The 115,343-nt window shown below is 70.1% G+C and carries 89 protein-coding genes and 1 riboswitch (1 of these 90 running past the window's edge); of the genes, 57 read left to right on the top strand and 32 right to left on the bottom strand.

Annotation, left to right across the window (positions count from 1 at the left end; genetic code table 11):
- On the bottom strand, positions 1 to 627 hold the 5' end (the start) of the coding sequence (locus ACIOJD_RS17500; RefSeq protein WP_401914139.1) for a ThuA domain-containing protein. 1,641 nt of this gene lie to the left of the window's left edge; 627 of the gene's 2,268 nt are visible here — the first part of the coding sequence; the start codon lies at positions 625 to 627; its stop codon lies beyond the left edge, outside the window.
- Here ACIOJD_RS17500 and ACIOJD_RS17495 point away from each other — a divergent pair.
- Positions 602 to 826 (top strand): hypothetical protein, encoded by a 225-nt coding sequence (locus ACIOJD_RS17495; protein WP_401914137.1) that lies wholly within the window; start codon positions 602 to 604, stop codon positions 824 to 826. The genes ACIOJD_RS17500 and ACIOJD_RS17495 overlap by 26 nt on opposite strands.
- A gap of 271 nt (positions 827 to 1,097) precedes the next feature.
- A complete protein-coding gene (locus tag ACIOJD_RS17490) occupies positions 1,098 to 2,132 on the top strand; it encodes a multicopper oxidase domain-containing protein (protein ID WP_401915482.1) in 1,035 nt (344 codons plus the stop codon).
- A 116-nt stretch (positions 2,133 to 2,248) separates the two neighbouring features.
- Here ACIOJD_RS17490 and ACIOJD_RS17485 read toward each other — a convergent pair whose 3' ends face one another.
- Positions 2,249 to 2,593 (bottom strand): Rrf2 family transcriptional regulator, encoded by a 345-nt coding sequence (locus ACIOJD_RS17485; protein WP_401914135.1) that lies wholly within the window; start codon positions 2,591 to 2,593, stop codon positions 2,249 to 2,251.
- Between the two features lie 89 nt (positions 2,594 to 2,682).
- Here ACIOJD_RS17485 and ACIOJD_RS17480 point away from each other — a divergent pair, with 89 nt between their 5' ends.
- A complete protein-coding gene (locus tag ACIOJD_RS17480) occupies positions 2,683 to 2,838 on the top strand; it encodes a hypothetical protein (RefSeq protein WP_401914132.1) in 156 nt (51 codons plus the stop codon).
- Between the two features lie 141 nt (positions 2,839 to 2,979).
- Positions 2,980 to 3,753 (top strand): aminotransferase class IV family protein, encoded by a 774-nt coding sequence (locus tag ACIOJD_RS17475; RefSeq protein WP_401914130.1) that lies wholly within the window; start codon positions 2,980 to 2,982, stop codon positions 3,751 to 3,753.
- Between the two features lie 64 nt (positions 3,754 to 3,817).
- Here the strand turns inward: ACIOJD_RS17475 and ACIOJD_RS17470 are convergent, their stop codons facing one another.
- Positions 3,818 to 4,222, bottom strand: coding sequence for a nuclear transport factor 2 family protein (locus ACIOJD_RS17470; RefSeq protein WP_401914127.1), 405 nt, complete (start codon positions 4,220 to 4,222; stop codon positions 3,818 to 3,820).
- Between the two features lie 384 nt (positions 4,223 to 4,606).
- Between ACIOJD_RS17470 and ACIOJD_RS17465 the strand changes: the two genes are divergently transcribed.
- The 7 genes from ACIOJD_RS17465 (at position 4,607) to ACIOJD_RS17435 (ending at position 14,609) form a co-directional block, all read left to right on the top strand.
- Entirely contained in the window at positions 4,607 to 6,226 is a 1,620-nt protein-coding gene (locus ACIOJD_RS17465; RefSeq protein WP_401914125.1) for a phosphodiester glycosidase family protein, read from the top strand.
- 289 nt (positions 6,227 to 6,515) lie between these two features.
- On the top strand, positions 6,516 to 7,166 hold the full coding sequence (locus ACIOJD_RS17460; RefSeq protein WP_401914122.1) for a class I SAM-dependent methyltransferase: 651 nt from the start codon (positions 6,516 to 6,518) through the stop codon (positions 7,164 to 7,166).
- A 117-nt stretch (positions 7,167 to 7,283) separates the two neighbouring features.
- Positions 7,284 to 8,135 carry a phosphotransferase enzyme family protein gene (locus ACIOJD_RS17455; RefSeq protein ID WP_401914119.1) on the top strand — a complete coding sequence of 284 codons (852 nt, stop codon included), beginning with the start codon at positions 7,284 to 7,286 and terminating at the stop codon, positions 8,133 to 8,135.
- A gap of 344 nt (positions 8,136 to 8,479) precedes the next feature.
- Complete coding sequence (locus tag ACIOJD_RS17450; RefSeq protein ID WP_401914115.1) at positions 8,480 to 9,892, top strand: family 2B encapsulin nanocompartment shell protein; 1,413 nt, start codon at positions 8,480 to 8,482, stop codon at positions 9,890 to 9,892.
- Between the two features lie 158 nt (positions 9,893 to 10,050).
- The gene (locus tag ACIOJD_RS17445) at positions 10,051 to 11,322 is read left to right on the top strand and encodes a family 2 encapsulin nanocompartment cargo protein terpene cyclase (protein WP_401914112.1); all 1,272 of its coding nucleotides are present in this window, start codon (positions 10,051 to 10,053) and stop codon (positions 11,320 to 11,322) included.
- Between the two features lie 5 nt (positions 11,323 to 11,327).
- Positions 11,328 to 12,251, top strand: coding sequence for a geranyl diphosphate 2-C-methyltransferase (locus ACIOJD_RS17440; protein ID WP_401914110.1), 924 nt, complete (start codon positions 11,328 to 11,330; stop codon positions 12,249 to 12,251).
- Between the two features lie 456 nt (positions 12,252 to 12,707).
- A complete protein-coding gene (locus ACIOJD_RS17435) occupies positions 12,708 to 14,609 on the top strand; it encodes a S9 family peptidase (protein ID WP_401914107.1) in 1,902 nt (633 codons plus the stop codon).
- Between the two features lie 690 nt (positions 14,610 to 15,299).
- Here the strand turns inward: ACIOJD_RS17435 and ACIOJD_RS17430 are convergent.
- Positions 15,300 to 15,977, bottom strand: coding sequence for a response regulator (locus tag ACIOJD_RS17430; protein ID WP_401914104.1), 678 nt, complete (start codon positions 15,975 to 15,977; stop codon positions 15,300 to 15,302).
- Positions 15,978 to 17,159 carry a sensor histidine kinase gene (locus ACIOJD_RS17425; RefSeq protein WP_401914103.1) on the bottom strand — a complete coding sequence of 394 codons (1,182 nt, stop codon included), beginning with the start codon at positions 17,157 to 17,159 and terminating at the stop codon, positions 15,978 to 15,980.
- 306 nt (positions 17,160 to 17,465) lie between these two features.
- Between ACIOJD_RS17425 and ACIOJD_RS17420 the strand changes: the two genes are divergently transcribed.
- The gene (locus tag ACIOJD_RS17420) at positions 17,466 to 18,923 is read left to right on the top strand and encodes an alpha/beta hydrolase (RefSeq protein WP_401914102.1); all 1,458 of its coding nucleotides are present in this window, start codon (positions 17,466 to 17,468) and stop codon (positions 18,921 to 18,923) included.
- Between the two features lie 278 nt (positions 18,924 to 19,201).
- On the opposite strand, the gene ACIOJD_RS17415 is transcribed toward ACIOJD_RS17420, so the two are convergent.
- On the bottom strand, positions 19,202 to 21,259 hold the full coding sequence (locus ACIOJD_RS17415; RefSeq protein WP_401914100.1) for a phosphocholine-specific phospholipase C: 2,058 nt from the start codon (positions 21,257 to 21,259) through the stop codon (positions 19,202 to 19,204).
- A gap of 255 nt (positions 21,260 to 21,514) precedes the next feature.
- Entirely contained in the window at positions 21,515 to 23,782 is a 2,268-nt protein-coding gene (locus ACIOJD_RS17410) for a DEAD/DEAH box helicase (RefSeq protein ID WP_401914097.1), read from the bottom strand.
- A gap of 206 nt (positions 23,783 to 23,988) precedes the next feature.
- On the opposite strand from ACIOJD_RS17410, the gene ACIOJD_RS17405 reads away from it, so the two are divergent.
- Complete coding sequence (locus tag ACIOJD_RS17405) at positions 23,989 to 24,786, top strand: VOC family protein (protein WP_401914094.1); 798 nt, start codon at positions 23,989 to 23,991, stop codon at positions 24,784 to 24,786.
- 53 nt (positions 24,787 to 24,839) lie between these two features.
- Here ACIOJD_RS17405 and ACIOJD_RS17400 read toward each other — a convergent pair whose 3' ends face one another.
- Positions 24,840 to 25,331 carry an FBP domain-containing protein gene (locus tag ACIOJD_RS17400; protein WP_401914091.1) on the bottom strand — a complete coding sequence of 164 codons (492 nt, stop codon included), beginning with the start codon at positions 25,329 to 25,331 and terminating at the stop codon, positions 24,840 to 24,842.
- 71 nt (positions 25,332 to 25,402) lie between these two features.
- On the opposite strand from ACIOJD_RS17400, the gene ACIOJD_RS17395 reads away from it, so the two are divergent.
- The 3 genes from ACIOJD_RS17395 to ACIOJD_RS17385 all read left to right on the top strand — a co-directional run bounded on the left by ACIOJD_RS17395 (position 25,403) and on the right by ACIOJD_RS17385 (position 27,734).
- Positions 25,403 to 25,972, top strand: coding sequence for a TetR/AcrR family transcriptional regulator (locus ACIOJD_RS17395; RefSeq protein ID WP_401914088.1), 570 nt, complete (start codon positions 25,403 to 25,405; stop codon positions 25,970 to 25,972).
- Positions 25,973 to 26,160: 188 nt separating this feature from the next.
- Positions 26,161 to 27,345: a GDSL-type esterase/lipase family protein gene (locus ACIOJD_RS17390; RefSeq protein ID WP_401914086.1), complete on the top strand. Its 1,185-nt coding sequence runs from the start codon at positions 26,161 to 26,163 to the stop codon at positions 27,343 to 27,345.
- Positions 27,346 to 27,452: 107 nt separating this feature from the next.
- Positions 27,453 to 27,734, top strand: coding sequence for a WhiB family transcriptional regulator (locus ACIOJD_RS17385; RefSeq protein WP_401914083.1), 282 nt, complete (start codon positions 27,453 to 27,455; stop codon positions 27,732 to 27,734).
- A gap of 249 nt (positions 27,735 to 27,983) precedes the next feature.
- Here ACIOJD_RS17385 and ACIOJD_RS17380 read toward each other — a convergent pair whose 3' ends face one another.
- The 6 genes from ACIOJD_RS17380 to ACIOJD_RS17355 all read right to left on the bottom strand — a co-directional run bounded on the left by ACIOJD_RS17380 (position 27,984) and on the right by ACIOJD_RS17355 (position 35,322).
- On the bottom strand, positions 27,984 to 28,958 hold the full coding sequence (locus ACIOJD_RS17380; protein WP_401914081.1) for an acyl-ACP desaturase: 975 nt from the start codon (positions 28,956 to 28,958) through the stop codon (positions 27,984 to 27,986).
- A 117-nt stretch (positions 28,959 to 29,075) separates the two neighbouring features.
- Positions 29,076 to 29,852, bottom strand: coding sequence for a dimethylargininase (ddaH, locus tag ACIOJD_RS17375; protein WP_401914079.1), 777 nt, complete (start codon positions 29,850 to 29,852; stop codon positions 29,076 to 29,078).
- Between the two features lie 193 nt (positions 29,853 to 30,045).
- Entirely contained in the window at positions 30,046 to 32,304 is a 2,259-nt protein-coding gene (locus tag ACIOJD_RS17370; protein ID WP_401914077.1) for an ATP-binding cassette domain-containing protein, read from the bottom strand.
- A 134-nt stretch (positions 32,305 to 32,438) separates the two neighbouring features.
- Positions 32,439 to 34,082 carry an ABC-F family ATP-binding cassette domain-containing protein gene (locus ACIOJD_RS17365; RefSeq protein WP_401914076.1) on the bottom strand — a complete coding sequence of 548 codons (1,644 nt, stop codon included), beginning with the start codon at positions 34,080 to 34,082 and terminating at the stop codon, positions 32,439 to 32,441.
- Positions 34,083 to 34,386: 304 nt separating this feature from the next.
- Entirely contained in the window at positions 34,387 to 34,803 is a 417-nt protein-coding gene (locus ACIOJD_RS17360) for an SsgA family sporulation/cell division regulator (RefSeq protein ID WP_401914073.1), read from the bottom strand.
- A gap of 219 nt (positions 34,804 to 35,022) precedes the next feature.
- Positions 35,023 to 35,322 (bottom strand): YciI family protein, encoded by a 300-nt coding sequence (locus ACIOJD_RS17355; RefSeq protein ID WP_401914070.1) that lies wholly within the window; start codon positions 35,320 to 35,322, stop codon positions 35,023 to 35,025.
- Positions 35,323 to 35,608: 286 nt separating this feature from the next.
- Here ACIOJD_RS17355 and ACIOJD_RS17350 point away from each other — a divergent pair, with 286 nt between their 5' ends.
- Positions 35,609 to 36,289, top strand: coding sequence for an endonuclease V (locus ACIOJD_RS17350; protein WP_401914069.1), 681 nt, complete (start codon positions 35,609 to 35,611; stop codon positions 36,287 to 36,289).
- A gap of 139 nt (positions 36,290 to 36,428) precedes the next feature.
- The gene (locus ACIOJD_RS17345; RefSeq protein ID WP_401914068.1) at positions 36,429 to 36,986 is read left to right on the top strand and encodes a GNAT family N-acetyltransferase; all 558 of its coding nucleotides are present in this window, start codon (positions 36,429 to 36,431) and stop codon (positions 36,984 to 36,986) included.
- Positions 36,987 to 37,052: 66 nt separating this feature from the next.
- Here ACIOJD_RS17345 and ACIOJD_RS17340 read toward each other — a convergent pair whose 3' ends face one another.
- Entirely contained in the window at positions 37,053 to 37,457 is a 405-nt protein-coding gene (locus tag ACIOJD_RS17340; protein ID WP_401914065.1) for a peptidase inhibitor family I36 protein, read from the bottom strand.
- A 222-nt stretch (positions 37,458 to 37,679) separates the two neighbouring features.
- Between ACIOJD_RS17340 and mmpA the strand changes: the two genes are divergently transcribed.
- Positions 37,680 to 37,859: a morphogenic membrane protein MmpA gene (gene mmpA / locus ACIOJD_RS17335; RefSeq protein ID WP_401914063.1), complete on the top strand. Its 180-nt coding sequence runs from the start codon at positions 37,680 to 37,682 to the stop codon at positions 37,857 to 37,859.
- On the opposite strand, the gene ACIOJD_RS17330 is transcribed toward mmpA, so the two are convergent.
- Entirely contained in the window at positions 37,856 to 39,046 is a 1,191-nt protein-coding gene (locus tag ACIOJD_RS17330) for a saccharopine dehydrogenase family protein (RefSeq protein ID WP_401914062.1), read from the bottom strand. The two genes, mmpA and ACIOJD_RS17330, sit on opposite strands and share 4 nt — an antisense overlap.
- Positions 39,047 to 39,332: 286 nt before the next feature.
- On the opposite strand from ACIOJD_RS17330, the gene ACIOJD_RS17325 reads away from it, so the two are divergent.
- From ACIOJD_RS17325 to ACIOJD_RS17315, 3 genes are all read left to right on the top strand, one after another.
- On the top strand, positions 39,333 to 40,517 hold the full coding sequence (locus ACIOJD_RS17325) for a CaiB/BaiF CoA transferase family protein (protein WP_401914060.1): 1,185 nt from the start codon (positions 39,333 to 39,335) through the stop codon (positions 40,515 to 40,517).
- Between the two features lie 261 nt (positions 40,518 to 40,778).
- The gene (locus ACIOJD_RS17320; protein ID WP_401914058.1) at positions 40,779 to 41,993 is read left to right on the top strand and encodes an acetyl-CoA C-acetyltransferase; all 1,215 of its coding nucleotides are present in this window, start codon (positions 40,779 to 40,781) and stop codon (positions 41,991 to 41,993) included.
- 166 nt (positions 41,994 to 42,159) lie between these two features.
- Complete coding sequence (locus tag ACIOJD_RS17315; RefSeq protein WP_401914055.1) at positions 42,160 to 44,367, top strand: 3-hydroxyacyl-CoA dehydrogenase NAD-binding domain-containing protein; 2,208 nt, start codon at positions 42,160 to 42,162, stop codon at positions 44,365 to 44,367.
- A 79-nt stretch (positions 44,368 to 44,446) separates the two neighbouring features.
- On the opposite strand, the gene ACIOJD_RS17310 is transcribed toward ACIOJD_RS17315, so the two are convergent.
- A complete protein-coding gene (locus ACIOJD_RS17310; RefSeq protein WP_401914053.1) occupies positions 44,447 to 45,493 on the bottom strand; it encodes a LacI family DNA-binding transcriptional regulator in 1,047 nt (348 codons plus the stop codon).
- Positions 45,494 to 45,851: 358 nt separating this feature from the next.
- On the opposite strand from ACIOJD_RS17310, the gene ACIOJD_RS17305 reads away from it, so the two are divergent.
- Together ACIOJD_RS17305 and ACIOJD_RS17300 are read left to right on the top strand one after the other, a co-directional pair.
- Positions 45,852 to 47,906, top strand: a complete 2,055-nt coding sequence (locus ACIOJD_RS17305) for a Xaa-Pro dipeptidyl-peptidase (protein WP_401914050.1) — start codon at positions 45,852 to 45,854, stop codon at positions 47,904 to 47,906.
- On the top strand, positions 47,903 to 49,216 hold the full coding sequence (locus ACIOJD_RS17300; protein WP_401914047.1) for a M14 family metallocarboxypeptidase: 1,314 nt from the start codon (positions 47,903 to 47,905) through the stop codon (positions 49,214 to 49,216). The genes ACIOJD_RS17305 and ACIOJD_RS17300 overlap by 4 nt, the downstream gene beginning before the upstream one ends.
- A gap of 25 nt (positions 49,217 to 49,241) precedes the next feature.
- Here ACIOJD_RS17300 and ACIOJD_RS17295 read toward each other — a convergent pair whose 3' ends face one another.
- Positions 49,242 to 50,204 carry an NAD(P)/FAD-dependent oxidoreductase gene (locus ACIOJD_RS17295; RefSeq protein WP_401914045.1) on the bottom strand — a complete coding sequence of 321 codons (963 nt, stop codon included), beginning with the start codon at positions 50,202 to 50,204 and terminating at the stop codon, positions 49,242 to 49,244.
- 214 nt (positions 50,205 to 50,418) lie between these two features.
- On the opposite strand from ACIOJD_RS17295, the gene ACIOJD_RS17290 reads away from it, so the two are divergent.
- Complete coding sequence (locus ACIOJD_RS17290; protein WP_401914042.1) at positions 50,419 to 52,056, top strand: ABC-F family ATP-binding cassette domain-containing protein; 1,638 nt, start codon at positions 50,419 to 50,421, stop codon at positions 52,054 to 52,056.
- Between the two features lie 72 nt (positions 52,057 to 52,128).
- Here the strand turns inward: ACIOJD_RS17290 and ACIOJD_RS17285 are convergent, their stop codons facing one another.
- Both ACIOJD_RS17285 and ACIOJD_RS17280 read right to left on the bottom strand, forming a co-directional pair.
- The gene (locus tag ACIOJD_RS17285) at positions 52,129 to 54,564 is read right to left on the bottom strand and encodes a Tex family protein (protein ID WP_401914039.1); all 2,436 of its coding nucleotides are present in this window, start codon (positions 54,562 to 54,564) and stop codon (positions 52,129 to 52,131) included.
- Positions 54,565 to 54,718: 154 nt separating this feature from the next.
- Complete coding sequence (locus ACIOJD_RS17280; protein ID WP_401914038.1) at positions 54,719 to 55,582, bottom strand: hypothetical protein; 864 nt, start codon at positions 55,580 to 55,582, stop codon at positions 54,719 to 54,721.
- A gap of 305 nt (positions 55,583 to 55,887) precedes the next feature.
- On the opposite strand from ACIOJD_RS17280, the gene ACIOJD_RS17275 reads away from it, so the two are divergent.
- Complete coding sequence (locus tag ACIOJD_RS17275; RefSeq protein ID WP_401914037.1) at positions 55,888 to 56,946, top strand: GlxA family transcriptional regulator; 1,059 nt, start codon at positions 55,888 to 55,890, stop codon at positions 56,944 to 56,946.
- Between the two features lie 103 nt (positions 56,947 to 57,049).
- Positions 57,050 to 57,676, top strand: coding sequence for a DJ-1/PfpI family protein (locus tag ACIOJD_RS17270; RefSeq protein WP_401914034.1), 627 nt, complete (start codon positions 57,050 to 57,052; stop codon positions 57,674 to 57,676).
- 40 nt (positions 57,677 to 57,716) lie between these two features.
- On the opposite strand, the gene ACIOJD_RS17265 is transcribed toward ACIOJD_RS17270, so the two are convergent.
- Positions 57,717 to 58,487 carry an enoyl-CoA hydratase/isomerase family protein gene (locus tag ACIOJD_RS17265; protein WP_401914033.1) on the bottom strand — a complete coding sequence of 257 codons (771 nt, stop codon included), beginning with the start codon at positions 58,485 to 58,487 and terminating at the stop codon, positions 57,717 to 57,719.
- A gap of 410 nt (positions 58,488 to 58,897) precedes the next feature.
- Between ACIOJD_RS17265 and ACIOJD_RS17260 the strand changes: the two genes are divergently transcribed.
- The gene (locus ACIOJD_RS17260) at positions 58,898 to 59,449 is read left to right on the top strand and encodes an ATP-binding protein (RefSeq protein WP_401914030.1); all 552 of its coding nucleotides are present in this window, start codon (positions 58,898 to 58,900) and stop codon (positions 59,447 to 59,449) included.
- Here the strand turns inward: ACIOJD_RS17260 and idi are convergent.
- The 3 genes from idi to galE form a co-directional block, all read right to left on the bottom strand.
- Positions 59,424 to 60,032, bottom strand: coding sequence for an isopentenyl-diphosphate Delta-isomerase (idi, locus tag ACIOJD_RS17255; protein ID WP_401914027.1), 609 nt, complete (start codon positions 60,030 to 60,032; stop codon positions 59,424 to 59,426). The two genes, ACIOJD_RS17260 and idi, sit on opposite strands and share 26 nt — an antisense overlap.
- Before the next feature lie 184 nt (positions 60,033 to 60,216).
- Positions 60,217 to 61,152, bottom strand: coding sequence for a cation diffusion facilitator family transporter (locus ACIOJD_RS17250; protein WP_401914024.1), 936 nt, complete (start codon positions 61,150 to 61,152; stop codon positions 60,217 to 60,219).
- A gap of 189 nt (positions 61,153 to 61,341) precedes the next feature.
- Complete coding sequence (galE, locus tag ACIOJD_RS17245) at positions 61,342 to 62,325, bottom strand: UDP-glucose 4-epimerase GalE (protein ID WP_401914023.1); 984 nt, start codon at positions 62,323 to 62,325, stop codon at positions 61,342 to 61,344.
- Between the two features lie 280 nt (positions 62,326 to 62,605).
- On the opposite strand from galE, the gene ACIOJD_RS17240 reads away from it, so the two are divergent.
- From ACIOJD_RS17240 to ACIOJD_RS17155, 18 genes are all read left to right on the top strand, one after another.
- Complete coding sequence (locus tag ACIOJD_RS17240) at positions 62,606 to 64,513, top strand: DUF5941 domain-containing protein (RefSeq protein ID WP_401915479.1); 1,908 nt, start codon at positions 62,606 to 62,608, stop codon at positions 64,511 to 64,513.
- Positions 64,510 to 65,259, top strand: coding sequence for a sugar phosphate nucleotidyltransferase (locus ACIOJD_RS17235; protein WP_401914021.1), 750 nt, complete (start codon positions 64,510 to 64,512; stop codon positions 65,257 to 65,259). Before ACIOJD_RS17240 ends, ACIOJD_RS17235 begins: the two co-directional genes overlap by 4 nt.
- Complete coding sequence (locus ACIOJD_RS17230; RefSeq protein ID WP_401914019.1) at positions 65,247 to 66,308, top strand: iron-containing alcohol dehydrogenase family protein; 1,062 nt, start codon at positions 65,247 to 65,249, stop codon at positions 66,306 to 66,308. The genes ACIOJD_RS17235 and ACIOJD_RS17230 overlap by 13 nt, the downstream gene beginning before the upstream one ends.
- A complete protein-coding gene (locus ACIOJD_RS17225) occupies positions 66,286 to 67,071 on the top strand; it encodes a CDP-alcohol phosphatidyltransferase family protein (protein WP_401914016.1) in 786 nt (261 codons plus the stop codon). The genes ACIOJD_RS17230 and ACIOJD_RS17225 overlap by 23 nt, the downstream gene beginning before the upstream one ends.
- 5 nt (positions 67,072 to 67,076) lie before the next feature.
- Positions 67,077 to 67,949: a glycosyltransferase family 2 protein gene (locus ACIOJD_RS17220; RefSeq protein WP_401915476.1), complete on the top strand. Its 873-nt coding sequence runs from the start codon at positions 67,077 to 67,079 to the stop codon at positions 67,947 to 67,949.
- Positions 67,950 to 68,047: 98 nt separating this feature from the next.
- Positions 68,048 to 68,977: an ABC transporter permease gene (locus tag ACIOJD_RS17215; protein ID WP_401914013.1), complete on the top strand. Its 930-nt coding sequence runs from the start codon at positions 68,048 to 68,050 to the stop codon at positions 68,975 to 68,977.
- Positions 68,970 to 69,755, top strand: coding sequence for an ABC transporter ATP-binding protein (locus ACIOJD_RS17210; protein ID WP_401879031.1), 786 nt, complete (start codon positions 68,970 to 68,972; stop codon positions 69,753 to 69,755). Before ACIOJD_RS17215 ends, ACIOJD_RS17210 begins: the two co-directional genes overlap by 8 nt.
- Before the next feature lie 432 nt (positions 69,756 to 70,187).
- Positions 70,188 to 71,066 (top strand): squalene synthase HpnC, encoded by an 879-nt coding sequence (hpnC, locus tag ACIOJD_RS17205; protein ID WP_401914010.1) that lies wholly within the window; start codon positions 70,188 to 70,190, stop codon positions 71,064 to 71,066.
- Positions 71,063 to 72,013: a presqualene diphosphate synthase HpnD gene (gene hpnD, locus ACIOJD_RS17200; RefSeq protein ID WP_401914007.1), complete on the top strand. Its 951-nt coding sequence runs from the start codon at positions 71,063 to 71,065 to the stop codon at positions 72,011 to 72,013. Before hpnC ends, hpnD begins: the two co-directional genes overlap by 4 nt.
- 109 nt (positions 72,014 to 72,122) lie before the next feature.
- On the top strand, positions 72,123 to 73,511 hold the full coding sequence (gene hpnE, locus ACIOJD_RS17195) for a hydroxysqualene dehydroxylase HpnE (protein ID WP_401914004.1): 1,389 nt from the start codon (positions 72,123 to 72,125) through the stop codon (positions 73,509 to 73,511).
- Positions 73,512 to 73,564: 53 nt separating this feature from the next.
- The gene (locus ACIOJD_RS17190) at positions 73,565 to 74,623 is read left to right on the top strand and encodes a polyprenyl synthetase family protein (RefSeq protein ID WP_401915473.1); all 1,059 of its coding nucleotides are present in this window, start codon (positions 73,565 to 73,567) and stop codon (positions 74,621 to 74,623) included.
- A gap of 139 nt (positions 74,624 to 74,762) precedes the next feature.
- Positions 74,763 to 76,772, top strand: a complete 2,010-nt coding sequence (gene shc, locus ACIOJD_RS17185) for a squalene--hopene cyclase (protein ID WP_401914002.1) — start codon at positions 74,763 to 74,765, stop codon at positions 76,770 to 76,772.
- On the top strand, positions 76,772 to 77,428 hold the full coding sequence (locus ACIOJD_RS17180; RefSeq protein WP_401913999.1) for a 1-hydroxy-2-methyl-2-butenyl 4-diphosphate reductase: 657 nt from the start codon (positions 76,772 to 76,774) through the stop codon (positions 77,426 to 77,428). The genes shc and ACIOJD_RS17180 overlap by 1 nt, the downstream gene beginning before the upstream one ends.
- Positions 77,429 to 77,433: 5 nt before the next feature.
- Positions 77,434 to 78,453: an adenosyl-hopene transferase HpnH gene (hpnH, locus tag ACIOJD_RS17175; RefSeq protein WP_401913997.1), complete on the top strand. Its 1,020-nt coding sequence runs from the start codon at positions 77,434 to 77,436 to the stop codon at positions 78,451 to 78,453.
- A 90-nt stretch (positions 78,454 to 78,543) separates the two neighbouring features.
- The gene (gene dxs / locus ACIOJD_RS17170) at positions 78,544 to 80,424 is read left to right on the top strand and encodes a 1-deoxy-D-xylulose-5-phosphate synthase (protein ID WP_401913994.1); all 1,881 of its coding nucleotides are present in this window, start codon (positions 78,544 to 78,546) and stop codon (positions 80,422 to 80,424) included.
- Entirely contained in the window at positions 80,421 to 81,866 is a 1,446-nt protein-coding gene (locus ACIOJD_RS17165; protein ID WP_401913993.1) for an aspartate aminotransferase family protein, read from the top strand. Before dxs ends, ACIOJD_RS17165 begins: the two co-directional genes overlap by 4 nt.
- Positions 81,867 to 81,958: 92 nt before the next feature.
- Complete coding sequence (locus ACIOJD_RS17160) at positions 81,959 to 82,582, top strand: helix-turn-helix domain-containing protein (protein WP_401913990.1); 624 nt, start codon at positions 81,959 to 81,961, stop codon at positions 82,580 to 82,582.
- A gap of 108 nt (positions 82,583 to 82,690) precedes the next feature.
- Positions 82,691 to 82,813, top strand: a complete 123-nt coding sequence (locus ACIOJD_RS17155) for a DUF6126 family protein (RefSeq protein WP_401915470.1) — start codon at positions 82,691 to 82,693, stop codon at positions 82,811 to 82,813.
- Positions 82,814 to 82,858: 45 nt separating this feature from the next.
- Here ACIOJD_RS17155 and ACIOJD_RS17150 read toward each other — a convergent pair whose 3' ends face one another.
- Positions 82,859 to 83,671, bottom strand: a complete 813-nt coding sequence (locus tag ACIOJD_RS17150) for a tyrosine-protein phosphatase (protein WP_401913988.1) — start codon at positions 83,669 to 83,671, stop codon at positions 82,859 to 82,861.
- 468 nt (positions 83,672 to 84,139) lie between these two features.
- Positions 84,140 to 84,298: riboswitch (cyclic di-AMP (ydaO/yuaA leader) on the top strand.
- A gap of 4 nt (positions 84,299 to 84,302) precedes the next feature.
- Here ACIOJD_RS17150 and ACIOJD_RS17145 point away from each other — a divergent pair.
- Together ACIOJD_RS17145 and ACIOJD_RS17140 are read left to right on the top strand one after the other, a co-directional pair.
- Positions 84,303 to 85,238: a peptidoglycan DD-metalloendopeptidase family protein gene (locus ACIOJD_RS17145; RefSeq protein ID WP_401913986.1), complete on the top strand. Its 936-nt coding sequence runs from the start codon at positions 84,303 to 84,305 to the stop codon at positions 85,236 to 85,238.
- A gap of 203 nt (positions 85,239 to 85,441) precedes the next feature.
- Positions 85,442 to 86,278 carry an SGNH/GDSL hydrolase family protein gene (locus ACIOJD_RS17140; RefSeq protein ID WP_401913984.1) on the top strand — a complete coding sequence of 279 codons (837 nt, stop codon included), beginning with the start codon at positions 85,442 to 85,444 and terminating at the stop codon, positions 86,276 to 86,278.
- A gap of 35 nt (positions 86,279 to 86,313) precedes the next feature.
- On the opposite strand, the gene ACIOJD_RS17135 is transcribed toward ACIOJD_RS17140, so the two are convergent.
- From ACIOJD_RS17135 to ACIOJD_RS17115, 5 genes are all read right to left on the bottom strand, one after another.
- Positions 86,314 to 87,168: an STM4011 family radical SAM protein gene (locus ACIOJD_RS17135; RefSeq protein WP_401913982.1), complete on the bottom strand. Its 855-nt coding sequence runs from the start codon at positions 87,166 to 87,168 to the stop codon at positions 86,314 to 86,316.
- Between the two features lie 7 nt (positions 87,169 to 87,175).
- Positions 87,176 to 88,561 carry an STM4012 family radical SAM protein gene (locus tag ACIOJD_RS17130; protein ID WP_401913980.1) on the bottom strand — a complete coding sequence of 462 codons (1,386 nt, stop codon included), beginning with the start codon at positions 88,559 to 88,561 and terminating at the stop codon, positions 87,176 to 87,178.
- Positions 88,558 to 89,370: an STM4013/SEN3800 family hydrolase gene (locus ACIOJD_RS17125; protein ID WP_401915467.1), complete on the bottom strand. Its 813-nt coding sequence runs from the start codon at positions 89,368 to 89,370 to the stop codon at positions 88,558 to 88,560. Before ACIOJD_RS17125 ends, ACIOJD_RS17130 begins: the two co-directional genes overlap by 4 nt.
- 89 nt (positions 89,371 to 89,459) lie before the next feature.
- Positions 89,460 to 90,620 carry an STM4014 family protein gene (locus tag ACIOJD_RS17120; protein ID WP_401915465.1) on the bottom strand — a complete coding sequence of 387 codons (1,161 nt, stop codon included), beginning with the start codon at positions 90,618 to 90,620 and terminating at the stop codon, positions 89,460 to 89,462.
- A gap of 3 nt (positions 90,621 to 90,623) precedes the next feature.
- Positions 90,624 to 91,580, bottom strand: coding sequence for an STM4015 family protein (locus ACIOJD_RS17115; protein WP_401913977.1), 957 nt, complete (start codon positions 91,578 to 91,580; stop codon positions 90,624 to 90,626).
- Between the two features lie 181 nt (positions 91,581 to 91,761).
- Here ACIOJD_RS17115 and ACIOJD_RS17110 point away from each other — a divergent pair, with 181 nt between their 5' ends.
- Both ACIOJD_RS17110 and ACIOJD_RS17105 read left to right on the top strand, forming a co-directional pair.
- Positions 91,762 to 92,103: a hypothetical protein gene (locus ACIOJD_RS17110; protein WP_401913975.1), complete on the top strand. Its 342-nt coding sequence runs from the start codon at positions 91,762 to 91,764 to the stop codon at positions 92,101 to 92,103.
- Between the two features lie 139 nt (positions 92,104 to 92,242).
- Positions 92,243 to 93,247: a DUF6745 domain-containing protein gene (locus tag ACIOJD_RS17105; RefSeq protein ID WP_401913973.1), complete on the top strand. Its 1,005-nt coding sequence runs from the start codon at positions 92,243 to 92,245 to the stop codon at positions 93,245 to 93,247.
- 171 nt (positions 93,248 to 93,418) lie between these two features.
- Here ACIOJD_RS17105 and ACIOJD_RS17100 read toward each other — a convergent pair whose 3' ends face one another.
- Positions 93,419 to 94,330 carry a carbohydrate kinase family protein gene (locus tag ACIOJD_RS17100; protein ID WP_401913971.1) on the bottom strand — a complete coding sequence of 304 codons (912 nt, stop codon included), beginning with the start codon at positions 94,328 to 94,330 and terminating at the stop codon, positions 93,419 to 93,421.
- Positions 94,331 to 94,417: 87 nt separating this feature from the next.
- Positions 94,418 to 95,056 carry a TetR/AcrR family transcriptional regulator gene (locus ACIOJD_RS17095; RefSeq protein ID WP_401913969.1) on the bottom strand — a complete coding sequence of 213 codons (639 nt, stop codon included), beginning with the start codon at positions 95,054 to 95,056 and terminating at the stop codon, positions 94,418 to 94,420.
- Between the two features lie 282 nt (positions 95,057 to 95,338).
- Between ACIOJD_RS17095 and ACIOJD_RS17090 the strand changes: the two genes are divergently transcribed.
- From ACIOJD_RS17090 to ACIOJD_RS17060, 7 genes are all read left to right on the top strand, one after another.
- Positions 95,339 to 96,100, top strand: coding sequence for a DeoR/GlpR family DNA-binding transcription regulator (locus ACIOJD_RS17090; protein ID WP_401915462.1), 762 nt, complete (start codon positions 95,339 to 95,341; stop codon positions 96,098 to 96,100).
- Between the two features lie 92 nt (positions 96,101 to 96,192).
- Positions 96,193 to 99,027: an ATP-binding protein gene (locus ACIOJD_RS17085; protein ID WP_401913967.1), complete on the top strand. Its 2,835-nt coding sequence runs from the start codon at positions 96,193 to 96,195 to the stop codon at positions 99,025 to 99,027.
- A gap of 295 nt (positions 99,028 to 99,322) precedes the next feature.
- On the top strand, positions 99,323 to 101,905 hold the full coding sequence (locus tag ACIOJD_RS17080; RefSeq protein WP_401913966.1) for an AAA family ATPase: 2,583 nt from the start codon (positions 99,323 to 99,325) through the stop codon (positions 101,903 to 101,905).
- 4 nt (positions 101,906 to 101,909) lie between these two features.
- The gene (locus ACIOJD_RS17075) at positions 101,910 to 104,744 is read left to right on the top strand and encodes an AAA family ATPase (protein WP_401913965.1); all 2,835 of its coding nucleotides are present in this window, start codon (positions 101,910 to 101,912) and stop codon (positions 104,742 to 104,744) included.
- A gap of 405 nt (positions 104,745 to 105,149) precedes the next feature.
- Positions 105,150 to 105,857 carry a LuxR C-terminal-related transcriptional regulator gene (locus ACIOJD_RS17070; RefSeq protein ID WP_401913963.1) on the top strand — a complete coding sequence of 236 codons (708 nt, stop codon included), beginning with the start codon at positions 105,150 to 105,152 and terminating at the stop codon, positions 105,855 to 105,857.
- 194 nt (positions 105,858 to 106,051) lie between these two features.
- On the top strand, positions 106,052 to 108,976 hold the full coding sequence (locus tag ACIOJD_RS17065) for an AAA family ATPase (RefSeq protein ID WP_401913960.1): 2,925 nt from the start codon (positions 106,052 to 106,054) through the stop codon (positions 108,974 to 108,976).
- 293 nt (positions 108,977 to 109,269) lie between these two features.
- On the top strand, positions 109,270 to 115,343 hold a 6,074-nt coding region (locus ACIOJD_RS17060), incomplete at its 3' end, for a type I polyketide synthase (RefSeq protein ID WP_401913958.1).

The raw sequence follows: 115,343 nt of genomic DNA, 5'->3' as shown, positions 1-115,343 counted from the left end.
ACGGGTCGTCCACTGGAGTGCGCCGCGAAGGTGGTCGCGGAAGTCTGTTTCGGCGTACGACTCGGCCGTACCGCCCATGCCGGTGTAGAAGGACCGGCCGCCGTCGTAGTCACGGCACCAGGAGATGGGATGGTCGGCGCCGTTGGCTCCGGCGCCGGGCTTGTAGGCGGCCTCCCTGACCCGGGCGACGGTGTGCACCTTGCCGGTGGGGTTGGTGGCCCAGTTGATCCACTTGTCGGGGCGCTTCCACTCCAGCGGGAGGTTCTTCGTCGCCGGGTGGACCCGGTCGCCGACCTCGACGGTCGCGCGCTGCACGGTGGTGGGGCTGGTGGCCGCGGGACGGGCGCCGATCAGGCCGGTGAACCAGTCGGAGTACGGTTCCGTACGGGCCGCGTCATGGATGCCGAGGAAACCGCCACCGGCCTCCACATAGGCCTCCAGTCCCGCCTCCTGATCGGGGTCGAGCACATCGCCGCCGCCCGTGAGGAAGACGACCGCGTTGTACGTGCCGAGCTTGTCGGCGTCCGTGAAGACCGAACCGTCGTCCGTGGCCACGGTCTTGAAGCGGCCCGCGGACGGTCCCGTCAGGCCGATCGACTCGATGGCCTCGATCCCGGCGTCGACCACCGGCGACTCCTCGGTGGCCGAGGCATGGAAGACAAGAACCCTGACGTTCTCCCCGCCGGGCGGAGACGGAAGGGACAACGTTGTCGACGTCGGCTCCGGGTACGGCCTGGCCGTGGCGGCGTTACCGCCGAGCAAGGACGCCGCCATGGCTCCGGCGGCCAGGGCCGCGGCCATACCGCGTCTGGATCTCGACCGGTGACGTGGTGCGCGCTGCATGTGTTCACCCACCCCTCTTTGGTCACAGCAACAGCGCCTGAAGCTAGACCTCTTTCACCGGCTCGCCAATAGGTACGACCGCAATTCCACCAACTTTGTCCTGAGTGTGGATAAACGAAGGTCGCTGGTCTACCGTGTGGCCGTCCCCGGGGCGTCAGGAGCTGTCCGGCGAACCTCGGCGCCCCCGGGTTCGCCGGACAGCTCCTGACGGGCCCCGTCAATCTCCGTACGGCACAGGGGAGTTCGGTATGGCCATGGACAGACGGAGTTTCAGCCGGCGCCTGCTGGCGGGCGGCGCGGTGGTCGCGACAGGGGTGACATCGTTGTCCGTGGCTTCGGCCCCGGCGGCGACCTCCGCGGAGAGTCCGCCCAGGACCTCCCCGGCCGGCGGGACGGTACGCCATCTCAAGCTCTACGCGGAGAAGTTGGCGGGCGGTCAGCTGGGATACGGCTTCGAGAAGGGCAAGGCGACCGTGCCGGGCCCGCTGATCGAGGTGATCGAGGGCGACACCGTCCATATCGAGTTCGAGAACACCACGGACGCGGACGTCAGTCTCCATGTCCACGGCGTGGACTACGAGATCGCCAACGACGGCACCCGGATGAGCAAGAGTCACGTAGAACCCGGCGGCACCCGTACGTACACCTGGCGCACCCACGCCCCGGGCAGGCGCAAGGACGGCACCTGGCAGGCGGGCAGCGCCGGTTACTGGCACTACCACGACCATGTCGTCGGCACGGACCACGGCACCGGCGGCATCCGCAAGGGGCTCTACGGTCCGGTGGTGGTCCGCAGGCAGGGCGACATCCTGCCGGACAAGCAGTTCACGATCGTCTTCAACGACATGACGATCAACAACAAGCCGGCCGCCGAATCCCCCAACTTCGAGGCCACGGTGGGTGATCGGGTCGAGATCATCATGATCACGCACGGTGAGTTCTACCACACGTTCCATATGCACGGTCACCGCTGGGCGGACAACAGGACGGGCCTGCTCACCGGTCCGGACGACCCCAGCCGCGTGATCGACAACAAGATCACGGGCCCGGCGGACTCCTTCGGCTTCCAGATCATCGCGGGCGAACGCGTGGGCGCGGGCGCCTGGATGTACCACTGCCATGTCCAGAGCCACTCGGACATGGGGATGGCGGGACTGCTGCTGGTGAAGAAGACGGACGGCACGATCCCGGGGTACGAGCCACATGATCCGGACCACCCGATGAGCGGGGATGACGCGAAGGCCTCCAAGAAGGCGGACGGGTCGACGGCGGATCATTCGGGCCACTGAGGGCAGTCCCGTGAATGATCTCCGGGTTGCCGGGGACGGGGGGTTCGCTCCCGGCGACAGGCGCGGCCACCAGTGGTCATCGGTGTGCGCGAAAGCCTCAACGGCAGCCGGCCCGGCTAATGACGAGGTGCGGGGAGCGGCCGTTCCGGGGCGGGGGCACCGCCCGCCCGGTCGATGGCGCGCAGTTCGTCGAGGCTGTCGGCGAGGGTGCGGCCCGCCAGCGCGCCGAGGACGGCCGACTCGGTCTCGTCGGTGAGTCTGACGAAGTACTCGGCGGAGTGGTTGGTGACCAGGCACTCCCTGGGTCCCTCCGACCGGGGGGCCCACAGCGGCTTGTCGCCGATGGATGTGCGGTAGATCTCTCCCAGTGTGATCTGGTCCGCGGGCCGGCCGAGGCGGACGCCGCCGCTACGGCCCTTGCCCCGCTCGCCGGGGCGGAGCGGGGGCCTGTCGGACCCCACGGGTCTGCGACGGGGCGATCGACGAGAGACACTCGCGCGGATCGGCACTCAACCAGGAGCTCTCGCTGCTCGGGTACGACTCGGTGGACATGGGACCGCTCGCCGAGAGCCGGCGCTCACAACTGGGCACTCCGGTCTTCTGCGCGCCCTACGCGGTGACCAAGGACGACCGGTACAGGAACCAGCCCGCCGCTCCCGCCTCTGCCGCGGAGATCAGCGTGGCCCTCGCGTCGGCACGGCGCTGAGCCCTCAAGGACGCCCCCTCTTCCTGTACCGGAATTCCCACGTCACGGGAATTCCGGTACAGGAAGAGGGGGTACAGCTGCTTCTTGCGCGGCGGATGGGGCTGACGACGGGCCGCCCGGCCCGGCTGCCATGCTGGGTGCATGGCAGAACTCAACGGCCGGCCGGTCGATCCGGATCAGCTCACCGCTCTCGCCCTCACCAACTACGGTCACTTCACCACCCTTCGCGTGGACGACGGGCGGGTACGGGGGCTGGCCCTCCACCTCGAACGGCTCGGCCGTGACTGCCGGGCCCTGTTCGGGACGGATCTCGACCTCGACCGGGTCCGTGCTCTGCTGCGGCGTGCCGCGCCGGCGCGGGGAGCGGTCACGATACGTGTCACGGTCTTCGACCCGTCCCTGGACCTGGGCCACCCGGAGCGGGCCACCGCCCCCCAGGTCCTGATCACCCAACGGGCCGCGTCCGCCGGGCCGTTGCCGCCGATCCGGGTACGGTCCGTCCCGTACGACCGGGACACCCCCGAGGTCAAGAGCGTCGGACTCTTCGGGGCTCTGCGTCAGCGCCGCGAGGCCCGGCTCGCCGGGTTCGACGACGCGCTCTTCGTCGGCGCCGACTCCCTCGTCTCCGAGGGCGGCACCTGGAACATCGGTTTCTTCGACGGCGACCAGGTGGTCTGGCCACAGGCACCGTGCCTTCAGGGCGTGACGATGCGGCTCCTCCAAGAGGTACGCGAACACCGCGTCGCCCCGGTCACGCTCGCCGATGTCCCCTCCATGCACGCCGCGTTCGCCACGAACGCGGCCATCGGTGTACGCGCGATCACGGGTATCGACGACACCGGACTCGTGGGCCACCACCCGGCCATCGACCTCCTGCGGGAGGGATACGCGGGCCTGCCGGGCGACGCGCTGTAGCCGTATGTCCCCCCAGGGCCGGTTGCCATGGGCGGCCGGTCCCACTCAGAGGTGATCACCGGAATCAGGCTCCGGCGATGCTCCGGCCCGGCATCGGCTCCGCGAGCGCGGCCCGCCGGGCCGGGGCGCCGAAGGGGTCGCCGAAGTACTGCGTCTCGTGCACCACGTGCCGGTCGGCGAATTCCATGATGCTCACCGAGTACGAAGGCACCCCGTCGTAGGTGATGGTGCATTCGCTCACCCACAGATCCGCACGGCCGGTGATCCGCCGGACGGTGAAGTGCCGGTCGGCCGGGTGCCCGCCGCGTTGCGCCGAAATCGTCGCGCGGCCCTGGAACCGCTCGCCCGACTGCGGGTAGTCCAGGATCGCGTCCGTGGCGTAGATGGCGTGCTCGGCTTCGGTATCCCCGCGTTCCGAGGCCCGCCAATGCTCCTCGATCGCGGCCCTGATCAGGGAATCAGCATCCATGGCACCACCCTTCCGCAGCGGGGACAGCCTACGGTCCCCGGTGGATCGGCGCGCGGCGTCGGGTGCGGGCCCGGCCCCCGGGGCCGAGGGGGAGCGCCCCCCCCGCATGGTCTGGCGGTCTCGGCTCAGCTCTCGCGCCGAATGCCGGGGCACTGTCCGCTGATCCGGTACGCCACAGAACGCCGGCGCCTCGGCACGTACACCCGCCGATAATTCGCTCTTCGTGCGCACGTCGGCGAACGGTCCGGTTCGCGTCTTTTTGCTGGTGATCAGATCGAGGGTGTCCCCGCTGTCCGGCAGGTAGTCGATCCGGACCGGTCACATCCCGTCTTTCGGTGAGGAAACATGAACCACTCCAGTCCAGCTGGTAAGGGCAGAGCCGTCATGCCTGGGCGTCCCGCGCGCACGCGTGCCGTGATCATGGCCATGTCGCTGGCAGCCGTGACGTCCGTCGGCGCGCCGGTCGGCGCGCAGGCCGCAACGCCCGGCCCCGCCGACGCGCGAACCGTGACCGACTCCCACGTCGTCTCCCGCTGGACCACCCAGTCCGTCGCCAGGGGCGTCGAGGTGCGGACCGGGACGGTGACGAACTCGGCGGCGGAGCCGACCTGGACCGTCACCGTGGAGGCGCCGACCACCAGTCGGCTCACCGGTGCCGCCGCTTGGGCCAAGGTGGGACCGCGGAGCTGGGCCGACGCCACGGCCGCGCAGTTGCGGAGCAAGGGCTTCCGCCCGCGCGTGGACGCCATCGACTGGCCCTCCTACAGCGACACCCCGCGCGGCTTGATGGGCCTGCGGGTCCGTGTCGGTTCGTACGCCGCCCAGGGCGAGGCGGACACCGCTGCCCAGGCGCTCACCGCGGCGGGCTTCCACGCCACGGCCGAATGGACCGGGTACGACAGTGACCGGCCGGCCGACAAGGAGAACATCCGCGTCGCGATAATCGACCCGCGCACCTTCTCCGGCACGATCGCCGGTACGCACGACGGCAACGTCACGCGGCGCGAGACGACCTCGTCCGTCGCGGCGAAGCTGAACTCGCTGGTCGGCGTCAACGCCGGATTCTTCGTCACCGCGGACGCCGACGGCGTGCAGGGCACTCAGGCGGGACTCGGGGCGTACGACGGGAAGCTGGAGTCGATGTCCTCGGGCGCGCGGGCGGCACTCGTCCTCGGCGACGGCGGCAAGCGCATCCGGATGGCCGACCTCACCAGCAGCGCCACCGCCACCGCCGGGAAGGCCCGTTACGAGGTCCAGGGCATCAACCGCGTACCGGGCACCGTACGCAATTGCGGCCGCCCCGGTGCCCGGCCGAGCACACATCCCTGGCAGGACGTCACCTGCCGCAAGACCGACGACCTGGTCAAGTTCACCTCCGCCTTCAAGGCCCCGCTGCCCACCGGGGCCGGCGCCCAGGCCGTGCTGGACGCCTCCGGCCGGATCGTCTCCGCGGGCACCCGCGGTGGCACGGTGCCGGCCGGTGGCTCGGTCCTCCAGGGCGTCGGTTCGGCCGCCGGCTGGCTGACCGCCCACGCGAAGCCCGGACAGCGCGTCGGCGTCGCCGAGACCGTCCGGGACGAGGCCGGGCGCCCGGTCCGCCTCGGCAGCCACGACAGCATCGTCAGCGCCGCCCCGACCCTGGTGAAGGACGGCCGCATCAGCATCGACGCGGCGACCGAAGGAGTCGTGGACCCGAAGGACCTCTCCTTCGGCTACGCGTGGGCCAACAGCCGCCAGCCGCGAACCATGGCGGGCACCGACGCCAAGGGCCGGCTGATCCTGGTCACGGTCGACGGCCGCCAGGCCGGCGGCAGCGAAGGCTTCACCCTGCGGGAGGCCGCGTCGTTCATGCGGTCCCAGGGCGCGCTCCAAGCCATCAACCTCGACGGCGGCGGCTCGACCGCCATGGCCGTCAACGGCGAACTCGTCAACCGTCCCTCCGACACGACGGGCGAACGCCCCGTTGGCGACACCATCCAGGTACTGCCCCGCTCCACCCGCTGAACGAAGTCACTGAACGAAGTCACTGACCCGAGCTACTGACCCCAGCCACTGACCCGGGCCGGGTACCGGCGGCCGGGCGCGAATCGATCCGCTGTGCTCAGCTCGTGTACACGACGCGGCACGTGTACACGACGCGGCACGTGTCACGACGCGGCATGTGTCACGACGCGCTGAGCACAGCGGTACAACAGCCGACGCCGGCTTGAACACAGCTGCCGGCCCGGGGGAGGCGGCGGGAGGCTCGTCATTCTCCCGGCTCGCCTCATCGCCAGGAACTATTGTCGCGAGCATGGTCGAACTCGATGCCCTCGGTGCCACCCGCGAGGCCTACGACGCTGTTGCCTCCACCTACGCGGAGCTGTTCCGCGACACGCTCCGTGACAGCCCCCTGGACCGCGCGATCCTGGGTGTCTTCGCCGAATCCGTCCGTGCGAGTGGGGACGGTCAGGTCGCGGACCTGGGGTGCGGACCTGGCCATGTCACCGCCTATTTGGACGAGTTGGGGCTGGCGGCGTTTGGTGTTGACACCTCTCCCACGATGGTCGGGCTGGCTCGACAGGCCTATACGGGCCTGCGGTTCGACGTGGGTTCCATGGCCGCCTTGAACATCGCCGACGGCGTGCTGGGCGGCGTACTCTCGCGTTGGTCCATCATCCACACCCCGCCGGAGGAACTCCCCGTCATCCTGGGGGAGTTCCTCCGCGTGCTGGCACCCGGCGGCCACCTCCTGCTCGGCTTTTCGGCGAGCGAAGATTCCTCCCACCCGACACAGGTCTTCGATCACAAGGTCGCGCCGGCCTATCGGTGGTGGCCCGACCACCTCGCCGCGATGCTGCGCGAGTCCGGGTTGGCCGAGGTGGCCCGGATGGTTCGCGAGCCCCAGCCCACCGACCAACGGCAGTTCCAGGAGATTCACCTGCTCGCCCGCAAAGCCCAGTAGGCAGCCTTGCAGACCTTGCAGACGTGGCCGGGCGCTGCTGGTGTTGCTTGCCAAGGTGCGCGGGCTGTACGACTTGGAGAGTTACGGCAGCGCTCAAGGCAGAGAGGCCAGGTGACGATGCAGGCGTCAGAAGTATCCCGTGCGACGGCCGCCGCCCTGTCGATCGCCTCATCGCTCGACCTGACCGCCGACGACGCGATCATTCTCCATGACTCGAACAAGCTCACTCTGCGCCTGCTGCCTTGTGACGTCCTGGCCCGGGTGGCCCCCGTATCGAACCACGTCGCACAGTTCGAAGTCGATCTTGCTCAGCGGCTCGCCGAGGCCGGGTGCCCGGTGGCCGCTCTCGACCCTCGGGTGGAGCCACGTGTCTATGAGCGCGGCGGATTCGTGGTCACGCTCTGGACCTACTACGAACCCGTGACACCTCTGGCGGTCCCACCGGCCCACTACGCCAACGCTCTTGAGCGGCTGCATGCGGGCATGCGCGAACTCGATGTCCCGACGCCGCGATTCACCGATCGAGTCGATCAGGCGCAACGACTCGTTGCGGACCGCGACCGCACTCCGGCGCTCGCCGACGCGGACCGGGAACTGCTCGGCGACACGTTACGAAACCTGAGACGAGTGATCGGCGAGCGCGGCGGAGCCGAGCAACTGCTGCACGGCGAGCCGCACCCGGGCAACGTGCTCACCACGAAGAACGGGCTGCTGTTCATAGACCTTGAGACGTGTTGCCGTGGGCCCGTCGAGTTCGACCTCGCCCATGCGCCCGAGGAAGTCGGCGAGCACTATCCGGGTGTCGATCACGACGTGCTGCGCGCGTGCCGGATCCTCGTGCCGGCGATGATCACGACGTGGCGCTGGGACCGGGGCGACCAGCTCCCCGACGGGCTCCGGCTGGGCAGGGAGTGGCTCAGCCGGATCCGCGCGGCACTCGACAGCGGCGGCCCGGACACCCATGGCTGATCGCGGACCTTCGAGGTAGCAGCCGGAGTGCAGGCCCGAGGCGCGGCGTCACCGCCGGAGCGGGCTTCACGGTGCGGGCCCGTTGCCGCCGATCCCTGTGCGATCCGTTCCGTATGGCCGGAACGCCATGTGAGTCTCCATACCGTCGGCCGACCGGGTAAACCTCGTCCAGGCACGATCATCGTATCGAGTTAATGTCATCGGCTTTTCTGGACCGATTGGGCGCACGGGCCGTTACTGTTCCCAGAGATCTGGACGGATTCCAGGTTATTTGCCCCTCTTTTCCCGTTCCCGGTGCCGCGAGACCTCGTCGGTCACCGTCCTTACGAAGGAGAGCGCGCCCGATGACTGTTGATACCGGCCTGGAGGGACAGATGGAGCCGCCCCGGCAGTCCAGCCTGGGTACCGCGGCTGCACGTAACCTCGCCACCACGACCAAGTCCGCCCCGCAGATGCAGGAGATCAGCTCCCGCTGGCTGCTGCGGATGCTGCCCTGGGTGGAGACCAAGGGTGGCGCCTACCGGGTGAACCGCCGGCTGAGCTACACCGTCGGTGACGGGCGCGTGGAGTTCGTCCAGGACGGTGCCAACGTCCGGGTGATTCCGCGGGAGTTGGGCGAACTGGCCCTTCTACAGGGCTTTGATGACGTGGAGGTGCTGACCGCGATCGCCGGCCGGTGCGTGCAGCACGACTTCCGTGCCGGCGACAGGCTGGTCGAGCGCGGTACGCCTGCCGACCGGATCCACCTGATCGCCCACGGCCGTATCAGCCAGACGTCCGTCGGCAAGTACGGCGACGAAGCGGCCGTCGCCGTACTTGCCGACGGCGACCGGTTCGGCGACCACGCCCTGTTGGACACCGACGCCCGGTGGGACTACACCGCCACAGCCGAGACGGCCGGCACCCTGCTCACTCTGTCCCGCGCCGACTTCGCCGCCGTACTGTCCACAGCGCCGAGCCTCCGGGCCCACATCGAGCGATTCAGCTCGCTTCCTCTCAAGCGGCAGAATCGTCACGGCGAGGCGGAGATCGCCATGTCGTCCGGCCACACAGGCGAGGCCGAACTGCCCGGCGCGTTCGTCGACTACGAGCTGAAACCGCGTGAGTACGAACTCTCCCTCGCGCAGACCGTTCTGCGGGTCCACACGAGGGTCGCCGACCTCTACAACGGGCCGATGAACCAGACCGAGGAGCAGCTCAGGCTCACCATCGAGGCGCTGCGCGAGCGCCAGGAGTACGAGCTGGTCAACAACCGGGAGTTCGGTCTGCTCCACAACGCCGACTTCAAGCAGCGCATCCAGACCCACTCGGGACCTCCCACCCCGGACGATCTCGACGAGCTGCTCTGCCGCCGCCGCGGCTCCAAGTTCTTCCTCGCCCACCCCAGGACGATCGCGGCGATCGGGCGTGAGTTCAACCGCCGCGGCCTCTACCCGACCCATGTCGACCTCGGCGGGCAGCAGGTCCCGGCCTGGCGTGGGGTCCCGATCCTGCCCTGCGGCAAGATCCCCATCACCAAGGAGAAGACCAGCTCGATCCTCGTCATGCGCACCGGCGAGGACAACCAGGGCGTCATCGGTCTGCGTCAGACGGGTCTCCAGGAGGAGTACGAACCGGGCCTGTCGGTCCGCTTCATGGGCATCGACGAGAAGTCGATCATCTCCTACCTCGTCACCACCTACTACTCCGCCGCCGTCCTCGTGCCCGACGCGCTCGGCGTACTGGAGAACGTGCAGATCGCCAGTCGGCACGACTAGACCCTCTCCGGCCGGTCTTCGCCGGGCTCGCGTTGTGCCGGGCACCGCGCCCTGATCCGGCCTGATCCAAACGAAAGACCCTGGGGCACGTGGACCCTCCGGGCCGGCCGAGCGTGTCCAGAATCCGGACGACTCCCCCTCCCGTCAAGGAGCTGTGGATGCCCAACCCTGAGCCCTTCCCTGTGCAATCGGGCCTGCCCGCGGCCGCTTCCCGCTTCGGGGCGCACGTCCTCGCCGACGCCGCCGCCCGCGCCCGCGACATCACGGCCGTCACCGGCGGCCCGCCATCGGTGCCGTCCTCACCCGCCGCCCCGTCCCCCGTGGAGGTCCCTGCCGCCGAGGTCCGTACACCGACCGCTCAGCTGCGACGGATCCTGGGTGGCCCCAGTGGTCTGGGCACGGCGGGCCTGTCCCTCGCCCGGCCCGAAGAGCCGACGCAGACGTCCGCGGAAGGCCATCCGATCCCGGGCCTCTATCACCACCCTGTGCCGGAGCCCGACCCCGTGCGGGTGGAGGAGGTCAGCCGCAGGATCAAGGCGTGGGCGTCGGACGAGGTCGATCTGTACCCCGATGACTGGGAGGATCAGTTCGACGGCTTCTCCGTGGGGCGCTACATGGTCGCCTGCCATCCGGACGCCCCCACCGTCGACCATCTGATGCTCGCCACGCGCCTGATGGTCGCCGAGAACGCGGTGGACGACTGCTACTGCGAGGACCACGGGGGCTCGCCCGTCGGCCTGGGTGGACGCCTTCTGCTGGCGCACACCGCCCTCGACCCCCTGCACACGACGAAGGAGTACCAGCCGCAGTGGGCGCAGTCTCTTCAGTCGGACGCGCCTCGTCGTGCATACCGCTCCGCCATGGAGTACTTCCTCCACATGGCCGGACCCTCTCAGGTCGACCGGTACCGGCACGACATGGCCCGGCTGCACATGGGGTATCTCGCCGAGGCCGCATGGGCCCAGCAGGACCACGTCCCTGAAGTGTGGGAGTACCTGGCGATGCGCCAGTTCAACAACTTCCGCCCCTGTCCCACCATCACCGACACCGTCGGCGGCTACGAACTCCCGGCGGACCTGCACGCTCAGCCCGCCATGCAGCGGGTCATCGCGCTCGCCGGGAACGCCACCACGATCGTGAACGACCTGTACTCGTACACCAAGGAACTCGCCGGCCCCGGCCGGCACCTGAACCTGCCGGTGGTGATCGCCGAACGTGAGGACGTCTCCGACCGCGAGGCCTATCTCAAGGCGGTCGAGGTGCACAACGAGCTCATGCGTGACTTCGAGGCCGAAGCCGCGGCCCTGGCCGCCGCCTGCCCCGTCCCGAGCGTTCTGCGTTTCCTGCGGGGGGTGGCCGTATGGGTCGACGGCAACCACTACTGGCACCAGACCAACACCTACCGCTACAGCCTGCCCGATTTCTGGTAAGAAGAATGGATTCATCAGTGACCAACACCGAACTGACCACCACCGACTCGGCCTCATCCGACTCGGCGCCCACCGGCACCTCCGTGTTCATCCCGGCCCCCGTGACCGCCTATCAGAAGGACATCGCCCGTTACTGGGACGGCGAGGCGAGGCCCGTGAATCTGCGCCTCGGTGACGTCGACGGCCTTTACCACCACCACTACGGCATCGGAGACGTCGACCACGCGGCCCTTGGTGACGCCGAGAACAGCGCGTACGAGAAGAAACTGATCGCCGAACTCCACCGTCTGGAGTCGGCACAGGCCGAACTCCTCCTGAACCACCTCGGACCCATTGACCGCGACGACACCCTGGTGGACGCCGGCTGCGGCCGCGGCGGCTCGATGGTGATGGCGCACCAGCGCTTCGGCTGCAAGGTCGAGGGCGTCACGCTCTCGGCCAAGCAGGCCGATTTCGCCAACCGGCGTGCCCGTGAACTCGGCATCAAGGACCACGTTCGCGCCCGCGTCTGCAACATGCTCGAAACGCCCTTCGACACCGGACAGGCCGCGGGCTCGTGGAACAACGAGTCCAGCATGTACGTCGACCTGCACGACCTCTTCGCCGAGCACTCCCGTGTCCTTGCGCCGGGTGGCCGCTATGTGACCATCACCGGCTGCTGGAACCCGCGTTACGGCCAGCCGTCGAAGTGGGTCTCCCAGATCAACGCTCACTTCGAGTGCAACATCCACTCCCGCCGAGAGTATCTGCGCGCCATGGCCGACAACCGCCTCGTACCGCAGGCCGTCATCGACCTCACTCCCGAGACCCTGCCCTACTGGGAACTGCGGGCCACGTCCTCGCTGGTCACGGGTATTGAGGAGGCGTTCATCAACTCCTACAAGGACGGCTCTTTCCAGTACCTCCTGATCGCGGCCGACCGCGTCTGAGGGCTGTCCGGCACGGCTTGCCCCGTCGCGCCGCCTGGCATGGACGCCGACGAGGTGGAACGCTCACCCGGTTCGGGACCGGAAGGCCGGCCGTCGTCCCATTGCGTGACAACGGGAACATCGGAACTCCCCTTCGCCTGGGTTTCGCCGTGGGGCTCAGACTCCGCGACCGCGTCCACGTCGTTGCCGAAAAGCGCGACGGCGCGCGACCCGTGTGGTTCTACGGGCTCACCGATTGTTCTCCGGGCGCGGCTCCCTGTACTGGTAAGCGGCCTCAACCGCCCAAGGGCTGAAGGAAGTTGTCGCTTTCACCTGAAGCGTTCGTCCCGGTGGTGGCGGCGCGGCCTGTGTTCAGGATTTGCATCGCCTGTCACTTAGTGACACTGTCATTTAGTGACAGGCGAGTTCCTGTCCGGCAGTCCAGCCGAACCAGACGAAAGCAGAAGGGGGCTTCCCATGCCCGCCACTTCGCACGCGGTCCCGCGCCTCACCGTTGAGGACTTCTTCGGTTCTCCCGTCCGTGTCCGCGCGTCGATCTCTCCCGACGGCAGCAGGATCGCCTACCTGGCGCCGTGGCGGGAGCGCCTCAACGTATGGGTGGAGAGCGTCGATTCGGACGAGGAGGCGCGCTGCGTCACCGCCGACGACAACCGCAGCGTGCTCCGCTACCACTGGACCGACGATCCGCGCTGGCTGTTGTACGAGCAGGACGGAGACGGCGACGAGAACTACCACGTCTACCGGGTCGACCTGGACGCCCCGGATGCCGAGGCGGTCGACCTCACCCCCTTTCCCGGCGCCAGGGCCACGGGATTGGAGATGAGCGTCGCCCGGCCGGGCAAGGCGACCCTGCATCTGAACCACCGGAACCCCGTCGAGTTCGATCTCTACGAACTCGACATAGCCACGGGCGAGTTGACGATGCTGGCCCAGAACCCCGGGCAGGTCGGCGGTTTGCTGTACACGCCCGATGGCAAGCTGTACGCCCATGGCCTGACGGCCGATGGCGACATCGAGCTGTCGCAGTGGGACCCCGGGACGGGAAAACTGCGTCCGGTCATCACGTTCGACGGCTCCGACTACCCGCTGGACATCCAGCCGTTCCAGCTCACTCCGGACGGCACGGGCGCGTGGATCGGCTCCAGCCGTGACAGCGAACGGACCCGGGTGGTCCGGCTCGACCTGGCCACCGGTGAGGAGACCGAGGTCGACAGCCATCCGCTCTACGACCTGGACCCGCGTTCCGCGGTCTTCCCCACGCTGCCCTCGCCGCTCATCTGCGATCGGCGCACGGGGGAGTTGATCGGGGTGCGCTACCTCGGCGAGCGGCAGGTGATCCACCCGCTGGACCCGCACTTCGCCGAGGTCCTCGAAAACCTGGAGAAGCTGTCCGACGGCGACCTGTCGGCCTTGTCCTCCGACACGAGCGGGCGGCGGTGGGTCGTCAGCTTCAACCACGACCGTGACCCCGGTGTCACCTACCTCTACGACCACACCACCCGGCAGAGCCGCATGCTCTTCAGGCCCTATCCGGACCTGGACCCCGAAGTCCTCGCTCCCATGACACCGGTCACGATCCCGGCGCGCGACGGATGGGGGCTGCCCTCCTACCTGACACTGCCCGTGGGGGCGGAACCCGTACGGCTGCCGATGGTCCTGCTGGTCCACGGCGGTCCCTGGCACCGGGACAGCTGGGGGTTCGATCCCAGTGCCCAATTCCTCGCGAACCGCGGATACGCGGTGCTTCAGGTCAACTTCCGCGGCTCGACCGGTCATGGCAAGGCGTTCCTCAAGGCGGGCATCGGTGAGTTGAGCGGCGCGATGCACAACGACCTCATCGACGCGGTCCACTGGGCCGTCGGGGAGGGATACGCGGACCCGGACCGCGTCGCGATCTTCGGTGGCTCGTACGGCGGTTACGCCACCCTGGTCGGTGTCTCCTTCACCCCCGACGTCTTCGCCGCCGCCGTCGACTTCTGCGGCCCCTCCAACCTCGTCACCTATCTGCGGAACGTACCGGAATTCGTCAAGCCCTACATGGTCAACAACTGGTACCTCTACGCAGGGAACCCCGACGACCCGGAACAGGAAGCTGACCTGTGGGCCCGTTCGCCCCTCAGCCGTGTCGACGACATCCGCACGCCGCTGATGGTGATCCAGGGCGCCAACGATCCCCGCGTCGCCAAAAGCGAGTCCGACCAGATCGTCGACGCACTGCGCGCCCGCGGGGTCGAAGTCGAGTACATGGTCAAGGAGGACGAAGGCCATGGCTTCGTGAACCCGGAGAACAACATCGACATGTACCGCGCCGCCGAGCGTTTCCTCACCCGGCACCTGGGTGAATCGGGCAGCAGCTAAGGGCTGTCCCGCAATCCCCGGCGGGCGCACGACGACAGCTACGGCGCCTCGCCGCGTTGTCGGAACGTCCCCATACATCCAGTACGCGGACGCCCCTCCGCCTCGCGATGCACCGCATCCGACGCCGCACGCTGATCCACCAGGGATTACGGGACAGCCCTTGGATCGGCGTGATGACCTACGACCTCACCGGGTCGTGGGACAAGTCCCCGGTCGGCCCGCATTCCACGCTGCACAGAATTCGCGGGAAGAAGACGGCCGACACCGGACGCCCCTGAGGCTGAGGATGCGAACATCAAAGTGGAGGGGCCCCCGCCCCGAACTCGCTGAACCTCCTCCTCCGGGTGAGTACCCGTACGCCCACAACATCTATTTCGAGACCCCGGACACCGCCGTCACCAAACTGGAGTTCCGCAAGGACGTGGGCGCGCAGGGCGTCATCATCCGGGAACTCTCCAATGACGTCTGGGAAGAGGGCAACGGAATCATCGAGGCCCTTTGCCGCGCCTCCGGCAACCCCGTCACCGAGCCCTCGCCCATCACCGATCCGCCGGTCCCGGTGGCGAATTCCTACCTGTGGGACTCCAGGAGGCCGCAAAGCAGACCCCGGCGCTCATCGCGGGCCAGTACTTCGACGAGCCGACGGAAATCGAGGACAAGGGAGCCGGCGGGCCTCCGGTGCCCGTGCGGTCATTCCTGCGCGTCGCGGACCAGGAGTGCGATCTGTACCCGGTTCTCGACCGCCAGCTTGGCGAACAGGTTGCCTGTGTGTGCCTTGACGGTCGCGACGCTGATGTGCAGCCTCCGGGCGATCTCCGGGTTGCCCAGTCCGTCCGCGATGGCCTGAGCGGTTTCCCGTTCTCGTTCGGTCAGTGTGGACAGCTGTTTCCGCGCGGCTTCGCGGGACGAGTCGCGAGCGTGGGAGGACCGCGGACCGGTGGCTGCGGCGATCACCCGTGCCATGGCCGTTGAGGACAGTACGGAGTTGCCGTCCGCGACGGTCCGCACCGCGTCGAGGATCTGCGGCGGTTGGGTGTCCTTGAGGACGAACCCGAGTGCCCCGGCGCGCAGCGCTCCGAGCACCAGATCGTCGGAGTCGAATGTGGTCAGCATCAGTACGCGGGGCGGCACCGGTCGGGTGAGGAGTTCCCGGGTCGCGCTCAGACCGTCACGGCCGGGCATCCGCACATCCATCAGCACGACGTCCGGCCGCTGTTCGTCCACCACGGTGATCGCGGTGTCCCCGTCGGCCGCCTCCGCGACGACGGTCAGGTCCGGTTCGCCGTCGATGACGAGCCGCAGCGCCATGCGCACCAGTTGGTCGTCGTCGACGATGACGACACGCACCGGCTCCCGCTCGCTGTCCACTCAAGTCCTCTTCTCGTGGGCGGGGTTCGGCCAGAGCAGTCGCGCGGTGAGGAGGTATCCGTGGTCGGCCGTGGGGTGATGGTCGAGTTTTCCGCCGGCGAGGTCAACGCGTTCGGTGAGGCCCAGCAGGCCGAATCCCGATGCCGGTGGCTGGGCTCTCTTTGCGGTGGCCGGGGAATTGCGGACGCTGACGTCGAGTGTGTCGCCCGCTGTTCCTTCGAGGGTGATGTGGATGTGTGCGCCCGGGGCGTGTTTGGCGGCGTTGGTCAGTCCTTCCTGGACGACCCGGTAGCAGGTTCGTCCGACGGCGTCGGACGGCGTTCCCGTAACGGTGGTGGTGAGCGTGACGTCCAGTCCCGATGTGCGGGCGTCGGCCACCAGGTCGGGGATGCGATCGAGGGAGGGTTGTGGTGGTTCCGGGTGGCCCGGGTCGGCGCGGAGCACACCGAGGACATCCCGTAGTTCTTCCAGGGCTTGGTGGGAGCCCTCGGCGATGCCGCGTACCAGCACACGGTTCTCCTCGGCTCGGAGGTCGCTGCGGTGGTCCAGCACTCCGGCCTGCATGGCGACCAGGGAGATCCGGTGCGCGAGCACGTCGTGCATCTCGCGGGCGATCCGGTTGCGTTCCAGGGCCCGTGCCTGCGCCGCTCGTGCGGCCTGCTCCCGTTCCGCGCTCTCCGCCCGCTCCCACAAGGAACGCACTTCGACGCGCCGCGCGCCGATGGCCATGCCCGCGGCCACCGTGATACCCGCGATCAGCGCCGGCAACGCGAGCTGGAACCAGAACGAGCCGGGCGGGCTCTGGATCGGGTAGACCCCGACAGCGAACTGCGACGCGGTCACGTAGGCCAGCACGACGACCCCGATCTCCACCGGACGACGACGGGTGGAGATCGATCCCAGGGCCATGAGCGCGACGCCGGTGGCGAGAGCCGACGCGGTCGAGGCGATCGCGACCGTCACGGCGACGGCGAGCGGGAACCGCCGCCGCCACAGAAGCGCCGTCAGGCAGCCGAGAGCCACCAGCGGATCACCGATGTGGAACCAAGAACCCGTTTCGGCCGCCTGCCCCCGCAGCAGCACACCGATATAGAGCCAGAGCGGTATGCCCGCTGCCGTGGCCGCCGCCAGCCGCCAGGTCTGCTGCCACCACCCGAGCCGTGGCGCGACGTCCATGTTCACCCGGTCATTATCGCGAAACCGCACGGCCGTTGAGTCGGCCTGAGGGCTGATACACCCAGGACCAGAGTCGTAGTCACCGCCTCGCCCGTGGTCGAAGACGTGGAGAGCCGCCGGGCTGATGTGCCGGCCGCGCCGCACGGACAGACTCGTTCACGTGCCGGGACAACCGCACACGAGACGGCGGAACGTGACGCGCAAGGGTGGCTCTACGGCCCTTGAGGGCGGTCGCCATGCCGTCCACAGTCGGCGGCGGCTGTTCCCAACCGTGCTCCGGCGCCAACGTACGCCCCTTCAGGAGGACATCAGATGCGCAGAACCTTGTCCCTCGCCCTCGCCGCCACGGCGGTGGCGGCGACCACGATTCCGGGAGTGTCGGTGGCGGCGACGCCGGACACTGTGCGTTGGGGCGCGTGCCCGGAGAAGGTCGCCGCGCCCCGGCTCGAGTGCTCGACGCTCGAAGTCCCGTTGGACTACCGGGATCCCGGCGGCCGGCAGATCGAGATAGCGATCTCCCGGCTGGCGAGCAAGGAGCCCTCGCAGCGTCGCGGCGTGCTGCTGACCAATCCGGGCGGCCCGGGTGTCACGGGACTCGGCTACCCGGCCGCTCTCGCCGGTTCAGGGCTGCCGCGGAAGGTGCTGGATTCCTACGACGTGATCGGCTTCGACCCGCGTGGTGTCGCCCGCAGCGCGCCGGTGGCCTGCGATCTGACGCCGGAGCAGCAGGCACGCGGCAACTTCCCGACGTACGCGCACACCGCGGCGGATGTCGCGCGGGAGGCGGGGAGCGCGCGGACCATCGCCGAGCAGTGTGCCACCTCGCGGACGGCGTGGATGCTGCCGCACACCACCACCGCGAACACCGCGCGCGACATGGACCGGATCCGGGCGGCGCTGGGCGAGCCGGAGGTCTCGTACCTCGGTGCTTCCTACGGCACCTACCTCGGTGCGGTGTACACGACGATGTTCCCCGAGCGCAGCGACCGGGTCGTGCTCGACAGCAGCCTGGGCCCCGGCGGTTACGACTTCACGGCCATGCGGTTGTTCGCCCGTGGACTGGACGACCGGTTCCCGGACTTCGCGGCGTTCGCGGCCGCGCGTCCCGAGTACGGTCTGGGCACCACACCGCAGCAGGTGACCGCGAAGTTCTTCGATCTCGCGGAGCGGTTGGAGGCGAACCCGGTCCGGGGCGTCGACGGGACGTTGTTCCGCGGGATCACGTTCGGGGAGCTCTACGCCGATGCGGGCATGCCCCGACTGGCCGAGACCTGGCGCGCGCTCGACACGGACCGGCCGCTGCCGATCGACCCGCCGTCGGCGGACATGGACAACTTCTTCGCCGCGCGTTTTTCCGTGGTGTGCGGTGATACGCGCTGGCCGGGCACGGTCCGGGAGTATCAGCGGACGGTCGCGGTCGACCGCCTGAAGTACCCGATGCTGGGCGGTTCCACGGCCGGTATCGGACCGTGCGCGTTCTGGCCGGCCGAGCGGGTCGAGCCCCCGGTACGCATCGGTGACCGGGGCCCCTCGAACGTGCTCATGGTGCAGAACGAACGCGACCCGGGAACGCCGCTGGCCGGCGCCCAGGAGCTGCGGCGGGCGTTCGGACAGCGGGCCACGATGGTGACCGGCGACCAGGGCGGGCACGGTGTCTATCCGTTCGGACCCAACACCTGCGCGAAGGACGCGGTGACGACCTTCCTGACCGCCGGGCAGCGCCCGCCGCAGGACCTCGCCTGCGCGGCGGAGCCGAGCGAGCAGCAGTAGTAAGCAGGAAGTGGCGGGGAGCGGGGGCATGTTCAAGGAAAGGAGGGCCGGGAGACCCATCACGTCAGAAGGGTGCGCCAGCGGTCGGCCGACTCCGCCATGTCCCGGATGACCCGCTCGCCGTACATACCCGTGCTGGACCAGGAAGTTGGCGGAGACGGAGACGGAGGCCGGGCTGACCTTCAGCCTGCGGGTCAGCCCGGCCGCGGTGCGCCTGCCATCGTCGGAGTCGGCCGGTCGAGCCTCCGGGCGATCTCGGCGTAGGAGACGGACAGGACCTAGCCGGTGATGATCGCCGGGTCGCTCACCCCCGCTTCGCCGGTCTCGACATGCCCGGCGAAGCGGCGCAGGAATGTGCGGTCGGCTTCGGAGGCGACGGTCAGGTCGTACCAGCGCCGGCTCGCGCGCAAGTCCACCGTGTGGGTGGTGGTGGAACCGGGCCGTACCGTGAAAGTGCGGGGCCGGGAGCCGTACGCGCAGCTGAGGGTGAGGGTGACGGCGGACGTGCCCGCGTTCGTCAGGGTCAGTTCCAGGCTGCCGGTGGAGGCGTCGTGGCGGGCCGTCACCTCGGGACCGGCGGTCCTGCCGGGGCCCTTGAAGGTGCGCAGGAAACCGTTCGGGCCGAACACGGACAGGTCGTAGACGCCCCCGGACAAGGCGGTGTTCCAGGTGTCCGAGACCGTCTTGCCCGCCTCGGCCGTGTACATCCACGGACCGTCGGTGCGGTTGGCCGACGTGATGTGGAAAGCGGCACCGGCCTGTCGGCCGCCGCTGAGTGTGACGGTGAACCCGCCGGTCGAAGGGTCCCCCGCGCCGTCGGCGAACGGTGCGTAGCGCAGCGGGCGGGCCGGGCGGAGGCCGTGCTCCTGCTTGGGCAGCACCGGGTTCGCGGGCGGCTGGGGCCGGTAATCGGGGTGGCGCTCGCCGTCCGGCGGCCGGTAGCCGTCGGTGTCCGGGAGCGCGCCGGGCCGGGTGTCCTTGTGTGCGAAGTCGAAGGCGGAGGCGAGATCGCCGCAGACGGCCCGCCGCCAGGGCGAGATGTTCGGCTCGTGCACGCCGAAGCGGCGCTCCATGAAGCGGATGATCGAGGTGTGGTCGAACGTCTCCGAGCAGACGTATCCGCCCTTGCTCCAGGGAGATACGACGAGCATCGGGACACGCGGGCCGAGGCCGTACGGGCCCGCGACGCGGTCCTTGTCGCCCGCGTAGAGGTCGGGGCCGACGTCCACGGTGGACTTTCCCCGACCGTCCGACGTCGGCGGGAGGGGTGGTACGACGTGGTCGAAGAAGCCGTCGTTCTCGTCGTAGGTGATGAACAGAGCGGTCTTGCTCCACACCTCGGGGTTGGACGTCAGGGCGTCCAGCACCTGGGAGATGTACCAGGCGCCGTAATTCGCGGGCCAGTTGGAGTGCTCGGTGAAGGCTTCCGGGGCCGCGATCCAGGAGATCTCCGGCAGCCTGCCCGCCGTGACGTCGGCCCTGAGCCGGTCGAAGAAACCCTCGCCCTTCCTGGCGTCGGTACCGGTGCGGGCCTTGTCGTGGAGCGGGTCGCCGGGGGTGGCGTCGCGGTACTGGTCGAAGTAGAGGAGCGAGTTGTCGCCGTAGTTGCCCCGGTACGCGTCCTCGATCCAGCCCCAGGAGCCGGCGGCGTCCAGACCGTCGCCGATGTCCTGGTAGATCTTCCAGGAGATTCCGGCCTTCTCCAGCCGCTCGGGGTAGGTGGTCCAGCTGTAACCGAGTTCGTCGTTGCCGAGTACCGGGCCGCCGCCGGTGCCGTCGTTGCCGGTGTGACCCGTCCACATGTAGTAGCGATTCGGGTCCGTCGATCCGATGAACGAGCAGTGGTACGCGTCGCAGATGGTGAAGGCGTCGGCGAGCGCGTAGTGGAACGGGATGTCCTCGCGCGTCAGGTACGCCATCGTGGTGGCGGACTTCGCCGGCACCCACTTGTCGTACCTGCCCTGGTTGATTGCCGCTTGGCCGTCGCTCCAGCCGTGGGGCAGTCCCTGGAGGAACTGCATGCCGAGATCGTCGGCGGGCGGACGGAAGGGCAGGACGTCCTTCGTACCGTCCGACTGGTGCCACACGGACTTGCCGCTGGGCAGCGTCACCGGACGGGGGTCGCCGAAGCCGCGGACACCTCTCAGCGAGCCGAAGTAGTGGTCGAAGGACCGGTTTTCCTGCATCAGCACGACGATGTGCTCGACATCGTCGATCGTTCCTGAGCGGTGCCGGGCGGGTATCGCGGAGGCTTGGGCGATGCTCTTCGACAGAGCGGTGAACGCCGCTGTTCCTCCGGCGAGTTGGAGGAAGCGACGCCGGTCGAGTTGAGGCATGGCTGGGTGACCCCTTGTCCTGGGTGCGTGCGCGGGGGGTGGAAACGGGGTGGAATCAGGAGCGAAAGGAGTGTCGGACAGGAGGAGTGAACGGCAGGGGAGACTGGTGTGGCGCGGAAATGAAAGAACACCGTCAAGGGCGCGAACGGCCCGGGGGCGCACGTCGCTCACCCGGGGTGCCCACCTCGCCCGCACTCCCGCGTACGTCGCTCACCCGGGGTGCCCACCTCGCCCGCACCCCGGGGCGCGTCGCTTTCACCCGGGGGAGTTCGTCCCGGTGCCGGTCGCCAGACGCAGCTGTTCTTCCTCCACGATCCGGCGGGCGATGTCGCGGTCCGAGACATCGATCGCGTCCGGCGTCGCCTCGGCCAGGTCGCTGCGCCGGGCGTACGCGTCGAACAGGCGGTTCTTGTCGGCGAGGATGTCCAGCAGTCGCTGGTCCACGCTGTCGACCGTGAGCAGACGGTGCACATGGACCGGGCGGACCTGTCCCATGCGGTGGGCGCGTGCCACCGCCTGGTGTTCCAGGGTGGGTTTGACCTGCGGTTCACAGAGGATGACGACCGACGCGGCCTGCATGTTGAGCCCGATACCGCCCGCCTGGATCTGGCTCAGCAGGACGGCGTGGCCCGGCGCGGCGGTGAAGCGGTCGACGACATGCTGGCGGCGCGCGCCCGGTACGTCACCGGAGAGCGGCCCGAACACCCCCTCGCCCAGGGCCTGCCGGACCGTGGCCAGCACCTCGCGGAAGTACGAGAAGACCACCACCTTCAGCTCGTTGGCCGCGGCCTCGGCGACCAGTTCCCGCAGGCGCCCGAGCTTGGCGGAGGCCTCGGGCCGTGCGTAGGCGGCCCGCCGCATGCGCATGAAGTGGGCGGCGGACACCGCCTCCCGGTAGGCGGCCAGATCGTCGGCGCTGAGCCGTTCCCACTCGTCGACCTGGACCAGCGCGGGCAGTTCGGCGAGGACGTCCTGCTGGTTACGGCGCAGATAGGCGGGGGCGACGGCGCGGCGGAAGGCGTGGGAGCCCGCGACCGCGTCGATGCCCTGGACGTCCGGGGCCAGCGCGGGCTGAAGGCGCTGGACCAGACTGCGGAACTCCGCGACCCGGTTCTCCATCGGCGTACCGGTGAGGAACAGGACGTGCCCGGCCTGTTCCGTCCAACCGGACATGGCGCGGGATCTGCGGGTGTCCGGGTTCTTCACGTAGTGGGCCTCGTCCACGACGAGCATGTGCGGCCCGGAGGGCCGGGGTTCGGCGGCTTTCGGTACGGCCGGTTCCGGTTGCCCGTTCCGGGGGAGCGGCAGCGTATGCAGCGAGTCGAAGGTGGTGACGGCGACGCCACCGCCCTCGCGCCACTCGCTGAAAGCTTCCTGCCGCTCCGGACCGTGCACCGGAATCGCCCGCAGCGTGCTCCGGGTGCCGATCTCCCGCGTCCAGTTGATCAGCACACTGTTCGGGCAGACCACCATGAAGTGCGTGCCGCCCCGCGCCGCGAGATGCGCGAGCGCGGCGATGGCCTGGACGGTCTTGCCCAGCCCCATCTCGTCGCCGATGATCACCCGGCGCTGCGCCAGCGCGAAGCGCGCGCCGAACGACTGGTAGCCGCGCAGCGACACCCGCAGCCGAGTGTCGTCCAGTTGCTGGGCCCGTACCCGCCCGGCGATCTCGGACGGCATGAAGCCCTCCGACGCGGCGAGATCGGGCGCGCTGCCGACCGTCTGAGCGAGCAGGCTGTAGTACTCCGCCGAGCGCAGCTCGAAGTCGACCCAGCACTCGATCTCCGAGGCCGGTTCCCGCAGCAGATCCGCCGAGACCTGTGCGAGCAGCAGCGGTACGTCCGCCTCCGCCGCCTCGTCGAGCAGCCGCCGGATCCTGTCTGCCGCGCCGAGGGCCCTGGCCCGCCTGTCCCGGCCGGAGAGGGCCATCCGCAGCCGCCCGCGCGCGGGCTCCGCCTCCGGCAGCAGCCCGCGCAGCCGGGTGCAGAGCCGGTCGGCGGTGTCATGCGCGCGCCGCAGTCCGGAGCCGGCGTCGACCAGCCGGTGCAGAGCGGCCACCAGCGCCGTGGTGCGCGCCTCGGGGTGGTCGACATCGATACGCACGGAGACGGTCTCCCCGACGGCCTCGGCGATCCGGCCGGCGGCGGCCACCGCCTGGTCGGCGGTGTGGGCCCCGACTCCGGGCAGCTGGCGCAGGACGTGCCGGCCCGACTCGTACACCTCGCGTACGGAGGTGAGCCCCGCCTGTTCGAGGGCACCGAGCCGCAGTCTTCCGGCCGCGACCTCCTTCAGCCGGGACAGCGGGATCGCCCCCAGTTCGGCGCCGACCAGCTCCTGCTGGAGCGGGTGGAAGGCGTCCCGCACGGCGGCCACGGCGCGGGAGTGGTCGTCGAGCAGCCGCTGTGCGCTGCCGAGCAGCAGTGCCGCCGCGTCGAGCACGGCCCCGGCCTTCCTGCCCGCGGGCACCGGCCCGTATCCCGGCGGGACGACCGCGCCATCCGGCGAGATGACCGCACCCCTCATGACGCCTCCCGCCCGACCGAACCGCTCCGACCGGCTCATATGCTCCCACGCCCGGCCGGGGCCGGAGCGGTGACAGGGACGGGCAGGCGGACGGAATGCGTGGGAGGCGCACGCAAGGGCGCGGGGGCACGTCCCTGCGTGCGGGGGCGCGGCATCCGGAGGAGACTCGGAGGGCAGAGCAATGGGATTCCACGAAGGAGCGCACCATGCTCACCACTCCATATCCCACCGGCTCCCCGATCTGGGCCGACCTCGGCACCCCCGACATCGAGGGGGCGACCGCCTTCTACAACGGCCTGTTCGGCTGGGATTTCGTGTCGGCGGGGCCCGAGGCGGGCGGCTACGGCATGTTCCAGACGGAGGGCAGGACCGCGGCGGCCGCCATGCCCTTGCAGTCCGATCAGGATCCGTCGTCCTGGTCGTTGTACCTCAGCACGCCCGACGCCGACGCGACGGCCAAGTCCGTGCGGCAGAGCGGCGGTTCCGTCGTGTTCGAACCGATGGACGTCATGGACATCGGCAGGATGGCGGTCTTCGCCGATCCGGCCGGCGCAGGCTTCTCCGTCTGGCAGCCGGGCAAGAACAAGGGTCTCGATGTCGTCAACCAGCCGGGCAGCCTGTGCTGGGCCGAGCTGTACACCCCCGACGAGAACGCCGGGTACGACTTCTACAGCACGGTCTTCGGCTGGGAGGCCACCAGCATGCCGATGCCGGACGGCAGCGGCACGTACCGGATGGTGCACCCTGCCGGGAAGGGCCCGGAGGCCATGTTCGGCGGGTTCGTACCGATGGGATCCGACCCGATCGAATCCGACAGCGCGCCGCACTGGCTGCTGTACTTCGCGGTCACGGACTGCGACGCCACCGTGGCCGCCGCTCGGAAGTCCGGCGGTACGGTCCGGATGCCGCCGACCGACATCGAGGGTGTCGGCCGGTTCGCCAAGCTCGCCGACCCCTACGGCGCGCGGTTCGCGCTGATGCGGGGAGTGGACCGGGACGCCTGACAGGCGGGCCCGGACTCATCGCCCAGGAGGCCGCGTGACGGTTGCGACGGCGGTCATGCGGTCACCTTGGCCACGAACGCGGCGATGTTCGTCACGATCCGCCGGGTCTTCTCCTCCAGCGTGATCGTTTCCTGGAGCCGCGAGCCGGCGCCCGCGTCCTTCTTGCCTCGTACGTACAGGGAGCAGGCGAGGTCGTCGCAGATGTAGCTGCCCACCGAGTTGCCCTGCTGCCCGGCCTTTCCCGCCTTCGGCGCGACCATCAGCGAGACGCCGCCGGTGTGGGTGGTCACGCACATCGAGCACATGCTGCGCCGCATCTGCCCGGAGGCAGGGGCGGTACAGCGCAGGGCCAGGGCCGTCGGGCGGCCGTCCAGGTCGATGACGAGATAGGCGCGGTCGGGCGCCTGTGGATCTCGCCAGCCCAGAAAGTCCAGGTCGTCCCAGGGCCGGTCGTTCAGGTCACGGGGGACGGACAGACGTTTCGCCGCGCCCTTGGTGCAGTTCACGAACGCGGCACGGATCTCTTGCTCACTCAGCGGCTTCACGAACGACAGGCTAATTTGCCTAAAAGTGTTAGGCAAACGCATTATGAGTGAAGCCGAACGAGAGGAAGAGTATGGCGCGCGCAGGGCTGACCACGGAACGCCTGATCCGGGCGGGGGCGGAACTGGCCGACGAGGTCGGCTTCGACCAGGTGACCGTCTCGGAACTCGCCCGGCGGTTCGACGTCAAGGTCGCGAGCCTGTACTCGCACCTGAGGAACTCCCAGGACCTCAGGACCGGGATCGCCCTGCTCGCCCTGGAGGAACTCGCCGACCGGGGAGCCGCCGCCCTGGCCGGGCGGGCCGGCAAGGATGCCTTGACCGCCCTCGGAGACGTCTACCGCGACTACGCCCGGGAGCACCCCGGCCGGTACGCCGCAGCCCAGTTGAGGCTCGACCCGGAGACGGCGGCCGCCAGTGCGGGCCCCAGGCACTCACAGATGACGCGGGCGATTCTGCGCGGCTACGACCTGACGGAACCGGACCAGACGCACGCGGTCAGGCTGCTGGGCGGCGTCTTCCACGGCTACGTCAGCCTGGAGTCGGGGGGCGGGTTCAGCCACAGCGCCCCCGACTCGCAGGAGAGCTGGTCCCGGATCCTGGACGCCCTCGACGCCCTCCTGCGGAATTGGCCCGCGCCCTGACCGGGCCCATGCCGGATGCGGCTCTGCCGGATGCGGACCTCTCCATCAACAGGCTTCGATCAACAGGCTTCGATCAACAGGCTTCGATCAACAGGCTTCGATCAACAGGCTTCGATCAACAGGCTTCGATCAACAGGCTTCGACCAGCAGGCTTCGACCAGCAGGCTTTCGATCAACAGGTTGGGACAATGGACACCACGCACAACTGGATCACCACACCCATCACCGAGGAACTCCTGCGCGGCTTCCTCGATCTGGAGCGGACCGAGCACGGGGTGCTGCCGCACCGGCTGCCCGCGTGGGCCCGCGCCCAGTACTTCGACGGGCAACTGGCCATGGCCGAGTCCCAACCGTCGGGCGTACGGCTGGTCTTCCGTACCCGGGCCACCGCCGTCGAACTGGACACGCTGCCCACCAAGCGCACCTACGTGGGCGCCCCGCCCCGCCCGGACGGTGTGTACGACCTGCTCGTCGACGGGCGCCTGTCCGGCCAGGCCGCCGTGACCGGCGGCAACACGGTCACCGTCGACATGATCACGGGATCCGCCACGACCGAGCCCGGCCCGGTCGGTACGCTCCGCTTCGCCGGTCTGCCCGGCGGCGACAAGGACATCGAGATCTGGCTGCCGCACAACGAGACCACCGAACTCGTCGCCCTGCGCACCGACGCCCCCGTCGAGCCCGCACCGGCCCCGGGCCGCAAGGTGTGGCTGCACCACGGCAGTTCGATCAGCCACGGCTCCGACGCCGCGAGCCCCACCACCACATGGCCCGCGCTCGCCGCCTCCCTCGGTGGCGTGGAACTGATCAACCTGGGCCTGGCCGGCAGCGCCCTGCTCGATCCGTTCACCGCCCGAACTCTGCGGGACACCCCCGCCGACCTGATCAGCGTCAAGATCGGGATCAACGTGGTCAATGCCGACCTGATGCGCCTGCGTGCCTTCACCCCGGCGGTGCACGGGTTCCTCGACACGATCCGCGAGGGACACCCCACCACACCGCTGCTGGTCGTCTCACCCATCCTGTGCCCCATCCACGAGGACACCCCCGGCCCGAGCACGCCGGACTTCGGCCACCTCAGCGAGGGAAAGCTCCTGTTCCAGGCTGAGGGCGACCCCGCGGAACGGGCGCGCGGGAAGCTGACCCTCACCGTCATCCGGGACGAACTGGCCCGCGTCGTGAAACAGCGGGCGGCCGATGACCCGAATCTGCACCACCTCGACGGCCGCAACCTCTATGGTGAGGCGGACTCCGCCGAACTGCCGCTGCCCGACCAGCTCCACCCGGACGCGGCCGCACACCGTCGTATGGGCGAACACTTCGCGGCCCTGGCCTTCGCGCCCGGCGGCCCGTTCAACGGTGGCCGTGCCTGAGAATCCGGCGGGTGGCTGTGACCGGGTGACCTCTGACGAGGCGGCCGCGCCCGGTCGTTGATGGCTCATCAATCAAATGTTTATCGCGGCGCGGCAGGCTGATCGGCATGCCGATCAACATCAGTGCCAGCACCACGGACGACCGTACGGTGAACGACCGCTTCGAGGACGAACTCTCCTGGCAGGAGAGCGCGTTGTGCGCCCAGACCGGGCCCGAATTCTTTTTCCCCGCCCCCGGCTCCTCCACCCGTGAGGCGAAGCGGCTGTGCGGCGCGTGCGAGGGCCGGGAAGCCTGCCTCCAGTACGCGCTCACCCACGACGAGCGGTTCGGGGTATGGGGCGGTCTCTCCGAGAAGGAACGGCAGGATCTCCGGCGCGAGGCCTGCTGACAGAGCCGAGAAGGCTCAACGGGCCCGGCGGGGCTCCGGGCGTCGCCGTCTCGGTGGACCGTGTACGAGGCGCACCGTGTACGAGGTGCACCGTGTACGAGGTGCACCGCGTATGACGCGCATCGCGTACGACGCGTCGCCGTCGGCGTCGGACATGACGCCCGACGACGACGGCGACTGCGGCGATCGAAGATCCGCCGGACAGGGCTCCGGGGGCTACCCGGCCCGCCCGTGTTCTGGCCGGCGTGCTCAGCCCGCTTCGCGAGCCGCCATCCGTGCCTTGCGGGCGGCGAGCTTCGCGTCGAACTTGCTTGCCTCGCTGTCCAAGCCGCCCATGTACAGGCCGAGTTCCTCCTGCGCCTTGAGCCCCTCCGGGCCGAGCCCGTCGATGTCCAGGACCTTCAGGAAGCGCAACACCGGCTGGAGCACGTCGTCGTGGTGGATCCGCATGTTGTAGATCTCGCCTATCGCCATCTGCGCGGCGGCGCGCTCGAAGCCCGGCATGCCGTGTCCCGGCATCCGGAAGTTCACGACGACATCGCGGACGGACTGCATCGTCAGATCAGGGGCGATCTCGAAGGCGGCGCCCAGCAGATTCCGGTAGAAGACCATGTGCAGGTTCTCGTCGGTGGCGATCCGCGCCAGCATCCGGTCGCAGACCGGGTCGCCCGACTGGTGGCCGGTGTTGCGGTGCGAGACGCGGGTCGCCAGCTCCTGGAAGGCGACATACGCGACGGAGTGCAGCATCGAGTGGCGGTTGTCGGACTCGAAGCCCTCCGCCATGTGCACCATCCGGAACTGCTCCAGCTTGTCCGGGTCGACGGCCCGCGAGGTGAGCAGGTAGTCACGCATCACGATGCCGTGCCGGCCCTCTTCGGCGGTCCAGCGGTGCACCCAGGTGCCCCAGGCGCCGTCGCGGCCGAAGAGGCTGGCGATCTCGTGGTGGTAGCTGGGGAGGTTGTCCTCGGTCAGCAGGTTGACCACCAGGGCGATCTTGCCTATGTCGGTGACCTTCGACTGCTCGGGGTCCCAGGACTCACCGTCCTCGAAGAACCCGGGGAAGTTACGGCCGTCGGTCCACGGCACGTACTCGTGCGGCATCCAGTCCTTGGCGACCTTGAGATGGCGGTTGAGTTCCTTCTCCACCACCTCTTCCAGCGCGTACAGCAGCCGGGCGTCGGTCCACGCGTCCGAGCTGCCGAGGTGGGGAGAGGTGATCGACACGAGTACTCCAGGGGGGACGGGAGAATTACCTACGGGTTCGTAGGTTACGACACCGTAGGTTAAAGGCGCGGTAAGCCGAAGGCCAATCCCGGGAGGGTGAAAGCTCGTTACGCTCGGTCATGTGTACAGGTCGCGGAGGCGCACCGAGAGGCAGGTCACGCACCCTTCGAGCTTCTCGAACTCACTGATGTCCACCAGAACCGGCTCATAGCCGAGGTCCGAGAACAGCTCCGCGGTCCGGGGAGCACTCGCCGCCATCAGCAGCTTTCCGCCGCCGAGGAGCACCACATGACCGCCGGGCTCCTCCGGGACGGGCAGGAAACGCGGGAACAGGGCCGGCGCGTCCACCAGCGGCTCGTACCCGACGACCGTGGAGTCCGGCAGCGCCGTCACCGCCGACTTGAGGTGCAGCACCTTGCGTACGGGTACGGCGACGACCCGCGCCCCGAGCGGTTCGAAGGCCGCCCGCAGCTGCCGCACCCCCGCCCCGTCGGTCCGCCCGCCCTGTCCCACATAGACCGTGTCGCCGATCTTGAGGACATCGCCTCCGTCGAGCGTGCCCGGTCCGCGTACCCGGTTCACCGAACAGCCGAGCCGGACCAGTTCCGCCTCCACCGCGGCCGTCTCCGGGCGGCGTGAGAGGGCGCCGGACCGGGTGATGAGGGCCACGTTCCGGAACATCACGACGGTGTCCTCGACGAACACCCCGTCGGGGCAGTCCTCGGCCGGTGCCGCCTCGACGGTCTCCCAGCCGTGCGCGCGCAGCGCCCGCACATACCCCTCCCACTGCTCGAAAGCCAGCCCGGTATCGACGGGGGCGCGCTCGATATGGGTGACCAGCCCCTCGGCGAGGCGCGGGCTCGGGCGTCGGATCAGGGCAATCCTGCTGGGCACGGGCGGTCTCCGGAGTGTTGAGGGGGTGGCGTTGAGAGGGCAGCGTCGAGAGGGCGGGCCGCGCCCATCATGACGGCCGTACACCGGAAGCGGAACCGAGTGCCGCACTGGCGTCCCGGAAACGGCCGGACCGCCGGATCGCCGCCGGATCGCCGCCGGATCGCCGGACCGCCGGACCGCCGTCGGGCTCGCCTCAGCGGGCGCGCAGGTAAGCGGCGGTGACGGACTTCGGGTGTTCCAGCAGCTCCTTCGGGGTGCCCTCGAAGACGATCTCACCGCCGTGTTTGCCCCCGTCGGGGCCGAGGTCGATCACCCAGTCCGCGCGCTTGACCACATCCATGTCGTGCTCGACGCAGATCACCGAGTTCCCCGAGTCGACCAGCCGGTCCAGCAACGCCACCAGCGTGTCCACATCCGCCATGTGCAGCCCGGTGGTCGGCTCGTCGAGGACGTACACACCGCCCGTGCGGTGCAACCGCGTGGCGAGTTTCACGCGTTGACGCTCGCCGCCGGACAGCGAGCTGAGCGGCCTGCCCAGCGTGAGATACGTCAGGCCGACGTCGGCGAGGGCCCGCAGCCTCCGCAGCAGCGTCCTGTCCTCGGAGAACGCGAAGAACTCCATGGCCGTCGCCGCCGTCATGTCCAGTACGTCCACGATGGAGCGGCCCTTCACCCGGTGCCGCAGCACATCGTCGTGGAAGCGCCGCCCCTCGCACGCCTGGCAGGTCGTGGTCACCGGATCCATGAACGCGAGGTCGGTGCAGATGATCCCGCGTCCCGCGCATTCCCCGCACGCACCCGAGGAGTTGAAGCTGAACAGTCCCGGCCGGACCCCGTTCTCCTTCGCGTAGATCGTACGGATGGTGTCCATGACACCGAGGTACGAGGCGGGCGTCGACCGCGACGAGGCGCTGATGGCGCCCTGGTCGATCACGATCGCCTCCGGGTACGCGGCCGTGAACACCTCGGACACCAGCGTCGACTTTCCGGAGCCCGCGACCCCGGTCACCGCCGTGAGGACCCCGGTCGGGAACCGTACGTCGATGCCCTTGAGGTTGTGCAGATCCGCGCCCGTGACCGGGAGTTGGCCGGTGGGGGAGCGGAACGACTCCTTCACGGGGGTACGGCGGCGCAGACAGCGGCCGGTGAGCGTATCGGCGCGGCGCAGCCCGTCCACCGGCCCCTCGTACACCACCCGGCCGCCGTCCGTGCCCGCCTTGGGGCCCATGTCGACCACATGGTCCGCGATCGCCATGACATCCGGGTCGTGCTCCACCACCAGCACCGTATTGCCCTTGTCGCGCAGCCGGACCAGCAGATCGTTCAGCCGGCCGACATCGCGCGGGTGCAGTCCCACGCTCGGCTCGTCGAAGACGAAGGTGAGGCCCGTCAGCGAACTCCCCAGGTGGCGCACCATTTTGAGCCGCTGCCCCTCACCGCCGGACAGCGTGGTGGTCTCCCGGTCCAGGCTGAGATAGCCGAGCCCGATCCCGACCAGTCGCTCCAGCCGTTCGCGCGCCGCGGCGGCGATCGGGGCCGCCACCGGGTCGTCGATCCGGCCCAGCACCTCGACCAGGTCGGCGACTTCCATGCGCGTGTGGTCGGCGATGGTGAGCCCGTCGATCCGGGTTGCGAGCGCGGCCTCGTTGAGCCGGGCCCCGCCGCACGCCTCGCACAGCCGCTCCTGGGTGAAGCGGGCCGCGGCCTCCCGGCGCTTCTCGGAGAGACCGGCGGTGTCACGCTTGAGGAAGAGCCGGGTGAAACGGTCCGCGATCCCCTCGAACCTCACGTCCACCGAGCCCGACCTCATGTTCACCCGGACGGTGAAGTCTCCTCCGTGCAAGAGGAGTTCGCGCTCCTCGTCGGTGTAGTCGCGCAGCGGCTTGGCCCGGTCGAAGTGGCCGGATTCGGCGTACAGGCTCCACTCCCAGCTGCCCACCGAGAGCCCGGGGAGCAGCAGCGCGCCCTCGTCGAGCGACCTGGACCAGTCGACGGCCCGGTCGGTGTCCAGTCGCACCACACGGCCCACGCCGTCGCAGACCTGGCACATCCCCGAGGGATCGTTGAAGGAGTACGCGGTCGCCGCACCGGCGCTCGGCGTGCCATGGCGGGAGAAGAGCACTCGGATCACGGAGTAGATGTCCGTCATCGTGCCGACGGTGGAGCGGACATTGCCGCCGACCGGCTTCTGGTCGACCACGACGGAGACGGCGAGATTGTCGATCGCGTCGACATGAGGGCGTTCGTGCTTGGGCAGCCGGTTTCTGATGAACGAGGTGAAGGTCTCGTTGAGCTGGCGCTGCGACTCCACGGCGATGGTGTCGAAGACGACCGAGGACTTGCCCGATCCCGACACTCCGGTGAAGACGGTGATCTTGCCCTTCGGGATGGCGAGGGAGACATCCCGGAGGTTGTTCTCACGGGCGCCCGAGATGGTGATGTTCTGAGGCATGGGCCGACGCTAACCAGGAAACCGGACATCTTCTGTCGGGTTTCCCGGTTGGCGTCGATCCTCCGGCGCTCGGCGGAGTCTCCGCCGACTCGCCGACTCGTCGACTCTCCGCTCGGCCGGTGGCGGCGCCGGTACTACGACGACCCGGGCGTCGCCTCCCGTACCTCCTCGGCGGTCGTGTCGCGCAACTCGCCGTCGAGCAGCAGCCAGCGGGTGATGCCGATCGACTCCAGGAACGGCACATCGTGGCTCGCCACGATCAGCGCACCCTCGTACGACTCCAGCGCGTCGGTGAGCCGGCGCACGCTCGCCATGTCCAGATTGTTCGTCGGCTCGTCCAGCATCAGCAACTGCGGTGCCGGTTCGGAGAGGAGCAGCGTGGCGAGCGAGGCACGGAAGCGCTCCCCGCCCGAGAGGGTCCCGGCCGGCTGGTCGGCCCGCGCGCCCCGGAACAGGAAGCGTGCCAGCCGCGCCCTGACCATGTTGTTCGTCGCGGCGGGAGCGAACCGCGCGACGTTCTCCACGACGCTCAGCGAGTCGTCGAGCACATCGAGCCGCTGGGGCAGGAAGCGCAGTGGCACATGGGCCAGCGCCTCGCCGGAGACCGGCTCCAGCTCCCCGGCGACCGTACGCAGCAGCGTCGTCTTGCCGGCTCCGTTCCGCCCCACGAGCGCGATCCGCTCGGGGCCGTGAATCGCGAACTCGCCCCTGGCCTCGGCTCCGTACCGCAGCCGCAGCTCGCGCAGCGTCAGTACGCTCCGGCCCGGATGGACCTTCGTGTACGGCAGTTCGACGCGGATCTCGTCGTCGTCGCGTACCGCCTCCACCGCGTCGTCCAGCCGCTCCTTCGCCTCGGTGAGCTTCTCGGTATGCATGATGCGGTGCTTGCCCGCCGATTCCTGGGCCGCCCTTTTACGGGCTCCCATCACGATCTTGGGCTCGCGCTTGCTCTCGAACATCTTCTGTCCGTACCGCTTGCGGCGGGCCAACTTGACCTGAGCTTCGGCCAGTTCACGCTTCTGTCGCTGTACGTCGGCCTCCGCGACCCGCACCATGCGCTCGGCCGCCTCCTGCTCCTGGGCCAGTGTTTCCTCGTACGCGGTGAAGTTGCCGCCGTACCACTTCACCTCGCCGTCGCGCAGGTCGGCGATCTGGTCGACCCGCTCCAGCAGTTCGCGGTCGTGGCTGACCACGACCATCACGCCTGACCAGGAGCCGACCGCCGTGTACAGCCGCCGCCGGGCGTGCAGATCGAGATTGTTGGTCGGCTCGTCCAGCAGCAGCACATCGGGCCTGGCCAGCAGCAGCGCGGCCAGCCGGAGCAGCACACACTCGCCGCCCGACACCTCGCCGATGGTCCGGTCGAGGCCGATGTGCCCGAGGCCGAGCTGATCGAGGGTGGCGACGGCACGCTCCTCGACATCCCAGTCGTCGCCGACGGCGGTGAAGTGCCGCTCGTTCGCGTCGCCCGCCTCGATGGCGTGCAGCGCGGCGCGGGCCGCGGCGATACCGAGCGCCTGATCCACCCGCAACCCGGTGTCGAGCACCACGGTCTGCGAGAGGTAGCCGACATCGCCGATGACCTTGATCTTCCCCTCGGTCGGGGTCAGTTCGCCCGCCATCAGGCGCAACAAGGTTGATTTACCTGATCCGTTGAGGCCGATCAGGCCGGTTCTGCCGGGACCGACGGTCAGTTGGAATCCGTCGAACACGCCCGTTCCGTCGGGCCAGGCGAAGGAGAGGGCAGTACAGCTGAGGTGACTCGGGGCAGTAGACATACGGATCTCCGGTTGCCGCGCGAAGAGCGCGAAGAGTGCGTGCAGAGGTGCAGGGCAACGGATGGAGACACCGCGATACGGACGGAGAGTCCCGGTCGGGGAGGACGGCTCGGCAGCCGAGGTCGCACACGAGCGCACAGGCGGAAACGCGGCTGTGCGAAACGGTGTCTCAGGACCTCAGACGAGCAACGTCCTACTCCAATTCGACGACAACAGGACTGTGGCACACCGTATGAGGGGCGCCGACGGTCGTCAACGCAATTAATGGCGCGAGGAGGAGCCAGTCAGGGGAGGGGGCGTCGCCTCAGCAGGCGTCGCGCAGCAGTTCGGCCAGGTCGTGGTCCAGATCCAGGTAGAGGTGCTCGCGGCCGGCCGGCACCAGGCCCTCGGAGCGCTCCAGGAAGTCCCGCAGCTCCCAGCTGCGCAGATGCACCATCGCGGTGCCCTCGGGGGCGTGGAACTCCACGACCGTACGGCCGTAGCCGAAGGGGCGGACTCGTACGTCGCCCACACCGATGGGCTCGGTCATGCCCCTGGCGAGCAGCTCGCGGGAGAACTCCCAGGTCACCTCGGTGCCCTCCAGCGTCGCCGGTGGCGGGAACGCCATACGTACGGCGAAGGGGTCCGCGCGGTCGTAGCGCAGCGTCGCGTGCACGGTATCGGCCCGGGGAACGGACGCGACCAGTCGGGCTTGAACAGCCTGCTCGATAACGGGTGACATGTCTGCTCCCCTTGATCTGGCCGAAGACGGATCGGAGGAGGGCCGGACTCGGTCGCCTCCTCAATGAGAAAGACGGCGGAGGACCCCGATCCGTGCTCCTGAACGGGGGTGAGTTGTATCACCTGTCCAGGGGGTAGCCGGATGGGCAGTCGGAGAGTCGATTTCGAGGCGGGTACTCCCCACCTGCCCCCGGCCTGCCCAGCAGGTGGATTTTTCCGCTCAGCCCGGCAGCTGCCGGCGGTACGGAGCGAGCGCGGGCGCCGTTTTCGTCGCGATGAACTCCGTGATCCGGTAGGCGCAGACTCCTCCGGTCACAAAGGGGTCGGAGGCCGTGATCCGCTCGATCTCCGCCCGGTCGTCCCCGACGGCGAGGATCACCCCGCCGTCACGCGGGTTCTTGCGGCCGGAGGCGATGAAGACACCGGACTCGTACTCCGCGTCCAGCCAGGCGACATGGGCGTCGAGCAACTCGTCGACGCGCTCGATGGGGCTGGTATAGGTCAATTCCAGTACGAACATGATCGCCAGGTTAGCCGTCGGCCCGCGAACGCCTGGGAGGTGGCGCTGCCACCACGTCCTCCGCCGGACAGGGCCCAGGGCCTCTCGTTTGGATCTTGCCGGGCTCGCGTGCCCCGGCACCGCGCCTCGCCGCGTTGTCGTCACTCCACGACTCCCCCACTGCCTCAAGGGCGTGGGAGGTGCCCCCGCCGCGTCGCCTCACTCCTCCGCCTTGCGATCCACGGCACCAGACCCCGCTCCCTGATCCGGCCTGATCCAAACGAAAGACCTTAGGCTGGTGATCATCATGGCGACGATCAGGACACCCGCGGACGAGACCGAGGCACGCGCTATCCAGGACGAGCTGCGCGGCCGTGTCGTGCTCGACGAACCGGGGCCGCCGGCCGGGACGGGTCTGGTGACCGGGGTGGACGTGGCGTACGACGACGAGCGGGACGTCGTCGCGGCGGCGGCCGTCGTGCTCGACGCCGCGACCCTCGCCGTCGTGGACGAGGCCACTGCCGTCGGCCGGGTCGCCTTCCCTTACGTACCCGGTCTGCTCGCCTTCCGGGAGATCCCGACGGTCCTGGCCGCCCTCGAATCGCTCACCTCGGCCCCCGGCCTCGTCGTCTGCGACGGCTACGGCCTGGCCCATCCGCGCCGGTTCGGGCTCGCCACTCATCTCGGCGTACTCACCGGGCTTCCGGTGATCGGCGTGGCGAAGAACCCGTTCATGTTCGGGTACGAGCAGCCGGGCGCCCGGCGTGGCGACTCTTCGCCATTGAGGGCCGACGACGGCGAGGAGGTCGGCCGGGCACTGCGCACGCAGGCGGGCGTCAAGCCGGTCTTCGTCTCCGTAGGCCACCGCATCGACCTCGCGACCGCCTGCGCCCACACCCTGAGGCTGGCCCCTGACTACCGCCTCCCGGAGTCCACCCGGCGGGCCGACTCCCTCTGCCGCCGGGCGCTGCGAGAGGCAACCGCTTAGGGCCTGTCGGCGATCCGTCCTCCCCCTCCGCAAGGCCCCGGCTTGGCATGTTTGGCAGCCCTGAAGCGCCAGGTCACACGCTGTCCCGGAGGTCGTCGAACGTCTGGATTTCGCATGCCGCAGCGTGATCGAATAGGGGATGACATCGTTCTGGACCGGCAATCGGGTACGCCTGCGCGGTATCGAGCCCGACGACTGGACCGCGCTCATGCGCTTCGCCGCTGACGAGGAGCGGTTGGGAGATGTGCTGCACCCACCCCGTTCCGCCGAGGGCTACCGTCTGCGGACGAAGGAGCAGGCCGCCGCCGAGTCCGACGGCGACTGCTTCCAGTTGGCAGTCGAGGCCGTCGACACGGGGCGCACAGTCGGTGCCGTCGGCTCGCACCACGCTGATCCACGTAACGGCTGGTTCGAGTACGGCGTCACGATAGGCGCTGATCACCGGCGCCAAGGCTACGCGGCGGAAGCCGCGGTGATGCTGCTGCGCTTCATGTTCGCCGAAAGGCGCTTCCACAAGTGCGGAGCGCGGATCTTCGCACACAACGAGGCATCACTCGCACTTCAGCGCCGACTCGGTTTCATCGAGGAGGGACGCCTCCGCGATCATGTGTTCTTCGCTGGCCGGCACCACGATCTCGTCATGATGGGCATGCTCGCCGACGAGTTCGCCCAACTGCACCCGTCGCGCGACGCGTGAGCCCGTCATCCGGGCCGGCCCGTTCGGTGTCGGGCGCGGCCCGGATCTGATCAGCGTTTTCGTGGCTCAGCCGCAGTCGGAGGTGATCGAGGCCACCCGGCGGCCGTCGAGTTCTTGGTTGCCGAAGCCGGCGACCTCCTGCTCGTCGCCTTGGAAGTACGGCCGGTCGTTGAGGCGGACGATGCAGCCGAAGTCGTCGAGGAGAGGGTTGTACGCGGACCGCGGGTGGATGGGCGGTTCGATGTCGTCCCGGTCGGGGAACCCGAAGCCCTCCTCTGTCACGTGCGCGTCCTCGGCGAAGAGCAGCCTGCCGGTTTGGTGCGGCCCCGACCACAGGCAGAAGTAGCCCTTCTTGCATGTCTTGGCGGCATGACCGGTGTCGGTCACGGGGGAGGCGGAAGCGGTGTTCACCGACAGACAGCCGATGACGGCCGCGACGGTGACAGCGAGACTGATGACGCGGTGATGCATGCTACCAGATGCTATCGATCGACTACAGAGAGTTCGAGGTTTTGAGCGGCATGTCCGCCGGACGGCGTGGCCTGTACGACCTTGACGCCAGCCCGCCACGACGTGCGCAGGACGGTGAAACGTGAGGTCACCATTGCCGCACGTCATATGGCAGGAAGCCAAGGAACAAGCTGAGTACCTGTACGGATACCGGCGGCCGGTCGTGATCGGCAGGCTGAATGTATGACGAACTATCGAGCCGCATCGAGAACGGCCCCCTTCCAGCCCTGTGAGTACCAGCCGCGCCGTCCCTCCTCGCCCCGCGAACGCGGCATGTCGACCGCGCTGTTGGTGTCCTCCGTCGTCGGCCTGATCTGGCTCGGCTCGATGATCTACACCATCGCCAACTGGGCCATGGCCTAACGCGCGTCCACGACCCGGAATCGGAGCCCCGCCGCCCGCAGCCGTGTCAGTAGCGCGTCCCCCATCGCCACCGCCGTGGTCACCTGGCCCGCGGTGTCCGGCAGGTCGTCGAACGCCAGACTGAGTACCGATTCGGCCAGCATCTTCGCCGACTCGTCGTAGCCGGGATCACCGCCCGAGACCTCGGTGAAGACCCGCCGCCCGCCGCCCGTGCCCACGAAGCGCACCGAGAACCAGCTCGCCCGCCTGCGCTCCTCGTCCGGGCCCGCGCCGGGCTCGTACCGTTTGAGCAACCAGTTCCGGGCCGCCGGGAGTTGCGCCACGGCCAGCCCCGTTCCCGCCGCCGCGGTGCCGCCCAGGGCGACCGGCAGCGTCTTCACCCCGGCGAAGTGCCGGTAGCGGAAGTCGGGACCGTACGGTGCCAGCGCCGCAGCGGAGCGCGCCACGATCTGTGGGTCGAGGGTCGGCAGCGGCAGCGCCCAGAGCCCGGTCTCCCGGCTGAAGTGCGGTGCGCCGAACGGCGCCCGGGTGCGTCGGCCGACCTGCCTCGGCTCGTACAACTGCCGCTCCTTCGCGGCCCGTAGACCCTGTGGGCCTCGGCTCATGACGGTCAGTACGGAGGCCAGTGTTCCGCCGGAGAAGAAGGCGTTGGAGCGTACGAAACCGTCCACGCACAGCGGTGCGTCCTGGGGGAGCTGCTGGACGGTGAGGTACACACCGAGGTCGCTGGGCACCGCGTCGAAGCCGCAGGCGTGCACGAGGCGCGCACCGGTCTCCCGGGCCCGTACGTCGTGGCGGAGATACATCCGGTCCAGGAACTCGGCCTCGCCGCACAGGTCCGCGTAGTCCGTTCCCGCCTCCGCGCAGGCCGCGACCAGCCCTTCGCCGTGCAACAGGTACGGTCCGACGGTCGACGCGATCACGCGGGCCGACTCGGCGAGGGCGCGCAGCGAGTCCGGTGAGTCCGTGTCGGCGTGCAGGACGGGGAGTGTGGCGCAGTCGGGGTCGATCGCGGTGAGCCGCTCCCGCAGACGTTCCAGCCGCTCCGGGTCGCGGCCCGCGATGGCCCAGCGGCAGTCCTGGGGCGCGTGGCCGGCGAGATACTCCGCAGTGAGTGTCCCGACGAAGCCCGTCGCTCCGAAGAGCACGATGTCGTACGGGCGTTGTGTGTCGTTCTTGCCGGTCATGGGCCCTCCACCGTCCGTTCCGTACATGTGTCCCGTGCGAGAGCTACCACGCCATCACGCGCCGGAACCTCATCGGGCACCGGAACCTCGTCACACCGGAACCTCACCGAGTCGCGGAACCTCATCAAGGCGCGGGACGGCATAGGCTCGACAGTGAACCAAGAGAACCAAGCGCCTGCTCGGTCCGAGGGGCCCGGAGTCCCGGACTCCGGGCCCCTCGGACCGAGCGGGACACATTCTTCACATCGCTGGTGTTGCACCAGTGGGTAACCGTGCTGGGGGATTGATGCCAACAAGTCAGGCGGCGGCGACAGGGAACGGTCCGCTGGCCGGGGTACGGGTGGTCGAGCTGGCCGGAATCGGGCCGGGGCCGTTCGCCGCCATGACGCTCGCCGACCTCGGTGCCGATGTCGTACGGGTCGACCGGCCGGGTGGCGCGGGACTCCGTATCGATCCGGCGCACGACCTGACCAACCGCAACAAGCGCTCCGTGCTGATCGACCTCAAGGCCGAGGACGGCGCTGCCCGCGTCCTGGACCTGGTGGAGCGCGCCGATGTGCTCATCGAGGGGTTCCGCCCCGGCGTCGCCGAGCGTCTCGGCATCGGCCCGCAGGAGTGCCTGGACCGCAATCCGCGGCTGGTGTACGGGCGGATGACCGGCTGGGGCCAGGACGGCCCGCTCGCCGAGCGCGCGGGGCACGACATCGGCTATATCGCGGTCACCGGCGCCCTCTCCATGATCGGCAAGGCCGACGAGCCGCCCGCCCTCCCGGCGAATCTGCTCGGTGATTACGCGGGCGGCGCGCTCTACCTCGTCATCGGCGTGCTCGCGGCGCTCCAGCACGCCCGTACGCCGGACGGCGCCGGGCAGGTTGTGGACGCGGCGATCGTCGACGGCACCGCGCATCTCACCACCATGATCCACGCCATGATGGGCGCGGGCGGCTGGCAGGACCGGCGGGGGGCCAACCTGCTCGACGGCGGCAGCCCGTTCTACGGCTCGTACGAGACCGCCGACGGCCAGTACATGGCGGTCGGCGCGCTGGAGCAGCGGTTCTACAACGAGTTCGTGGAGCTGCTGGGTATCGCCGACGAGCTTCCGGCGCGCAAGGACTTCGAGCGCTGGGACGAGTTGCGGGACGCGGTGGCCGCCCGGTTCAGGAGGAAGACCCGCCAGGAGTGGACGGCGGTCTTCGAGGGTTCCGACGCCTGCGTCGCTCCGGTGGTGTCACTGCGTGAGGCACCGGACCACCCGCATCTCGCGGCGCGTGGCACCTTCATCGACCACGCGGGGCTCACCCAGCCGGCGCCCGCGCCCCGGTTCTCCGCCACCCCCGGATCGGTGCGCCGACCGCCCGCGCGGCCGGGCGCGGACGGCGCGGAGATCGCCCGCGACTGGGACCTGCCCGCCGGCGGCTGGGTCGGGCCCGCAGGGGACGGGGGCCCCGCACGCGCCAAGGAGGGCAGCTGAGTTGGAGCTTCGGAGCCCGCGTACTCGAGTACCCGCGTACCCGAGTATCCGAGTACCCGGGGCGGCGCGTCCGGCCGACGGCTGGATCCGGACCATCGGTGGACGTACGGCCGGGAACATGACGGACGCCGCCGGCGGATCGCCGCGGTCGTGAACCGGGAACAGCCGTGAACCGGAAGTCGTCAACCCGAACAGCCGTCAACTCCCGTCAACCCGAACAGTCGTGAACCGCAATACCGGAATCGTTGAAAGGCAGTCGTCGTGAGTACCGAAGCGTTCGTCTACGACGCGATCCGCACCCCGCGCGGCCGAGGCAAGGCCAATGGCGCCCTGCATGGCACGAAGCCCATCGACCTGGTCGTCGGGCTGATCCATGAGCTGCGTGGCAGGTTCTCCGGGCTCGACCCGGCGGCGATCGACGACATCGTGCTCGGCGTGGTCAGCCCGCTCGGCGACCAGGGCTCGGACATCGCCCGTATCGCGGCGATCGCCGCCGGACTGCCCGACTCCGTCGCCGGCGTACAGGAGAACCGCTTCTGCGCGTCCGGTCTGGAAGCCGTCAACCTGGCCGCGGCCAAGATCCGTTCCGGCTGGGAGGACCTGATCCTCGCGGGCGGAGTCGAGTCGATGTCTCGGGTGCCGATGGGGTCCGACGGCGGCGCCTGGGCGATGGACCCGATGACCAGCTTCGCGACCGGCTTCGCCCCGCAGGGCATCGGCGCCGACCTGATCGCCACGCTCGGCGGCTTCGGTCGGCGCGCTGTGGACGAATTCGCCGCACTGTCCCAGGAACGGGCCGCCGTGGCCTGGAAGGAGGGCCGCTTCGCGCGGTCGGTCGTGCCGGTCCTCGACCGTAACGGGCTCACCGTCCTCGACCACGACGAGCACATGCGGCCCGGCACCACCGCCGACTCGCTCGCGGGCCTCAAGCCGTCGTTCGCCAGAATCGGCGAGGCGGGCGGCTTCGACGCCGTGGTCCTGCAGAAGTACCACTGGGTCGAGAAGATCGACCATGTCCACCACGCGGGCAACTCGTCCGGCATCGTGGACGGTGCCGCCCTCGTCGCGATCGGCTCCCAGGAGACCGGCGAGCGCTACGGACTCACGCCGCGCGCCCGGATCGTCTCCGCCGCGGTCTCCGGCTCCGAGCCGACCATCATGCTGACGGGACCCGCCCCCGCGAGCCGCAAGGCCCTCGCCAAGGCCGGACTGACCATCGACGACATCGACCTGGTCGAGATCAACGAAGCGTTCGCGGCGGTCGTCCTGCGCTTCGCCGAGGACATGGGACTCTCCCTGGACAAGGTCAACGTCAACGGTGGCGCCATCGCGCTCGGCCATCCGCTCGGGGCCACCGGAGCGATGATCCTCGGCACGCTCATCGATGAACTGGAGCGCCAGGACAAGCGGTACGGCCTCGCCACGCTCTGCGTCGGCGGCGGCATGGGCGTGGCCACCGTCGTGGAGCGTCTCTGACCGTCCCGCGTGCGCGACCGACGCGCACACCGCCCCACCGCCCCGCGACGGGCCCCGTCACCGCGTCTCCCCGTCACGGAGAACCCCGCCACCGGGCCTCCCTGTCACCGGTCTCCCCGCCACCGAGCCTCCACGCTACGGAATCCTCCCGATACGGAGCAGCAGCATGAGCGAATCCTCCACCCCGGCTTCCCCCGCCTCGGCTTCCCCCAATCCGTCTTCCTCCGCGATTCGCTGGGAACAGGACGGGACCGGTGTCGTCACCCTCGTCCTCGACGACCCCGACCAGTCCGCCAACACCATGAACCACGCGTTCCGGCAGGCCATCACGGCCGTCGCCGACCGCGCGGAGGCGGAGAAGGACACCATCCGCGGCATCATCGTCACGTCCGCCAAGAAGACCTTCTTCGCCGGCGGCGACCTCAAGGACATGATCGGACTCGGTCCCGAGGACGCCCGGCGGATCTTCGAGAGCGGTATGGCCGTCAAGCGCGCCCTGCGCCGCGTCGAGACTCTCGGCAAGCCCGTCGTCGCCGCCGTCAACGGCGCCGCGCTGGGCGGCGGTTACGAGATCGCCCTCGCCTGCCACCACCGCGTCGCCCTGGACGCGCCCGGCTCCAAGATCGGCCTGCCCGAGGTCACGCTGGGACTGCTGCCCGGGGGCGGCGGGGTGATCCGTACCGTACGGCTGATGGGCATCGCCGACGCGTTGCTCAAGGTCCTGCTCCAGGGCACCCAGTACACACCGCGGCGTGCGCTGGAGAACGGTCTGATCCATGAAGTCGCCGCCACCACGGACGAGATGCTCGACCGGGCCCGAGCCTTCATCGACGCCCACCCCGAGTCCTGGCAGCCGTGGGACGTCAAGGGCTACAAGATCCCCGGCGGGACCCCCTCCAGCCTGCCCGCTTTTCCGGCCAACTTGAAGAAGCAGATCGCGGGCGCTCCCTACCCGGCGCCCCGCAATATCCTGGCGACGGCCGTCGAAGGCTCGCAGGTCGACTTCGAGACCGCGCAGACCATCGAGGCCCGCTACTTCACCGAACTGGTCACCGGACAGACTGCCAAGAACATGATCCAGGCGTTCTTCTTCGACCTCCAGGCCGTCAACTCCGGTGCGGGCCGCCCCCAGAGCGTCGCCCCGCGCGAGGTCCGCAAGGTCGCGGTCCTCGGCGCCGGGATGATGGGCGCGGGCATCGCGTACTCCTGCGCGCGCGCCGGTCTCGACGTCGTCCTCAAGGACGTGTCCCAGGAGGCCGCCGACAGAGGGAAGGCGCACTCCGCGAAGCTCCTCGCCAAGGCGCTCTCCCGGGGACGTACGAGTGAGGCGGACCGGGACGCGCTGCTCGCCCGGATCACCCCGACCCCCGACGTCGCCGACCTCGCCGGGTGCGATGCCGTGATCGAGGCGGTCTTCGAGGACACCGCGCTCAAGCACAAGGTGTTCCAGGAGGTCCAGGACATCATCGAACCGGACGCGCTGCTCTGCTCCAACACCTCCACCCTGCCCATCACGGCGCTCGCCGAAGGCGTCTGGCGGCCCGCCGACTTCATCGGGCTGCACTTCTTCTCGCCCGTCGACAAGATGCCGCTGGTCGAGATCATCAAGGGCGAGCGGACCGGCGACGAGGCGCTCGCCCGCGCCTTCGACCTGGTGCGCCGGATCAGGAAGACCCCGATCGTGGTCAATGACTCGCGCGGTTTCTTCACCTCGCGCGTGATCGGGAAGTTCATCAACGAGGGCGTCGCGATGGTCGGTGAGGGCATCGACCCCGCGTCGGTCGAACAGGCCGCCGCGCAGGCCGGGTTCCCGGCCAAGGTGCTCTCGCTGACGGACGAGCTGACGCTGACACTTCCGCGCAGGATCCGCCATGAGACGAAGCGCGCGGTCGAGGAGGCCGGAGGCACCTGGACCGGTCACCCGTCGGACGCGGTGATCGACCGGATGGTGGACGAGTTCGGGCGTACGGGACGCGGGGGCGGCGCGGGATTCTACGAGTACGGAGAGGACGGCACCCGTACCCGCCTGTGGCCGGGCCTGCGGGAGCACTTCGGCCGGGCCGCCGAGGCTACTGAGGTCCCCTTCCTGGACATGAAGGAGCGGATGCTCTTCGTCGAGGCGCTGGATTCCGTGCGCTGCCTGGAGGAGAACGTCCTGACCTCGGTCGCCGACGCCAATATCGGCTCGGTCATGGGCATCGGCTTCCCGGCCTGGACGGGCGGTGTGCTCCAGTACATCAACGGGTACGAGGGCGGCCTGCCCGGCTTTGTCGCGCGCGCCCGGGAGCTGGCCGAGCGGTACGGCGAGCGGTTCGAGCCGCCCGCGCTGCTGGTCGGCAAGGCGGAGCGGGGCGAGACGTTCCGTGACACGTAGAAGCCCTGAGGCGTCACGCGCGAGAGGTGAACCGAAGCCCGACGGCCGGGCAGGGCCTGCGGTCGACTGAGGCCCGTGGTCAGGCCGAGGCCCGCCGTACCAGCATCGTCGGGGTGATCACCGAGGCCGGAGCCGGCGGGCCGGCGCCCTCGCGTTCCTGGTCGAGGCCCCGTAGCAACAGCCGTGCCATCAGCCGTCCCTGCCCCTCGATGTCCTGCTGGACGGTGGTCAGCGGAGGATCGGTCGCCTCGGCGACCGAGTCCATGTCGTCGAAGCCGACCAGCGCCACGTCACGGGGCACCGCACGGCCCCGCTCCTTGAGGACGCGCAGGGCGCCCGAGGCCATCAGATCGTTGGCGGCGAACACCGCGTCCAGATCGGGGCACCGGTCCAGCAGTTCCGCCATCGCCCGCGCCCCGCTCTCCTCCGTGAACGCGCCTTCTGCGATCAGCGTCGGATCCGCGTCCAGCAGGACGTCCCGGTAGCCGTCGAGCCGGTCGTTGGCCGACGTCTGGTCGCGCGGGCCGCCGATGTGCGCGATCCGCAGCCGACCGAGGTCACGCAGGTACTGGACGGCCTCGCGGGCGCCGCCCCGGTTGTCGGCGTCCACGTACGGCACGGCCTGGTGATCCGGCGCCACCGTCCAGCTCGGCCGGCCTCCGTACACCGTCGGCATCGCGGCCCGCCGGGTGATCGCGGGTATCGGGTCGTCGGTGTGCAGTGAGAAGGCGAGCGCGCCGTCGACATGGCCGCCCGCCAGATACCGGGCGATCCGCTCGTAGTCGCCGGGCCCTTCGACCAGCAGGAGCACCAACTGGGTGTCGTGCGCGGTCAGTTCCTTGCTGATGCCGCGGATCTGCTGGGAGAAGAACGGGTCGCTGAAGATCCGGATCTCCGGCTCCGCGATGATCACGGCGACGGCGCCGGTGCGCCGGGTGACCAGGGTGCGGGCCGCGTGGTTCGGTACGTACCCCAGCTCCTCGACCGCCCGCAGCACCTTGTCGACCAGCGGTCGGCGCACGCCCGCGCCGCCGTTGACGACCCGGGAGGCCGTGGCCCGTGAGACACCCGCGTGAGCCGCGACGGCTTCCAGGGTGGGGCGGGAACCAGGGGACGGCTCGGACACGGCGTGCGCTCCTCGTCGGCGGATGCTGCGGCAGGTACGACAGCGACGTGGGCGCGCGAGAGGCGGGCTGCCGAACGGCTATACCCTAATGCCCCCTCCCGACAAGGCCGGCCGCCGCTCCTCGACGCGCGCACATCGCCGCTCGCGGCACCGGACGAGTCATTCGAAAAGCCCCACGGTCGTGCTCGGCACGCGCGTACGCACATACGCGGGCTCACCGGGTTGCCGGAATTCCCCGGCATGCCCTGCCCCGTCGGCCGGAATCGTCCCGACTGTCCCCCGTACTCCGTCCGCCGGTCCCTCCCGCCTCCCGACTGCCCCCTTTTGCAGGGGAGTTGACCGAGGTACCTTCCGCCCCATGGAGATCCGTACGCGGAGTGCCCGCAGGTCGTACAGAACGCTGGTCGTGGCGGCCTCCGCCGCGCTGCTCGGGGTGTTGCTCACCCCGACGGGGGCGCAGGGCGCTGAACGGCGACAGGGCGTTCACCAGACGGTGGACAGACCCTCCGCGGCAGAGATCCGGAAGCCCCCCAAGCCCCCCAGGACCCGCGAGAGCCGCCCCGTCCACTCCTACGCCGACGCCATCCGCGAGTCCGTCTGGGTGGACACCGGACTCGACGGCGACGGGGACGGCAGGACCGACCGTGTCGCCGTCGACATCGTCCGCCCCGGCGAGCCCGCGGGGCAGGGCCGGAAGATCCCCGTGATCATGGACGCCAGCCCCTACTACTCCTGCTGCGGACGCGGCAACGAGAGTCAGAAGAAGACCTACGACGCGGACGGCGACCCGCTCTCCTTCCCCCTGCACTACGACAACTACTTCGTGCCGCGCGGCTACGCCTTCGTCGCCGTCGACCTGACCGGGACCAGTCGCTCCGACGGCTGTACCGATGTCGGCGGACGGTCCGACGTGCAGTCCGCCAAGGCCGTCGTCGACTGGCTGAACGGCCGCGCCCACGCCTACGCCGACCGCACCGGTACCGCCCGCGTGCAGGCCGACTGGACCACCGGTGCCACCGGCATGATCGGCAAGAGTTACGACGGGACCATCGCCAACGGGGTGGCCGCCACCGGCGTCGAGGGACTGAAGACCATCGTCCCGATCGCCGCGATCACTTCCTGGTACGACTACTACTTCGCCCAGGGCGCCCCCCTCTACGACTCCGGACCCGAATGGCTCTCGGACTACGTGGAGAGCCCCGGCGCCCGAGGCCGTTGCCAGGCGGTCCAGCAGCGCCTGATCGACGAGGCACCGCGCAGCGGCGACTGGACCGATCTGTGGAGCGAGCGCGACTACGTACGCGACGCGAGCAAGGTCAAGGCCAGCGTCTTCGCGATCCACGGCATGCAGGACCTCAACGTCCGTACCAAGCACCTCGGCCAGTGGTGGGACGCGCTCGCCGACGCGGGCGTGGAGCGCAAGATCTGGCTCTCCCAGACCGGCCATGTCGACCCGTTCGACTTCCGCCGCACCGACTGGGTGCCCACCCTGCACCGCTGGTTCGACCACTACCTCCTCGGATACGACAACGGCATCGACCGCGAACCCGTGGCGGACATCGAGCGCGCCCCCGACCAGTGGTCCACCGACCAGGTCTGGCCGCCGAGCGCCACCGACGCCACCACCCTGCGCCCCGGCAGGGGCGCGGCCCCCGGCGTCGGCACACTCGGGCAGACACCCGCCGCTCCCGGTACGACCGAGACCTTCACCGACGACCCGCGCCTCGGCGAGACCGACTGGGCCGCCGACATCGACCGGTCGACCCCCGCCAAGTCCGGTTTCCTCACCCGGCCGCTGAGCCGTGATCTGCGGCTGTCCGGCTCCTCCACGGTGACCGTCACCGCCACGCCGTCCACCTCGACCGCGCACCTCTCCGCGGTACTCGTCGACCTCGGCCCGGACACCATCCGCGACTACACCGCGTCGGGCGAAGGCATCACCACCCTCACCGGACGCACCTGCTGGGGCCCGAGCACCACCGCGGACAGCTCCTGCTACCTGGAGACCGCGGCCCGGACGGCCGACGTGGACCACACGGTCTTCAGCCGCGGCTGGGCCGACCTCGGCACCTACGCGTCGGCCGGCCACGGCCGCCCGCTCACCCCGGGCAAGCCCTATACCCTCACCATCGATCTCGCCGCGAGCGACCATGTCGTCCCGGCCGGCCACCGGCTCGCCCTGATCATCGGCGGCACCGACAAGGGCCTCATCGACCCCCCTTCCACCACCCCGGCCCTCACTCTCGACCTGGCCGGCACGTCCGCGAAGCTGCCGCTCGTCGGCGGCGCCGAGGCGTTCACCCGCGCCACGACCGGAGCGGCCCCACCGCACAGCGCACCCCGCGAGTCCCGTCCGAACGGCGTGGCCGAGCCGCGCCGGACACCTCCGATCCCGGGAGACCGCAGCCGATGACACCGCGCGTACGCACCCTCGTCCGCCTTCGAGTCGCCGTGCTGGCGGCGACCACCGTGGCCCTCGTCCTGCCCACGGCCGCCGTCTCGGCCGAGGCCGGTTCCACCACGGCCCGCACGGCCACCGGGCCGCGTACCGAATTCGAGACCAGCGACGGAGCGAACTGGACCAGCCAGCGCCAGGAACAGGAGTTCCTGGCCGCCGTCGACCGGGGGAGCGACCGCGCCTCGCTCTCCACCATCGGCGCCACCGCGCAGGGGCGCCCGCTCCAGCTCGTCGAACTCGGCGCCCGGCGCGCGCCCGCCACCGTACTGCTGGTGTGCAGCCAGCACGGCGACGAGCCGTCGGGCCGCGAGGCGTGTCTGACCACGGTCCGCGATCTCGCCTACGCCGAGGACCGCGAAACGCGGCGCTTCCTGGCCCGTACGAGCGTCCTTGTCGTCCCCACCGCCAACCCGGACGGACGGGCCGCCGACACCCGGGGCAACTCCGACGGCGTCGACATCAACCGCGACCACATCGCGCTCAAGACCGCCGAGGGCCGGGCCATGGCCGCCGTCATCCGCGACCGCGGCCCGGACGTCATCTACGACCTGCACGAGTACGGTGCGACCCCGCCGTACTACGACAAGGACCTGTTCGACCTCTGGCCACGCAATCTCAACACGGACGCCGATGTCCACGACGAGTCGCGGACCCTGTCGGAGCGGTACGTACGCCCCGCCGCGCGCGAGGGCGGCCACTCCATCGGTACGTACGGCATCTGGACCGACCCGGCGACCGGCGACCCCATCAAGCAGACCGCGGGCGACGGCCAGGAGCGCATCCTGCGCAACGCCTCGGGCGTCAAACACGCGATCGGCCTGCTCATCGAGAGCCGGGTCGACGCGCTCACCGACGCCGAGATCTCCGACGCGGCGCTGAACAACCGGCGCCGGGTGACCAGTCAACTCGACTCCCTGAAAGGCTTGTTCGCGTTCACCGACGAGCGCCGCGCACAGATCACGACCGCCACGGCCGCCGCCCGGCTGGCCGGGCTGAAGGACCGCGGCCCGGTCTATCTCGGCGGCGCGGACAACGACCCCGCGGCCCCCGGGGAGATCCTTCGGGACCCGTCGTGCGGCTACCGGCTCGACGCGGATCAGTACGGCGACGTCAAGGACGAACTCGCCCTGCACGGAGTGGTGTCCGTGCCACGCGGCAAGGGCGCCTTCGTACCGCTCCGCCAGTCGCAGCGCGCCCTGGTGCCGCTGCTGCTCGACGAGCGGGCGGAGTACCACCTGACCGCCGGGAGGCCAGCCGACTGCTGAGCCCCGCTCCCGGAGCGCCCGGCGGTCAGCCCACCGCCAGCCGGGCGGCCTCCTCCGCGCAGCCCCAGGCCACGGTGACCCCCGCGCCACCGTGTCCGTAGTTGTGCACCAGCCGGGCGCCCCCGGGCAGCGGTACGGCCTCCAGCCGGACCCGGGGGCGCACGGGGCGCAGCCCCACCCGGTGTTCCAGCACCCGCGCCCCCGCGAGCGCGGGGTGGATCCGGGCGCAGCGCGCCACGATGGCCTCCGCCTCCGCCGGATCGGGGCGCAGATCCCAGTTGTGCTCACTCGTCGTACCGCCGAGCAGCAGGCCGTACGGCTGCGGCATCACGTACGTCATGTCGGCGGAGCCCCGCAACGACATCACGAACCACTCGTCGATCCCCGGGTTCTCCACGATCACCACCTGCCCGCGCGCCGGATACAACGACGCGTCCGGCACCAGCTGCCGCGCGCCCATCCCGGTGCAGTTCACCACGACCGGCGCCTCGGCCGCGGGCTCGTCGAAGCCGATGGTGGCACGCCGCTCCACCGTGCCGCCCGCCGCGCGCAACCGCTCCTTCAGATACCGCAGATGGACGGGCATGTCGATCAACGGGACAGTGGCCCGCAACCCCTGGCCGACGCCGCCGGGCAGTTCATCCGCACGCGCCTCGCGCAACCCCTCGACCCGGGACGCCCAACTGCCCAGCTCCGCGGGCCCGGTGTCGGCCATCACGCCCGGGACGATACGCACTCCGGTCCTGTCCGGGTGTTCCGCGAACCGCTCGTACCTGCTCAGCGACTGTTCCATCCATACGCCGACCCGGTCCACGGGCTCGATGCGATACGGCCAGAAGAGCGCCCCCGCCACCGCGGATGTGGTCCGCCCCACCGGATCGCGGGTCCACAGCCCGACCCGGTGACCGCTCTCGGCGAGTACCAACGCCGTTGTCAGACCTATGACTCCGCCACCCAACACGAGCACATCGCTCTTCCTGCCGTTCATGTGCGGACCGTAGCGGAATCAGGGTTCCAAGGCGCATTCCGCTACCGAGGACAGGCCAGGTCGGCGCATTCCGCCGGACGGTGGCGTTCGCCGTCGCCCGGCGCACAATCCGGCGGGCTTCCTCCGAGCAGCACGAGGGCGTGTGGTGAACGTCCCGCCTGGCCTGCGGGCGGACGTCGCTGCTTCCGCCACACGCCCTAGAATCTGCGGTCTGATGACTGCCACCCTCGTAGCCAAAGATCTCGCCGCCGGCCACGGCGACCGCTCGCTCTTCTCCGGGCTCGACCTGGTCGTCGCGCCCGGTGACGTGATCGGACTCGTGGGTGCCAACGGCGCTGGGAAGTCCACGCTGCTCCGGCTGCTCGCCGGACTGGACACCCCCGAGGACGGGGCGCTCGGCCTCTCCCCGCCCACCGCCGAGGTCGGCCACCTTCCCCAGGAGCCGGAACGGCGCGCGGGGGAGACCGTACGGGACTTCCTCGGCCGTCGTACGGGCGTAACCGCCGCCCAGACCGCCCTGGACGAGGCCACCCAGGCACTCGTCGACGGCGCCCCGGGCTCCGACGACGCCTACGCCCTCGGCCTGGAGCGCTGGCTCAGCCTCGGCGGCGCCGACCTGGACGAACGGGCCGAGGAGATCGCCGCCTCGCTCGGCCTGACCGTCGGCCTCGACCAGCCCATGACCACCCTCTCCGGTGGCCAGGCCGCCCGCGCGAGTCTCGCCTCGCTCCTGCTCTCGCGGTACGACATCTTCCTCCTCGACGAGCCCACCAACGATCTCGACCTCGACGGCCTGGAACGCCTGGAGACCTTCGTCTGCGGCCTGCGGGCCGGCACGGTCGTCGTCAGCCACGACCGCGAGTTCCTGACCCGCACGGTGACCAAGGTGCTCGAACTCGACCTGGCCCAGCAGAAGATCACCCTGTTCGGCGGCGGCTACGAGGCGTACCTGGAGGAGCGGGAGACCGCACGGCGCCATGCCCGCGAGGAGTTCGAGGAGTACGCGGACAAGAAGGCGTCCCTGGAGACCCGGGCGCACACCCAGCGGTCCTGGATGGAGAAGGGCGTCAAGAACGCCCGGCGCAAGGCCACCGACAACGACAAGACCGGTCGCGGTCTGCGCACGGAATCCACCGAGAAACAGGCCGCCAAGGCCCGCCAGACCCAGCGCATGATCGAACGCCTCGATGTCGTCGAGGAACCGCGCAAGGAGTGGGAACTCCGGATGGAAATCGCCGCCGCGGACCGCTCGGGGGCCGTCGTGGCGACACTGGACGCCGCCGAGGTCAGCCGTGGCGGCTTCCACTTCGGCCCCGTCTCGCTCCAGATCGACCGGACCGACCGCGTCGCCATCACCGGCCCCAACGGCTCCGGCAAATCCACCCTGCTGGCCGCCCTCCTGGGCCGCCTCCCCCTGGACGCGGGCCTCGCGACCCTGGGTTCGGGCGTGGTCGTCGGCGAGGTCGACCAGGCCCGCGCCCTCTTCCACGGCCCGGAAACCCTGCTGGACGCCTTCCGCCCGGCCGTCCCCGACACCGAACCGGCCGAAATCCGCACCCTCCTCGCCAAATTCGGCCTGAAATCGGGCCACCTGCTGCGCCCCGCGACAACCCTCTCCCCGGGCGAACGCACCCGCGCGGCCCTCGCGCTCCTCCAGGGCCGAGGCGTCAACCTCCTGATCCTGGACGAGCCGACGAACCACCTGGATCTGCCGGCCATCGAACAACTGGAGTCCGCGCTGGACTCGTACGACGGCACACTGCTACTGGTGACCCACGACCGCCGGATGCTGAACGCGGTACACACGACGAGGCGCCTGGACGTGGACAACGGCAAGGTGACAGAGCGCTGACCACCGCCCCCCGCCGGACGGCACGGCGCACCCCGCAAGCCAGACCCCAAGCGAGACCGCAAGCCAGAGGCCTCAGCCCCGCCCCCGGCCCCCGCCTCCGCGCCCACCCCGCTCAGGATCCGTCAGCCCCGCCCGCCGCAACGCGTCAGCCATCGCACTGTTCGCCGGCGCGGGCGCACCCTGTCGCTTGGCGCCACCGCCGCCACCCGCACCGCCGCCACCGCCCGCGCCACCGCGGCCACCGCCACCCCCGGCCCCCTGCCGAGGCCGCGGAGGCCGACCGCCTCCGCCACCACCGGACCGCTCCCGCACCGCTCCCGCCGGCTTCGCCGGCCCCTCGTCGTCCAGCCTGAGCGTCAGCGAGATCCGCTTGCGCGGGATGTCGACGTCCATCACCTTCACCTTGACCACGTCACCCGGCTTCACCACTTCCCGGGGGTCCTTCACGAACGTCCTGGACATGGCCGAGACATGCACCAGGCCGTCCTGGTGGACGCCGACATCGACGAAGGCGCCGAACGCCGCGACGTTCGTGACGACACCCTCCAGCACCATCCCGGGGGACAGGTCGCCGATCTTCTCGACGCCGTCCTTGAACGTCGCCGTCTTGAAGGCGGGACGAGGGTCACGCCCCGGCTTCTCCAGCTCGCGAAGGATGTCCGTCACGGTCGGCAGGCCGAAGGAGTCGTTCACGAAATCCCCGGCCTTCAGGGACCGCAGCACCGCCGCGTTGCCGATCAGCGAAGCGACCTCGCCGCCGGTCGTCTTCACCATCGACCGCACCACCGGATACGCCTCGGGGTGCACACTCGACGCGTCCAGCGGGTCGTCCCCACCTCGGATACGCAGGAAGCCCGCGCACTGCTCGTACGCCTTCGGGCCGAGCCGGGCCACGTCCTTGAGCGCGCGTCGCGAGCGGAACGGCCCGTTGGTGTCGCGGTGGGTGACGATGTTCTCGGCGAGTCCGGTGCCGATGCCGGAGACGCGGGAGAGCAGGGGCGCGGACGCGGTGTTCACGTCGACTCCGACGCCGTTCACACAGTCTTCGACGACCGCGTCGAGCGAGCGCGACAGCTTCACCTCGGACAGATCGTGCTGATACTGGCCGACGCCGATGGACTTGGGGTCGATCTTCACCAACTCGGCGAGCGGGTCCTGGAGCCGGCGGGCGATGGAGACCGCGCCACGGATCGAAACGTCCAGGTCGGGCAGTTCCTGGGAGGCGAAGGCGGAGGCGGAGTACACGGAGGCGCCGGCCTCGGAGACCATCACCTTCGTGAGCTTCAGCTCGGGGTGCTTGGCGCACAGCTCCCCGGCGAGCTTGTCGGTCTCGCGGGACGCGGTGCCGTTGCCGATGGCGATCAGGTCGACGTCGTGGTCCTTCGCCAGCCGTGCCAGCTTCGCGAGCGACTCGTCCCACTTGTTCGCCGGGACGTGCGGATAGATCGTGTCGGTGGCGATGACCTTGCCGGTCGCGTCGACGACGGCGACCTTCACGCCCGTACGGAACCCGGGGTCGAGCCCGAGCGTGGCGCGGGTGCCGGCCGGAGCGGCCAGCAGGAGGTCGCGGAGGTTCGCGGCGAACACCCGTACCGCCTCGTCCTCGGCGGCCGTACGAAGGCGCAGCCGCAGGTCGATCCCGAGGTGCACCAGGACGCGGGTCCGCCAGGCCCACCGGACCGTGTCCGTGAGCCACTTGTCGCCGGGACGGCCGCGGTCGGCGATGTCGAAGCGCCGGGCGATCATGTTCTCGTACATGGTCGGACCGGGCTGCTCCGACGGCTCCTCGGGCTCCAGGACGAGGTCGAGGATGTCCTCCTTCTCACCGCGGAACATGGCGAGCACGCGGTGGGAGGGCAGCTCGGGGAAGGCCTCGGCGAAGTCGAAGTAGTCGGCGAACTTGGCGCCGGCCTCCTCCTTGCCGTCCCGTACCTTCGCGGCCAGCCGGCCACGCGTCCACATGCGCTCGCGCAGCTCACCGATCAGGTCGGCGTCCTCGGAGAACCGCTCGGTGAGGATGGCGCGGGCGCCTTCCAGCGCGGCGGCGGGATCCGCGACGCCCTTGTCCGTGTCGACGAACGCCGCTGCTGCCGCGAGCGGTTCCACCGAAGGGTCGCTCAACAGCCCCTGGGCGAGCGGCTCCAGGCCGGCCTCGCGGGCGATCTGTGCCTTCGTCCGCCGCTTGGGCTTGAACGGCAGGTAGATGTCCTCCAGCCGCGCCTTGGTGTCGGCGGCCCTGATCCGCCCCTCCAGGGCGTCGTCGAGCTTGCCCTGCTCGCGCACGGACTCCAGGATGGCGGTCCGCCGCTCCTCCAGTTCCCGCAGGTAACGCAGCCGCTCCTCGAGGGTGCGCAGCTGCGCGTCGTCGAGCATCTCGGTCGCTTCCTTGCGGTAGCGCGCGATGAACGGCACGGTCGATCCGCCGTCGAGCAGCTCGACGGCCGCCTTCACCTGCCGCTCCCGTACGCCGAGTTCCCCGGCGATCCTGCTTTCAATGGACGTCGTCACGATCACGCTCCGCTGTTCTGTGGTCCGCCGTCTGCATTGTGGCAGGTGGCGGTGACATCGGCGGGCGCAACCGGCCCCGAACGGTTCGGGGCCGGGGCCGGGGACGAGCCGGGGCCGGATCGGCCGGCGGCCCCCGGTGCGTCGGCGACCGGGCTCAGCGCTTGCCGATGAGGTCCGCCGGGAACGCCCCGTTCTCCCGTGCGGCCGCCAGGAAACCACCGGCGAGTTCGGTGAGACGGGCCACGCCGGCCTCACCCAGGTGTTCGTACGGCGCCTGGTCCAGCCGGTCGGTCTCGTCCTCCAGGTTCTTGCGCAGTTCCGTCCCGGACGCGGTCAGCTCGCCCTCGGCGTCCAGCAGTCCGCGCTCACGCAGCCGCTCCAGGGCCGCCTCCCACTCCTGCGGTGTCCAGCCCCGGCTGGCGAGGATCCACTTCGGCGACATGCCCCGGCCGCTCGCGGCGTGGCTGGCGAGTGCTTCGAGGGGGTCCAGCCGAGCGTTCAGCAGGGTGGTCAAGTGGCCGTCGCCGCGGTGCTCGCGCAGCAGTGTCGCGGCGTGCCAGAACGCCAGGTGCGGCGCCTCGGGCACCGGCAGGTCGGCGTTGGCGGCGTACAGCGGACGCGCCGGACGCTCGCACGCCTCGGTGGCCCGCAGCGCCAGTTCCGCCGCCTCCGCCAGCTCCTTGGAGGCTATGGCCTCCTCGCCCAGCAGCCGCCGCAGTACCGAGTCGACCGCGCGCAGCCGCGCCTCCAGGGCGTCCTGCGGCGAAATGGTGTCCCACACGTGGGGGACGTGGCGGGCCACGAGATCGTGATTGAAGTTGTAGAAGGTCGCGGTGACCGCACCCGCGCCGACCCGTCCCAGCGGTGCCGACCGGGCCGCGAAGTAGACGGTGCTCCGGTCCTCCACACCAATGTGCGCGAACTCGCGTCCGGGGTCGGGGGCGAAGTAGAAGGTCGAGTGGAGCGGGTTGACGACGGCGTGACATCGGCGTGCGGCTTGTTCGGGAAGAGTGGTCATGCCCGTACGTTACCGACTGGTTGGTACGCGCAACAGGGTGGGCCGATCAGGGCCTGTCCGGCGGATCTTCTCGGGTCCACGACGACGTGGTGACATCAGCCGCTGCCGCGCGGGCCGCACCTCGCCGCGTTGTCGGAGTCGTCCACGTACGTCCGGTTCCATCGACGATGCCGATCCTCCGCCTTGCGCGGCACGGCACCGGACGCCGCGGCCTGATCCGCGAAGACCCGTCGGACCGGCCCTGGGCAGGAAAGGAGGGGTATTCGTCATTGCGGCCATCGGCTCGCGGGCCGAGGATGGCTGTCATGACTGAGCGATTCGTGCTGGTCGTCCTCTTCGGCGGAGTCCAGAGCCTCGATGTGACGGGCCCTGTGGAGGTGTTCGCGGGCGTCGGTCTCGACGCCGGTGACCAGGACGCCTATCTGATCCGTACCGCCTCGCTCGACGGCGCTCCCGTACGGACCTCCAGCGGGCTCACGATCGTCCCCGACATGGCCCTCCCCGATGCTCCGGACCCGCACACGCTGATCGTGCCCGGGGGCCAGGGCAGCCGGGCGCCCGACCCGCAGTTGATCGACTGGCTGCGTGAGCGGGCGCCGCGCGCCCGACGGCTGGTCTCGGTCTGCACCGGCGCCCTGCTGCTGGCCGAGGCCGGACTGCTGGACGGACGCCGCGCGACGACTCACTGGGTCGCCACCGACCACCTGGCCAGGAACTATCCCGCCATTGACGTCGATCCGGACCCGATCTACGTACGGGACGGCCCGGTGTCCACTTCCGCCGGCGTCACCTCGGGAATCGATCTCGCGCTGGCCCTCGTCGAGGAGGACCTGGGCCGGGAGGTGGCCCTCGGCATCGCCCGCAGACTCGTGGTCTTCCTGCGACGCCCCGGCAACCAGGCCCAGTTCAGCGCCCAGCTCGCCGCGCAGACCGCGCAGCGCGAGCCGCTGCGCGAGGTGCAGAGCTGGATCAGTGAACATCCGGACGGCGATCTGTCGGTCGAGTCGCTGGCCGTCCGGGCCCGTCTCTCACCACGCCATTTCGCGCGGGCCTTCCGCGCGGAGACCGGCGCGACCCCGGGCCGCTACGTCGAGCACGTCCGGCTCGAACACGCCAGAAGGCTGCTGGAGGACAGCGTCGACGGGGTCGAGGAGATCTCGCGCGCCTGCGGCTACGGCACTCCGGAGGCCATGCGTCGCGCCTTCGTCAAGGCCCTCGGGACAGCCCCCGCCGAATACCGTCGCCGGTTCCGCCCGGGAGAGCGCTCCTCAGCCGTCCCTCTCCCGAAAGCCGTCCCCCTCCCCAAGGCCGTCCGACTCCCGCAGGCCACCCCGGCGCACGCGGACCACGCCCCGCCACCGTGACGCGCCCGCCCCGCACTCCTGTCGCGCCCCGGGGCGCAAGGCCCCCGGCCTCGCCTCTCGCCGCACGCCGGAACCCGTATCCCGCCCATCGAAAGGCACGGCCATGCAGATCGCCATCCTCCTCTTCGACGGCTTCACCGCGCTCGACGCCGTAGGCCCCTACCAGATGCTCTGCCGCCTCCCCGACGCCGAAACCCTCTTCGTCGCCGAGCGGACCGGTGCCTTCCCCGACGACTGCGGCGGTCTCTCGCTCGTCGCGGAGAGGACACTCGGTGAGGTCACCGCCCCGGACATCGTCGTGGTGCCCGGTGGCCCGGGACAGACGGGGCAGATGGGGAACGAGAAGCTTCTCGACTGGCTGCGCGCGGTGGATGTCACCACCACGTGGACCACCTCCGTCTGCACCGGGTCCCTGCTGCTCGCCGCCGCCGGACTGCTCCGTGGACGACGCGCCACGTCCCACTGGCTGGCCCTGGACTCGCTCCGGGAGTTCGGCGTCGAACCGACCGGTGAACGTGTGGTCACCGACGGCAAGTACCTGACGGCCGCCGGTGTTTCCTCCGGTATCGACATGGGGCTGACCCTGGCCGGTGTGCTCGCGGGCGACCGGTTCGCCCAGTCCGTACAGCTGATGACCGAGTACGACCCGCAGCCGCCGTACGACGCCGGATCGCCGGACAAGGCGCCCGCCGACCTGGTCGAGAAGCTGCGCGCGACGAGTCGTTTCTAGACGAGCCGTTTCCGAGCGGGGGATGGCGACCGGCCGCCACTCAGGGGCGGACGCCCCCGCCGAAGCGCGGCTCGCGGCGCTCCAGGAACGCGGTGATCCCCTCCGCGGTGTCGCCGCTGCCGCGCGCCCGCTCCGTCCAGTACGCGTCCCGCTCCCTCTCGTCCTCCTCGCCGTCGGTACCGCCGGAGAGGAACTCCTTGGCCGCGGCCTGGGTCGGCTGTGAGCGGGACACCAGGACCCGGGCGAACTCCGCGACCCGCTTCCCCAACTCCCCGTCCGGCAGCACCTCTTCGGCGAGCCCGGTCCGCAGCGCGTGCTCCGCGCCGATCAACTCGGCGGAGAACAGTAGGTATTTGGCGGTCGCGGGCCCCACGAGCGCGGCCAGCCGCCGGGTGGACGACGCCGGATAGACGATCCCGAGCCGCGCCGGAGTGACCCCGAACCACGCACTTTCCTCGGCGAACCGCAGGTCGCAGGCGACGGCCAACTGGCAGCCGCCACCCACGCAGTAGCCGCGTACGGACGCGATGGTCGGCTTGGGGAAAGCGGCCAGCGCCTCCTCGGCCGCCACCGCCAGAGCCCGCGCGTCCTCGCCCGGCTCCCGCAGCGAGGCGATGTCGGCGCCCGCGCAGAAGGTGTCGCCCTCGCCGGTCAGTACCAGCACGCGTACGGCGGGATCATCCGCCAGCCGCCCGAGCAGCGGCGGCAGTTCCCGCCACATCCGTGCCGTCATGGCGTTGCGTTTCTCGGGATGGCGCATCACCACGGTCGCGATGCCGTCGGCGGCGGTGTGCAACAGCTGTGGCTCCATGAGCCGGATGCTATCCCCGGCGAGCGCGGGCCCAAGAACCGGCGAGCGCGGGCCCCGAGTATCGGCGGGCGCGGGCCCAAGAACCGGTGAGCGAGGGCCCGATGCCCGGTGGCCAAGGCCCGAGTAGGGATGGCAGAAGGCCCGGGAACCGGCGTCCGACGGCCTGGCACGGGTGACCGAGGACCGAGAACCGGCGACCGAAGACTCACGCCCACGAGGACAGCCTCAAACGTTCCCGAACCGCCAGCGGAAGATCAGCGGCGACCGTGCCAAGGATGTGATCGCTCGGATGCGGTCGAACTCCACCAATAACGGTTGACTTCTGTTCAATGGCCCGGAGCCGACCAGCCGTTCCCAACACTCGACAGCCGATGGACCACACGGTCGACCGAGAGGATGGGTGCTGCGGGATGGAGAGCCTCGGGAGTGTTCCGGCCCGGCCGGGCCGGCCGCTGTCGTACGAGGGAGTGTGGCGGTTCACCGTTCCCGCCGTAGACGTCTCCGTGCCGCGGACCAGGCACGCCGTACGCGATCTGCTGAGACGACGGCGGGTGCCGGCCGGGGACGGCGTCGTCCAGGGGCTGCTGCTGATCGTCTCCGAGCTGGTCACCAATGCCGTGCAGCACGCTGTCCTGCTCTCGCCGGAGATCGGCGTCGAGGTCGCCGTCGGCGCGCAGTGGATCCGGGTGTCGGTCGAGGACGACCATCCCTACCGGCCCACGGCGCTGGAGAGGGACCATGCCCGGACGGGCGGGCGCGGGCTGCTGCTGGTCCGGGAGATCACCCACGAGGCCGGCGGCGGATTCGATGTCGAGCACACCGCCGCCGGCGGCAAGGTCATCTGGGCGGTGCTGCCCTTCACGCCTCCGCTGGTCCCCCCGCCCCCGCCTCGGGGAAAACTTCCCCCACCCGCCCGGGAGCCCGTCCGGGAGAGCGTCACCAGCCCAGAGCAGGTCCTGTGAGCTCTCTGATCGCCGGGCGTGCCGTGTCCAGGACGGTCATGAACCACGCCGAGAACGTGGCCTCGGCGTGCAGCTCGGCCAGTTCCGCCGAGGTGACGAACGCCGTCTCGCCGATCTCCTCCGGGTCGGGCCGCAGCGGCGACTGCGCCAGCCCGACGAAGAGGTGGTTGTACTCCTGCTCGACCAGCCCCGACTCGGGGTCCGGGTGGTTGTAGCGCACCGTGCCCGCCTCGGCGAGCAGCGAGGGCGAGATGCCCAGCTCCTCGTACGTACGGCGGGCCGCCGCGGCGAAGGGCGCCTCTTGGGGGTAGGGGTGCCCGCAGCAGGTGTTCGACCAGACGCCGGGGGAGTGGTACTTGCTCAGCGCACGGCGCTGGAGCAACAGCCGCCCCTGCTCGTCGAAGAGGAAGACGGAGAACGCCCGGTGCAGCTGCCCGGGTGGCTGATGAGCCGCGAGCTTCTCGGCGGTGCCGATGGTGTTGCCGTTCTCGTCGACCAGCTCCAGCATGATCTCTTCCTCTGCGCCGCTGGACTGCGCGCCGTTCGACGAGCTCTTCGCCGTAGTGATTGGTGTGGTCGGCATAACCATCCTTCGCTTCGGGCCTCGGCGCCCAAGTCTGCCGTACAAGACCTCCGTGTTGGCACTTCGGTCGTGTGGGCATGTCCGTTCGTTCCCTTCACCGCGCGGCGGTGAAGGGAACGTCGGGGCGATGGCCGCGGCCGGTCGGCGCCGATCAGGCACGGAGTCGGCTGGTCAGGCACGGGGGTCAATGGCAGAGCTTCGCCTCGTGCTCCGCGTGGCCGCTGGGCTCCAGCTGGAACGTGCAGTGTTCGACATCGAAGTGGTGGCCGAGACATCCCTGAAGGTCGTGGAGCATCTTTTCGTGCCCCACCGTGTCCAGCGCGTCCTGGTCCACCACCACATGTGCCGAGAGCACGGGCATGCCCGAGGTGATCGTCCAGGCGTGGAGGTCATGTACGTCGGCCACACCGGGCAGGGCGAGCATGTGTGCCCGGACCTCGCCCATGTCCACGTCCTTGGGGGCCGACTCCAGAAGGACGTTCAGCGTCTCGCGCAGCAGTTTGACCGTACGCGGAACGATCATGAGGCCGATCAGCAGGCCCGCGATCGGGTCGGCCGTCTGCCAGCCCGTGGCCAGGATGATCCCGGCCGACACCAGCACCGCGAGCGAGCCGAGTGTGTCCGCCAGCACCTCCAGGTACGCCCCGCGCACATTGAGGCTGTCCTTCTGCCCCTGTACCAGCAGGGAGAGGGAGATCAGATTGGCGAACATGCCGATGAGGGCGAAGACGATCGTCAGCCCGCTCCTCGTCTCGGGCGGCACGATGAAACGCTCGATCGCCTCGTACAGAAGGAAGCCGCCGACGCCGAGCAGCAGCACACAGTTGGCCAGCGCGGCGAGGATCTCGGCGCGCGCGAAGCCGAAGGTGCGGTTCTCGGTCGCGGGACGGGCGGCGAAGTGGATCGCCAGCAGCGCCATCCCGAGCCCCACCGCGTCCGTCGCCATGTGTGCCGCGTCGGCGATCAGGGCGAGGGAGTCGGCGGCGATACCGCCGATGATCTCCACCACCATCACGGACAGCGTGATCGACAGAGCGATCCGCAGCCGGCCCCGATGCGCCGCGGTGGCGGTACCCGCCGGCGGTCCGTGTGTGTGTCCGTGGTTGTGCCCTGCCCCCATGAAGACGCCTCCTGGCTGTCCGGAAGATCTGCCGACCACGCCAGTGAACTACGGGTGGGGGGTATAGGCAACACGGGACTGAACACCGTTGTCATGTGCCCTGACCTGCGGAAATGTCAGTACGTGGGGGCGCGGGCCCGGAGAGGGAAGGGAGCGCAGGTCAGAGCACACGTCGAAGCGTCGATCAGGTCATCCGACCGGTGTCGCCGGGTGGCGCAGCCGCCAGCCCTCCCAGGCGGACTCGACCATCTCGCGCACTCCGCGCGTCGCCGTCCAGCCCAGCTCCTCGGCGATCAGCTCCACCGAGGCGACGGCCCGCGCGGCATCACCGGCACGGCGCGCCTCGACCACCGGCTCCGAACGGTCGCCGGTGACATCCGCCACCAGATCGGCCAGCTCGCGTACCGAGACGCCCTCGCCGCGGCCGATGTTGACCGTGAGATCCCCGCCGGCCGCCGGGTCGGCCAGCCGCCGGGCGGCGGCGAGGTGCGCGTCGGCGAGATCCGCGACATGGATGTAGTCGCGCACGCAGGTGCCGTCCGGCGTCGGATAGTCGGCACCGAAGATCCGCGGCGCCTCGCCCCGGCTGATCCGGTCGAAGAACATCGGGATGATGTTGAACACTCCGATGTCGGACAGCTCGGGTTCCGCCGCGCCCGCCACATTGAAGTAGCGCAGACAGCCGGTGGCGATCGAGTGCGCCCGCCCGGTCGCCCGTACCAGCCACTCGCCCGCCAGCTTGGTCTCGCCGTACGGATTGATCGGTACGGCCGGGGTGTGCTCCGTGATCAACTCCACATCCGGCACTCCGTAGACGGCGGCGGAGGAGGAGAAGAGGAAGCGCCCGACTCCCGCCGCGACGACGGCCTCCAGGAGCACGGTCAGACCGTGCACGTTCTCCCGGTAGTACATGAGCGGCTGCTCGACGGACTGGCCGACCTGCTTCTTCCCCGCGAGGTGCACCACACCGGTGACTCCGTGCCCGCTGAGCGTACGGTCGATCAGCTCCCGGTCCAGCAGGGAGCCCCGTATCAGCGGGATGTCGGCGGGCAGCCGTTCGGCGACGCCGGTCGACAGGTCGTCGAGAACGACGACCCGCTCACCGGCCGCGGTCATGGACCGCGCCACGTGTGCCCCGATATAACCCGCACCGCCTGTGATCAGCCATGTCATCCCGCCACCATAGGTGCCCCGCGCGATGGGCGGACGACCCGCGAGGGCCTCGGGCTCCCCGGCCCCCTGAGGCATACCCGTGGTTTGTGGGGCGGGGCACCGATCGACAATGATGATCTCCACTTGGGCTTTCGCGGACCGGACCATGGCGTCCGGACCGTAAACGGTCGGTGAACTCGGCCTTCCAATCATCCGATAGCCTCTGCCGACGTGCCGCCGCCCGCACTCCGGGTCAAGTCGCCGCGCACCCAGCCCTGTCAGCGTCAAGGAGTGAGTTCGTCTGTCGACCGCCATCCTCACCGGTCCCCCGGTACCCGGATCGCCGCTCGACGGCCATCTGCGGTCGCTGGGTTTTGACGTACGTACCGCGCCTGACGCGGACGCGGCCCGGAGCCTGCTCGCCTCGGCCCCGGCGGCCGAACGCGTCGCCCTGGTCGACTCCCGCTTCGTCGGTCACGTCCACGCCCTGCGGCTGGCTCTGACCGACCCGCGCTTCCCGGCCGCCGCCGTGCCCGGCGCGCTCACCGCTCAGCCTGAGGCCCGCGCCGCCCTGCTGCGCGCCCTGACGGCCGTGACGGACGACGGCGCCCGGACGCAGGCCGAGGACGGCGCCCGGACACCGACCGATACCGCACACGAATCCGACCGGGCCTCCGCCACCGCCGTGGCTCCGTGCGAGCCGCTCGCCGACCGGGTCGCCACCGAGATCGACAGCGAGGGCACCGGCGTCACCCGGCCCGAGCTGGGTTCGCTCGTCGCCGCCGTACCGGCCGACGCGTCCGCCCGGGAACAGGCCGAGGCCGCCGTCGCCGCCGTGGACGACGAAGCCGTACGGCTGCGCTCCGCCGTGAAGGCCCGCGACGGCTTCTTCACCACCTACTGCATCAGCCCGTACTCCCGCTATCTCGCCCGCTGGTGCGCCCGGCGCGGGCTGACCCCCAACCAGGTCACCACCGCGTCGCTGGTCACCGCCCTGATAGCGGCGGCCTGCGCGGCCACCGGCACCCGCGGCGGATATGTCGCCGCCGGTCTGCTGCTGCTCTTCTCGTTCGTCCTGGACTGCACCGACGGGCAGCTCGCCCGCTACTCGCTCCAGTACTCCACGATGGGCGCCTGGCTGGACGCCACCTTCGACCGCGCCAAGGAGTACGCCTACTACGCGGGCCTCGCGCTCGGCGCCGCCCGGGGCGGTGACGACGTATGGGCGCTGGCGCTCGGCGCGATGGTCCTCCAGACCTGCCGCCATGTCGTCGACTTCTCCTTCAACGAGGCCAACGCCGACGCCACCGCGGCGAACGCCGCGGGCAAGGCGGTCGTCGGCACCCCCACCGCCGCGCTCTCCAGCCGGCTCGACAGCGTCGGCTGGACCGTGTGGGTCCGCCGCATGATCGTGCTGCCGATCGGCGAGCGCTGGGCGATGATCGCCGTGCTGACCGCCGTGACCACACCCCGGATCGTCTTCTACGCGCTGCTCGTCGGCTGCGCCTTCGCCGCCTGCTACACCACCGCGGGCCGCGTCCTGCGCTCGGTGACCCGCAAGGCCACCCGAACCGCACGGGCCGCCCAGGCCCTGGCCGACCTCGCCGACTCGGGACCGCTCGCCGGGGGCGTCGCCGCGCTGCTGCGCCGCCCGGCCCGGCGGCTCCCCGGCCCGCTGCCGTTCCTGATCGCGTTCGCCGGCGGCGCCGCGGTCGTCGCCACGGCGGCCTTCGCGCCGATCGACGGCCCCTGGCCCGTGGTCGCCGCCCTGGGATACGTCCTGACCTCGGGTCTCGCCGTCGCCCGCCCGCTGGGCGGTGCGCTCGACTGGCTCGTACCGCCGGTGTTCAGGGCCGCCGAATACGGCACCTTCCTGGTGCTCGCCGCCCGCTCCGAGGTGAACGGAGCCCTGCCGGCGGCTTTCGGGCTGGTGGCGGCCGTCGCCTACCATCACTACGACACGGTCTACCGCATTCGCGGCGGCACCGGTGCGCCGCCCCGCTGGCTCGTCCGGACGATCGGCGGACACGAGGGCCGCACGCTGGTGGTGACCGCACTCGCCGCCGTCCTCGTGACGCGCGGCAGCGACTTCCCCCTGGCTCTCACGGTGCTCGCGGCTGCCGTCGCGCTGGTCGTGCTCATGGAATCCATCCGGTTCTGGGTGTCCTCCGGAGCCCCCGCCGTACACGACGAAGGAGAACCCGCATGATCGGCCTCGTACTGGCCGCCGGTGCCGGACGGCGTCTGCGCCCCTACACCGACACCCTCCCGAAGGCCCTCGTGCCCGTGGACCCGGCGGGCGAGGGGACCACCACGGTCCTCGATCTGACGCTGGGCAACTTCGCCGAGGTCGGCCTGACCGAGGCCGCGATCGTCGTCGGCTACCGCAAGGAGGCCGTGTACGAGCGCAAGGCCGCCCTGGAGAAGACGTACGGCCTCAAGCTCACCCTGGTCGACAACGACAAGGCCGAGGAGTGGAACAACGCCTACTCGCTCTGGTGCGCGCGTGACGTCCTCGCTCAGGGCGTGATCCTCGCCAACGGCGACACCGTGCACCCGGTCACCGTCGAGAAGACCCTGCTCGCCGCCCGGGGCGAGGACCGGAAGATCATCCTCGCGCTCGACACGGTCAAGCAGCTGGCCGACGAGGAGATGAAGGTCATCACGGACGGCGCCCGGGGCGTGCGCCGGATCACCAAGCTGATGGACCCTGCCACCGCCACCGGTGAGTACATCGGGGTCACCCTGATCGAGGCCGGGGCCGCCGCGGACCTCGCCGACGCGCTGAAGACCACCTTCGAGCGGGACCCCGACCTCTACTACGAGGACGGCTACCAGGAGCTGGTGAACCGCGGCTTCACCCTCGACGTGGCCCCCATCGGCGACATCCCCTGGGTCGAGATCGACAACCACGACGACCTCGCGAAGGGCCGTGAGATCGCGTGCCAGTACTGACCCGGCTCATCCCGTCCCCGGTCGTCGTGGACATCAGCCGCGGCGCCCTGGACGATCTCGCCGGGCTCCTGGCCGACCAGCGGATCTCCGGCTCCGGCAAGCTGTCGATCGCCGTCAGCGGCGGCTCGGGCCAGGCGCTGCGCGAGAGGCTCGCGCCAGTGCTGCCCGAAGCCGACTGGTACCCCGTCGCCGACGGCACGATCGACTCGGCGGTCCAGCTCGCCGACGACATCAAGGGCAAGCGGTACGACGCCGTGGTCGGGCTCGGCGGCGGCAAGATCATCGACGTGGCGAAGTACGCGGCGGCCCGGGTCGGCCTGCCGATGGTGGCCGTCGCCACCAACCTCTCGCACGACGGCATCTGCTCGCCGGTGTCCATCCTGGACAACGACAACGGCCGGGGCTCCTACGGCGTCCCCACCCCGATCGCCATGGTCGTCGACCTCGCGGTCATCCGGGACGCGCCGGCCCGCTTCGTCCGCTCCGGCATCGGGGACGCCCTCTCCAACATCTCGGCGATCGCGGACTGGGAGCTGGCGCACCGGATCAACGGCGAGCCGGTCGACGGCCTGGCCGCAGCCATGGCCCGGACGGCCGGCGAGGCCGTGCTGCGTCACCCCGGCACGGTCGGCGACGACGAATTCCTCACCGTCCTCGCCGAGGCGCTGGTCCTCTCCGGTATCGCCATGTCGATCAGCGGGGACACCCGCCCCTCGTCCGGCGCCTGCCACGAGATCAGCCACGCCTTCGACCTGCTCCACCCCAAGCGGTCCGCGCTCCACGGCGAGCAGGTCGGCCTCGGCGCCGCCTTCGCCATGCATCTGCGCGGCGCCCACGAGGAATCACAGCTGTTCGCGGAGGTCCTGCGCCGGCACGGTCTGCCCGTGCTGCCCGAGGAGATCGGCTTCTCCGCCGACGAGTTCGTACGGGCTGTCGCCTACGCGCCGCAGACCCGCCCCGGCCGCTTCACCATTCTTGAGCACCTAGACCTGTCCACCGACCAGATCAGGGACGCGTACTCCGAATATGCCACGACCATCAGTAGCTGAACTCCGACCGGTTGTTCACCCGGAGGGAGTGAAGGACCGGCGCAGCGGAGAGCACTGGGCCGGGCGACTGTACATGCGGGAAATCTCGCTGCACATCGACCCGTACCTGGTGAACACCAAGATCACGCCGAACCAGCTCACCTACCTCATGGTGGTCGTGGGTGTCATCGGCGGTGCCACGCTGCTCGTGCCGGGACTCACCGGCGCGATCCTCGCGGTGGTGCTGTTCCAGATCTACCTGCTGCTCGACTGTGTCGACGGCGAGGTGGCCCGCTGGCGCAAGCAGACCTCCATCACCGGTGTCTATCTCGACCGGGTCGGCCACTACCTGTGCGAGGCCGCCCTCCTCGTCGGCTTCGGGGTGCGCGGCGCGGACGTCTTCCACCAGAACGGCACGTCCACGAACTGGCTGTGGGCCTTCCTCGGCACGATCGCCGCGCTCGGCGCCATCCTGATCAAGGCCGAGACCGACCTGGTCGACGTGGCCAGGGCGCGGAGCGGACTGCCGGCCGTCAAGGACGAGGCGTCCGCGCCCCGCTCCTCCGGCCTGGCCCTGGCCCGCCGGGCCGCCGCCGCGCTCAAGTTCCACCGGCTGGTCGGCGGTATCGAGGCCAGTCTCTTCATCCTCGTGGTCGCGATCGCCGACACAGTCCGGGGTGATCTGTTCTTCAGCCGTCTCGGTATCGCGGTCCTCGCCGCTATCGCCGTCCTCCAGACTCTGCTGCACCTGGTCTCCATCCTGGCGTCCAGCAGGCTGAAGTGAGTGAGGTGCGGCTCGGCGCGGTGATCATCACGATGGGTGACCGCCCCGGCGATCTGCGCCTCCTGCTCGACTCGGTCGCCAAGCAGGAGGGCGACCCGATCGAGGTCGTCGTGGTGGGGAACGGTGCCCCGGTGGGCGCCGTTCCCCCCGGGGTACGGACCGTCGAACTGCCCGAGAATCTCGGTATCCCCGGCGGGCGCAACGAGGGCATCGAGGCTTTCGGCCCGGCCGGCTCGGACGTGGACGTCCTGCTCTTCCTGGACGACGACGGCTCGCTGCCGAACACGGACACCGCCGAGCTGATCCGCGAGGCCTTCTCGGCCGACCCCGCACTCGGGATCGTCAGCTTCCGGATCACCGACCCGGAGACCGGACTCACCCAGCGACGGCATGTCCCGAGGCTGCGCGCCTCGGACCCCCTGCGGTCGTCCCGCGTGACGACCTTCCTCGGCGGCGCCAATGCCGTACGGACGAAAGTCCTGGCGCAGGTCGGCCCCCTGCCGGGCGACTTCTTCTACGCCCACGAGGAGACCGACCTGGCCTGGCGCGCCCTGGACGCCGGCTGGATGATCGACTACCGCGCCGACATGGTGCTCAACCACCCGACGATGCCCCCGTCCCGGCACGCGGTCTACCACCGCATGGTGGCCCGTAACCGGGTCTGGCTGGCCCGCCGTAATCTCCCCGCGCCCTTCGTCCCGCTCTATCTCGGGGTGTGGCTGCTGCTCACCCTGGTCCGGCGCCCCTCCGCGCCCGCGCTCAAGGCGTGGCTCGGCGGGTTCCGGGAAGGCTGGGCGACCCCCTGTGGTCCCCGTCACCCCATGAAGTGGCGTACGGTATGGCGGCTGACCCGGCTGGGCCGACCGCCTGTCATCTGACAAGCTCGGTTCTGAGAGCATCGGGCGTACTCCCGGGGCCGGGCCGTCCACGCCTGCGCCCGACCGGCTGCGCATCTTGAACACGAAAGTTTCAACTTGTGAGTGACACAACCCATGAGGGTGCGATCGCTGTGAGCACCCCTCCGTCGCCCGACGACGGTCTGCCGACGGCCGACCTCGCCGCCAAGTACGGCCTGTCGGTGAGCGGAGCCCGGCCAGGGCTGCGCGACTACGTCCGACAGCTGTGGGGCCGTCGGCACTTCATCCTGGCCTTCTCCCAGGCGAAGCTCACGGCCCAGTACAGCCAGGCGAAGCTGGGCCAGCTCTGGCAGGTGGCGACACCGCTGCTGAACGCGGCCGTCTACTACCTGATCTTCGGGCTGATCCTCCAGACCAAGCGGGGCATCCCCCAGGAGGTCTTCGTCCCGTTCCTGGTCACCGGGGTCTTCGTCTTCACCTTCACCCAGAGCTCGGTGATGGCCGGTGTCCGCGCCATCTCCGGCAACTTGGGCCTGGTGCGCGCCCTGCACTTCCCCCGGGCGTCGCTGCCGATCTCCTTCTCCCTCCAGCAGCTCCAGCAACTCCTGTACTCCATGGTCGTGCTGGTCAGCGTGGCGGTCATCTTCGGCAGTTACCCGACCCTGAGCTGGCTGCTGGTGCTGCCCGCGCTGGTGCTCCAGTTCCTGTTCAACACCGGTCTGGCGCTGATCATGGCGCGGTTGGGGAGCAAGACCCCCGACCTCGCCCAGCTGATGCCGTTCGTGATGCGTACCTGGATGTACGCCTCGGGCGTGATGTTCTCCATCCCGCTGATGCTCAAGGACAAGCCGGCCTGGATCTCCGACGTGCTCCAGTACAACCCGGCCGCGATCTACATGGACCTGGTCCGGTTCGCGCTGATCGACGGTTACGGCTCGGAGAACCTGCCCGCGCATGTCTGGCTCGTCGCGCTGGCGTGGGCCGTACTCGTGGCCGCCGTCGGATTCGTGTACTTCTGGAAGGCTGAGGAGCGGTACGGCCGTGGCTGAGGACAAGAATCAGGGACGCATCCCCACGGTCATCGCCGACGATGTGCACATCGTGTACCGCGTCAACGGCGGTGGCGGCGGCAGGGGCAGCGCCACCGCGGCGCTGAGCCGCATACTCCGGCGCGACAAGGGGGAGTCGCGGGGCGTACGCAAGGTCCACGCGGTACGGGGCGTGACCTTCACCGCGTACCGAGGCGAGGCGATCGGCCTGATCGGCACCAACGGTTCCGGCAAGTCGACGCTGCTGCGCGCCATCGCGGGTCTGCTGCCCGCGGAGAGCGGCAAGGTCTTCACCGACGGTCAGCCCTCGTTGCTGGGCGTCAACGCCGCGTTGATGAACGACCTGACCGGCGAACGCAATGTCATCCTCGGCGGCCTGGCCATGGGTATGACACGCGAGCAGATCCGCGAGCGTTACCAGTCGATCGTCGACTTCTCCGGCATCAACGAGAAGGGCGACTTCATCACGCTGCCGATGAGGACCTACTCCTCCGGTATGGCCGCCAGGCTCCGGTTCTCCATCGCCGCGGCGAAGGACCACGACGTCCTGATGATCGACGAGGCACTGGCCACCGGTGACCGCAAGTTCCAGATCCGCTCCGAGCAGCGGATCCGTGAACTGCGCAAGGAGGCAGGCACGGTCTTTCTGGTCAGTCACAGCAACAAGTCGATCAGGGACACCTGCGACCGGGTGCTGTGGCTGGAGAAGGGCGAGCTGCTGATGGACGGCCCGACCGACGAGGTCATCAAGGCGTACGAGAAGGAGACCGGCAAGTAGCCCCGGTCGTGGCCCCCGCCGGAACGATCCGGCGGGGGCTTTGCCGTGGGTCCTCGCGCGATCACCGGCGGCCGATCGTCAAGTATCGGTCAAGTCCGGTGCGCCGGGGGACGGTTGGCGCGTCATGCGATGTTCTCGTAATGCGCACAACACCCCGCAGTCTCTGGCCACCCTGCACAACGTAAGCTGTGGTGATGCTGATTCGCGGCACGTGAGGCGATCCCCCCTGGCAGTCCGCCTGCCCTACAGCCTCCGGTACTGGGGAGGGCGGGCGGCGTGTCCGAAAAGGGATGTATTGGATCGGCAGTGTAGAACGGGAGATGTGACGGCAATGACGGGAAATCTCCAGCTCCGCGAGGATTCCGCCGTCCCCGTGCCGGGTAGCACGCAGTGACGGGCGCCCCGCAGGTACGTTCCGACGAGTCCTCGCGCATGACGCTGGACAAGGCCGCGGACGAGAATTTCCCGGTCGCCCCTTTCTTCCTGCCGCGCGCCTGGCGCGATGATCTGATGGCCGTCTACGGCTACGCCCGACTCGTCGACGACATCGGCGACGGCGATCTCACCCCCGGCGGCGACGACGCCCGCCACCTGGGCGTCGATCCAGGACAGGCCGACGACCGTCTCGCCATGCTGGACGCCTTCGAGGCCGATCTGCATCGGGTCTTCGATCCGGCGGGACCCCCTCCCGGCCACCCTTTGCTGCGTGCGCTGACGCCGACCGTACGGCGCCGCTCGCTCACCCCCGAGCCGTTCCTCGGACTGATCGCGGCCAACCGCCAGGACCAGCTCGTACGGCGCTACGAGACCTACGACGATCTCCTCGCCTACTGCGAGCTGTCCGCCAACCCCGTCGGCCGTCTCGTCCTCCAGCTCACCGGCACCGCGAGCCCCGAGCGCGTCCGCCGCTCCGACGCGGTCTGCACGGCGCTCCAGATCGTCGAGCACCTCCAGGACGTGACCGAGGACCTCGGCCGTGACCGGGTCTATCTGCCGGCCGAGGACATGAAGCGGTTCCATGTCACCGAGGCCGAGCTGGCAGCTCCCACCGGGGGCGCGGCGGTGCGCTCCCTGATCGCCTACGAAGCCGAACGGGCCCGCCTGCTGCTGGACGAGGGCACCCTGCTGGTGGGCAGCGTCCACGGCAGGCTCCGGTTGCTCCTCGCCGGATTCGTGGCCGGAGGGCGCGCCGCCCTCGCTTCGATCGCGGCCGCCGGGCACGATGTGCTCCCCGGGCCGCCCAAACCCACCAAGGCACGTCTGCTGCGCGAAGTGGGAGCTGTCTTGCGAAGTGCGCACAGAGAGGGGTGAGCCGGAACGTGGAGGGACAGACGCCCATGTCCGCGCCGGTATCGGCGGCCTACAGCTACTGCGAGGCCGTCACCGGGCAGCAGGCCCGTAATTTCGCCTATGGCATCAGACTGCTGCCGACCGAGAAGCGGCAGGCATTGTCCGCGATGTACGCCCTCGCGCGGCGCGTGGACGACATCGGCGACGGCACGCTCGCGCCGGAGATCAAGCAGGCACGGCTCGACGAGACCCGCACCCTCCTGGACAGGGTCAGGGACGGCGGCGTGGACGAGGACGACACCGACCCCGTCGCGGTCGCGCTCGCGGACGCGGCACGCCGCTTCCCCATCCCGATCGGCGGACTCGACGAACTGATCGACGGCGTCCTGATGGACGTACGGGGCGACACCTACGAGACCTGGGACGACCTGAAGGTCTACTGCCGGTGTGTCGCGGGCGCCATCGGGCGGGTGTCGCTCGGGGTGTTCGGCACCGCGCCGGGCGTCCCGGGCGCGGAGCGCGCCTCCGAATACGCCGACACCCTGGGGCTCGCCCTCCAGCTGACCAATATCCTCAGGGACGTACGGGAGGACGCGGGCAACGGCCGTACGTACCTGCCCGCCGACGACCTCGCCAAGTTCGGCTGCTCCGACGGCTTCCACAGCGCCACCCCGCCCAAGGGCGCCGACTTCGCCGGTCTCGTGCACTTCGAGGTCCGCCGCGCCCGCGCGCTGTTCGCCGAGGGCCTGCGCCTGCTGCCCATGCTCGACCGGCGCAGCGGCGCCTGCACCGCCGCCATGGCCGGCATCTACCGCAGGCTGCTCGACCGCATCGAACGCGACCCCGAGGCCGTCCTGCGCGGCCGGGTCTCGCTGCCCGGACGGGAGAAGGCGTACGTCGCCGTGCGCGGGCTCTCCGGGCTCGACGCCCGGCAGATCTCCCGGCAGACCGTCAGGAGGCGCGGCTGATGCGGCCCGGCCCCCTCGCGACGATCACGGAAACGTCCGCGGACCTGGAACTCGCAACCTCGCGCCGCGACGACGCGTCCCTCACTGAGACGGTCACAGGGGGGCACGCATGACGACGGACGACGGCACGCGCTCCCGGCGCGCCGTAGTGGTGGGCGGAGGGCTCGCCGGGACCACCGCCGCCCTTCAGCTCGCCGACGCCGGACTGCGGGTGACGCTCCTCGAGGGGCGGCCGCGGCTCGGCGGTCTCGCCTTCTCGTTCCGCCGCGGCGACCTCACCGTCGACAACGGGCAGCATGTGTATCTGCGCTGCTGCACGGCGTACCGCTGGTTCCTGGACCGGGTGGACGGCGCCGCGCTCGCGCCGCTCCAGGACCGCCTCGACGTGCCCGTGCTCGACGTCGGCCGGGCACGGGGGCCGCGGCTGGGCAGGATCCGCCGCAACGGCCTGCCCGTACCGCTGCATCTCGCCGCCGGACTCGCCGCGTACCCGCATCTCTCGCTCGCCGAGCGCGCGTCCGTCGGGCGTGCGGCGCTCGCCCTGAAGCGGCTCGACCCGGCCGATCCCGCCCTGGACGGCATCGACTTCGCGACCTGGCTGGGCCGGCACGGGCAGTCGCCGCGGACCATCGAGGCGCTCTGGGACCTGGTCGGTGTGGCCACGCTCAACGCCACCGCGCCGCATGCCTCCATGGGGCTCGCCGCCATGGTCTTCAAGACCGGACTGCTGTCCGAGCCCGCCGCCGCCGACATCGGCTGGTCGCACGTCCCGCTCGGCGACCTGCACGACGACCTGGCGCGCAAAGCCCTCGACTCCGCCGGCGTACGCACCGAACTGCGGACCCGCGTCAGCTCCCTCTCCCGCGCCGAGGACGGCGGCTGGCACGTGGACGTGGACGGTGAGCGGCTCGACGCGGACACCGTCGTCCTCGCCGTACCCCAGCGCGAGACCCACGCCCTGCTGCCCCCGGGCGCGCTCGACGACCCCGACCGGCTGCTGGACATCGGCACCGCGCCGATCCTCAACGTCCATGTCGTGTACGGCCGGAAAGTGCTGCGGCGGCCCTTCTTCGCGGCACTCGGCAGCCCGGTCCAGTGGGTCTTCGACCGCACCGACGCCTCCGGGCTCACGCGGGGCCAGTATCTGGCGCTCTCCCAGTCGGCCGCCGAGGACGAGATCGACTCGCCCGTCTCCGAACTGCGCGAGCGCTACCTCCCCGAACTGGAACGCCTCCTGCCCGCCACCCGTGGCGCGGAGGTACGGGACTTCTTCGTCACCCGCGAACGGACGGCGACCTTCGCGCCCGCTCCCGGAGTGGGCCGGCTGCGCCCCACTGCCCGTACCCGCCTCCCCGGCCTCTTCCTGGCCGGCGCATGGACCGCCACCGGCTGGCCCGCGACCATGGAGGGCGCGGTGAGAAGCGGATTCAGCGCCGCGGGCGCCGCACTCTCCGAGATGGGCCACCGGCATGAACACCCCTTGCAGGAGGCGGCATGAGCCCGAGTACTGCACCGATGAGTACTGGAACAAGAGGAGAGACCGTGCCGACTGTGCCCCCCGCGAATCCGGCTGTCGACACCGCGGACGTCCACGAGTTGCTGGAGCGCGGGCGGGCCCTGTCGACGCCGGTGCTGCGCGCCGCCATCGACCGGCTCGCGACGCCCATGGACACCATCGCCGCCTACCACTTCGGCTGGATCGACGCCGAAGGACGGCCGTCCCACGGCGATGGCGGCAAGGCGGTACGCCCGGCGCTCGCGCTGCTCTCCGCGGAGGCGGCGGGCGCGGCCCCCGAGAAGGGGATCCCCGGCGCGGTCGCCGTGGAACTGGTCCACAATTTCTCGCTGCTGCACGACGACCTGATGGACGGTGACGAGCAGCGCCGCCACCGCGACACCGTCTGGAAGGTGCACGGCCCGGCTCAGGCGATCCTCGTCGGCGACGCCCTCTTCGCGCTCGCCAACGAGGTGCTGCTGGAGATCGGTACCCCGGAGGCGGGCCGCGCGACCCGCCGGCTGACCGCCGCCACCCGCAAGCTGATCGACGGCCAGGCGCAGGACATCTCCTACGAGCACCGCGAACGGGTCACCGTCGAGGAGTGTCTGGAGATGGAGGGCAACAAGACCGGCGCCCTGCTCGCCTGCGCCGTCTCCATCGGCGCCGTCCTCGGCGGCGCCGACGACCGTACGGCCGACACGCTGGAGTCGTACGGCCACCACCTCGGCCTCGCCTTCCAGGCCGTCGACGATCTGCTCGGCATCTGGGGCGACCCGGAGGCCACCGGCAAGCAGACCTGGAGCGACCTGCGCCAGCGCAAGAAGTCCCTGCCGGTCGTCGCCGCGCTCGACGCGGGCGGTCCGGCCTCGGAACGGCTCGGTGAGCTTCTCGCCGCCGATGCCAAGAGCAGTGATTTCGAGAGTTTCTCGGAGGAGGAGTTCGCCACCAGGGCGGCGCTGATCGAGGAGGCGGGCGGCCGGGAGTGGACCTCCCAGGAGGCCCGCAGGCAGCACACCATCGCGATCGAGGCCCTGGACGGCGTGGATATGTCGGAACAGGTCCGGGCGCAGCTCACCGCGCTCGCGGACTTCGTCGTCGTCCGAAAGAGATGATCACCATTCCCATATAACCGCAGTCGCCGTCCACAGCCTCAGGGCCTGTCCCGCGAACATCCGCCGGACGGGCCCCAGGGCGCCGGACGACGGAGACCCCAGGCACAGCAGAAGCACACCACTGCACGAAGGGGAAGCCATGACAGCGACGACCGACGGAAGCACCGGGGCCATGGGACCCCGCGCAGCCTCGGCCAGCGGACCGACCGATACGACGCCCGTCCTCGACGGTGACCTCCGGGTCGCCGCCGAGCGGGCCACCGCACGATCAGTCGAGCATCTGCTCGGCAGGCAGGACCCCCAGGGCTGGTGGAAGGGCGACCTGGCCACCAATGTGACGATGGACGCCGAGGACCTGCTGCTCCGTCAATTCCTCGGCGTCCAGGACACCCGTACCACCGAAGCCGCGGCCCTCTTCATCCGCGGCGAGCAGCGCCCGGACGGAACCTGGGCCACCTTCCACGGAGGCCCCGCCGAACTCTCCACCACCATCGAGGCGTACGTCGCTCTGCGGCTGGCCGGAGACCGCCCCGAGGAGCCGCACATGGCGCGCGCCTCCCGATGGGTGCGCGAGCAGGGGGGCATCGCCGGGAGCAGGGTCTTCACCCGGTTGTGGCTCGCCCTCTTCGGCTGGTGGAGATGGGACGACCTCCCCGAGCTGCCGCCCGAACTGATCTTCCTGCCCAAGTGGTTCCCGCTCAACATCTACGACTTCGGCTGCTGGGCGCGGCAGACGGTCGTACCGCTGACCATCGTCTCGGCGAAGCGGCCCGTACGGCCCGCTCCCTTCGCGCTCGACGAGCTGCACTCCGACGCGGCCGATCCGAACCCGGCCAAGGCGCCCGCGCCGCTGAGCAGTTGGAACGGCGTCTTCCAGCGCCTCGACAAGGCCCTGCACGCCTACCAGAAGATCGCACCACGAAGACTTCGCCGTGCCGCGATGAACGCGGCCGCGCGCTGGATCATCGAGCGGCAGGAGAACGACGGCTGCTGGGGCGGGATCCAGCCCCCCGCCGTCTACTCCGTGATCGCCCTGCACCTGCTCGGATACGACCTCGACCATCCGATCATGCGCGCCGGTCTCGAATCGCTGGACCGCTTCGCCATCTGGCGCGAGGACGGCGCCCGGATGATCGAAGCCTGTCAGTCCCCGGTCTGGGACACCTGCCTCGCCACCATCGCACTCGCCGACGCGGGCCTGAGCCCGGACCATCCGGCCCTGGTCAGAGCCGCCGACTGGATGCTCGGGGAGCAGATCGTCCGCCCCGGTGACTGGGACGTACGCAGGCCTGGACTCATCCCGGGCGGCTGGGCGTTCGAATTCGACAACGACAACTACCCGGACATCGACGATACAGCCGAGGTCATTCTCGCGCTGCGCCGGGTGGCCCATCCCGACCCCGAGCGACTCGACGCGGCCATCGAGCGCGGTGTCCGGTGGAACATGGGCATGCAGTCGCGGAACGGGGCCTGGGGCGCCTTCGACGCCGACAACACCAGTCCGTTCCCCAACCGGCTGCCCTTCTGCGACTTCGGCGAGGTCATCGACCCGCCGTCCGCCGATGTCACCGCGCACGTCGTCGAGATGCTCGCCTACGAGGGCAAGGCCCATCTCCCCGGCACCAGGCGGGGGATCGAATGGCTCCTCGCCGAACAGGAGCCCAACGGCGCCTGGTTCGGCCGCTGGGGAGTCAACTACGTATACGGCACAGGCGCGGTGGTACCCGCGCTCACCGCGGCCGGGCTGCCCCTCTCCCACCCCGCGATCCGCCGTGCGGTCTCCTGGCTCAAGTCGGTACAGAACGACGACGGAGGCTGGGGCGAGGACCTGCGCTCGTACCGCGAAGAGGCGTGGATCGGGCGCGGTGCCACCACCGCCTCCCAGACCGCCTGGGCGCTGCTCGGGCTGCTCGCCGCCGGGGAGCGGGACAGCAAGGCCGTCGAGCGGGGCGTCGCCTGGCTCGCCGGCGCCCAGCGGGCGGACGGCTCCTGGGACGAGCCGCACTTCACCGGTACCGGCTTCCCCTGGGACTTCTCCATCAACTACCACCTCTACCGGCAGGTCTTCCCGCTCACCGCGCTCGGCCGGTACGTCCACGGGGAGCCCGGTCCCCTCACCGCACGTGCGGGCAGCCGCAAGGGGGTCTGATGGGCCGGTCCCCGGCGCCGTCCGGTCCTTCGGCCCCGTTGCTGATCGCCTGCGCGCTGGGCATCGAGCGGCTCGCGCTGCGCGGCGGACGCGCGCGCGGCGACGCGGCGGGGCCGGTGACCGTCCTGCGTACGGGCATGGGCCCCAGGAACGCCGAGCGCGCCGTGACACGGGCGCTCGCCGAGCCCGGAGCCGGGGGCGCGCCCGTCATCGCGTCCGGATTCTGCGCCGGGCTCACCCCGGGGATGCATCCGGGTGACCTGATCGTCGCCGACGAGACCCGGGGCCCGGACGGCTCAACGCCCTGTACGGACACCGGGCTGCTCGTCGACGCGCTGAGGCGGGCCGTGCCGGGCCGCACCGTCCACACCGGTCCGCTGACCGGCTCCGACCACGTCGTACGCGGTCAGGAACGGGTCGGACTGCGTACCACCGGGGCGATCGCGGTGGACATGGAATCCGCCGCGACACTCCGGAGTGCTCTGCGCGCCGGGCCTCGCCCGGTTGCGGCCGTCCGGGTGGTCGTGGACGCTCCAGAGCATGAGCTCGTCCGTATTGGCACAGTGCGCGGTGGAATATCGGCTTTCCGTGTCCTCCGTGCCGTGCTACCAGCATTCTATGAATGGCACCGTTCTTCGCTGCTCCCCAGGAGGTGAGCTAGATGGCCATGCCGCTTCGTCAGACCATCAGGGTCGGGACGTACCTCTTCGAACAGAAGCTCCGCAAGCGTCAGAAGTTTCCACTGATTGTTGAGCTGGAACCTCTGTTCGCCTGCAATCTGAAATGTGAGGGCTGCGGAAAGATCCAGCACCCGGCCGGCGTTCTGAAGCAGCGCATGCCCGTGGCCCAGGCCGTCGGCGCGGTACTGGAATCGGGGGCGCCCATGGTCTCCATCGCCGGTGGCGAGCCGCTGATGCATCCTCAGATCGATGAGATCGTGAGGCAGTTGGTAGCACGGAAGAAGTACGTCTTCCTCTGCACCAATGCCGTGCTGCTGCGGAAGAAGATCGAGAAATTCACCCCGTCGCCGTACTTCGCCTTCGCCGTCCACATCGACGGGCTGCGGGAGCGCCATGACGAGTCCGTCGCGAAGGAAGGGGTGTTCGACGAGGCGGTGGCGGCCATCAAGGACGCCAAACGGCGCGGCTTCCGGGTGACCACCAATTCCACCTTCTTCAACACGGACACCCCCCAGACCATTGTCGAGGTGCTGAACTTCCTCAATGACGAGCTGAAGGTGGACGAGATGATGATCTCGCCCGCCTACGCCTACGAGAAGGCTCCCGACCAGGAGCACTTCCTGGGCGTCGAGCAGACCAGGGAACTGTTCAAGAAGGCGTTCTCCGGCGGCAACCGGGCGCGCTGGCGCCTCAACCACTCGCCGCTCTTCCTGGACTTCCTCGAAGGCAAGGCCGACTTCGCGTGCACGGCATGGGCCATCCCCAACTACTCGCTCTTCGGCTGGCAGCGCCCCTGCTATCTGATGAGCGACGGGTATGTGCCGACGTACCGGGAACTCATCGAGGACACCGACTGGGACAAGTACGGCCGCGGGAAGGACGAGCGCTGCGCCAACTGCATGGCGCACTGCGGCTACGAGCCGACCGCCGTCCTCGCCACGATGGGCTCGCTCAAGGAGTCCCTGCGTGCCGTACGCGAGACGGTCGCCGGAGCGAAGTGACCCCAGGGGCCCGGCCGATGGCGACGCGGCCGGGCCCCTGGGGCGGGTGAACGTAATCCGAGCCGAGCAGGATCTGAGAGGGGCCCGAGCGTGTCTGTCTTGGAGTACATCCGGGGACCGAGCGATCTCAAGGCGCTGACGACAGGCGAACTCGACGAACTGGCCGAGGACATCAGGGAGTTCCTGGTCCGGGCAGTGGCCAGAACCGGTGGTCATCTCGGGCCCAACCTGGGCGTGGTGGAACTGACCGTCGCGCTGCACCAGGCCTTCGACTCACCCGTCGACCGCATTCTGTGGGACACCGGCCACCAGAGCTATGTCCACAAACTCCTCACCGGCAGACAGGACTTCTCCAAGCTGCGCGGCAAGGGCGGCCTCGCCGGCTATCCCTCCCGCGAGGAGTCCGAGCACGACGTCATCGAGAACTCGCACGCCTCGACCGTGCTCGGCTGGGCCGACGGACTGGCCAAGGCCAGAGACGTACGCGGCCGGGACAACCACGTCGTCGCGGTCATCGGGGACGGGGCCCTGACCGGCGGTATGGCCTGGGAGGCCCTCAACAACATCGCCGCGGCCAAGGACCGTCCGCTGATCATCGTGGTCAACGACAACGAACGGTCCTACGGGCCGACAACAGGAGGACTGGCCGACCACCTCGCCACGTTGCGCACCACCGACGGCTACGAGAAGTTCCTGGCCTGGGGCAAGGACGTCCTCCAGCAGACGCCCGTCGTCGGACGGCCGCTGTACGGGTCGCTGCACGGCGCCAAGAAGGGGTTCAAGGACGCCTTCGCACCGCAGGGCATGTTCGAGGACCTCGGTCTCAAATACGTCGGGCCGGTGGACGGACACGACATCGCGGCCGTGGTGTCGGCGCTCGGCAAGGCGAAACGCTTCCACGGGCCCGTGCTCGTGCACTGTCTGACGCAGAAGGGCCGCGGCTACCCGCCGGCGCTTCAGGACGAGGCGGACCGCTTCCACACCGTCGGCGCGATGGATCCGCTGACCTGCGAGCCCCTCGTACCGGCCGCCGGTCCGTCCTGGACCTCGGTCTTCGGCGACGAGATCGTCGCGATCGGTCAGGAGCGGCCGGACGTCGTGGCGATCACGGCGGCGATGCTGCACCCCGTGGGACTCACGCGGTTCGCCGAACGCTTCCCCGACCGGATCTGGGATGTCGGCATCGCCGAGCAGCACGCGGCGGTCTCCGCCGCCGGACTCGCCACCGGCGGGCTGCATCCCGTCGTCGCCGTCTACGCCACCTTCCTGAACCGTGCCTTCGACCAGCTGCTGATGGATGTCGCCCTGCACCGGTGCGCGGTCACCTTCGTACTGGACCGGGCCGGGGTCACCGGCACCGACGGGCCGTCCCACAACGGCATGTGGGACATGTCGGTCCTGCAGTGCGTGCCGGGCCTGCGCATCGCCGCGCCACGCGACGCCGGACAGCTGCGGGCCCAGCTGCGCGAGGCCGTGGACGTGGACGACGCGCCGACCGTCGTGCGTTATCCCAAGGAGTCGGCGGGGACAACCGTCCCGGCCGTGGGGCGCGTGGGCGGGATGGACGTCCTGCACCGCGCGGATGACGCGGACGTGCTGCTCGTATCGGTGGGGGCCCTCGCGACCGTCTGTCTCTCGGCGGCGGAGCTGCTCGCGGGCGCCGGTATCCGCTGCACCGTGGTCGACCCGCGCTGGGTCAAGCCCGTCGACGAACAGCTCGCGCCGCTCGCCGCCTCGCACCGTCTGGTCGCGGTCGCCGAGGACAACAGCCGCAGCGGCGGGGTGGGTTCGGCCGTCGGCCGCTCGCTGCGGGACGCGGGGGTGGACGTACCCCTGCGGACGTACGGCATTCCCGAGCAGTTCCTGGCCCATGCCAAACGGAGCGAGGTGCTGGCCGACATCGGCCTCACTCCGGTGGAGATCGCGGGGCAGATCGGCGCCGCACTCGCACACAAGGAGAACAGGCAATGACCAAGCCCATGGAGCCCCCTCGGGCCAAGGAGTCCGAGGGGCCCGGCCGGCTCGGGGAGCCGGCGAGCTTCGACCTCGGCCGGCTGCTCGCGGAGCGCGGCGCCGAGCGCTACGAGCTGCACACCAAGCACCTCAACCACCAGCTCCCGCGCATGCTGCACACCATCGGCTTCGACCGGGTCTACGAGCGGGCCGAGGGCGCCTACTTCTGGGACGCCGACGGCAACGACTATCTGGACATGCTGGCGGGCTTCGGTGTGATGGGTCTGGGCCGGCACCACCCCGTCGTACGCAAGGCGCTCCACGACGTCCTCGACGCCTCGCTCGCCGACCTCACCCGCTTCGACTGCCAGCCACTGCCCGGACTGCTCGCCGAGCGGCTGCTGGTCCACAGCCCGCATCTGGACCGGGTGTTCTTCGGGAACAGTGGTACGGAAGCGGTCGAGACGGCCCTGAAATTCGCCCGGTACGCGACCGGGAGAACAAGGATCCTGTACTGCTCGCACGCCTTCCACGGACTGACCACCGGCTCGCTGTCGGTCAACGGCGAGGACGGCTTCCGGGACGGGTTCGCGCCGCTGCTGCCCGACACCGCGATCGGACTCGGCGATCTCGACGCGCTGGAGAGGGAGTTGAAGCGCGGCGATGTCGCCGGGTTCGTCATCGAGCCGATCCAGGGCAAGGGGGTGCACGAGAGCCCGCCCGGCTTTCTGCGCCGGGCTCAGGAACTGCTCCACCGGCACAAGGCGTTGCTCATCGCGGACGAGGTGCAGACCGGCCTCGGCAGGACCGGCGACTTCTACGCGTACCAGCACGAGGAGGGCGTGGAGCCGGATCTCGTCTGTGTGGCGAAGGCGCTCTCCGGCGGTTATGTGCCCGTCGGCGCGACCCTCGGCAAGGACTGGATCTTCAAGAAGGTCTACTCCTCGATGGACCGGGTGCTGGTCCACTCGGCGAGCTTCGGATCCAACGCCCAGGCCATGGCGGCGGGCCTGGCCGTCCTGTCGGTGATGGAGAACGAGAAGACCGTCGCCAACGCGCGGGTGACCGGCGATCTGCTCAGGTCGCGGCTGGCCGCGCTGGTGGACCGCTACGAGCTGCTGCACGAGGTACGGGGCCGGGGCCTGATGATCGGCATCGAGTTCGGCCGGCCGAACTCGATCAAGCTGCGCAGCCGTTGGACGATGCTCCAGGCGGCGCGCAAGGGGCTCTTCGCCCAGATGGTGGTCGTACCCCTGCTCCAGAAGCACCGCATCCTCACCCAGGTCTCCGGCGACCATCTGGAGGTGATCAAGCTGATTCCGCCGCTGACCATCGGCGAACAGGAGGTCGAGCGTTTCGTGGACGCCTTCACGGCGGTCATGGACGATGCTCACGGAGGCGGCGGGCTGATGTGGGACTTCGGCAGGACACTGGTGAAGCAGGCTGTGGCCAACCGCTAGCGGGGATCCGCGGGTCCGCGGGGATCCGCGGGTCTTTTTGCCCCTGGGGTAAGAAACTTGCCCCAGGGGAAAGATCCTGGCGCAATGGGGGTATGACCACTCTTCCCGGTGGAGAGGCAGCCGACGAGCTGCCCGGACAGCTGCCCGATGTCGCGCCACGCCTGCGCGAGCTGCGCCGCAGCCGTCGGCTCACTCTGGAGGCCGCCGCCCGGCGGGCGGGGCTTTCCCCGGCTCACCTGTCCCGCCTGGAGACGGGCCGCCGCCAGCCGTCCCTGCCGATGCTGCTGGGCCTGGCCCGCATCTACGGTACGACCATCTCCGAACTGCTCGGTGAGACGCCGCCGGAGCGCGAACCCATCGTCCGGGCCGGCCGGACGGAGCCCGTCGAGGCCGGTGGCTGGACATACCACCAGGCGGGCGGGCCGGGTCGGGCCATGCAGCCCCTGCGGCTCCAGGTGCCGTACGGGGTACAGGGCGACCTCGTCCGCGTACACCCCGGTGAGGAATGGCTCTATGTCCTCGACGGGCGGCTGCGGCTGAATCTCGGGGACGCCGTGCATCTGCTCGATCAAGGGGACAGCGCGCACTTCGACTCGCTCACCCCGCACCGGATCGCGGCGGACGGACCCGACGGGACCGAGCTGCTTTTTGTCCACACCTTGCTGCAGAGCCCCGCCGCCGAGCTGTGCTTCGGCAGCGGGGCTCTTCGCAGCTGATCTTCCGGAGAAAGGCCTGTCACCATGACGGACAACGCGGACGACGTACTCGATTCAGGACGCTCGGCTCAAGGGCCGGCCGAGGCGGTGGGGCGCCCGGAGCAGGTGATGGATGAGGAGAAGTCGTTTCCCCGGGGGCTGGTCATCAGGCTCTTCGCCTATCTGGTGGCCGGCCATCTCTTCGCGGGCTTCCTCTATCTGCTCTTCACCGTGGGAGCGGAGGGCCGCTGATCCGGATCTTCGCGGGCCCGGACGTGCCTCACGGCTCGGTGAGGGTCAGCCTTCGTCGAGGAGGCGGGCGCGCAGCCGCTCACGGGTCTCCGGGGCGAGCCCCAGCCCCTCGGACAGATAGCGGTCGGTGCCGCCCCAGATCTTCTCGATGGTCTCGAAGGCCGCGGCGAGGTACTCGGCGCGGGCGTCGAAGAGCGGGCCGAGCAGCTCCATCACCTCCGGCGAGGTCCCCGCGGGTGACGTGTCGCTGCGGACGATCCGGTAACGGCGGTGTGGATCGTTCGACTTCAGGTAGTCCGCCTCGATCGCCTCGGGCTCGACGCCGACCGCCAGCAGGGACACCGCGACGGAGAGCCCCGCCCGGTCCTTGCCCGCCGCGCAGTGCATGAGAGCGGGGACGCTGTCCTCGGCGAGAGCGTGCAGGACACGGCTGTGCTCGGCGGTGCGGTCCGCGATGATCGAGCGGTACGAGTTGGTCATCCGGGCGGCGGCCTTGCCCTCGGCGAGGATCGAGTGCAGCTGCTCCAGGTCGCCGTGCCGGATCATCCGCCAGAACTCGGCGCCGTCGGCCGGGTCGGAGAGCGGGATGTTCACATGGCGTACGCCCGCCAGTTCCACATCCGCGCCGTCCAGCTTCAGATCGGCGGAGTTGCGGAAGTCGAAGATCGTGTGCAGGCCGAGGGTGGAGAGGAAGGCCGAGTCGGTCGCGGTGGCGTTCGCGAGATGGCCACTGCGGAAGAGTGTGCCGTACCGCACCTGCCGGCCGTCCGTGGTCGGAAGTCCGCCCACATCCCGGAAGTTGCGCACTCCGGTCAGCTCGGGCTCCGTCGACGGGACCCGCGGCACCTTCTGCGTCACGGCCTGCTCCTCCGTGTCCGCCGTCGGCGCTGCTCGCCGACGACACCGAATCCTGACCCTAGCTTCCTGACCGTATGACTTCCTGACTCTATGACATCTGTACCAGGGGTAATCGGTTCAATGGCGGGATTCGGATGTGCCGGTCGGTGATGGTCAGGGCGACTGGAGTTCACCCATATCCCGATCTGTCCGTATTGGTAAATTCCGCACAACATGCCCCACTCGTGGGGGAGATGACCCCCTACTCGTGAGCAGGATCATATCTGTGACGTTCCGTGGTGGCGCCGTGAATGCGAATTGCCGTGTCACACGGGCGGGGAAGATCGGTAATCCACGCAGTGTCACCGGCGGGCACGGGTAATGACGCAGCGCGTTCGGCCGCCGGGAAAGATCTGCTTGTTACGGCCGTCCGACTCGCTTACGTTCACTTTCAATCCGAGCGGAACGCCGAATCCTGCCGCCGCCCGGAATTCTTATCCACCCATCCACGCGTGGCAGGAGCGGGGGACCCAGGTAGTACGCCGTTCCGTAGCCACGGACGGCTTGGGGTTAAGTCGCGTGCCAGACGCGGCCGGGCATCTCCAGCCCGAACCCGACAGCTCACCTCGTAGGCGCCGGAGAGGAATTCGCCATGCCCGCGAAGGGTAAGCACCGCCGTCCCAAGGCCAACCCGATCTCACGCGGATTCATCGCCGCCGGTACGGGCGGCGCGGCCATCGCGCTCCCGCTCATCGGTGCCACCGGCGCGCACGCCGCTGAAAAGGCCGCGCCGGCCCCCGCGTCCACCCCCGAGAACACCGCCCGCAATGTCTCCGCCGTGCAGGCGCAGGGGGGCGCGAAGCAGGCCGCGACCCAGGTCTCGAAGACGTACGCCGTGGTCTCCGGCGACTACCTGTCCAAGATCGCCAACGAGCACAAGGTCAGCGGTGGCTGGCAGAAGCTGTACGACGACAACCGGTCGGTGGTCGGTGACGACCCGTCGATGATCCACCCCGGTCTGAAGCTGACCATCGGCGCGAAGTCCGCCGGCGGTGGCTCGGAGGCCCCGGCCAAGGCCGAGGCCCCGGCCAAGTCCTCCAGCGGATCCACCGCGAAGTCCTCGGGATCCGGGGCCGTCGAGCGCAAGGCTCCGGCCACCAACGCCGGCTCGCAGAGCAGCGGTTCGGACTTCGCCAAGCCCGTCGACGCGCCCGTCACCACCCAGTACCGCGCGTCCGGCGGCAGCTGGTCCAGCGGTTACCACACCGGCGTGGACTTCTCGGCGTCCTCGGGCAGCACCGTCAAGGCCGTCGGCGCGGGCACCGTCGTCTCGGCCGGCTGGGGCGGTTCGTACGGCAACGAGGTCGTCATCAGACACGACGACGGCAAGTACTCGCAGTACGGTCACCTGTCCTCCCTCGCCGTCTCCCCTGGCCAGAGTGTCGGCGAGGGCCAGCAGATAGGCCTCTCCGGCGCCACCGGCAACGTCACGGGACCGCACCTGCACTTCGAGATCCGCACCGGTCCGGACTACGGGTCGGACATCGACCCGCTGTCCTTCCTGCGCCAGCACGGCGTCAACGTCTGACCCGGTAGGTCATTCGCCTCTCCGCGCCTCCGCGTCTTCGTATTCTTCGCGCGGGCGTGCGCTGCCCGGCACCTTCGGTGCCGGGCAGCGTCTGTTGTCGCTATTCCCGCTTGGTCGAAAATTGACCGATGGTGTATCTCACCCCACGTCAACCCCTCCTTACGGTCGCGTAGGTCACATCTCCGGGTGGAGGATGTCCTGCTGTGGCAAACGACGATTCGAGAACAAGAAACAGTGGCGTATTCGGGTCGTACACGGCGCTCGGTGACAGCTTCACGGAGGGCGTGGGAGATCCAGGGCCCGACGGGGCCTTCGTCGGCTGGGCGGACCGGCTCGCGGTGCTGCTCGCCGACCAATTGCCGGACCCGGGAAAGGCCGCCGACACCGTTCACGGTGATTTCCGGTACGCGAATCTCGCCGTACGCGGCCGACTCCTCGACCAGATCGTGGCGGAGCAGATACCGAGGGCGAGGGAACTCGCCCCGGACCTGGTGACGTTCTGTGCCGGCGGGAACGACATCATCCGGCCCGGCACCGACCCCGACGATGTCGCCGAGCGCTTCGAGCGGGCCGTCGCCGACCTCACCAACAGCGTCGGCACGGTCATGCTCACCACCGGCTTCGACACCCGCGGCGTACCGGTGCTGAGCCACCTGCGCGGCAGAATCGCCACGTTCACCGCCCATACGCGGTCCATCGCCGACCGTTACAACTGCCCGGTGCTCGACCTCTGGTCGCTGAAGTCCGTCCAGGACAGGCGGGCCTGGGACGGCGACCGGCTGCACATGTCGCCCGAGGGACACACCCGAGTGGCGCTGCGCGCCGCCCAGGTGCTCGGCGTCGATGTGCCGGCCGATCCGGATCAGGTATGGCCGCCCGAGGCGCCGCGCGGCACGTTGGAGGTGCGGCGCGACGACATCCACTGGGCACGCGAGTATCTGGTGCCCTGGATCGGGCGCCGCCTGCGCGGCGAATCGTCCGGCGACCACATGGAGGCCAAGCGGCCCGACCTGCTGCCGTTGGAACACTCACGGGGGTGAGCGGTCACGAGGGGGAGAGGGCGCGATGGGGCGCCCTACGCTCCTGTCGCCCCCGCCGGGATCCGCTCCAGCACCCCTCCGGCGAACACGTCGTACAACGGCAGCGTCTCCAGATGCACATAGCCGATATGGCAGTCGCACACCGCCAGCGGGCAGGCCCGTGGGGCGAGCGTCCGCCGGTACGATCCGTCGTACAGGTTGCCCAGCTCGGCGGGGACGAAGTGGCAGCGCCGTACCGTACCTTCGCCGTCCACCGAGATCACCGACTCGCCCGTCCGGCAGGGCAGACCGGCCGAGCGGTGCGGCTGGCGGCTGTACGGGAACAGCGGATCGAGTCCGGTCCAGCGGGCGGCCTCCTCGTCCGTATAGGTGTGCCCCTCGGCCGCGTTGATCCACAGATAGATGTGCTCGGGCAGTTCGGCACGGAGCCGGCGGGCGTGCTCCAGGTGCTCGGAGAGGCCGACAATCCCCACGCTGAACCGGATGCCCCGGTCCGCCAGCTCCCGGCACTTCGCGAGGAACCGGTCGTACGGGGTCTGCCCCGGGTGGTACGTGCACCACAGGGCCAGGGTCCCGGGATCGGCGTCGGCCAGCCAGTCGGTGCGGCAGCTCAGATTCGTCTGGATGGCCACCCGGCGGATGTGCGGCAGCTGGGACAATTCCGTGAGCGCCCGCCGGTACCAGGAGCGGACCAGGCCCTCGCCCCAGGGGGTGAACAGCACCGACAGCCGGTCGTCCGTCCGCTCCGACGCCCAGTGGGCGAAGCGCTCCAGGGCGTCCCGGTCGGCGCGCAGTTGGTCGCGGCTGTCACGCCGCTTGGCGAACGGGCAGTACGGACAGTCGTAGTCGCAGGAAGCGAGCGGGCCGCGGTAGAGGATCGTCAGGTCCACGGGCCACTCACTTCACTTCGTACGCGGCCATCGCGGCCCGTACGGCGGGGGAGAAGAGCGCGGGGCCCAGTGCGTCCGAATGCGCCAGCCCCTCGGGGGAGAGCCGTAGCAGGCCGGGGCCCGCGCTCTCGTCCAGCCAGCCCAGCGCGGCGAACCGCGCCAGCTCGGCCGGGAAGTCCTCGGCGGGGCCGGTCGTGAAGCGCTCGCGGTAGTCGGCCACGTCCATGCCCTGCGCCTGGAGGAGCGACTGGAGGAGATGCCGGCGGCGCGCCTCGTCGCCGTCGATGTGGCGGCCCACTTCCGCGCGGGAGAAGTCCTCCGTCGTCGTGTAGGTGTCGATGATGGTCCGTATCTCGCGCATGTCGACGGCGTAGTCGAAGGAGTAGTGCAGAGCGGAGGTGTACGAGCGGGCCCCGCAGCCCAGGCCGATCATGCCGTCGGTCTGGCAGGCGTAGTCATCCCCGCCGGATTCCTGGGACGGGGCGTCCGGACGGCGGAACATCCGCATGGACACCTGCTCGTAGCCGTGGGAGAGCAGGTGATCGCGGCCTTGCCGGTAGAGCCGCAGCCGCTGGGCGTCCCAGGCGGCGTCGCTGCCCGCCGCGAGTCGTCCGAGGCCGGTGAGCGGGCGTATGTACAGCGGATAGAGGTAGAGCTCCTCGGGCCGCCAGGTGAGCGCGGCGTCCAGGGAGTGGCGCCAGGTCTCCTCGGTCTGGCCGTCGATGCCGTAGATGAGGTCGATGTTGAGGACCGGGATCCGGGCATCGCGTATGCGGCCGAGAGCGGCCTCGACCTCGGCCCGGCGCTGCGGGCGTACAGCGGCCTTCGCCTCCGTGTCGACGAAGCTCTGGACGCCGATGCTCAGGCGGGTGGCGCCCCGGTCGGCGAGCACGGCCAGTCGGTCGGCGGTGGCCGTCGCGGGGGAGGTCTCGACGGAGAGCGGGATGTCCCGCAGATCGGCGCCCATCCGCTTCTCGGCGATGTCGCACAGCCGGTCCAGCTCACCGGCGTCGAGGAAGGTGGGGGTGCCGCCGCCGAAGGCCGCGGCGGCGAACCGTACGGGGCCGGTGTCGCCGAGCGCGTCACGTACGGCGGTCGCCTGCCGGTCGAGGGCATCGAGGTAACGCGTCGTCAGCTCGTCGGGGGCGCCGATCCGGGTGAACAGATTGCAGAAGCCGCAGCGGACCTCGCAGAACGGTATGTGCAGATAGAGGGAGAGGGCGTCCTTCCACTCGTCCGCCCACAACTCGTCCAGCGCCGGGCGGTCCTCCAGCGGGCGGTAGGCCGTCTTGTGCGGGTAGGCGTAGACATAACTCTCGTACGGGCGTGGTGTTGTGGTGCCGCTTGCGGCTGTGGTGCCGGTGACTGTGGTGCCGGCGGTGTCTGTGCTCATCGGGTGGCCCCAGGTTCCAGGAAGAAATGGGCGTACGGCACGGTCCAGACGACCTCGTGGCCCAGGCGGTGACCGCTCCAGCCGTCGTCGCCGTAGGCGGTGCCGTGGTCGGAACAGACAATGGTGAAGCAGCGGCGACGGCTGCTCGCGGCGGCGAAGAGGCGGCCGATGTGGCGGTCGATATGGGTGAGCGCGGCGGCGTGTGTGGCCCGCGTGTCGCCCGTCTCCCGGGTGGCGCCGGGCAGATGGAACCAGTTGGGCTGGTGCAGCGCGGACACATTGACGAAGAGGAACAGCCGCTGTTCGGACGGCAGACCGGCGATGACCCGCTCCGCGCGGCCGATCTGCTCCTCGAAGGAGGTCGGCGAGGTCACACCGAACTCCGGTTCCCAGTGGCTCTCCTGGAACATCCCCGGCAGTACCGAGCCGAGCGCGCCCCGCTGGTTGAAGAAGCCGACTCCGCCGATGCACACCGTGCGGTAGCCGGCCGCCGCGAGGCCCGAGACGAGGTCCGGGGTGTCGTACACGAACGTCCCGTCTGCCGTTGTCTCGCTTCCTCCGAAGCGGGCGGCGAACAGCCTCGGATGCGGGCCCGGAGAGGCGGGGGTCGGCAGGAAACCGGCGAAGATCGCCTGGTGCGAGGCATAGGTGAAGCTGCCGGGGGCATGCCGCTTCTCCCAGCGGCCCCCCGGCAGATGGCGGGCGAGATGCGGGAGCCGCCCGGCGTCGGCGAGCTCCTGCGCCACGTCGAAGCGCAGGGTGTCGAGAGTGACGAGCAGCAGGTCGTCCTGCCCTACGACCCCGTTCATGTCCGGTGTGTTCATGGTCAGTGTGTTCCTGTCCGGTGTCCCCGTCGTGCCAGGTGACCTCGTGCCAGGTGACCTCGTGCCGGGGGCCCTCATGCCAGGTGGCCGCACGGTGACGCCACGGCTGTCGCACGGGTGGCGCGCCTCGGCGGGGCGGCGAGCTGTGCCGCGTATGTGTCCAGACCTTCGGCGTCGCCGCCCGGCAGCCCGGTGAGGCCGGGCAGCAGGTCGCCGAAGGCGTTGACCTCGCAGACCGTGAACCGCCGCCAGTTCGAGGCCGGCAGCAGATCGACGCCCACGCAGTGGGTCCCGGGGAAGCAGGCGGCCGCCTTCTCACAGATGGCGAGAGCCGTGGCCCAGCTGCCACCGGCCGCCCGGATCGCGGCGCGGACGGCGTCGAGATCCGCCCGGGTGCCACCGAGGTGGAGGTTGGTCATGGGGGACCCACTGGTCCGTACGACCACGTGGGTGGCCCTGCCCGCGACGACCACCACCCGCAGATCGGCGGACCGGCCTTCCCATGTCGACTTGGGTATCCACTGCTCGATGTGCAGTCCGTCGGGCGCGAGGGTGTCCACGATCGCGGCCACTTCGCGCTCCGTCGTGTAGCGGCGCACCCGCAGCGAGTTGAACAGGCGCCCTTGCCCGTCGCGTTCGACGGACGTGGTGGCACGGACCCGTCCGGGGCCCGCCGTCTCGACGGCGAGGACTCCGGACGCCGACGAACCATGGGCGATCTTGACGAACGCCCGGCTCAGCCCGGCACCGGCCATCAGGGCCCGTACGTCGTCCCAGCCGGACACGGCCGGGGAGCCGGCGCCCGAGGTGGGCGACGCGGGAACCCGTACCCCCGCCGCGTCCAGCACGCCGTGGCAGAGCCGCTTGTCGAAGAGCACCGCCAACTCGTCCGGGGCGTCGAGCAGATCGGCCCCCACGGCGGACGCCGCCTGGCCCAGACCCCGGACCGCGCTGGTGAACCGCTCGTACCAGAGGCCCGTTCCCTCGACTCGGGTGAGGTCGTCCGCGCCGCGCAGCAGTTTCTCCACCTCCGGGTCCTCGCCCGGTGAGTCGATCCGTACGGTCTCACCAGCCCTCAACTCGGCCCGGCCGCCCAGCACATCGAGCCATGACACCTCACGGGCCGGGGGCAGCCCGGCGGCCCGCACGGCGTCCTGGAACAGGGTCACGCGGCGGTTGCCGGGAATGCCGACCACGGTCAGGCCGGCATCGGTGGTGCTCGGGTGAGGCAGCATCATCTACTCCGCTACCGCGGTGTAGCGATGTTCCGTGCCGTCGTCAGCGATGTCCGCGTCCTCGGTCTCGGAGAGGTCGACCTCCACGCCGGTCGTGCCGAGTATGGCCAGGATCCGGTCCCGCATCCCTTCGCTCAGGAAGTTGTGGTGCAGGTCGAGCTTCTTGAGGTGGGTGAGCGGCTGACCGCCGAGAAGCGCCTCCGCGCCCTCGTCGCCGAGGGTGCCCATGGAGAGGTCGAGAGTCTCCAGACGGGCCACGACGGGGGCGCCGGCCACCGCGGTCGCTATCTCGTCCTGGATGTCGCTGTTGTGCAACGCCAGATGCCGCAGCCGGGGAAGCCGTGAACCGGCCAGGATGGGAGCGAGATCGGCCACGCTGGTGGTCGCGCCGTACCAGGACGTGCCGAGCCAGAGGTCCAGTTCCTCCAGCGCGGGCAGGTCGCTGGCTCCGACGTTCCGCACGATCTCGGCGTCCAGGCCACCGGTCTCGATGGTGAGCGAGCGCAGTCGCTCATGCCGGACGGCGGGGAATTCCAGGTGCTGACCGCCCCGGAGACCGAACTCGAGCAGCGCCGGGAAGGCGTCGAGCAGCGGGGTCACCAGCCCCTGGTTGATCCAGGAGATCTCACACTGCATGGAGTCGATGTCGCCCACGAACAGGGCGCGCAGCGCGGGCAGTTGGTCGCGCGCCGCGACAATCGCCTCGATCACCTCGGCGGGTCCCGAATCGTAGACATCACTCCACGCCCCCACGATCAGTGCCCGGACCTCGGTGGTGTCCACCGTCTCGGTGAACCGGGCGAACTCCTGCTCCCACTCCACCTCGGAGTCATACGCTTCGACCGAGACACGCCACGCCACGGAGGAGGGAGCGGGGAGCTCCGCCTTCGTCTCGGCGTCGGGAAAGTCGAACACGGGCAGGCCGTACAGCTCCTGCATGAAGTCGTCGTCAATGGCCATCGTGGGTGCTCCCGATTGCGGTGAAGCGGAGATCGGCTGATGTGGCAGCAGTTCTACCAAGTGCCACTGACAATGCCCGTCGCCGGGAGGTCTCTCCGAGCGCCGGGGCCGATTGTCAGACCCTCCCCGTAGCGTCTTTCACAGGTCGGCGCACTCGGCGCCGCCCGTCGAGGGGAGAGCCATGTTCCGGCAGGGAGACGTACTGATCGTGCCCGTCGCGCAGGAGACGGTGCCGGCGCCATTCACGGACGCCGCAGCCGTGTCCGGTGAGCCGAGGGACGCGCGTGGCCGACTGGTCCTGGCGCTCGGTGAGGTCACCGGCCATGCCCACGCGGTGACCGGGCCGGGACGGCTGATCCGGGAACAGGGCGGCGACCTGTCGGCGCCGATGTTCCTCCATCTCCCGGACGGCGGACGGGTGGTGCACGAGGAGCACGCGGCGATACCGCTGCCCAAGGGGTGGTTCCGGGTGGTGCGCCAGCGTGAGTACATCCCGGGCGCGGTCCGCGTCGTCGCGGACTGAGCACACGGCGCGTGCGGACACATGGTCCGCACGGGTACGCGGGTCGCGCGGACGCGCGGATCCGGCGGACCGCGGCGGCGCGGCCGGCCGCGGTACGGAGAGACAGCCGACACGGCTGACAGGGGACGGGGCTTCGGACATGAATGACGTGGACAAGTGGCGGGCTGTCGCGGCGGCGACGGGAGGGACGGACCGGCTTGCCGCCGAGCGAGGGGTGCGACTCGCCTACCGCAGGGCGGGGTTGGCGGAGCCGGAGCGGTTCGTCTGGGCCGGCTCACCGCTGGCCGGCGCGCGGGCGGCGCGGGCGATCGCAGGCGCCGGCCGGTCGGTGCGCGACGAGGTACGTACGCGCCCCTGGGCGGAGGAACGGCGCCGGGTGCATGACGCGTTGGGTCCGCTCGGCTGGGCCGAGCACTGGAGCGTGACCGGTGCGCGGCTCTGGGACATCACCCGGGCACTCACCGAACGGATACGTGCCGGAGTGATGGAGGCCTTCGCGGAGGAGGAGCCCGCAGAGGCGGCCGGGATACGCATGGTGCTGCTCGACGCGGTCTTCGGACAGCACGACGCGGCCTGGCTCGCCGCCTTCGACGGCCACAGCGAGCGTCTCGAAGGACTCGCCGAAGTGGCGCTGCACGCCGGCTGGTGGTGGCCGTACGAACACGCCGTGGTGATCTGCGAGCGTCCCGTGGCGCTCCATCGCGACGAGGCGGGCCGCCTCGACCGGGGGGACGGCCCCGCGCTCGCCTATGCGGACGGCTTCGCGCTGTACGCGTGGCGCGGCATGCCGGTCCCCGCCGGGTTCCTCGACGAGCTGCCGTCGCTGACCCCCGAGCGGATACGCGACGAGGCCAACGCCGAGCTGCGCCGGGTGATGCTGGAGTACTACGGCTACGACCGCTACTTGAGCGAGTCGGGCGCCAAGTCCGTCCACGACGACGAGACCGGCGTCCTGTGGAAGATCGAGATGCGGGGGGACGAGGACATCTCGATGGTCGAGGTCGTCAACTCCACACCGGAGCCGGACGGCACCCACCGCACGTACTGGCTGCGGGTGCCGCCCACGACACGGACGGCGAGGCAGGGAGTTGCCTGGACCTTCGGGCTCGAGGCGGAGGAGTACGAACCGGCGCGCCAGACCTGACGGGTGTGAAGAACGGCCCGACGGTCCGGTCGGAGTGTCTCGATTTGCCGGTCCGAACGGCTCGCAGGTCGGACCGGCTCGTCGGTCCGTACGGTTTGCCGGTCCGTATGGCTCGACTGCCCGATCCGCGAGGTCCGCCACGTCCGCCAGGTCCGGGCCGGGCCCCGGACCTCAGCCCACGAGCAGGTCGTCCGGTGCGATCAGTGCCGTGCTGCCCTCGCCCGTACAGGCATAGGCACCCGCCACCGCGCCGAGCCGGGCGCACTCCTCCAGGTCCCGGCCCGCCAGCCGTCCGTACAGGAAACCGCAGACGTACGCGTCACCCGCACCGTTGGAGTCCACCACCGGCGTGGGCGGGACGGTCGCCGGGACCGGGCGAGGGGTGCGGCTGCCCTCGCGGCTCATCAGATACGAGCCGCCCGCGCCCGCCGTCGCGATCACCGCTTCGGCACGGCCCTCGCGCAGGATCTCCCGCATCACCGAGGCGATCCGCTCGCTCGCCCCGGCCGCGCTGAGGAACACCAGGTCGGAGCGGAGCGCGAACTCCCTGTGGTACTCGGAGAGACCGTCCCAGTCGTGCAGATCGGTCGAGACGGGGACGCCGAGCGCCTCGATGTCGTCGTAGAGGAAGCGGGTGAAGTTGGTGATCGACAGATGAACATGACGGGACCGCTGGAGATGGGGCAGGTAGAAGTCGCGCGGCATCCGCAGATCGTCCGGGTCCCGGGCGTCGTGGAAGGACATGCGGCGGCCCGTCTTCTCGACCAGATTGACCGCGCGCCGGGTACCGGCGGGGGAGATCAGCGCCTGGAAGTCCACACCGCCCGCCGTGAGCCGTTCGCGGACCTGGTTCCCGGTCCAGTCGTCGCCTATGTAGTCGAGGAACTTGACGTCCAGGCCAAGGGCCCGGCAGCCGAGGGCCACATTGCCACCGGTGTGCCCCGGCGATTCACGGATCGGCCCCACGCTGACCGCGTCGGCCAGTGGAACCGGCAGCGAGTCGACCCGGACGACGGTATCCACCCCGCTGCCTCCGACGACCAGCACATCGTGATGGAGCTGATCGGTCTGCTGCTGCGTCACAATCTCCCTTTCGGTTCCGGACACCTTCGCGTGCCGCCCAGTATGGCCAACGTGACGCCTCCCGCTTCCCGGTTTCGGCGGGCCGGGTCAGGGCCCGTCGGGCTCCGTGGGACCGGGGCCCGGCTCATGGGCGGGGCCGAGGCCCAGTTCCTGGGCGAGTGCCTCGTCCAGCCACCGCAGCATCGTGTCGCGCTCCAGCGCGCCTGCGTACGACGTCATCTGGACCGCGAGACCGTCCAGCAGCGCGGTGAGCCGCCAGGCCGCCCCCGACGGGTCCGTACAGCGGAATTCGCCCGCCGCCGCGCCTTCCGCGATGACATCGGCGAGAGCCGCCTTCCACCGCTGGTCGAGAGCGCGGACCGGTTCGCGCAGCGCCGGTTCGCGCAGGGCGGCCGCCCATCCCTCGATCCACAGCGTCCAGCCCTTCGCGTCGCCGGTCGGCGCGTACCAGCGGACCGCGCCACGCAGCCGTGCCAGGGCGGTGCCGCGACGGCCGAGCAGTACGTGAAGACGGGCCAGATCGTCCCGCGCGGCATGCGCGAAGGCGGCGGCGACCAGCTTTTCCTTCGTCTCGAAGTGATAGAGCACCAGGGCGTTGCTGACGCCGAGCACGGCGGCGACATCGGAGATCCGCAGGGCCGCCACGCCCCGTGCCTCGATCTGTCCGACGGCGGCGCGCAACAGGTCGTCGCGTCGTTCCGCCACGCTGAGTCGAACTCTCGCCACGCGGTCACCCTACCGAAGCCGCACTGACTCACCGGAGCCGCATTGCCTCGATCGAGGTCGTCCGCCCGTTCCGCACGGACCCCTGAGACCTCAGCCGGCTCAGGGCGACTACAGGACGTGACTTTGAGCGGGTGTTAGCCTGCGTTTCCACGTTCAAGTGCCGTTGTTTCAGCCGCTGCGACGCTGCTTCGTGACGCGTGTGATGTGGGGAAGGTCGCCGGAGGGGCATGCCGCACCAGGGACACGAGGGTTGCCGGGGCAGTGCTGAGTGAAGAGGCGGGGATGTACGCCGAGGAGCGCCAGCAGACGATCCTTGAAGTGGTGAGGCGAACGGGCAGGGTCCGGGTGGCCGGCCTGGCCTCCCGATTCGACATCACCACCGAGACGGTGCGCCGCGACCTGACACTACTCGAACAGCGGGGCCTGCTGCGCAGAGTGCACGGCGGAGCCATCCCGGTGGACACGGGACCGGGGGCCAAAAAGAAGCCCCGGACCGACAAGCCGGCCGTCTCGGAGCGACGGCGCATCGCCCAGGCCGCGTTGGCTCACCTCCCCGAGGACGGCGCGGTGTTCCTCGACGGCGGGCGAACAGTGGATGAATTCGTGGAGCTCATTCCCGTCGACCGTCAACTCACCGTGGTGACCAATGCCATCGACGCGGCACTGCGCCTCACCGACAAGAACGGCGTCACCGTGATGCTGGTCGGCGGCCGGATCAAGTCCCGTCCGTTCGCCGCGGTCGACGACTGGGCCATGCGCCTGCTGAGCGAGATCCGTGTCGACGTCGCCTTCCTGGCGCCCGGCGGAGTGTCCCTCGCACGTGGCCTGACCACCTCGGATCCCTCCGAGGCCATGGTCAAGCGAGCGGCGATCTCGGCGGCCGGACGCACTGTCGTACTGGCCGATCACAGCACGGTCGGGCGGGATCATTTCGCCCGGTTCGGCGACCTTGCCGATATCGACACACTGATTACGGATGACCGGGTCGACTCCTGTCTGGCCAGGCGCATCGGGCGAGCGGGCCCGCGTGTGCTGACCGTCTGAAGCGGTACGATCGTCACCCAAGTGATCACCTCCGTTTGCCGTGTCGGGTCATTTGGTCCCCACCCTCGTCACCGCAGCAATGAGGAGTCACGGTGGCCGCTCGCAGTGGTCCGCAATTCGAACCGGACGTGGAACTGGCGGGTCGTGACTGGGAGTTGTCCCTCCTGGCGGAGCGTGCCCGCGGTGCGGCCCTCGGCGAGGGCCAGGCCGTCCTGCTGCGCGGCCCCGCGGGCATCGGCAAGACCCAGCTCGTCTCCGCCGCTCTCGCCGGCCTCGGCTCCGTCGCCAGGACCGTACTGACCGCCAAATGTCCGCAGAGCGGCTCGGCCGCCTACGGGACCGTCCGCGACCTGTTCGGGCCGCTGCGGCTCACCGAGGACGGGGCCGAGGACTCCCCGTTGCTCAGCGGCAGCGCGCGCCTCGCGCTGCCCGTCCTGCGGCCGGACCGTGAGGAGGACGCCGGCCCCACCGACACGTACGCCGTCATGCACGGCCTGCACTGGCTCACCGCCGGACTCAGCGCCGACGGCCTGGTGGTGCTCGCGATCGACGACGTCCAGTGGTGCGACGAGACCTCGCTGCGCTGGCTCGCCTTCCTCCTGCGCCGTGCCGAGGACCTGCCCCTCATGGTGGTGATGACCCAGCGCACCGGCCACGACGAGCCCCGCCCCGAACTCCTCGACGAGATCGGCGACCTCCTCGGCTGTGTGACCCTCGACCTGCCGCCGCTCTGCGCCGAGGCCGTCGCCGCCATGCTGCGTTCGGCCTTCGACACCGAACCGGACCCGGACTTCGCCCGCAAATGCCACGAGATCACCGGCGGCAACCCCTTCCTCGTACGACGGGTGGTCACCCGGCTGCGCGGCGACCACGTGCCGCCCGGAGCCGAGCAGGTGGCGCTGCTCGACGAACTCGGCCGCGACGCCGTGGCCCGTACCCTGCTCGACCGTCTCCCGCAGGACGCGTACGCGGTCGCCAAGGCGATAGCGGTACTCGGCGGCGAGAGCGTGGAGATGATCGCCGCGCTCGCCGGGACCCAGCCCGGCCCGGCCGGCGCGGCGGTCGAAGCACTCAGGGCGGGCGAACTCCTGGCCGACGACCGGCTCGACTACGCCCACGATCTCCTCCGGGGCGCGGTGCTCGACGCGACCGCCGCCGAGGAGGAGATCGCCCTGCGCGAACGGGCCGCCCGGCTCCTCAACGACTCCGGCCGCCCCGCCGAGGACGCCGCCGTCCAACTGATGCTGCTGCCCGGCGAACCGGCACCCTGGATGGTCGGGGCGCTGCGCGCCGCCGCGGCCAGCGCGGAACACCGGGGCGCGCCCGCCGTCGCGGCCCACTACCTCTCCCAGGCCCTCAAGCACGACCCGGATGATGTCGCTCTGCTCACCGAGTCGGCCCGGACATGTGCCCAGAGCGACCCGTGGACGGCGCTGGAGCAGCTGGAACGAGCCCTCGCCCTGGTACCCGACCCCCGTGCCCGCGTCCCGCTCGCCGTGCAGTACGCGCTGACCTCGCTGGGCGTGCAGAACTCCCTGCGCGCCTTCGAACTGGTGGAAGAGGTACTGGAGGCGATCGAAGCGGAGACCGGAGAGAACCCGACCCCCGCGGACCGCGCGCTGCGCACCCTCGTCGAGTCCGTCTACCTGATCTCCGGCATCGACGAGAAGGCCACCCTGGGCGCGGTCAAGCGGCGCTTTCGCGACTACGTCCCCCCGCAGGGCGACACCGCCGAGGAACGCCAACTCCTCGCGATGCTCTCCTCGCTCGGCACCCTGGACGGCAGGCCCGCCACCGAGGTCGCGGCGCAGGCGGAGAAGGTCCTGCGCATCGGTGACGTCGCCCTCGGCGGATGGACGCTCCTCGGCGCCAGCCTGTCGCTCTACCTCGCCGACGACATCGATCCCGCGCTGAACGCGCTCACCACCCTGCTGGAGCACGCGCGAAGCCGCGGCGAGGCATGGACGTGCACGCTCGCCGCCAGCACCCGCGCCGAGGTCCACCGGTGGACGGGCAACGTGGGAGAGGCGCTCTCCGACGCCCAGTTCTCCTTCGACCTCACGCTCCAGGAGTCCTGGGCCCCCAACGTGGTCCTGCCCCAGGCCGCGCTGGCATCGGCGCTCGTCCGGCGCGGCGAGCCCGAACGGGCCCAGGAAGTCCTCGACGTGGTCACCCGGCCGCGCCTCGACCACTTCACCGTCGAATACCACTGGTACCTGATGGCACGGGCGCGGGTCCGGACCGCGCTCGGCGACCGCGAGCGCGGGCTCATCCACCTCTACCGCTGCCGTGACAGCCTCGCGGAGGCGGGCATCGGCAACCCCGTGCTCGCCCCGTGGTGGTTCGACGCCGCGGAGGCGCTCGCCGGACTCGGCCGCCACCACGAAGGGCTGGACATCCTCGAAGGCGTCGAGGAGCGCGTACACCGCTGGGGTACGAAACGGGCGGCGGGGATGCTCGGCATGGCCCGTGGTGTGCTGACCCGGGGCGACGCGGGGATCGAACTGCTCACCGAGGCCGTCAACACCCTCGCGGACTCGCCGGGCAAACTGGAACAGGCCAGGGCCGAGTACCTGCTCGGCCGCAGGCTCTACCGGCGGGGCGACGCCGACGGCGCGCGGGACCGGCTGCGCCGCTCGATCGACCTGTCCGTGCTGTGCCGGGACAAGCTGCAACTCGACCAGTCGCTGCCCGCGCTCACCGAGGCGGGCGGCCGACTGCGCAGCGGCACCGCCTCACCCGCGGACGCGTTGAGCGGCAGCGAGCGCCGCGTCGTGGAACAGGTACTCGCCGGGGCGACCAACCGGGAGATCGCCGAGTCCCTCTTCCTCACCCAGCGGACCGTCGAGTTCCACCTCACCAGCGTGTACCGGAAGCTGGGCATCCGGGGCAGGCAGGAGTTGGCCGACGTACTGTCACAGACGTAGCGTCCCCTTGATAAGGGCTTGAGGAAAAAGAATCCTCATTGGGTCCGTTTGCGCTCGATAAGCATGTATCAATGCGCGTTGCGATTCCCGCAACCTCAAGAAAAGCTCAACGTTACCGTCAGGGGGCCACATCGTCACCTGCGGAGTTGTAACCTCCGTTGTCACCACTTCAATACAACTCACTGACCCGAGTGATACGAGAGGTGTGCATGCGGAATTGTCGCGCGCGTTTCACGGACGCGGCGCACTCTGCCGGTGCCCTCGCCATCCGTACGGCTTCCCGGCAGGTGTCGCGATGAGCCTCGCACCCCCGGTGGCCGCCGACGAACTCGTCGGCCGGGCAAGCGTCCTGGCCGCGCTCGGCGACATGATCGAGACCCTGGAGGGCGGCGCGTCGGGTCTGGCCGGCGTGACGGGCCCGATGGGCATCGGACGCAGCGCCGTACTGAACCGGGTCGCCACCCTGGCCCGCGCCCGGGGGCTGGCAGCCGGACTCGCCCGCTGCTCGCCCGTCGAATCGGACATTCCCTACGCTGCGGTGACCCAGCTCTTCGCCGGGCTCCGCCCGCCGACCCGGGTACTCGAACTGACCACGGCCTGTTTGCGGGACGGCCGCCTCGCCGCATCGGTGCCACGGCTGTGCGACGAGTTCCTGGCTCTCGCCGCCGAGCGGCCGCTGCTGCTCGCCGTGGACGACCTGCAATGGGCCGACCCCTGGTCGCTGCGCTGGTTCGCCGCCATGACCCGGCGCATGCACCACTCCCCGGTCCTGCTCGTCGGATCCAGCCACGGCCCGCTCGCCGGCCACCTCGGCGAGGACCACCTCCTGGACGACGCGGGCTTCTCCACGGCGCGTGAATTCCCGCTGACCCCCCTGTCCGCGGCGGAGACCCGCCAGCTGCTGGAGAACCTGAGCGGACGCGAGACCGAGGACTCCGTGGCCGAGGCGGCCGCCGACGCGACATCGGGCCGGCCGGCCGTACTACGGGCCGTCGCCGACCGCTTCATCGCCCTGAACCTGCCGCTGGACGCCGCGGCAATCCCGCGTCTGACCACGGTCGCCGAGGCGGCCTGGCCGGCGCGCGCCGAGCGTGCCGTACGAGGCCTGCCGACCGACGCGCTCGCACTGCTGCGGATACTGGCCGCCGTCGGCGACGACTTCGCATTCGAGATCTCCGCCGCGCTCGCCGGACTCCATGGGGCCGGCGCGGACACCGCCCTCGAAACCCTCCTCGTCGCGGGCCTCGCGGTCGACCCCGGCGCGCCCCGGCCCGCCTCCCCGCGTCTCGCCGCCGACGTGCTCGCGGCCATGGACTCCACCGAGCGGGATGCCCTGTACCTACGGGCGGCCGATCTCGGCCGGAAGGCCGGCGCCAAGGCCGTCGCCGTCGCCGACCTCCTCGGCGCCGCGCCCGTCTCGGGCCTGCCCTGGGCCGGCAAGGCACTCGGCGAGGCATCCGCGCACCGGCTGCGGCAGGGCAGGACGGTTGCCGCGGCCACCGACCTGCGCCGCGCCCTGCGCGAGCCGATGGACGACGCGGACCGCGCCAGGGTCCTCACCCGGCTCGCGGCCATCGAGGTCGTCAACGCGCCTCAGGCCAGCGACGGAAGGCTCCGCCAGGTCCTCGTACGGTACGCGAGCGCGGACGCGTGGCCGTCCGTGCTGCGGGCGGCCGACCTGCTGCTCGGACGCGGCGACGCCGAGACCGCCCGGCGCGTGCTCTCCGAGCTGTACCAGGCGTCGGCCGGTTCCCTCGACGCGGCCCAGCTCTCTCCGCTGAGCGCCCTCGGCCGGCTCGCGCAGGAGGAGGTCGGCACCCGCCCGGAGATCCCCGTCGCGCCGCTGCCGGCCCCCGCTGCCCGCCCTGCCGACGCTGCCCAGGCCGCGGTCCTCGCCTGGCAGTTGGCCACCCAGGCCGAGGAGCGCGAACGCGTACGGAAACTGGCCACGGCCGCCCTCGACGCGCACACCGAAGTCCCCTTGATGTGCCGTATCGCGGCATCCCGCGCGCTGCTGTGCGCCGTCGACGTCGAACCGGCCCTGCGCGGTTTCGACTCCGTGGTGGCCGACGCCCGCCGACAGCACGCCCGAGCCATCACCGCCCGAGCGCTGCTCCACCGCGGGGGCGCGGCGATCCGCCGGAGCCGCCCCGAGGAGGGGCTGCGGGACCTGGCCACCGCCCTGCGGGAACTGCCCTTCGACTCCTGGCATCCGTCGCTGGCCGCGAAGTTCGTGGCGTTCGACATCATGGGCAAGATCCGCTGCGGCCAACTCGAACAGGCGCGGCAGGTCGCCGCCCGCCCGCTCCCCGACGTCGCCGACCAGGGCATCGGCTGGGCCTACCTGCTCTACGCCAGGGCCGAACTCCGGCTGGTCACCGGCGACCCCGAGCGCGCCCTGGTCTACCTGGAGGAGTGCGGCCGGCTGTTGCGCGCCCGCCGGTGGAAGAACCCGATGCTGCTGCCCTGGCGGAGCACGGCCGCAGTGGCGCACCGTACGCTCGGCGCCTCCGACAGGGCCGCCCGGCTGGTCGCCGAGGAACACGCCGTACTGGAGCGCTGGGGCACCGGCGAGGCCGTCGAGCGGATGTGCGGCCGCACCATGGAGAAGCTGGCCGAACTCGGTGTGGACATCACTCTGAACACCCAACGCCGGTCGGAGAAACCGGAGCCCTCCGCGCTCGACGCGCTGCCCGAGCCCGAGCGGGACGTGGCCCGGCTCGCCCTTCGCGGCCGGCTCAACAGGGAGATCGCCGGGCGGCTCGACATCGCCACCCGTACGGTCGAGCTGCGGCTGAGCAAGGTCTACCGCAAGCTCGGAATCAAGGGCAGGGCAGAGCTGGTGGCCCGGTTCGCGCCCGCCGACCGGGAGGCGTGAGGCCGTGCTGCTGGAACGCGAACCCGAGCTGACCGTGGTGCGCAAGGCCGTACTGGAGGTCGAGTCCGGCCAGGGCGCGCTGCTGCTGATCGACGGCCAGCCGGGCACGGGTACCACGGCGCTGCTGCGTGAACTCGTGGCGACCGGCGAGGAGACCGGCGCGCGCGTGCTGCGCTGCGGCGGGGCGCGGAGCGAGCGACGCCTCCCGCTCGGTGTCGTGCGCCAGCTCGTACTGCCCCTGCTCGCCTCGGAAAAGGACCTGATCCCCGCCGCCTCGCGGGAGATGCTCGCCCCGGTGTCCGGCGGGGCCGGTCTCGACCCCGGCGAGGACATCGGCATCGACATGCTCGTATCGGTCCTGCACGGACTGCACACGGCGCTGGCCGAACTCGCCGCGACGCGCACCGTGCTGCTCGTTGTCGACGACCTCCACCGCGTCGACGAGGCATCGCTGCGCGCGCTGGCCTTCCTGGCGGCCCGGCTGGACGGCATGCGGCTGCTCATCGGGGCGGTACTCCAGGAGGGAACGGGTACCCGGAGTCCTATGATCCGGGAAATCGAGTGCGTGGCCACTCGGCGTCTGCACGCGCGGGCACTGTCCGCCGAGGCGACGGCGACGCTGGTCACGACCCGGTTCGGCGACACCTGCGCACCCGAGTTCGCGGACGCCTGCCACGAACTCACCGGCGGCAGGCCGAAGGAACTGCGCGTCCTGCTCGACCGCGCCCTGGCGCAGCGGCTGCGCGGCCGGGCGGCGGAGGTGCCACGGATCCGCGCCCTCGGTGGCACGTTCCGGCGCGAACGGTTGCTCTTCCTGCTGCGCCGCGACCCTGCCGCCGACACCTTCGCGAAAGCGGTGGTGGTGCTGGCCGATCATGCCACCGAGGATCTGGTCGCGCGGCTGAGTGGACTGAGCCGCGACGAGTGTGCCGCCGCGCGGGCGGTACTGCGGCAGGCCGGTCTGCTGAGCGGTACCGGCAGGCCCGAGGCGTGCGACCCCACGATGGCCCGTGTCATCGAGGAATCCCTGAGCGCGGAGGAGAGTTCGCGGCTGTACCGCGCCGCCGCCGTACTGCTGGAGGAGAGCGGGGCCGCCCCGGAGGCGATCGCCGCCCAGCTGCTGCACGTCGACAGGTTGCGCGACTGCTGGGAGATCGATCAGCTCAGAGCGGCCGCGGTGGCGGCGCGCAGACGTGGCGCGTGGGGGGTGGCCGTGCGTTATCTGCGCCGGGCCCTCCAGGACCTGCCGGCCGAGGGCCGTGAACGGGCCGATGTGCTGGTGGAGTTGGCCGCCGTGGAACTGGTGACCTTGCCGGACTCGGCCGTCCGGCACCTCGCGCAGGCCGCACGCCTGATGCCGGACCACCGCAGCCGTGCCGAGGTGCTGTCCTGGGCCCCGCTGCACATGACGGGCGGCGGCCCACTCGCCGGCCTCATCCACGACGTCTTCGGCCGCTTCGGTGAAGTCGCCGCGCCGCACGGGTACGACCGGGACATGGCCCTGAGGCTGGAGGCCCGCTCGCGCTTCGCGCGGTTCGAGGACCCCGACGCACTGACGTCGGCGATGAAGCGGCTCGCGGAACTCGGCGGGGGCGCCGCCCCGGTCGGCTGGGAAGGCTGCGCCGAGCGGGAACTGCGTGTGGTGCTGCTTCAGTCCGCGGCACTCACCGGCCGGCTCGGCAGCGTCGAGGTCGTACGGATGGCCCGCAAGCTCCTCGACCACGAGCCGACCAACAGTGACCAGATGAGCGCGTCGTTGCAGATGCTGCCGTGGATACTGCTCGCCGCCGACGCGGGTGACGCGGTCTCGTCCTGGCTCGACGCCGCACTCACCCATGTCCGGCGGCAGGGAAAGCCTGAGCTCACCGCGGTGGTCGAGGCGCAGCGGAGCGTGGTGCTGCTCGGCCGCGGGCATGTCGCCAAGGCGCGGGAATGCGCGCTGCTCGGCTTCACGCTGGCCGAACGGGACCGGCCCGAGACGAAACGGATGGCCTCGATCGCGCTCGGCACGGTCGCCCTCGAACTCCAGGACTTCTCGCTGATCAACCGGGTTCTGGCGGCGATTGGTCCCGGCACCGACCTGGCGGCGGTCGGCTCGGGCACCGACCTGTCGACGGTCATGCTGCGGCGGAATCTTCGGGGGGACCTGGCCGCGGCACGTGGCGATCTGCCCGCGGCACTGGCGCAGTTCCTGGACTGCGGCCGGCTGCTGGACCGGGCCGGGTGGCGCAACCCGGCGACGTCGCGGTGGCTGGTGTCGGCGGCGCTGCTCCACCACCGGTTGGGCGAGGCCGTCGAGGCGATCGAGTTGAGCGAGGAGCTTCACCGGCGGGCACTGGCCTGGGGCGCGCCGACCATGCTCGGCCGCGCGCTGCGGGTCAGGGGAATGGTGACCGACGGGCCACGCGGCGTGGAGTCACTGCGGCAGGCGGCCGAGGTGCTGCGGGACGTGGACAGCCGGCAGGAGTTTTCGCGGACCCTGATCGTTCTCGGGAAGCGTGTGCAGAAGGAGACTCCGGTGGAGGGCGACCGGCTGCTCGCCCGAGGCCGTCGGCTGGCCCGGCAGTTGCGTACGTCCGCTCCGGGGGAGTGGGCCGGAGGCCTGGTCAGGGCGGTGACGCCGGCGTCGGCCGCGGTCGCCAGGTCGGTACTGACCAGCGCCGAGGCCACCGTTGCCGAACTCGCCGCGCGTGGTCGCAGCAATCAGGAGATCGCGGGCGAGCTGGACATCACCAGACGTGCGGTGGAAAAGCACCTTACCGGTTGTTATCGAAAACTCGACGTCGGCGGCCGTGCGGAGCTTGCCGAGGCGCTTGGAGTTCACCATCGCGGTGAATGACCGACATGCGCGGGAATAGTTTTTTACATTTCTTTCCCGAACCGCGGTCCGCCGGTTGAGCGTGGCCCCGACGGGGACTCCGTAATCCTTTTCGTGATGTTGGAACGTGTGAGGTCATGTTGGATCTTACGCGGGGTTACGTCTGCGTGGTTGCGACGTTAACTTTTTGGGTCCCCCGCGCCAGAAACCGTAAAGCCCCAGGTCAGACAGTCCGCACCGTACCGAACCGCGCTGTACCGAACCGTTGAGTGCGGGCACCGCAGACTTAAGCGGATTGAGTTCCCGAGCGACTTCCTGCCCTTGACATGTGTTTTGGCATTCATAGACTACTGAGTAAGAAAACAAAATTTCACATCGGGGGCGGAATTCGCTATCGGATCGTCAACTCAAGCGGACTTGAGAGAAATGGTCGACTATCCCGTGAGTAACACTGGTCTCGTCTCTAAAGAGATTATCCCGACTCAGCTGCAGGACCGTTGCACGGAGCAGTATCGCGATATCTACTGGTCGCTCTTCGAGCAATCCGGTATATGCATGGCGAATCTGGACCTCGAACTGCGGGTGCTGGAAGCGAACCGTTTGTTCACCCAGCAGTTCGGGCGGACCTCCAACAACGTTCACGGACAGAACATCTGTGATTTTCTGCACCCCAGCGTGCAGGGCAAAGTGAAGAATGAGTTCATCCGTCTGACCGACGGCCAGAATCCGCGCTTCGCGGACCAGATCGTCGCGATGGGTGCCAAGGACTCGGTCTTCCTGGGTGAGATGACCGGCATAGCGGTGCGCGGGAGCGCCGGCCGGGTCGGCACCATCATGGTCCTGGTCAAGCCGGAGGCGTCGGAGACCGGCCCGCAGATGGTGGTCGGCCGCCGGAAGCTCTTCAGCCCCGTCCACGCGCGGATCCTCGAAGGCGTGGCCGCCGGCGAGTCGACGGTCCAGCTGGCGGCGAAGCTCTTCCTCAGCCGCGGTGGGGTCGAGTACCACGTGACCTCCCTGCTGCGGAAACTCAAGGTCACCAACAGGCCCGCGCTGATCTCGAAAGGCTATTCCATGGGCGTTTTCGCCGTCGGCCAGTGGCCGCCCCGGGTTCGCCCCGAATACGTGTCCTCGTAACTTCCGACGCCGAACGAGGTAACTTCCGACGCCGAACGAGCCGGTACACCGATCGAGTTGGTATGTGGAACGCGTCGATACCCGAACGGACCGGTACGTGGATGGGGCCGGTACGGGGAACGGGGCGGTACGTGGAACGGGGCGGTACGCGGATCGGGCCGGTACTCACAGAGCCGAACGAGGACAAGAGATTCGTGCTGATCGAACGCGCGCAGGAAATCGAGGCCATCCAGCGGGCGCTCGACCGTACCCGCCACGGGGAAGGTGCCCTGGTGGCCGTGTCGGGTCCCTTCGGATCCGGCAGGTCGGCGCTGCTGCGCGAACTGGGCGGCCGCACCCATCCGTCCGGGCCGGTCGTCCTCCGCGCGGGGGGCGCCCGCTCCGAGAGCGACATCCCGTTGGGGGTCGCCCGGCAATTGCTGCACGGTATGTGTCCGGCTGCGGACGCCGCCCCGGCGTCCGAGGCCACGGAGCGCGCGGACCACGTGGAGCGTACGGATCGTGCGGATCACGTGGATCGCCTGGGCCGTACGGATCGCCTGGATCGTGGCGAGGGACTGCGACTGCGGGACGTCGTGCTCGGCCTGGCCGCGACTCGGCCCCTGCTGATGCTCGTCGACGACCTGCGCTGGGCCGACGTACCCTCACTGCGCTGGCTCGCGCTGATCGGCGAGAAGGTGGCGGAGACACCGATCGTGATCGTGGTCGTGGCACCGCATCCGGCCGACCCGGCCGCCGCGTCCCCGCCGCTGCGAGACCTCCTCGCCCGTGTCACCGACCACGTGCCTCTCGGACCGCTGTCCCCGGACGGCATATCCGCCATGATCGCGCACTGCCTGGACAGCTCACACGGTGAACACGGTGGTCACGGTGAACTCGACGGCTTCCATGGCGGATTCGACGGTTCGCACGGTGAACCCGACGGCGCACACGGTGAACTCGTACGGGCCTGCGCCGAGGCCTGCGGCGGCAGGCCCTTGTTCCTCGCCGCCGTCCTGCGCGAAATCCGCCGTTCCCGGCGGCGCCCCTGGCCCGGGGAAGCCCGGACCGCGCGCCCCGCCTCCATCGGCGGCCACGCGGTCCGCGCCCTGGCCGAACTGGACCCGGCGGCCCACCGGATCGCCGTCGCGCTGGCCGTCCTCGGCCCACGTACCGACACCTCCCAACTGTTCACCCTCGCCGGGCTCTCCGCACCGGACGGCACCACCGCCCTGGCCGCGCTCGCCTCCGCGGGACTGCTCGCCGACGACCCGGCCCCGCACTTCGCCGACGACCCGGCCCCACGCTTTGCCCACGATGTCATCGGCACCGCCGTCGAGAACTCCCTCGACGCGGCGGCCGGAGCGCACTGGCACACCAAGGCCGCGCGCGCCCTGCACGCGGCGGGCGGACCTCCCGTGGACGTGGCGAGACACGTGCTGGCCGCGGGCAACCCACCCGACGACTGGGAGATCTGCGTCCTGCGCGCCGCGGCACGGACACACCTGGCGAACTCCAACCCCGCCCTGGCCAGGAAATACCTGTTACAGGCTCTGCTCGGCGTCGACCACCACGGACCGGATCGCGCCGAACTCCTCGTGGAACTCGCCGGAGCCGAGTGGACCATCGCCCCCGTCAGCGGTGTGCGGCACCTGGTCCACGCCCTGCCCGATCTGCCCACACCCGCCGACCGCGCCCGCCGGATCGCCCGCCTCCCCGTACTCGCCTGGGAGTCGCCACCCGGTGGGCTCGGCACCCAACTCTCCGATACGGCAAAGGCATTGGGGGACCCGGCACTGCTCGACGGCGAGAGCCGCGCATCCGCACTCGCCCTCGACGTACGCATGGACTTCGCGAACCTCGGCCGCATCCGTCCCTTCACCGAGACCGTCCGCGCCTTCCGCCGCGAGGGCCGGCACCTCGATCCTCGAACAGGTCCCGACCGGGACCGCGCCGCACTTCTCGCCTACGCGGGCATGCTCGCCGGAACGGACTCCGCCACCGTCGGCGAGCTGGCCCGCCGAGCCGTCCTCGCCGCACCCCCGGCCGTCGACGACCTGCACACCGCCCTCCCGCTCGCCGCGCGGGCGATGCTCGCCGCCGACCTGCTCGACGAGGCCGACGCCTGGCTCGCCGCCGTGACGGTCACGGCCCGCCTGTCCGGCGGTGAACGGGGCACCGACGCGCTGACCGCCGACGCCGAGCGCGCGTTCGCGCTGGTACGGCGCGGCCGGCACGCCGAAGCCGCGCTCCTGGCGGCCCGTACACTGCGACACGCCGACCCCGAACTCGCCTCCGTCACCGGACGCTGCTGCGAGGCACTGGCCCTGACCATCGCCAACGGCGGCTCGGCAGACATCGCGCACGGCCCGCTCGCCCAGTACCGGGCCCTGGACGACTCGCTGCTCGCCCCCTGGCTCGGGCACGCGGTCGACGGGGTGCTCGCCTCGCTGGCCGGCGACACCGCCGCCGCCCTTGAACACACACTCGAAGCCGGGCGCGAGCACGAACTCATGGGCTGGACGAACCCCGCCGTGCTGCCCTGGCGCTCCTGGGCGGCACGGTTCCAATACCGGCTCGGCAGGCCCGACCTCGCCCAGGACCTGATCGTGCGCGAGTACGAACAGGCGATGGCCTGGGGCGCCCCCAGTGTCGTCGGCCGCCTGCTGCGGGTCTGGGCCGGCATGACCGAGGGCGAGCCCGGCGTCGAGCTGGCGCTGCGCGCAGTGGAGGTGCTGGACGGTTCCGCCGACCGGCTGGAGACCGCGAAGGCGCATCTGCTGCTCGGGCTCAGGCTGTTCGCCGGGGACCGTACCGCCGCCGTCGAACGCAGCGCCGGCAACGAGCCGCGGTCGAAGACCAGCGACGCCGCGCACGGCCGCGTCCGGACCAACAGCGCCCTGGCCAGCTCCGCCGCCGCCCGGCTGACCCCCAGGGAGCGCCGGATCGCCGTCCTGGTGGCCGCCGGGCAGGGAAACCTGAGTATCGCCACGGAACTCGGAGTCAGCGTGCGAGCCGTGGAGAAGCACCTGACCAACGTCTACCGAAAGCTCGGTGTGACGGGCCGCACCCAGCTCTCCGAACTGGCCCTCCTCGCGGACTTGGCCGGCCGGGAGAACGAGAGCGATGTGGCCGTCTGACCAACCGTCGGGGGGCCGAACAACACACGGGCCGATCCGGGCACGGGCCACAACAGGCGCGATCTCACCGGGGCGGGCCGAAACAGCTGCGCGCCGAAGCCGACGTCCATACGGAACGGACCAACCAGGGACCGGAGTTCTAGGGATTTTCCCGTCAATGCCCCACGACACTCGATCCTCGGTCCGTGCTACCCAAGCGCGATTCGCTATGCCCCTGTTTCGCATCCGGGCCGTCGACCTGAGACGGCGCGGAGTGAACACCGCCCCGGCCACCGCTGTGGAGATGAGCTGAGATGGACAACGAACAGAGGCTCAGGGATTACCTCAAGCGGGCCACCGCTGATCTGCGGCAGAGCCGCCAGCGGGTGCGGGAACTTGAGGCCTCGGCCCAGGAGCCGATCGCCATCGTCGGTATGTCCTGCCGCTATCCGGGCGGAGTGGCCGGTCCGGAAGACCTCTGGCGCCTGGTCGCCGACGGCGAACACGGCATCGGGGACTTCCCCGCAGACCGGGGCTGGGACCCCGAATCGCTCGCCTCCTCGTCCACCACCGCCGGTGGTTTCCTCCACGACGCGACGGACTTCGACGCGGACTTCTTCGGCATCTCGCCACGTGAGGCCATCGCCATGGACCCGCAGCAGCGTGTGCTGCTGGAGTCGGCCTGGGAGGCCGTCGAACAGGCCGGTGTCGACCCCGCGTCCCTCCGGGGCAGCGAAACCGGTGTGTTCGTAGGGGCGATGGCCCAGGACTACCGGGTGGGCGGCGCCGAGGCGACCCATGGCTTCCAGCTCACCGGGAACTCCGGCAGTGTGCTCTCCGGCCGGATCGCCTACACCTTCGGCTTCACCGGCCCCGCGCTCACCATCGACACGGCCTGCTCGTCCTCCCTCGTCGCCCTGCACCTTGCCGAGCAGGCGCTGCGGGCCGGAGAATGCACACTCGCCCTGGCCGGCGGCGTGACCGTCATGTCCAGCCCGGCGACCTTCGTCGAGATGAGCCGCCAGGGCGGCCTGTCCGGCGACGGGATCTGCCGGTCCTTCGCCGAATCCGCCGACGGCACCGGCTGGGCCGAGGGCGTCGGCGTACTCGTCCTCGAACGTCTCTCGGACGCCCGGCACAACGGACACCCCGTCCTCGCGGTGGTGCGCGGAACCGCGGTCAACCAGGACGGCGCCTCCAACGGTCTGACCGCCCCGAACGGCCCGTCCCAGCAACAGGTCATCCAGCAGGCCCTGATCAACGCGCGGCTGTCCAGCGACCAGATCGACGCCGTCGAGGCCCACGGTACGGCCACCACTCTGGGCGATCCGGTCGAAGCGCAGGCGCTGCTGGCGACATACGGCCGCAACCGCGACGCGAACCGGCCGCTGCTGCTGGGCTCGGTCAAGTCGAACCTCAGTCACACCCAGGCGGCGGCAGGCGTCGCCGGCGTGATCAAGATGGTCATGGCGATGCGGCACGGCACCGTGCCGCGCACGCTGCACGTGGACGCCCCGTCCTCCCATGTGGACTGGTCCCAGGGCTCGGTGCGCCTGGCCACCGAGAACGCCGCCTGGCCGTCGACGGGTGAGCCGCGGCGGGCGGCCGTGTCGTCGTTCGGGATCAGCGGCACCAACGCACATGTGATCATCGAGCAGGCGACGGATCCCGAGCCGATCCGGCAGGCCGAGGCGGCGATGCCCGACGACGCGGAGAGCCCGGCGCCGGGACAGCCGCGAGAAACGGTCCGCGATCTGGTGCCCTCCAGCGTGCCCGTGTTGCTCTCCGGCCGTACGCCCGACGCCCTGCGCGCACAGGCCGCGCGCCTGCTGAACGCCGTGAACGCGAAGGCCTCGGCCGTTGGTACGGATTTGAGTGTCCTCGACACCGCCTACTCGCTCGCCACTTCCCGGTCGGCCTTCGAACACCGTGCCGCCTTCTCGGTCTCCGACGTCGACGAGATCATCACCGGTCTGACCGCGCTGTCCACGGGAGAGCAGACGTCGGGACTCGCCCAGGGCGCGATCGACGCGGCCCGCGGGGCGGACGGCGCGGGGGCGTTGGCGTTTCTGTTCAGTGGTCAGGGTGCTCAGCGGCTGGGTATGGGGCGGGAGTTGTACGGTCGGTTCCCGGTGTTCGCGGAGGCGCTGGACGCGGTCTTCGCGGAGCTGGAGCCGTTGGGCGGGGACAGGCTGCGTGGGGTGATCTGGGGTGAGGACCCGGAACTTCTCAGTGAGACCGGGTTTGCTCAGCCGGCGTTGTTCGCGGTGGAGGTGGCTCTGTTCCGGCTGCTGGAGTCCCTTGGTGTTGCTCCGGACTATGTGGGTGGGCATTCGATCGGTGAGGTGGCCGCTGCGCATGTCGCGGGTGTGCTGTCGCTTGCGGACGCGTGCCGTTTGGTGGTGGCTCGTGCGCAGTTGATGCAGGCGTTGCCGTCGGGTGGGGCGATGGTGGCTGTGCAGGGCGCGGAGGATGAGGTTCTGCCGCTGTTGTCCGATCGGGTGTCGATCGCCGCGGTCAACGGGCCTGCCTCGGTGGTGGTGTCCGGTGATGAGGGGGCGGTTCTGGAGGTCGCCGCTCGGCTGGGGGAGCTGGGTCGGAAGACGTCTCGGTTGCGGGTGTCGCATGCGTTCCATTCGGCGTTGATGGATGGGATGCTGGACGATTTCCGTGCTGTGGTGTCGGGGTTGGAGTTCCGTGCGCCGTCGATTCCGGTGGTGTCCAACCTGACGGGTGCTCTGGCCACGGCTGATGAGTTGTGTGTGCCTGAGTACTGGGTGCGGCATGTGCGGGAGACGGTGCGGTTCGCCGATGGTGTGCGGGCGTTGTCCGATGCGGGTGTTCGTACATTCCTGGAGTTGGGTCCGGATGGTGTGCTGTCGGCGTTGGTCCGGGAGTCGGTGTCGGACGAGGCCGTGGTCGTGGCCGTGCCCGTGCTGCGTAAGGACCGTGGCGAGGAGACGGCGGCCGTTTCGGCGCTTGCCCGCCTGCATGTGACGGGCGTGGCCGTGGACTGGCCGGCCTTCTTCGCGGGCACCGGAGCGCGACGCGTGGATCTGCCTACGTACGCCTTCCAGCGTCGGCGGTACTGGCCCGCCACCTTGGCCGCAGCAGGAGACATTCGAGCCGCGGGGTTGGCGTCGGCGGATCATCCTTTGTTGGGTGCGGCTGTGGCGTTGGCTGATTCGGATGGGGCGGTGTTCGCGGGTCGGTTGTCGTTGGGTTCGCACGGGTGGCTGGCTGATCACGTGGTGATGGGCCGGGTGTTGGTGCCGGGTACGGCGTTTGTGGAGTTGGCGATCCGTGCGGGTGATGAGGTCGGGTGTGGTCGGGTCGAGGAGTTGACGCTGGCGGCGCCGTTGGTTCTGTCCGAGCGGGATGCGGTGCGGATTCAGGTGTTTGTCGGGGCGCCTGATGTTTCCGGGCTTCGGTCGGTGAAGGTGTATTCGCGGTCGGATGGTTCCGAGGAGTTGCCGTGGAGTCTGCATGCGGTGGGTGTGCTGGCTCCGGCGGGGGATGAGCGTCCGGGAGCGCTGCCGGGAGTGACGTTTGACGCGTCGGTGTGGCCGCCGGCCGGGGCTGAGCCGGTCGATCTCGGCGACTTCTACGGGGCTCGGGCCGAGGCGGGGTTCGTGTACGGCCCGGTGTTCCAGGGGCTACGGGCGGCATGGCGACGCGGGGACGAGCTCTTCGCCGAGGTGGCCCTACCTGACGGCGTGGGCACGGAGGGCTTCGGGGTGCATCCCGCGTTGCTGGACGCCGTCCTGCACGCCGCCGCGGTCGCAGGCGGAGAGCCGGACGACGGTCTGCCTTTTGCCTGGGAGGGCGTGTCTCTGCACGCGTCGGGGGCGACGGCCGTACGTGCGCGGCTTTCGTACGGTGAGCGGGGTGGGGTGTCGATCGCGGTTGTGGACGTGGTGGGTCGTCCGGTGGCGTCGGTCGAGTTGTTGGTCACGCGTCCGTTCGCGGTTGATCAGCTCGGGGGCGGTCAGGTTCTGGGGCGGGATTCGCTGTTCCGGGTGGAGTGGGTTCCGGTGTCCGGGGCGGGGGATGTCGCGGGGTTGGCGGGGTCCGGTGTTGCGGTGGTCGGGCCGGGTGAGGCGTTGGCGGAAGCGTTGCGGGAGGCGGGTGTTGAGGCTCGGGTCTGGGCGGATCTGGGTGGGTTGGCTGCGGGTGAGGAGCCGGTGGCCGGTGTGGTGCTGGCGGTGGTTTCGGGGGATTCGTCGGCGGCCGGTGGCGTGGTGGATGCGGCGCATGGTGTGGCGTCGCGGGTTTTGGGATTGGTGCAGGGGTGGTTGGCGGGGGAGCGGTTTGCCGGTTCCCGGTTGGTTGTGGTGGTGCGTGGTGACGTTGAGGGGCCTGTCGCTGGTGTGGTGCGTGGGCTGTTGAGGTCGGCGCAGTCGGAGCATCCGGGGCGGTTCGGTCTGCTGGAGTTGGAGAGCGGGGACTGCTCGGGTTCGGTGCTGTGGGAGGCGTTGGCTGTCGGGGAGTCTGAGATGGCTGTCCGTGAGGGGCGGCTTGTGGCTCCTCGGTTGGCCCGGGTTTCGGTGCCCGATGTGGTGGGGCCGGTGTGGGGCGGTTCTGGGACGGTTCTGGTTACGGGTGGTACGGGTGGTTTGGGTGCGGTGGTGGCCCGGCATCTGGTGGTTGAGCATGGTGTGCGGGATCTGTTGTTGGTGTCCCGGCGGGGGCTGGATGCTCCGGGGGCACGGGAGTTGGTGGCTGAGCTTGGCGAGCTGGGCGCTGATGCCGGTGTGGTGGCGTGTGATGTGGCCGACCGTGAGGCGTTGGCTGGGGTTTTCGCTGAGTATGACGTTTCGGCTGTGGTGCATGCGGCGGGTGTGTTGGATGACGGTCTTGTCGGGTCGTTGACGCCGGAGCGGTTGGATGGTGTGTTGCGTCCGAAGGTGGATGCGGGTTGGTATTTGCATGAGTTGACGCGGGATGCTGGCCTGTCGGCGTTTGTGGTGTTTTCGTCGGCTGCGGGTACGTTGGGCAGTGTTGGTCAGGCGAATTATGCGGCGGCGAATGGGTTCCTTGACGCGTTGGTGGAGTTCCGGCGTGGGCTGGGTTTGCCGGGTGTGTCGTTGGCGTGGGGTCCGTGGGAGCAGGCGGACGGCATGCTCGGCGAGTTGTCGACGGTCGAGCGTGAGCGCATGTCGCGCGCTGGTATGCCGCCACTGTCGGTCGAGCAGGGGACAGCTCTGTTCGACGCGGCCATCGGCGCAGATGAGCCGGTGGTACTGCCCGCGCGCTTGGACCTCGCAGCCTTCCGCTCCGGCTCTGGTGATGAGGTGCCTCCACTCCTGCGCGGTCTGGTGCGGGCCCGCCGTACGGTCGGCCCGGCCGGTGCGAACGGTCTCGTGCGGCGACTGGCGGGGCTCGACGAGGTCGAGCAGCGTGAGGTTCTGCTCGACCTGGTACGTAGCCAGGTCGCCTTGGTGCTCGGCCACCAGGGCGCGACTGCGGTGGATGCGAATAGGACGTTCCGAGACCTGGGCTTCGACTCACTGACTGCGGTGGAGTTGCGGAACGGACTGGGCACGGCGACGGGGCTGCGGCTTCCGGCGACGCTGGTGTTCGACTACCCGACTGTTCAGGTGCTCGCCGATCACCTGTTGGACCAGGTGCTGGGCGCCGGGGCCGCTGCACCTGTGCCGGTGGCTGTGTTGCCGCCGGTGGCGGACGATCCGGTGGTGATTGTGGGGATGGCGTGCCGGTATCCGGGTGGGGTGTCGTCTCCTGATCAGTTGTGGGATCTGGTGTCCGGCGGGGTGGATGCCGTCTCGGAGGTTCCCGCTGAGCGTGGTTGGGATCTGGAGTTGTCGACGCGTGCGGGTGGGTTCCTGCACGATGCTGCGGAGTTTGATCCTGAGTTCTTCGGGATGAGTCCGCGTGAGGCGTTGGCGACGGATGCGCAGCAGCGCCTGTTGCTGGAGACGGTGTGGGAGGCCGTCGAGCGTTCGGGTATCGACCCGGTGTCGTTGCGGGGAAGCCAGACCGGTGTTTTCGCCGGTGTGATGTACGGCGATTACGGGACGTTGTTGTCGGGGCGCGAGTTCGACGGGCTGCGGGGCAGCGGCAGTGCGCCGAGTGTGGCGTCGGGTCGGGTGGCGTACACGTTGGGCCTGGAGGGTCCGACGGTCACGATTGATACGGCGTGTTCGTCGTCGCTGGTGGCGATGCACTTGGCGGCGCAGGCACTGCGTGCGGGTGAGTGCTCTCTCGCCTTGGCCGGCGGTGTGACGGTGATGTCGACTCCGACGACCTTTGTGGAGTTCGATCGTCAGGGTGGGTTGTCGGCTGATGGCCGGTGCAAGGCGTTTTCGGATGCGGCTGATGGTGTGGGCTGGGGTGAGGGCGTGGGGATGCTCTTGCTGGAGCGGTT

Origin of the sequence: Streptomyces sp. NPDC088116, from assembly GCF_044741745.1 — a bacterium.
GTDB lineage: Bacteria > Actinomycetota > Actinomycetes > Streptomycetales > Streptomycetaceae > Streptomyces.
Note: the sequence above shows the minus strand (reverse complement) of the source record. Positions and strands in the feature narration are given on the sequence as shown.

Coding starts and splice junctions, on each gene's coding strand:
- ACIOJD_RS17495 (WP_401914137.1), top strand. CDS start 602: ATGGCCTCGATCCCGGCGTCGACCACCGGCGACTCCTCGGTGGCCGAG.
- ACIOJD_RS17490 (WP_401915482.1), top strand. CDS start 1,098: ATGGACAGACGGAGTTTCAGCCGGCGCCTGCTGGCGGGCGGCGCGGTG.
- ACIOJD_RS17480 (WP_401914132.1), top strand. CDS start 2,683: ATGGGACCGCTCGCCGAGAGCCGGCGCTCACAACTGGGCACTCCGGTC.
- ACIOJD_RS17475 (WP_401914130.1), top strand. CDS start 2,980: ATGGCAGAACTCAACGGCCGGCCGGTCGATCCGGATCAGCTCACCGCT.
- ACIOJD_RS17470 (WP_401914127.1), bottom strand. CDS start 4,222: ATGGATGCTGATTCCCTGATCAGGGCCGCGATCGAGGAGCATTGGCGG.
- ACIOJD_RS17465 (WP_401914125.1), top strand. CDS start 4,607: ATGCCTGGGCGTCCCGCGCGCACGCGTGCCGTGATCATGGCCATGTCG.
- ACIOJD_RS17460 (WP_401914122.1), top strand. CDS start 6,516: ATGGTCGAACTCGATGCCCTCGGTGCCACCCGCGAGGCCTACGACGCT.
- ACIOJD_RS17455 (WP_401914119.1), top strand. CDS start 7,284: ATGCAGGCGTCAGAAGTATCCCGTGCGACGGCCGCCGCCCTGTCGATC.
- ACIOJD_RS17450 (WP_401914115.1), top strand. CDS start 8,480: ATGACTGTTGATACCGGCCTGGAGGGACAGATGGAGCCGCCCCGGCAG.
- ACIOJD_RS17445 (WP_401914112.1), top strand. CDS start 10,051: ATGCCCAACCCTGAGCCCTTCCCTGTGCAATCGGGCCTGCCCGCGGCC.
- ACIOJD_RS17440 (WP_401914110.1), top strand. CDS start 11,328: ATGGATTCATCAGTGACCAACACCGAACTGACCACCACCGACTCGGCC.
- ACIOJD_RS17435 (WP_401914107.1), top strand. CDS start 12,708: ATGCCCGCCACTTCGCACGCGGTCCCGCGCCTCACCGTTGAGGACTTC.
- ACIOJD_RS17420 (WP_401914102.1), top strand. CDS start 17,466: ATGCGCAGAACCTTGTCCCTCGCCCTCGCCGCCACGGCGGTGGCGGCG.
- ACIOJD_RS17415 (WP_401914100.1), bottom strand. CDS start 21,259: ATGCCTCAACTCGACCGGCGTCGCTTCCTCCAACTCGCCGGAGGAACA.
- ACIOJD_RS17410 (WP_401914097.1), bottom strand. CDS start 23,782: ATGAGGGGTGCGGTCATCTCGCCGGATGGCGCGGTCGTCCCGCCGGGA.
- ACIOJD_RS17405 (WP_401914094.1), top strand. CDS start 23,989: ATGCTCACCACTCCATATCCCACCGGCTCCCCGATCTGGGCCGACCTC.
- ACIOJD_RS17395 (WP_401914088.1), top strand. CDS start 25,403: ATGGCGCGCGCAGGGCTGACCACGGAACGCCTGATCCGGGCGGGGGCG.
- ACIOJD_RS17390 (WP_401914086.1), top strand. CDS start 26,161: ATGGACACCACGCACAACTGGATCACCACACCCATCACCGAGGAACTC.
- ACIOJD_RS17385 (WP_401914083.1), top strand. CDS start 27,453: ATGCCGATCAACATCAGTGCCAGCACCACGGACGACCGTACGGTGAAC.
- ACIOJD_RS17370 (WP_401914077.1), bottom strand. CDS start 32,304: ATGCCTCAGAACATCACCATCTCGGGCGCCCGTGAGAACAACCTCCGG.
- ACIOJD_RS17365 (WP_401914076.1), bottom strand. CDS start 34,082: ATGTCTACTGCCCCGAGTCACCTCAGCTGTACTGCCCTCTCCTTCGCC.
- ACIOJD_RS17360 (WP_401914073.1), bottom strand. CDS start 34,803: ATGTCACCCGTTATCGAGCAGGCTGTTCAAGCCCGACTGGTCGCGTCC.
- ACIOJD_RS17355 (WP_401914070.1), bottom strand. CDS start 35,322: ATGTTCGTACTGGAATTGACCTATACCAGCCCCATCGAGCGCGTCGAC.
- ACIOJD_RS17350 (WP_401914069.1), top strand. CDS start 35,609: ATGGCGACGATCAGGACACCCGCGGACGAGACCGAGGCACGCGCTATC.
- ACIOJD_RS17345 (WP_401914068.1), top strand. CDS start 36,429: ATGACATCGTTCTGGACCGGCAATCGGGTACGCCTGCGCGGTATCGAG.
- ACIOJD_RS17340 (WP_401914065.1), bottom strand. CDS start 37,457: ATGCATCACCGCGTCATCAGTCTCGCTGTCACCGTCGCGGCCGTCATC.
- mmpA (WP_401914063.1), top strand. CDS start 37,680: ATGACGAACTATCGAGCCGCATCGAGAACGGCCCCCTTCCAGCCCTGT.
- ACIOJD_RS17330 (WP_401914062.1), bottom strand. CDS start 39,046: ATGACCGGCAAGAACGACACACAACGCCCGTACGACATCGTGCTCTTC.
- ACIOJD_RS17325 (WP_401914060.1), top strand. CDS start 39,333: ATGCCAACAAGTCAGGCGGCGGCGACAGGGAACGGTCCGCTGGCCGGG.
- ACIOJD_RS17315 (WP_401914055.1), top strand. CDS start 42,160: ATGAGCGAATCCTCCACCCCGGCTTCCCCCGCCTCGGCTTCCCCCAAT.
- ACIOJD_RS17305 (WP_401914050.1), top strand. CDS start 45,852: ATGGAGATCCGTACGCGGAGTGCCCGCAGGTCGTACAGAACGCTGGTC.
- ACIOJD_RS17300 (WP_401914047.1), top strand. CDS start 47,903: ATGACACCGCGCGTACGCACCCTCGTCCGCCTTCGAGTCGCCGTGCTG.
- ACIOJD_RS17295 (WP_401914045.1), bottom strand. CDS start 50,204: ATGAACGGCAGGAAGAGCGATGTGCTCGTGTTGGGTGGCGGAGTCATA.
- ACIOJD_RS17290 (WP_401914042.1), top strand. CDS start 50,419: ATGACTGCCACCCTCGTAGCCAAAGATCTCGCCGCCGGCCACGGCGAC.
- ACIOJD_RS17280 (WP_401914038.1), bottom strand. CDS start 55,582: ATGACCACTCTTCCCGAACAAGCCGCACGCCGATGTCACGCCGTCGTC.
- ACIOJD_RS17275 (WP_401914037.1), top strand. CDS start 55,888: ATGACTGAGCGATTCGTGCTGGTCGTCCTCTTCGGCGGAGTCCAGAGC.
- ACIOJD_RS17270 (WP_401914034.1), top strand. CDS start 57,050: ATGCAGATCGCCATCCTCCTCTTCGACGGCTTCACCGCGCTCGACGCC.
- ACIOJD_RS17265 (WP_401914033.1), bottom strand. CDS start 58,487: ATGGAGCCACAGCTGTTGCACACCGCCGCCGACGGCATCGCGACCGTG.
- ACIOJD_RS17260 (WP_401914030.1), top strand. CDS start 58,898: ATGGAGAGCCTCGGGAGTGTTCCGGCCCGGCCGGGCCGGCCGCTGTCG.
- idi (WP_401914027.1), bottom strand. CDS start 60,032: ATGCCGACCACACCAATCACTACGGCGAAGAGCTCGTCGAACGGCGCG.
- ACIOJD_RS17250 (WP_401914024.1), bottom strand. CDS start 61,152: ATGGGGGCAGGGCACAACCACGGACACACACACGGACCGCCGGCGGGT.
- galE (WP_401914023.1), bottom strand. CDS start 62,325: ATGACATGGCTGATCACAGGCGGTGCGGGTTATATCGGGGCACACGTG.
- ACIOJD_RS17235 (WP_401914021.1), top strand. CDS start 64,510: ATGATCGGCCTCGTACTGGCCGCCGGTGCCGGACGGCGTCTGCGCCCC.
- ACIOJD_RS17225 (WP_401914016.1), top strand. CDS start 66,286: ATGCCACGACCATCAGTAGCTGAACTCCGACCGGTTGTTCACCCGGAG.
- hpnC (WP_401914010.1), top strand. CDS start 70,188: ATGACGCTGGACAAGGCCGCGGACGAGAATTTCCCGGTCGCCCCTTTC.
- hpnE (WP_401914004.1), top strand. CDS start 72,123: ATGACGACGGACGACGGCACGCGCTCCCGGCGCGCCGTAGTGGTGGGC.
- shc (WP_401914002.1), top strand. CDS start 74,763: ATGACAGCGACGACCGACGGAAGCACCGGGGCCATGGGACCCCGCGCA.
- ACIOJD_RS17180 (WP_401913999.1), top strand. CDS start 76,772: ATGGGCCGGTCCCCGGCGCCGTCCGGTCCTTCGGCCCCGTTGCTGATC.
- hpnH (WP_401913997.1), top strand. CDS start 77,434: ATGGCCATGCCGCTTCGTCAGACCATCAGGGTCGGGACGTACCTCTTC.
- ACIOJD_RS17165 (WP_401913993.1), top strand. CDS start 80,421: ATGACCAAGCCCATGGAGCCCCCTCGGGCCAAGGAGTCCGAGGGGCCC.
- ACIOJD_RS17160 (WP_401913990.1), top strand. CDS start 81,959: ATGACCACTCTTCCCGGTGGAGAGGCAGCCGACGAGCTGCCCGGACAG.
- ACIOJD_RS17155 (WP_401915470.1), top strand. CDS start 82,691: ATGGATGAGGAGAAGTCGTTTCCCCGGGGGCTGGTCATCAGGCTCTTC.
- ACIOJD_RS17145 (WP_401913986.1), top strand. CDS start 84,303: ATGCCCGCGAAGGGTAAGCACCGCCGTCCCAAGGCCAACCCGATCTCA.
- ACIOJD_RS17130 (WP_401913980.1), bottom strand. CDS start 88,561: ATGAGCACAGACACCGCCGGCACCACAGTCACCGGCACCACAGCCGCA.
- ACIOJD_RS17125 (WP_401915467.1), bottom strand. CDS start 89,370: ATGAACGGGGTCGTAGGGCAGGACGACCTGCTGCTCGTCACTCTCGAC.
- ACIOJD_RS17120 (WP_401915465.1), bottom strand. CDS start 90,620: ATGCTGCCTCACCCGAGCACCACCGATGCCGGCCTGACCGTGGTCGGC.
- ACIOJD_RS17115 (WP_401913977.1), bottom strand. CDS start 91,580: ATGGCCATTGACGACGACTTCATGCAGGAGCTGTACGGCCTGCCCGTG.
- ACIOJD_RS17110 (WP_401913975.1), top strand. CDS start 91,762: ATGTTCCGGCAGGGAGACGTACTGATCGTGCCCGTCGCGCAGGAGACG.
- ACIOJD_RS17105 (WP_401913973.1), top strand. CDS start 92,243: ATGAATGACGTGGACAAGTGGCGGGCTGTCGCGGCGGCGACGGGAGGG.
- ACIOJD_RS17090 (WP_401915462.1), top strand. CDS start 95,339: ATGTACGCCGAGGAGCGCCAGCAGACGATCCTTGAAGTGGTGAGGCGA.
- ACIOJD_RS17080 (WP_401913966.1), top strand. CDS start 99,323: ATGAGCCTCGCACCCCCGGTGGCCGCCGACGAACTCGTCGGCCGGGCA.
- ACIOJD_RS17070 (WP_401913963.1), top strand. CDS start 105,150: ATGGTCGACTATCCCGTGAGTAACACTGGTCTCGTCTCTAAAGAGATT.